Source organism: Hydrogenophaga sp. (assembly GCF_030373245.1).
In the GTDB taxonomy this organism is placed as follows: domain Bacteria; phylum Pseudomonadota; class Gammaproteobacteria; order Burkholderiales; family Burkholderiaceae_C; genus Hydrogenophaga.
Genome location: NZ_JAUCZF010000003.1, coordinates 112,974 through 223,459, shown reverse-complemented (window position 1 = coordinate 223,459; position 110,486 = coordinate 112,974). Strand labels below are relative to the sequence as shown.

Genomic DNA, 110,486 nt, shown 5'->3' with positions numbered 1-110,486 from the left:
TGATCAACTGCGGTTCTGATTGAATACAAACGCCGCGTCAGGTTGCCCGGACGCGGCGGCGAGGGGCCGGCGAACCGCCGATCAGCCCTTCTTCACTTCCTTCACCTCGGCGTCGACGATGTCGTCGTCTGCGCCGGCCTTGCTGGCCGACGCGTTGCCTTGCGGCTCGCCTTCGGCAGAGCTGGCGCCGGCTGCAGCGGCTTCGGCTTGTGAGGCGGCGTAGACCTTCTCGCCCAGCTTCTGGCTCGCGGTCATGAGCGCTTCGGTCTTGCTCTCGATGGCGGCTTTGTCTTCGCCGGTGAGCGCCTCTTCCACGTCCTTGATCGCAGCTTCAATGGCTTCTTTCTCGCCGCCATCGAGCTTGTCGCCGTGCTCGCCCAGGCTCTTCTTCACGCTGTGCACCATGGCTTCGCCCTGGTTGCGCGCCTGCACCAGCTCGACCTTTTTCTTGTCGTCGGCGGCGTTGAGCTCCGCGTCTTTCACCATCTGCTGAATCTCTTCTTCGGACAGGCCGGAGTTGGCCTTGATGGTGATCTTGTTTTCCTTGCCAGTGCCTTTGTCCTTGGCGCCCACGTGCAGGATGCCGTTGGCGTCGATGTCGAATGAGACCTCGATCTGCGGCATGCCGCGTGGCGAAGCGGGGATGCCTTCCAGGTTGAACTCACCCAGCAGCTTGTTGCCCGAGGCGATCTCGCGCTCACCCTGGAACACCTTGATGGTCACGGCCGGCTGGTTGTCTTCAGCGGTCGAGAAGGTCTGCGCGAACTTGGTCGGGATCGTGGTGTTCTTCTGGATCATCTTGGTCATGACGCCGCCCATGGTCTCGATGCCCAGGCTCAGCGGGGTCACGTCCAGCAGCAGCACGTCTTTGCGGTCACCCGAGAGCACCTGGCCCTGGATGGCGGCGCCGACGGCCACGGCCTCGTCCGGGTTCACGTCCTTGCGCGGCTCCTTGCCGAAGAAGGCCTTCACCTTTTCCTGCACCTTGGGCATGCGGGTCATGCCGCCGACCAGGATCACGTCGTTGATGTCGTTCACGCTCACGCCAGCGTCCTTGATGGCGGTGCGGCAAGGCGCAATCGTGCGCTCAATCAGCTCTTCCACCAGGGCTTCCAGTTTGGCGCGGGAGAGCTTGATGTTCAGGTGCTTGGGGCCCGAGGCGTCGGCCGTGATGTAGGGCAGGTTGATGTCGGTCGCAGCAGACGAAGACAGCTCGATCTTGGCTTTCTCGGCCGCTTCCTTCAGGCGCTGCAGGGCCAGCACATCTTTCGTCAGGTCAACGCCTTGCTCTTTCTTGAACTCGGTGACGATGTAATCGATGATGCGCTGGTCGAAGTCTTCTCCGCCCAGGAAGGTGTCGCCGTTGGTGGACAGCACTTCAAACTGCTTCTCGCCATCGACATCGGCGATTTCGATGATGGACACGTCGAACGTGCCGCCGCCGAGGTCATACACGGCGATCTTGCGGTCGCCCTTGTCCTGCTTGTCCAGGCCGAAGGCCAGGGCGGCGGCGGTGGGCTCGTTGATGATGCGCTTCACATCCAGGCCGGCGATTCGGCCAGCGTCTTTCGTGGCCTGGCGCTGGGCGTCGTTGAAGTAGGCCGGCACGGTGATCACGGCTTCCGTCACCGGCTCGCCCAGGTAGTCCTCGGCGGTCTTTTTCATCTTGCGAAGAATGTCGGCGCTGACCTGCTGGGCCGAGATCTTGTTGCCGCGCACCTCCACCCAGGCGTCGCCGTTGTCGGCGGCCACGATGGCGTAGGGCATGAGGTCGATGTCTTTCTGGACTTCTTTCTCGGTGAACTTGCGGCCAATCAGGCGTTTGATCGCGTAGAGCGTGTTCTTGGGGTTGGTCACGGCCTGGCGCTTGGCAGACGCGCCCACCAGCACCTCACCGTCTTCCTGGTAGGCGACGATGGACGGCGTGGTGCGCGCACCTTCGCTGTTCTCGATCACCTTGGTGGTGTTGCCTTCCATGATGGACACACACGAGTTGGTGGTGCCCAGGTCGATGCCAATGATTTTTCCCATTTTTGTGCTCCGGTTCGAAGAGATGAAAAGTGTGTTGAAAGGGTGTGGACCCGATGTGGAGGAGGTGTGGATAACTCAGCGCTTTTTCAAGGGGGCTGGTCGTCCGGAAGGATTTATTTCGGTGCCGTCACGGTGACCAGGGCCGGACGCAACACGCGCTCGGCGATCAGATAGCCCTTTTGGAGCACCGCCACCACGGTGTTGGGTTCTTGATCGGCCGGCACCATGCTGATGGCCTGGTGCTGATGCGGGTCGAATTTGGTGCCCTGGGCCGGGTCGATCTGGATCACCTTGTGGCGCTCCAGCGCGCTTTTGAGCTGCTTGAGCGTGGCTTCGGAGCCTTCGCGCAGCTGTTCGCGGGTGGCCTCCTGGATCGCCAGGCCGGCTTCCAGGCTGTCGGCCACGGCCAGCATGCTCTCGGCGAAGCTCTCGACGGCAAACTTGCGCGCCTTGCTCATGTCTTCTTCGGCGCGGCGGCGGGTGTTTTCGGCTTCGGCCTTGGCGCGCAGGAACTGCTCGGCCAGATCCACGTTCTGCGCTTTGAGTTCGCTCACTTCATGGGTCAGGCTGCTCAGCGCCTCGGCTTCAGCCTGCGCGGCGGCGGCCAGGGCCTCTTCCGGGCTGACCGGTGCGTGCTGTTCGTTGGGGTGGCTGGCCTGGGTGGTCGGCGTGTCGGCGGGCTTGGGTGCTGAGCTCATGGGGTTTGAAGGGACGTCAAGACGGTGGTCAAAAAAATCCAGGGATGAAAGGCAGGGCTGATGCTTCAGATCAGCTGGGGGCGGATTGGCGCGGTTCAAGAGCGGGGCGGGCCAGTCGCTGGTCAAGGAGACAAAAACCCCGGAAACACAGCCGCTGGCAGCGAGAATCGGGCTTTTGTCACAAGCCAGGACACGCCATGAAACTCTTTCGACACGGCCCGCCGGGGGCCGAACGCGCCGGACTGATCGACGCCAGCGGTGGGCTGCGCGACCTCAGCTCGGTGGTGACCGACATCGGGCCAGCCGCCCTGCACCCCGATTCTATGGCGCGCATCGCCGCACTCGACCCGGCCCAACTCCCGGTGCTGCCATCTGGCACCCGGCTGGGCGCCTGCGTGGGCTCGGTCGGCAGCGTGATCGGGATCGGCTTGAACTACGCTGACCATGCCGCTGAGGCTGGCCTGAATCCGCCCGGCCAGCCCATCGTGTTCAACAAGCACCGCGGTTCGCTCAGCGGCCCAAACGACGACATCTGGTTGCCGCCCGGAGCGCTGAAGCTGGACTGGGAGGTGGAGCTGGGCATCGTGATCGGGCAGCGCACATTTCATGTCAGCGAGGCCGAGGCACTGAGCCATGTGGCGGGGTTTTGCCTGGTCAATGACGTGTCTGAGCGCGCCTACCAGATGGAATACGAAGGCCAGTGGGTGAAGGGCAAAAGCTACCCCACGCACTGTCCCATCGGCCCTTGGCTGGTGACACCCGACGAGCTGGGTGACCCGCAGGAGGTGGATCTCTGGCTGGATGTGAACGGCTCACCCCGCCAGCGGGGCAACACCCGGACCATGATCTTCGGTGTGACGCAGATCGTGAGCTACCTCAGCCGCTTCATGGCCCTGGAGCCTGGTGACGTGATCGCCACCGGCACGCCGCCCGGTGTGGGCATGGGCATGAAGCCGCCGAGCTACCTGAAGGCGGGCGACCTGATCACGCTGGGCGGACGCGGCCTGGGCGAGCAGCGTCAGAAGGTGGTGGACAGGCCCTGAGTCACTCAGGGCGAGGCGGTGTGTGCGGCAACCAAAGCGTGGCCATTGGTGGCGGCCGAGCGCGCCTGCTGCTGGGCCCAGCGGCCCGCAAAGAGCTGCACTTCCGTCATGCGCCGGGCGAGGTCTGCACCCTGGCTGGTGAGGCGGTAGCCATCGCCGCCGTGCTCGACCAGGCGCGCGGCGCGCAGCTCTTTCAGCCGCGTGTTGAGGGTGTTGGGGGTGACGCCGCCCACGCTGTCCTGCAGCAGGCGAAAAGTCTGCGGGTGGCCGTCCGAAAGCGCCCAGATCACGCGCATGGCATAGCGCGACTCCAGCAGATCGAACAGCTGGATCACGGCGGCGTTGTCCTTGGCACCCATGTTTTCGTCTCCTTGCGCGCCCCTGCCGGGGATGTCCCGTCGGGCCCGGCGCCATTGTTGCGCTGAGGGACGGTGCGGGCACCGCTAGCAGATCGCTAGCTGAAAAAGATCATGCCCCTGGGCTACCCACCGGTTGCTCCGGATTTACCCGGGGTCGCTGCCGATATCCGGCGCAGGTGTGTGAAGGTAGACCTTGCGCAGCAGCCCCTTCAACTGGTCGTGCTCTTCGCGAGAAAGTGCCGAGGCCACATCCTGCTCCAGCGTTGTGGCTTCGGCCTGAGCTGAGCGCTGCAGTCGCTTGCCTGCTGCGGAAAGGTGCAGGCCCTGAGCGCGCCGGTCGGTGGGGTGGGGCTTGCGCTGCACCAGTCCGCGCACCTCCAGCTTCCGGACCAATCCCACCAGATTGGGCGGCAGGATGTCGAGCGCTGCGCAGATCTGGCGCGAGGTGGCGCCCGGGTTGTGTGCCACCAGCGTCAGGACTGAAAAGTCCACCGGGCGCAGATCAAATGGCGCCATGCGGCGCAGAAACACGGCAATGATGGACAGCGCCGCACGGCGCGCGTTGTAGCCCAGCAGGGATTCGAGGTAGCGGGTATCCAGCCCCTGATCGGCGTCAGGCGAATGATCTCCCGAGGCTGTGGTGTCTGCGAGAGTTGCTGTTTTGCGCGGCGGGCGACCACGAGCGGTGGTGCTGCTTGACGAGGAGGAGGGCATTGTGTCGAGCATAGCGTCAAGCCGACTGACCTCGAATCAGTCAGGCGACAGGGTGCTTCTCATGATGCCCATGCGCATCTCGAACTCGGGCCAGACCCAGCGCCAGAAGCCGGCTTGCGCAGTCTGCCAGCGAGCGGCCTCGGTGCCGGGCGCGCTGCCAATGCGGGCCCAGGCCCAGGCCATGAGCAGCATGGCCACGGCGCGCAGGAAGTCGTCGGCCAGCCAGTGCGGGAGGTCGGCGGGAGCGTCCTTGGCGGTGGCGCGCGGCAGCAGCTGATCACGCAGGAAGGCGCTGAACCGGGTGAGTTCGGCCTTCACGCGCTGGGCCTGCGGATCGTCGCCCAGCTCGGCGCCGATGTCAGCCAGCAATTGCAACAGTGCCGCACCGCCGTCGGGCAGGGTCTTGCGCAGCAGCAGGTCGATGGCCTGGATCTCGTTCGTGCCTTCGTAAATCATCGCCACGCGCGCGTCGCGCACGATCTGCTCGATGCCCCACTCGCGCACGTAGCCGTGGCCGCCGAACACCTGCAGGCAGGCGCTGGCGCCGTGGAAGGCCTGATCGGTCCAGGCCGACTTGAGAACGGGTGTCACCAAGCTGCACCAGCGGCTGGCAAGGTCGCGGCGCGTAGCGTCGCCGTGGTGTTTGAGGATGTCGAGTTCGAGTGCGGTGCGGTAGGCCACGACGCGGCCTGCGTCAACCCATGCGCGCTGTGCGTCGAGGATGCGGCGCATCGCGGGGTGTTGTTCGATCAGATCCGCCTGTCCAGCTGCCCCCACGCTTTTCACTGCGTGGAATGCGCTGCCCCCCGAGGGGGCTTGCCCGTCTTGGGGCGGCCCGGCGACCGGCATGGCCTTGGCCGCGCCACCGGGCGCGCGCATCTGGCGTCGCTCCTTCGCATACGCATCGGCCTTCTGCCAGGCCGCGTCGAGCAGTCCGATACCTTGCAGGCCCACGTGCAGGCGTGCGGCGTTCATCATCACGAACATCGCGTTGAGGCCCTTGCCGGGATCGCCGACGATCCAGGCGGCCGCCTCGTCAAAGCGCATCACGCAGGTGGGGCTGCCGTGCAGGCCCATCTTTTCTTCAATGCGCTCACACACGACCGCGCTTCTGGAGCCGTCTTCGTAAAACTTCGGCACCAGAAACAGCGACAGGCCCTTGGGGCCGGGCGGGCTGTCGGGCAGGCGCGCGAGCACCAGGTGCACGATGTTGTCGGTGAGGTCGTGCTCGCCACCGGAGATGAAGGTCTTGGTACCGGACAGCGAGAAACGACCATCGGCCAGCGGCACGGCCTTGGTGCGGCACAGGCCGAGGTCCGATCCCGCGTGCGGTTCGGTCAGGCACATGGTGGCCAGCCATTCGCCGGTGGCCACCTTCTCCAGGTACGTCGCTTTCAGCTCGGCCGATGCATGGTGTTTGATGCACTCGTAGGCGCCATGCAGCAGGCCAGGCGCCATGGTCCAACCGTGGTTGGCGGCGCTCAGGTTCTCGTAGAGCATGGCCTCCAGCGCGGCCGGCAGGCCTTGGCCACCGTCTTCCGTGGCGCAGGCCAGGGATGGCCAGCCCGCTTGCCAGAACGCCTGGTATGCCGCGCGGAAACCCGGCGGCATGGTGACGGCGCCCTCCTTCCAATGCGCACCGACTTCATCTCCCTCGCGGTTCAGTGGCGCGATCACCGCACCCACGAACTTGGCGGCTTCGTCGGTCACCTGGGTCAACAAATCGCCGTCGAAATCCGCAAACACGGGCAGGGCCGAGAGTTGCTGCGGCGCCTGCAGCACGTTCTGCAGGATGAAGCGCTGGTCGGCGGGCTGGGGCTGGTAAGCGTTCATGTTTTTGTGGAGGAGCGAGGTCAACGGGAGCGGGCTTCTTGCGCCGCCTTGTCGGGCGAGCCTTCCAGCCCCGCCAGCAGCGCCTTGCTGTTGCCTGGAATGACCATCTGAAACTTGTTGTCCACGGTGGTGTATTCGTAGTAACCCATGCGCGCGATCGGCTGCATCTTGAGCACGTCGACCAGGCCGTTGCCATCGATGTATTCATCGTCGATGTGGATGCCGACCACGCGCCCAAACACCACGTCGACCGTGCCCATGGGTGGCTTGCCGGGGAATCGCACGGTGTTGAGGTATTCGCACTCGAACTGGATCGGAGAGCCCTTGACGCGCTTGGGTTTCACCAGGCGGCTGTCCAGCTTTTCCAGCCCGGCGCGGGCGAACTCGTCCACGCCGTGCGGCAGCTCTTCGGCGCTGATGTTGACCGCCTCGCGAAGCGCAAAGGTGGCCATGTTCCAGACGAACTGGCCCATCTGCTCCGCGTTGCGCACCGAGTCCTTGCGCTCGCCCTGGGTGGTCTGGTTGGCGCTGAACATGACGATGGGAGGGTCGAAGGTCACGTTCTGGAACTGGCTGTAGGGCGCCAGGTTGTCGCGACCTTGCGCGTCGACCGTGGAGATCCAGCCGATGGGCCGTGGCACCACGCAGGACTTGAACGGGTCGTGCGGCAGGCCGTGGGGTGTCTTGCCGGGTTCGTAGTACATGGTCTGTCTCCGGTGGTTGGGTGCTTGGCTCAGCGGCAGCTGAAGCTGGCGGCGTCTTCCAGGCTGCCACTGCCTTTGTAGGTGGCCACCGACGGGTAGGCGCAGAGCGGGCGGCTGCGGCTGGGTGCCCAGCCTGCGGGCAGCTCGGCGTTGACGCCGCCGGGATGACCGACGCCGTGGGCTCTGGCCGGTACGGCCTGGGGTGCCTGCCCATGCTCAACCCACCTGACAAGGGGCGTGAGCAGGTCGAACTGGTCGGTGGATGGTCCACCCGAGCAGTGGGCCATGCCGGGAACCGGAAAATACCTCGCCATGCGATCGGCCTGGCCGCCCAGCGCCTTGTCCAGGCGGAGCATCCACTGGCGCGTGTCTTCGGCGGAGAAGATGGCATCGGCCACGCCGTGGTAGAGCACCATCTTGGCACCTCTCTCCAGCAAGCGGGCGTGGTTGACCGGGTTTTCATGGCCCGGCGGTGTCATGAGCGACATGCCCGACTCGCGGTACATCTCGCTGGTGGCGCTGAACAGGGGCAGGCGGGCGTTGATGTCCACGGTCAAGGGGTCGACCCGGCCGGGCGGCACGCTGAACACGCTGCCGACGGCCAGCGGGTCGAGGGCAACCGAGTTGGTGAACTTCCAGGTAGCCCAGTTGTCGGCGGCCAGACCGGGGTCGTAGGCGAAGGCCGAGTAGATGGACTGACCGTCATCGGTTCGGCCGCCAGCGAACACCTTGGCGATCACCGCCTTCTGCGCCGAGCTCAGGCACTGTCCGTTGCGCTCGCCCGTGCAGCTGGGCACGTCGGTGGCCAGCTTGAACGTGCTCTGGCAGGCCTGGGTGGCCTGGACCATGCCGTCCCTGGCGCCGTCGATGGCGTCGCATCTGGCAACGATGGCATCTGCCACCAGCTGGCGCTCGGTCCTGGTGAAGGCGCCGCTCAGGTCGGGAATTCTGGCGGTCGGCACCATCGGGTGCTGGGTGGTCGCGCCAGGTGCTGCCAGCGGTGCCCACTGTTGCGCACCCCAGAGCTGGGCCAGGGCCGCGTTGGGCAGGCGGTAGCCAGGGGCTCCCACCAGGTAGCCGTCGTAGGCCTGGCCGCGCGCAGCCTCGACCATGGCGTGGCGTCCGCCGTTGGAGCAGCCGCCGATGTAGGACCGATCCGGGCCTTTGCCGTAAGCGGTGGCGATCAGGGCCTTGGCCATGGGGGTGAGCTTGGCGACGGCCTGGTAGCCGTAGTCCAGGCGGGACTGGGCTTCCGAGCCGAAGTAGGGCGTCTGCGCGCCGGTGTGACCTGCGTCGGAGCTGATCACGGCAAAGCCCTGCATCAGCGCACCGGTCAGCGGTCCGCCGCCGAGCGCACCCTCAGCCGGGCGCACGTTGCCGTCCAGCCCGCCGTTGCCCTGGTAGTAGAAGCGACCGTTCCAGTCCTTGGGCAGGCGCATCTCGAAGCCGATGGCGTAGTCGCGCCCGTCGCTGCCTTTGCGCGCGTGCATGCTGCCCTTGACCAGGCAATGCTCGGGGACGTCCCGACCGGCCATCTTGAGTGCTCCTGTGGCCTGCGCGGCGCTCGAGGCCAGCGCGGTCTGATCGTGGCGGAAACCGGCGACCAGCGTTTCGCACTGCTGCAGGGCCGCGCCCTTCGCGGCATGCAACGGCGTGCCGCTGGTCTGGCTCATGGGCGCGCAGGCGCTCAGGCCAATGGCGGCGGCCATGGCGGTGGCCGCACCCAGGGGGTGCACGGGATGGCGGTTCTGGCGCATGTCTGTCTCCTGTTCCGGGTGGGGGAATCGGGCGTCCTTCTGCGAGGACGTCAGCTGCAAAGGGCCTTGATGTCTAAGGGCACCGGGATCGCCTTGATGCGGTCGGGCTCGCCCTGCAATCGCATGCAGAAGGCGCGGGTCTCGGTGCCTTCGCACAGCACGGTGTCGCCGCGCTTGATCACATGCTTGTGGATGAACACCTTCTCGCGCCACTCGATGACGCTGGTGTGGATCTGCAGCCGCTCCCCGTAAGTGGCCGGCTTCATGAACTTGGTGTGGATCTCCAGCAGGGGGGTGCCGATGATGCCGGTGGTCTTGACCAGCTCGCGCCAGGGCGGCACGCCACACTGCACGAAAAAGTTCAGCGAGGAGGCGTCCATCCATTTGCTGAAATTGGGAAAGAAAACGATGCCGGCCGGATCGCAGTCGCCGAACATCACCTCGACTTCATACACAACGGTTTTTGACATAGCAGCAAGAGTCGAATGAAGGGTTTGAGCAAGGGCGCCGTGGAACCGGCTTTGCCGGGCCACCAGCGCTGCCCCCTGGGGGGTGACGCCGCGCAGCGGTGGCGAGGGGGGTTACCGAGGACTCATCCGGAGCGCGCCGTCGAGCCGGATCACCTCGCCATTGAGGTGGCCGTTGGTGACGACATGGACGGCGAGCTGGGCGAATTCCTCGGGTTTTCCCAGGCGATTCGGAAACGGAATGCTGGCGGCCAGCGATTGCTGCACCGGCTCGGGCAGGGTCCTCATCAGCGGTGTGAGGAACAGGCCCGGCGCGATGGTGCAGACGCGGATGCCGTGCTGCGCCAGGTCGCGCGCCATGGGCAGCGTCATGCCAGCCACGCCGGCTTTGGACGCGCTGTAGGCCTGCTGGCCCACCTGGCCGTCGAACGCGGCCACGCTGGCGGTGAACACCATCACGCCGCGTTCGCCGTCTTCCATGGGCTCCAGCTGAGCGCAGGCGGCGGCGAACAGGCGGGCCGCGTTGTAGGTGCCGATGAGGTTGACGTTGATCACCTTGGCGAAGTCTTCCAGCGGTGCGGCCTTGCCGTCCTTGCCGACCACGCGCTTGGCACTGCCGATGCCGGCGATCTGCATCAGGATGCGGGCCGGGCCATGGGCTGCTGCGGCTTGATCGATGGCGGCCTGCATGCTCTCGGGGTCCACCACGTTGCAGGCCACCGCCACGCCGCCGATCTCGGTCGCCACGCGCTGCGCGTTCTCCAGGTTCAAGTCGAGCACCGCGACCTTGGCGCCCAGGCGGGCGAGTTCGCGGGCGGTGGCTTCGCCGAGGCCGGAGCCTCCGCCGGTGACGAGGGCGGCATGTCCTTGGATGTTCATTGATTGCTCCAGAGAAGAAGTTGGCGAGAGGTGGAGTGACCCAGGGACACCACAGAAATGGCTTGGCCAGGCCACTGGTGTTGCCCCCTTGAGGGGGACGCGCAGAGCGCGGCGGGGGTGTTCATAGGCTCAGGTTTTCGATGAGCAACGCAATGCCCTGGCCACCGCCCACGCAGGCGCTGGAAATGCCGTACTTCAGGCCGCTGCGCTGCAACTCGCGCGCCAGCGTGAGCGTCAGGCGCACGCCGGTGGCGGCCAGCGGGTGACCCAGTGCGATGGCGCCGCCGTTGACGTTGAGCCTGCTGATGTCCATGCCCAGGTCCTTGGCCACCGACAAGGTCTGCGCGCCTTGCGCTTCATTGACCTCAAAGCGGCCAATGTCATCGAGCTTGAGGCCGGTGCGCTGCAGCAGCAGGCGGATGGCCGGGGCCGGTCCGATGCCCATGATCTCGGGCGGCACGCCCACCACGGCAGCGCCCACCACGCGGGCCAGCGGCGCCTTGCCCTGGGCCCTGGCATAGGTGCCGGACGTGACCACGCAGGCTGCTGCGGCATCGACCAGCGCCGAGCTGTTGCCACCGGTCTGCACGCCACCCTCAAACACGGGTCTGAGTTTGGCCAGCACGTCCACAGGCGAGATGCGCGGATGCGTGTCGCGGTCCACTTCGGTGAGTTTGCCCTGCAGCTTGATGCCACGCGTCTTGTAGCCATCGACTTCGAACTTCTCGCTGACCACCGACACGATCTCCCCCGCCAGGAAGCCGCTTTCCTGCGCAGCCACGGCCCTGGCGAACGATGCCGAGGCGAAGGCGTCGACTTCCTCGCGCGTGATGCCGTACTTCTTCGCCAGGTTCTCGGCGGTCTGGATCATGTTGATGCCGGCTGCCGGGTCTTTCAGGGCTTCCCACATGTAGTCTTTGAAGCCCACCGGTGCGCCCAGCTTGAAGCCGGTGCGGTGATCGAAGGCCGCAATCGGGTTGCGCGTCATGTTCTCGGTGCCCACCACCAGCGCCGCGTCACACAGGCCGCCGCTGATGTGCTCGCCTGCCTGGCGGAACAACTCGAATCCGGTGCCGCATATGCGTTGCGCCATCAGCGCGGGTACGGTGACCGGCACACCCGCGTAGAGGCCGATGTGGCGCGGCAGGAAGAACTGGTCGAAATCACCAGGTGCCATGTTGCCGGTGACGACGGAACCGATCTCCTCAGGAAGGATGCCGGTGCGCGCCAGCGCTTCGCGCGCCACCTTGATGCCCAGGTCGGTGGGCGAGACATGCCCGAGCGCGCCGCAGTAGTCCACCATCGGGGTGCGCACACCGCCGAGGATGACCACGTCATCAAACGAATTGAAGAATCCTTGGGTTGCCATGGTGATGCCTTTCAGACGGTCGGTTTGATGATGTAGCGCAACTCGTCGGCGTGCAGCTTGTCGACGGTGTCGGCGCGGTGGGCCAGCACAGCACGCTGGTTGATCGAGCCCTTGTCGGTGATCTCGCCGCGGTCGATGGTGGGCGGATCGGCCAGCAGGCACAGGCGGGCGATGCGGTTGGCGCTGCCCGTTGACGTGCGCGCCAGCGCGTCGATCACGGTCTGGAAATGGGCGAGCACCTCCGGGGCATCCAGCACTTCGTGCATCGAGGCGTCGGCGGGCAGGCCTGCGAGCTGCCGCACAGCCGCGGTCGGGAACACCATGGCGCCGACTTCCTTGAGGTTCAGGCCCGTGAGGACAACGTCCTGGACATAGGGGGCGCCGGTCGCAATGATCTTGCCGCGCAATGGGCCCACACTGACAAACGTGCCGGTGGCGAGCTTGAAGTCCTCAGCGATGCGGCCATCGAAGCGCAGCCCCTGGTGAATGTCGGTCTCGTCAATCCACTGGACCGCGTCGCCGGTCTTGAAGAAGCCTTCTTCGTCGAACGCCTCGACCGTTTCGTCGGGCATGCGCCAGTAGCCGGGCGTGATGTTCGGCCCGCGGTAGCGCACCTCGGTCTTGCCCTCCTTGTCGACCAGTTTGAGGTCCAGTCCGGGTGTCGGCAGACCCAGATAACCCGCTCGCACGTTCGGGCTCGTGACATAGAGGCCGAACGGTCCGGACTCGGTCATGCCCAGGCCCGAGGTCATGACGATGCGCTCGCCAATCTCGGCTTCCTCGCTGTCGTAGAGGCTGTCCCAGACGGGCTGGGCCAGCGCCGCGCCGGCATAGAAAAACATGCGCACGCGCGAAAGGAAAGTCCTGCGCAACTGCCTTCCTTCGTCCGTGGCCTGCTTCATGGCGAGGGCAATCGCCTCGAAGCCGGTGGGCACGTTGAAATAGACCGTGGGCGCGATCTCGCGCAGGTTGCGCAGCGTCTCGGCCATCAGGGCCGGCGTGGGCTTGCCTTCGTCGATATAGAGCGTGCCGCCGTTGTAGATCACCATGCCGAAGTTGTGGTTGCCGCCGAAGGTGTGGTTCCAGGGCAGCCAGTCGATCAGCACCAGGTCGCCATCGGTGATCACCGGCATCGACTGCGTCATCTGCTGCTGGTTGGCACACCACATGCGCTGCGTGTTGATGACCGCCTTGGGCATCTTGGTCGAGCCTGAGGTGAACAGGAACTTGACAATCGTGTCTGGCCCGGTGGCAGCCATGGCGGCATCCACTGCCCCGGTGGGTTCGGTGGCCAGCAGCGCGGCAAACGAGGTGGTGGCGCGACCGGGTACGGCGCCTTCGGTGCAGACCAGCTCCACGTCTTCAGCGATGGTGGCCAGCATGGCGCGCCCGTAGCGGCTGGCGTCGCTGGCGAACACCAGGCCTGGCGTGAGCGTCTTGACCACGTGTCTGAGCTTGTCGAAGTCCTGGCTGATCAGCGAATACGGTGGCGAGGTCGGGCACCATGGAACGCCAACCAGCATGCAGCCCAGGGCCAGCAGCGCATGTTCCAGATCGTTTTCGCTGAGGATCAACACCGGCCGCTCGGCCGAAAGGCCGCGGTCGATCAGCCCCTGGCCGATGCGCCGAGCAGCCTCCAGCGCCTGTGCGAAGGTGATGTGCCGCCAGTCACCTCTGCTGCCGTCGGCCAGCTTGGTGCGCTGCGCAAAGAGCGTTTGCTCTGGGCGCTCGCGCGCCCAGAGCATCAGCCGATCGGTGAGGCGTTCGGGGTAGGGCAGCAAGGTTTGATCGGCGCTCAGGTAGTGCACGCCGGGTGCGCCGTCTCGCAAGACGCCGCGCGTGACGCCAAAGCCCAACGGGCGGTAGCTGGCAGGGTGGACTGCTGTGTTCATGTCTCTCTCTCCGGTGTCGGGTAGGGATCGGCACCCGGTCTGGTGCCGGGTTGCGGGAGCGGGAAGCAGGCTCAGTCTTTGCTGACCTTGGCGGCCTTGCCGTCAAGAAAAGCGCGCACCCGCGCCTTGGCTTCAGGCGCAGATTGCGCAATGGCAGCCACCAGCGATTCGGTGAACAGTCCGTGGTCGGCTGGCTGCTCGGCGATGCGCGGCAAGGCATGCATCAGCGCGTAGTTGGTCAGCGGTGCGTTGCTGGCGATGCGCGTGGCGAGCTCGAAGGCTTTGTCAAAGGCACTGCCGGCGGGCACGAGGTATTGGGCCAGGCCAATGCGCTCGGCTTCGGCGGCCTTGTAGACGCGGCCGGTGAACATCATGTCGGCCATGCGCGCCGCACCAATCAGCTTGGGGACGCGCACCGAACCGCCGCCACCCACAAAAATGCCGCGGCTGCCTTCGGGCAAGGCGAAGAAGGCCGATTCGTCTGCCACCCGGATGTGGCAGGCGCTGGCCAGCTCCAGTCCACCACCCACCACCGCACCGTGCAACGCAGCCACCACCGGCACTTGTCCCTTTTCCAGCGCATCGAGTGCGGTGTGCCACATGCGTGAATGCATCATGCCTTGCCCCGCGTCCCGTTCGCTCAATTCGGACAGATCCAGGCCGGCGCAGAAGTGGTCGCCCTCCCCGTGGATCACCGCTGCGCGGACAGAGGCGGGCAGGTTCTGGAAGGTGTCGCGAAGGGCGATGACGAGTGCGTCGTTGAGCGCATTTCGCTTGGCGGGTCTGGTCAGCGTGACCACAGCAATCTCGCTGTGATCCCCTCGAATCTGAAGGCTCAGTTGATTGTGGTTTTGTGTCATGGGATCGGGGTTTTGGAGCTTGCGGTGAGTTTGAATTATGGTTATAAATAATAACCAACGCAAGCGGTTCCAGGTAGGGATTCCGGAAAGATGTGAGCTGACAGGGTGAGTGAAAGCGTGTGCGCTTGCGGGGTGGCGCCAGAGGTTTCAAGAGAACCCCTGGCGTGCGATGTTCCGTTTTGGCATATCACCTGGAAGCCTTTTGCACTTGCCCTGGTGCCGACCACGAAACACAGTCGCTCTGGCAGCCTTGGAGATTCCACGCCATGCCGGACGGCTGTCCCGCCCATTCCCTTTCTGGAGACAAACCATGATTTCACTGAAGAAAACCGCGATCTGCCTGACCCTTTCGCTGCTTGCCAGCAGCGCGGCGCTGGCGCAAGAGGTCACGCTGCGTTTCCACCAGTTCCTGCCGCCGCAGGGAACGGTGCCGTCCAAGGCCATCCTGCCCTGGGCCAAGAAAGTTGAGGAAGACTCAAAGGGCCGCATCAAGGTCCAGATGTTCAGCTCGATGCAGCTCGGTGGCACGCCGCCCCAGCTGTTTGACCAGGCGCGCGACGGCGTGGTCGACATCGTCTGGACACTGCAGGGCTATACCCCGGGTCGCTTCCCCAAGACCGAAGTGTTCGAGCTGCCCTTCATGGCCGGCCTGTCGGCCGAGCAGACCTCTCGTGCGCTGTGGGACTACGCGCAGAAAAACGCGATGGACGAGTACAAGGACGTGCACGTGCTGGCGTTCCATACCCATGGCCCTGGCCTGTTTCACACCAAGCAGCCAGTCACTGGCCTGGAGAGCCTGCGCGGCATGAAGATCCGAGGTGGCACCCGCATCGTCAACAACATGCTGACCAAGCTGGGCGCCACACCGGTGGGTATGCCGGTGCCAGCGGTCACCGAGGCCTTGTCCAAAGGCGTGCTGGACGGCACCACCATCCCCTGGGAAGTGGCGCCAGCGCTGAAGGTGCAGGAACTGGTGAAAAACCACACCACCTTCGCCGGTGACCGGGCGCTGTATGTGACCACCTTCGTGGTGGCGATGAACAAGGCCGCTTACAGCAAGCTGCCGGCCGATCTGAAGAGGGTGATCGATGACAACTCGGGCGCCGAGATGGGAGCGATGTTTGCCCGCTCGATGGACGAGGGCGACGTGCGCGGCCGCGACCTGGCAGTCAAGGCCGGTAACAACATCGTGGCGCTGGACGCCGCCGAGACCCAGCGCTGGCGCACTGCCGCGGCGTCGGTCGAGTCGGATTGGGTGAACGACGTCAAGAGCAAGGGCATCGACGGCGCCAAGCTGGCGGCTGAGGCCCGGGAGGCGATTGCCAGGTACGCGAAGTGATCCGGGGGCTGCTGTGCCTGACATCCAGGCACAGCAGTCCAGCGATCGCATGCTTCACCTCGTGGGTGCCGGCTCCCCCGTAGGCTGCTGGTGCTTGGTGATGACGGCCCAACGAGGGGCTGTTTTGCGCCTGCTGTGATTTGGCGTAGACAATTCAGGCTTTCGATGAGCCTGCCAAGGAACCGAACATGATTGCCTGGATATACCGCCTGTCTCACTGGACCGCGCTGATCGGCGGCCTGGTGCTCGTGGCGCTGGTGCTGCTGGTGGTGGCCAGCGTGACGGGTCGTGCGCTGATCGACGTCGGCCTGGGTCCGGTGCCGGGCGATTTTGAGCTGGTCGAGATCGGGGTTGGCATCGCGGTGTTCTTCTTCATGCCCTGGTGTTATCTGCGCGGGGGGCATGCCACGGTGGATCTGCTCTACATGCACACGCCGCGCTGGGCGCAGCGGGCGGTGGACATTTTTAGCGACGTGCTGATGCTGCTGGTCTGGCTGGTCATGACCTGGAAGCTCTGGGAAGGCATGCTGGAGAAGAAGGAGTACCTGGAGACCACCTTCATCCTGCAGATGCCGGTCTGGTGGGCCTATGCTTTCTGTCTGGCCGGTGCCGTGATCGGCTGCCTGGCCTATGCCGCTCGCACGCTGACCCAGCTGGGACTGGCCTCCGAGCCCAAAGGCTGGACGCTGGACGCTCATGCCGGTCATTGAGTTGCGCCGCCTCGCTCGCAAACCCTTGTTCTCTTCTGTGAAACGCCCGCTGCGCTGCGGGTCCTCTTTTTGCACGGGCGAAACCCTGTCCTGCACACCATCATGAGCAACGTCGAACTCGCCCTCTGGTCCTTTCCGCTGCTGCTGCTGATGATCTTCATCCGCATCCCCATCGGCCTGTCCATGCTGGTGTGCGGTCTGGGCGGCGCCTGGATGGTTTACGGCTCCTACATGCCGATCCTGAACCAGCTCAAGCAGATGACGTTCAGCACGTTTTCCAGCTACTCGCTCTCGGTGATCCCGCTCTTTCTGCTCATGGGGCAGTTTGCCGCGCTGGGTGGCCTGTCTCAGGCGCTGTTCAAGGCGGCCGAGGCCTGGATCGGCCACCGCAAGGGCGGCGTGGCGATGGCGGCGGTGGGTGCCTGCGCTGGCTTTGGCGCCATTTGCGGCTCCTCGCTGGCCACCGCGGCCACGATGGGCCAGGTCGCCTTGCCCGAGCTCAAGCGAGCCGGTTATGCCGGTGGTATTTCCACCGCCTGTCTGGCCGCAGGCGGCACGCTGGGCATCCTGATTCCGCCTTCGGTGGTGCTGGTGATCTATGCCATCCTGACCGAGCAGAACATCGCCAAGCTGTTCCTGGCCGCGTTTGTGCCCGGTCTGCTGGCGGCGCTGGGCTACATGATCGTGATCGCGATCTATGCTCGCCTCCGGCCGCAAGACGTGGGCAGCTTGCCGCCCATGCCCATGAAGGACCGCATCGCCGCCACCATCAAGGTGTGGCCCGTGATGGTGATCTTTGTGGCCGTGGTCGGCGGCATCTACAGCGGTCTGTTCACGCCCACCGAGGGTGCGGCCATCGGTGCGTTTGGCACTGGCTTGTCGGCCTGGTTCAGCGGCGGCCTCAACCGCAAGACGCTGCTGGCGGCCGTGCTGGGTACGGCCGTGGCCACCGGCATGATCTTCATGATCGTGCTGGGCGCCGGGGTCTACAACACCTTCCTCGCGCTGTCGCAGTTGCCGCAGGAGGCGGCCAATGCGGTGGGCGGCTGGGGTGTGAGCCCGATGCTGGTGCTGGTCTTCATCCTGGTGCTCTATGTCATCCTGGGCTGCTTCATGGACTCGCTGTCCATGATCCTGCTGACGATCCCGGTCTTTTTCCCCATCGTCACCGCCCTGGACTTCGGCCTGCCGCCCGAAGAGTTTGCGATCTGGTTCGGCATCCTGGTGCTGATCGTGGTGGAGGTCGGCCTGATCACACCGCCGGTGGGCATGAACCTCTTCGTGATCAACTCCCTGGCGAGAGACACACCGATTACCCAGACCTACCGCGCCATCCTGCCGTTTGTGGCGAGCGACTTCATCCGAACCGGCGTGCTGCTGGCCTTCCCGTCGATCACACTGTTTGTGCTGCGCCTCTGAGTCCATCGGGTCTGTTCACGGCGTTTGCCCATCGGAGCGTTCCATGCTGTCTCTTCACGCCTCCACCACCACCCACCGTCGCGCGCTGCTGGCGCTGGCCACAGCCACACTCCTGACGTTGGGTCTGGCCACCTCGGTCTGGGCGCAGACCTACCCGACCCAGCCGCTGCGGATCGTGGTGCCGTTTGGTCCCGGCGGTGTGGGCGATCTCACCGCGCGGGCGGTGGCGCAGGCACTGGCCGAGCCGCTGGGCCAGCCGGTGACGGTGGAGAACCGACCAGGTGCTGGTGGCGTGGTGGCGGCCGAGGCGGTAGCCCGAGCTGCACCCGATGGCCACACCCTGTTCCTCATGTCCAACGGCTCGGCCGTGACGGCCAGCCTGTTCAATCGCTTGCCGTTCGACATGGTGCGCGATTTCATTCCGGTGTCCACGCTGGGCTACTTTGACATCGCGGTGGTTACCAGCAGCGAATCGACCTTCAAGACGCTGGGCGATGTGGTGGCGTACGCGCGCGCCAACCCGGGCCAGCTCAACCTGGGCAGCATCAACATCGGCAGCACGCAGCACCTGACGGCCGAGCTGTTCAAGAGCGCGGCCGGCATCCAGGCGCAGGTGGTGCCGTTCAACGGCACACCGGCACTGATCGGTGCGCTGCGCGGACGGCAGGTGGAGGTGGGGGTAGAGATCCTGGGGCCAGCCCTGCCGCAGATCCGCGCCGGCGCCTTGCGCGCCCTGGCGGTGACCGGCGAGCGGCGCTCCGTGGTGCTGCCCGAGGTGCCGACGGCGATCGAGGGCGGCGTGCCTGCCCTGGTCGCTTCTTCGTGGAACGCGCTGGCCGTGCCCGCCAAGACGCCGCGCGAAGTGGTGATGCGGCTGAACAAGGCGATCGAAGGGGTGCTGGCTGCGCCTGAGCTGCGCAAGAAGCTGCTGGAACTCAACATCGATCCGCGTGCCAGCACACCGGAGCAGACGGCTGAGCTGCTGGCCAGCGACATCCGGCGCTGGAGCACAGTGATCGAGCGCGCTGGCATTCCGAAACAATGAGGCAGGAGGTCGGCATGAAGCGCATCGGGATGGTGGGCTATGGCGAGGTGGGGCGCATCTTCTGCGCCGCCTTGCGGCCACAGGTTTCGCAGGTGGCCGCCTGGGATCTGGTGTTTGCCGACCCCGCTGCGCGCGCGTCTGCACTGGCCCATGCCGCTGGCCAGGGTGTGCAGGCTTGCGCGGGTGTGGCCGAGCTCTGCGCCGGTGCCGAGGTGGTCATTTCGGCGGTGACCTCGTCGAGCACGCTGGCGGTGGCTGAGGCAGTGGTGGACCACATCGCGCCTGGTGCTTTTTTTCTCGATCTCAACTCCGCGTCTCCCGGCACCAAGCAGGCGGCAGCGGCCTGCATCGATGCGGCAGGTGGGCGTTATGTGGAAGCGGGCGTGATGACCTCGGTGCCGCCGCACGGCATCGCCGTGCCGATGTTGCTGGGTGGTCCGCATGCCGCGGCGCTGCTGCCCACGCTGCTCGGCTGGGGGATGAAGGCGCAGGTGGCGAGTGAGCGCGTGGGCGTGGCCTCGGCCACCAAGATGTGTCGCAGCGTCATGATCAAGGGCCTGGAGGCGCTGGTGATCGAGAGCTATGCCACTGCACGCCACTACGGGGTGGAAGCCGCGATGATCGCCACCTTGCAGGAAACCTTTCCCGGCATCGACTGGTCCCGCCAGGGCAGCTATTTTTTCAGCCGCGTGGCGCAGCATGGACGGCGCCGCGCCGAGGAGATGCGCGAAGCAGCGAACACGGTGCGCGAAGCCGGCTTCGAACCCTTCATGTCCGAAGCCATTGCCCGCAAACACGACTGGATGGCGGATCAGGCGCAGAGTGGTGCGTTCTCCGATTTACCGGCGTCATCCGACTGGGTGACTTATGCCGACCTTCTGCTGGCGGCGCGCTCCAGGGCCGAATGATCCTCGCCGGTTGCGTCAGGCTTGAGCACGGCAAGCGCGGTGCGCCGCAGCAGGTCCAGCGTCGCCTGCTGGGTCAGGGTCGCGGGTCGCTGGGCACTGACCGCCAGACTCAGGCGCGTGCGCAAGGGAGGGTCAACAATGGCGCGTACCTGGAACGCAGAAGGACGGATCGAGCTGCTGACCGCGTTGCGTGAGAGCAGGGCGGCGCCCGCGCCATCGGCCACCAGGTCGAGGATGGCCGCCACGCCGTCGATCTCCAGCGCCACAGTGGGCCGCAGGCCGATGTGGGCGAGGGCAGCCTCGACCTGCATGCGGATCGCGTTCGGTCGGCTGGGGATCACGAGCGGCAGTGGTGCGATCTCGCTCAGCGAGACTGTGCCAGGCGGCGGGTCCTGAGGCAAGCCAGCCGGCCGCGCCTGCACCAGCACCAGATCTTCTTCCAGCAACGGTGACACATCCAGCTCGGCGGCTGGCTGGGCGTTGTAGAGCACGGCGATGTCCAGCCGCCCCGTGGCCAGCCATTCCTGCATGTTGACCGACAGGCCTTCGCAGATCGACACACTGGCCTGGGGCAGTTTTTGGCGGAACGCCCGCATCAGCGGCACGGCCAGCACGCGCGAGAGGCTCGGCGGCAGGCCGATGGCCACGCGCCCGGCCAGCGCTCCGCGCACTCGGCCCAGCTCCTCTCGCGCCCGCTCCACCTGGTGCAGGATGCCGCGCGCGTGTGCCAGCAGCAAGTTGCCCGCTTCGGTGGGATTGGCGCCGCGCCCGTTGCGCACCAGCAGGTTTTGCCGCAGCTCGACTTCCAGCAGGCGCACCTGGCGCGACAGCGCCGGCTGGGCCACGTCCAGCGCCTGCGCGGCCCGGGTGAAACTGCCCAGCTCGGCCACCCGCACGAAGTATTCGAGTTGTTTGAGATCCATGTGCTGCTACCAGTTGTTCGGCATGACGTCATCATAGGTATCCTTTTCCGTTCTAGCTGCTAGCGAACCCGCGGTCTGGTGACCCAGCGCCGAGCGGGCCAGAATGTCAGAACACCGAGCCTCCGCGCCGCCGGTGCCCTGTGCCGACGCCAACCCCACCTCAGTCCCCATGACCCAGACCCAACCCCTCGTCATCGACTGCCACGGCCACTACACCACCGCGCCCAAAGCGCTGGAGACCTGGCGCAACCAGCAGATCGCCGGCATCCAGGATCCCGCCCGGATGCCCCAGGTGTCGGACCTCCATATCAGCGACGAGGAGCTGCGCGAATCCATTCAGAGCAACCAGCTGCGCCTGATGCAGGAGCGCGGCAGCGACATCACGCTGTTCAGCCCACGCGCGAGCTTCATGGCCCACCACATCGGCGACTTCCAGGTCTCCAGCACCTGGGCGGCGATCTGCAACGAGCTCTGCTTTCGCGTGAGTGAGCTGTTTCCCGACCACTTTGTGCCGGTGGCCATGCTCCCGCAAAGCCCGGGCGTGGACCCGGCCACCTGCATCCCCGAGCTGGAAAAGTGCGTGCGCGAGTACGGCGCGGTGGGCATCAACCTCAACCCCGATCCATCGGGCGGTCACTGGACCAGCCCGCCCCTGACCGACCGCCACTGGTACCCGATCTTCGAGAAGATGGTCGAACACGATCTGCCGGCCATGATCCACGTGAGCACCAGCTGCAACCCCTGCTTCCACACAACCGGCGCGCACTACCTCAACGCCGACACCACCGCCTTCATGCAGCTCATCCAGGGCGACCTGTTCAAGGACTTCCCCACGCTGAAGTTCCTGATCCCTCACGGCGGCGGCGCCGTGCCCTACCACTGGGGTCGCTTCCGCGGTCTGGCGCAGGAGATGAAAAAGCCGCTGCTCAGCGAACACCTGATGAACAACGTGTTCTTCGACACCTGCGTGTACCACCAGCCCGGCATCGACCTGCTCAACACCGTGATCCCGGTGAAAAACGTGCTGTTCGCCAGCGAGATGATCGGCGCCGTGCGTGGCATCGATCCAGAGACCGGTCACCACTACGACGACACCCGCCGCTACATCGAAGCGTCGAAAATTCTGAGCGCGGACGACAAGCGACAGATCTTCGAGGCCAATGTGCGCCGTGTTTTTCCGCGCCTCGATGCGCGCCTTCAAGCCCAGGGACGCTGAACATGACCACACTCGGCATCGTCCACCGCCGCATCGTGCGCGCCGACGCGGCGGCGGTTGAAAAACTTGCCCGCTTCGGTGTGGCCACCGTGCACGAAGCGCTGGGCCGCGTTGGCCTCATGAAGCCCTACCTGCGACCCGTCTACAAAGGCGCTCGCATGTGCGGCACTGCCGTCACCGTGCTGCTGCAGCCCGGTGACAACTGGATGCTGCACGTGGCCGCCGAGCAGCTGCAGCCCGGTGATGTGGTGGTGGCGGCCTGCACCACCGACAGCACCGACGGCTTTTTCGGCGACCTGCTCGCCACCTCGTTCAAGGCGCGCGGCGCGCGCGGCCTCATCATCGACGGTGGCGTGCGCGATGTGGACGAGCTGGAAAAGATGGGCTTTCCCGTGTTCAGCAAGGCCATCCACGCCAAGGGCACGATCAAAGCCACGCTGGGCTCGGTCAACATCCCCGTGGTCTGTGCAGGCGCCCTGGTGAATCCCGGCGATGTCATCGTGGCCGATACCGATGGCGTGGTCGTGGTGCCCGCCGCGATGGCCCAGGCAGTGGCCGACGCGGCCGAGAAGCGCGAGAGCTTCGAGGGCGAAAAGCGAGCGAAGTTCGAAGCCGGCGTGCTGGGGCTGGACATGTACCAGATGCGCGAGCCACTGGCCAAGGCAGGTCTGAAATACATCGACTAGCCATGGATATCCCCCGCCCCGCTGTGCGCGACCCCCAGGTAGGGAGCTGCGCCGGTAGCCCGGAAAATCCGACTCCACGGCGCCCTCGAACGAGCCACCGCATGCCTCCTGTGCGAATTCATCATCAGACATGACCCAAGCCAACGACAAGCCCACCTCCGGACACTTCACCAAAACGCCCGGCTGGCTCGACTGGTTTGAAGGGCCGAGCCGGCCACGCTTTCGGGTGCCCGTCGGCAGCGTTGACGCGCATTGCCATGTGTTTGGCCCGGGCGCCGAGTTTCCTTACGCGCCCGAACGCAAGTACACGCCGTGCGACGCCTCCAGGCAGCAGCTGTTCGCCCTGCGCGAGCTCCTCGGCTTTGCGCGCAATGTGATCGTGCAGGCCACCTGCCACGGCGCCGACAACCGTGCGCTGGTGGATGCTCTTGTGCACTCGCAAGGCCTGGCCCGCGGCGTGGCCACCGTGAAGCGCTGCGTGAGCGACGCTGAGCTGCAGGCGCTGCACGAAGCCGGTGTGCGCGGTGTGCGCTTCAATTTCGTCAAGCGCCTGGTCGACTTCACGCCGAAGGACGAGCTGCTGGAGATCGCCAACCGCATCCACGCCCTGGGCTGGCATGTGGTCATCTATTTTGAAGCGGTCGACCTGCCCGAGCTGTGGGATTTCTTCACCGCGCTGCCGACCACCGTGGTGGTGGATCACATGGGGCGCCCCGATGTGGCGCTGCCGGTGAACGGCCCGCAGTTCGCGCTGTTCGAAAAGTTCATGCGCGAGCACCCCAACGTGTGGAGCAAGGTGAGCTGCCCGGAACGGCTGTCGCTCAGCGGCCCGAAAGCGTTGGCAGGTGAGCAGAGCGCCTATCGCGACGTGGTGCCGTTTGCGCGCCGCATCGTGGAGCAGTTCCCCGACCGCGTGCTCTGGGGCACCGACTGGCCGCACCCCAACCTGAAAGACCACATGCCCGATGACGGCCTGCTGGCGGACTTCATCCCGCACATCGCGCCGACGCCTGAGCTGCAGCAGAAGTTGCTGGTGACGAACCCCATGAAGCTTTACTGGCCCGAGGAATGTTGACCCCCACGCTCCGCCGCTGCACGGGTCGCTGCCCCCAGAGGGGGAGCGAATCGCCTTGGGGCGGCCCGGCGGCGATTCCCGTTTACACAAGGAGTCCCCATGTCCCTCGACAAACCCTATAAGGACGTGCCCGGCACCATCATTTTTGATGCCGAGCAATCGCGCAAAGGCTACTGGCTCAACCAGTTCTGCATGTCGCTCATGAAGGCCGAGAACCGCGAGAGGTTCAAGACCGACGAGCGCGCCTACCTGGACGAATGGGCGATGACCGAGGAGCAGAAGCAGGCGGTGCTGGCGCGCGACCTCAACTGGTGCATGCGCACCGGCGGCAACATCTATTTCCTGGCCAAGATCGGCGCCACCGATGGCAAGAGCTTTCAGCAGATGGCCGGCTCCATGACCGGCATGACCGAGGCCGAATACCGCGACATGATGGTCGGCGGTGGCCGCAGCGTCGAAGGCAACCGCTACCTCGGCGAGGACGGCGATGCTCAGCCGCAGCACCAACCTCAAGGAAAGCACTGACATGGCAGCACGCATCACCGCCTCGGTTTACACCTCCCATGTGCCCGCCATCGGCGCGGCGCTCGACCTCGGCAAAAGCCAGGAGGACTACTGGAAACCCGTGTTCGCGGGCTACGAGTATTCCAAGCAGTGGATGAAGGACAACAAGCCCGATGTGATCTTCCTCGTCTACAACGACCACGCCACGGCCTTCAGCCTGGAGATGATCCCGACCTTTGCCATCGGCACTGCGGCCGAGTACCAGCCAGCCGACGAGGGCTGGGGGCCGCGCCCGGTGCCCCAGGTCATCGGTCATCCTGAGCTCGCTTCGCACATCGCGCAAAGCGTGATCCAGCAGGACTTTGACCTCACCATCGTCAACAAGATGGACGTGGACCACGGCCTGACCGTGCCGCTGTCCCTGATGTGCGGCGAACTCGATCCGAAGACGCAGGCATGGCCGTGCCCCGTGATTCCGTTTGCCGTCAACGTGGTGCAGTACCCCGTGCCTTCGGGCAGGCGCTGCTTCATGCTCGGCCAGGCCATTCGCAAGGCGGTGGAGAGCTACGACGACAACCTGAATGTGCACATCTGGGGCACGGGCGGCATGAGCCACCAGCTGCAGGGCGCGCGCGCCGGCCTCATCAACCGTGAGTGGGACAACGCCTGGCTCGACCAGATGATCAACGACCCGGTGGGCTGCGCCAACACGCCGCACATCGACTACGTGCGCGAAGCCGGCAGCGAAGGCATCGAACTCGTGATGTGGCTGATCGCGCGCGGCGCCATGTCCGACATCGTCGATGGCAAGGCGCAGGGGTCTGCGCCCGTCGTCAAGCACCGCTTCTACCATGTGCCCGCGTCGAACACGGCGGTGGGCCACCTGATTCTTGAGAACGCGTAAGGAACACACCATGACCATCAAAGTCGCGCTTGCCGGCGCTGGCGCCTTCGGCGTCAAGCACCTCGACGGCATCAAAAACATCGACGGCGTGGAAGTCGTCTCGCTGATCAGCCGCGACCTGGAGAAGACCCAGGAAGTGGCCGACAAGTACGGCATCAAACACGTCACCACCGATCTGGCTGACAGTCTGGCCATGAAGGAGGTCGATGCCGTCATTCTGTGCACGCCCACGCAAATGCACGCCGAGCAGACCCTGGCCTGCCTGAAGGCTGGCAAGCACGTGCAGGTGGAGATCCCCCTGGCCGACAGCCTGAAGGGCGCCGAAGACGTGGTCGCCCTGCAAAAGCAGACCGGGCTGGTGGCGATGTGTGGCCACACCCGCCGCTTCAACCCCAGCCACCAGTACGTGCACAACCAGATCAAGGCCGGCAAGTTCAACATCCAGCAGATGGATGTGCAGACCTACTTTTTCCGCCGCACCAACACCAACGCGCTGGGCCAGCCGCGCAGCTGGACCGACCACCTGCTGTGGCACCACGCCGCGCACACGGTCGACCTGTTCGCCTACCAGGCCGGCAGCCCAATCGTTCAGGCCAACGCCATTCAGGGCCCGATCCACCCTGTTCTCGGTATCGCCATGGACATGAGCATCCAGCTCAAGGCCGCCAATGGCGCCATCTGCACGCTCAGCCTGAGCTTCAACAACGATGGCCCGCTGGGCACCTACTTCCGCTACATCGGCGACACCGCCACCTACCTTGCCCGCTACGACGACCTGTTCACTGGCAAGGAAGAGAAGATTGACGTGAGCCAGGTGGCGGTGAGCATGAACGGCATCGAGCTGCAAGACCGCGAGTTCTTTGCGGCCATCCGCGAAGGCCGCGAGCCCGACAGCAGCGTGGCGCAGGTATTCAACTGCTACCAGGTCTTGCATCAGCTGGAGCAGCAGCTCAAGACTTGACCGACAGAGGCGCCCAGCGCGCCTGAAGCAAAATGGGGCACGATCCCCGCCGCGTGCCGGCGGTGTGCTCCGGCCCCATTTCGCGTGTCTTGCGCGCCATCAAGCATCCAGAGGACTCCCGAATGCAACAACGCCAGCTCGGCCCCTTCACCGTCTCCGCCATCGGCCTGGGCTGCATGAATATCTGCCACGCCTACGGTGAGCCGGTGTCTGAAGCCCAAGCCGCCAAACTGCTGCATGCCGCGCTGGACGCCGGCGTGAACCATTTCGATACGGCCGCGCTGTATGGCTTTGGCGCCAGCGAGACGCTGGTGGGCAAGTACCTCTCGAAACACCGCTCGCAATTCACGCTGGCCAGCAAATGCGGCATGCAGGGTGTGGACGTGAATGGTGACGGCAAGCTGGTGCGGGTGATCGATGGCCGGCCCGACACGCTGCGCGCCACCTGCGAAGCGGCGCTCAAACGCTTGCAGACCGATGTGATTGACCTGTATTACCTGCACCGCTGGGACAAAAAGGTGCCCATCGAGGAGAGCGTGGGTGGCCTGGCCGATCTGGTGCGCGCGGGCAAGATTCGCGCCATCGGGCTTTCAGAGGTGTCTGCCAGCACCCTGCGCAGGGCGCATGCCGAACATCCCATTGCTGCATTGCAAACCGAGTATTCCCTCTGGACCCGAAACCCCGAAATCGCGGTGCTCGACACCTGCCGCGAGCTGGGCACCACGTTTGTGGCCTTCAGCCCGGTGGGGCGTGGTTTTCTGTGCGGCCCGATGGATGTGGGCGACCTGCACGCCAAGGACATCCGTCGCACCATGCCGCGCTTTTCGCCCGAGAACTACGCCTCCAACGCCAAGCTGCTGCCGGGCTATCTGGCCATCGCGCAAGCGCTGGGCTGCACGCCTTCGCAGTTGGCCATTGCCTGGCTGCTGCACCGTGGCGAACACATCCTGCCCATTCCTGGCACCCGCACCGTTGACCATCTGCAAGACGATCTGGGTGCGCTCCAGGTGAAGCTGGACGCCGATGTCATGGCCCAACTGGATGCGCTCATCAACCAGCGCACCGTGGTCGGCAGCCGCTACAACGATCAGGGCAACAGCGAGGTGGACACCGAGGAGTTCTGAGCGGCCTCGAGCTGGCTCAGGCCGACCACGCGCGGTTCAGGCGCCGCCGCGAAACAGCGAATAGCCCCAGGCCGTGAACTTGAACGGCAGGTGGTAGTGCTGCACCGGGTCGGCGATGTGGAAGCGGTAGACCACCCGCTCCAGGAATGCCGGGTTCGGGACCTGGGCGCCCTGGGCACGGTAGTAGTCACCGACCCAGAACACCGCCTCATAGCCTCCTGCACCGATCGCGTCGCTGCTCAGGCCGGCGTGTTGCAGCTGGCCGCTGCTGCCCACGTTGCCTTCCGCCAGAGGTTCGGCCATGGGTTCACCGCCAGGGTCCAGCCGGTGCAGGGCGACCCGCAGGCCGGTGGCGACGCGGCCGCTGGCCACGTCCACACAATGAATCGAGATGCCGCCAGACATGTAGCCGGCCTTCAGTTCATCCGCGCGCCAGACGCCTTGACCGCCGGCGCCCAGACCGACACCTGATCGGTCACGAACTTGGTGAATTCGGCGGCGCTCATGGGTTCGGGAGTGACCCCCAGCTCGGCCAGGCGTTTGGCGACCGTGGGTTGCGCCACCACCTCGGTGACGGCCTTGTTCAGCTTCTCCACCACGTCAGCCGGTGTGCCCGCGGGCGCGGAGAGACCGAGGAAGTTGTCGGCGACAAGTTTGGGGAAGCCCGCCTCAACCACCGTGGGCAGCGCGGGCGCCATGGCGGCCCGGGTGCGCGCAGTGACCGCCAGGCCCACCAGCTTGCCGTCCTGGATGTAGGGCACGTTCTGGGTCAGCGTGTCCACCGCGAATTGCAGTCGACCACCGAGCAGATCGGCGTGCATGGGTGCAGAACCCTTGTACGGCACATGCTCCATCTTGAGCTGATGCTGCTGCTTGAACATCTCGCCGACGATGTGGCCGATGGAGCCCACGCCGCCCGATCCGTAGTTCACCGGTGTACTTTGAGCGCCGATCCACTTGATCAGCTCGGGCATGGTCTTGGCGGGTACCGACGGGTGCACCACGAACACATTGGGGACCGAGCCGATGTGGGCCACATGCGAAAAGCTCTTGACCGGATCGTAGGGGGCCTTGTCCATCATGAATGGCGAGATGCTGATGGGGGCGGTGTTCGACAGCAGCAAGGTGTAGCCATCGGCGGGCGCCTTGGCCACGGCGTCGGCGCCGATGGTGCTGCCCGCACCCGGCTTGTTTTCCACCACCACCGGCTGGCCCAGCTTCTCCTGCAGACCGGGCTGGAGCAGGCGCGCCACGATGTCCGAAGAGCCTCCCGGGTTGAAGGTCACGATGATCTTGATCGGCTTCTGCGGCCAGGCCTGAGCCTGCACCGGTGAGACAGCAAAGGCCATCAGAAGACTGGTGGCGAGAAGGGAGCGGCGGGTGGCTGTCATGGCATACCTCTTAGGCAGTGGAAACAAGGGGATGGTGAGGAGATCCGGGGGACTCGGGCAAGACCGTCTTTTCCAGCCGACCGTGCATGACCTGGCCCACCTGGCGAAGGGCGATCGCCCGCTCGGTGCTGGGGTCGTTCCCGAGCCGAACTTCGAAGGTTGCGAAAACCGAAGCGAGCGATTCGTGAAGGCGCAGCGCCGCAATGAACGGGATGCCGAAACGCAGCCGGTAGCGCTGGTTGAGGGCCGCGAGACGCTCAAGCTCGTGGGGCTGCAGACTCAGAAGACCCAGGCGACCCTGTTCGCTCTGCGAGTCGCTCGTCATGCTGCCGGCCTGAGCTTCCCGACCGGCGAGTTCGGGATGCGCTTGCAGCAAGGCGAGCTGCTGCGCGGGCTCGGCCTCGCGCAGCGTTTGCTCCAGCGCCAGGAAGAGGGCGGTCCAGGAGGCAAATGGGCGCCGCTGCCAGGTCTGCTCGGCCACCCAGGGCGAATGTTCGACCACGGTGGAAAGCAGCGCGGCAAAGTCAGGGCGGTCCAGGGACTGCAGCTGCGCAAACGGGATGGGAGTGGGAAAACCCGGCTTCATGATGAGGTGCAGTCTCGCGCCTGCTTCTGTTGCTGTCCATCGCATATTGATGTGGATTGCGTTCTAATAATTCGCATGACCAACCTGTCCAACAACCCGCTTCATCCCAAGGCCTTGCGGTACCTGACGGCCGTGGCCCACCTGGGTTCGGTGCAGGCGGCCGCGCGCGAGGTTTCTATCTCGGCATCTGCCATCGATCGGCAGATCCTGCTGCTGGAGCAGGATCTGGGCGTGCCTTTGTTCGAGCGCGTGGCCCGTGGCATGCGGCCCACGGCAGCGGGCGAGCTGCTGCTGGCCTTGTCGCAGCGCTGGAAGGCCGACCTCGGCCGAACGCTCTCCGACATCAAGCAGCTCCAGGGCGTGAGCCAGGGCCACCTGCGCATCGCGGCCATGGACAGCCACGCCAACGGCTTGCTGCCCGAGTTCGTGCACATCGTCAACCGCGAGTACCCCGGCGTGGTGCTGGACGTGGAGATCGTGAACACCGACGATGCGGTCCGGCATCTCAGCGAGGGCGATGTCGATCTGGTGGTGGCCTTCAATCTCAAGGCCGGGCGGGAGCTGCACATGGTGTGTGTGGCCGATCTGCCGCTTGGGTGCGCCATGACGCCGACGCACCCGCTGGCCCGTCTTCCCCATGTGAGCTTCAAGGAAGTGGCGGCCTGGCCGCTGGCCGCACAAAGCCGGGCGCTGGCCATTCGCCGCTACCTGGACCGGCGACACCACTGGCTGATCGAGGAGGCGCGGCCTCCGCTGGTCACGAACTCCTTGCAGTTGCTCAAGAGCCTGGTGCGCAGCGGCACCCATGTCGCACTCACCTCCGAGCTCGACATGGGTCCCGAGATACTTGAGGGCAGCGTGCGCTTTGTGCCGGTGCTCGACAAGAGTGCCCAGGCGCAGACCATCGGCGTGGCCATCAGCGCGAACCGCGCGCTGCCCCGGGTGGCGCGCATCGTGGCCGAGCGCCTGGGCCAGCATGTGATCGATTACCTGGCCCGGGTGCGCTCAGTCACCCAGCCCGATACAAAACGAAAAAAAGCGACACCGCGCTGAGACCCATCGCGCGTCACCCCCGGGCACCATGGCGGTCATGTTCAACCCGTTCTGAAAGGAACACCGTCATGAAACCCTGGATCAAGAAAACCCTTATCGGCGTTGCCGGCGCCACCATCCTGCTGGGCGGCCTCTCTGCCTGCGGCCACCGCGGCGGCCATGAGCGCGGCCCCATGAGCGAAGAGCGCGTGGTCGAGATGCGTGGCAAGGTGATCGAGCGCGTGAGCGACAAGCTCGAACTCAACGAAGCGCAGAAGCTCAAGCTCGGCGTGCTGGCCGACGAAATGATCGCGCAACGCAAGGCCTTGCGCGGTGACAGCGCCGCCCCGCGCGCCGAGATGAAGGCTTTGGTCGCTGGCGAGAAGTTTGATCGCGCCCGCGCCCAGACACTGCTGACCCAGAAGACCGAAGTGGTGCAGGCCGGCGGCCCCAAGGTGATCGCCGCCATGGCCGACTTCTACGACAGCCTCAACCCCGCCCAGCAGGCCCAGGTGCGCGAGCGCATGGACAAGCGCGGTGGCTGGTGGGGTCGCGGCTGATCACCTCTGCTGCTGTGCCGCCGCGCAGCGCCCAGAAGTCTGGGCCCGCGCGGCGGTGTGAGAATGCCGCATGCACCGCATCTTGCTCATCGACGACGACGAACAGCTCGGCCCGCCGCTGGCCACCTATTTCCAGCGCTTCGAGCTCGGCCTCACCCACGCCTTCAAGCCCAGCGATGGGCTGGCGCTGTTGCGGCGCCAGCCGTTTGACGCCGCCATTCTCGATGTGATGCTGCCCGAGATGGACGGCTTCGAGCTGTGTCGCACCATCCGCAAGGAAAGCGATATCCCCATCGTCATGCTCACTGCGCGCGGTGATGTGATGGACCGCGTGGTCGGTCTGGAGCTGGGCGCGGACGATTACCTGCCCAAGCCCTTCGAGCCGCGCGAGCTGGTGGCGCGCATTCAGACCCTGCTGCGCCGGCGAACGGGTGCCGTGAAGGCAGCGGTGCGCGCGCCGGGTGAGCTGGTGTTTGAAGGCCTGGTGATCGACCCGGTGCGCCGGGAAGTGTCGCGCCAGGGCGAAGCGGTCGACCTCACGGGAACCGAGTACGAACTGCTGCTGTTGCTGGCCCGCGAGCCGGGCAAGGTCTACAGCCGCGACGACATCCTGAACCACCTGCGCGGTCACGAGGCCGAGCTGCTGACGCGCGCGGTCGACATCGTCATCAGCCGGCTGCGCAAGAAGCTGGAGCCGCTGGACTGTATCAAGACCCTGCGCAACGCCGGCTACGCGCTGGCGCTGCGCCGAGCCACATGAGCGAGCCAACCATCGCCGCTCAGGCGCCGACACCCTGGCACCGCCGCGCGCGCCTGGCGCTCGGCACCTCCATCAAGCTGCGCCTGGTGCTGGTGTTTCTGCTGCTCGCCGCTGCGATGACCAGCGTGTTTTTCAGCGGGGCGCAGAAGGCGTTTTCGCTCGGCTGGCGCGAAGCCGCGCGCCCGCTGCTGATGGACTATGTCGATCACCTCGCCGCCGACATCACCGCCAGCGGCACGCCCAGCGAAGCTGCCGCACTGGCGCTCACTCAGCGACTGCCGCTCACCGTGCGCATCACCGGGCCGCAGATCACCTGGTCCTCTCACCCCGAGCAGCAGCGCCCCGACTGGCAGCGCGAGCGCTGGGATCAGACCGACGGCCGCGGCTGGGACGGCGAGCGCGGGAATGGTGATCGGGAGTGGCAGCGCATCCTGCATCGAACCACGGCCGACGGCCACACCATCGAGTTCGGCATCAACGAGGCCGTGTTTGAGCGCCGCCCGCGGCTGGTGGGCTTCGCCATCACCGCGCTGCTGGTGCTCACGATGCTCGCCTGGCTGTATGTGCGCCGCCTGCTGCGCCCGCTGGATGCCATCCGCGCCGGTGCCCAGCGCTTTGGCGCTGGCGAGTTTGGCCAGCCCATTCCCGTGCAGCGCCCGACACGGCCCGACGAGCTGGGCCAGCTCGCCGCCACCATCAACACCATGGGGCAGGACATCCACCAGATGCTGGAGGCCAAGCGCGCGCTGCTGCTGGCCATCAGCCACGAGCTGCGCAGCCCGCTCACCCGCGCCCGCCTCAACACCGAGCTGCTGCCCGAAACCGCCGACGTCAATCCACAGCGCCTGGCGCTGCTGCGCGACCTGCAAGAGATGGCCACGCTGATCACCGACCTACTGGAGAGCGAGCGCCTCTCGGGCAACCACGCCGCGCTGCAGCGCGAGCCCGTCGACCTGGCTGCGCTGGCCGGTGAGGTGGTGGCCGAGGTGCTGGCGCGTCAGCCCGAGCGCGCTGGCGCGCGGCCCGAGATCACCTTGCACACCGATCCTGCGTTGCCCCGCCTCGCGCTGGACCCCACCCGCATTCGCCTGCTGCTGCGCAACCTGCTCGACAACGCCCTGCGCCACAGCGCCGGCGCGTTGCATCCGCCCGAGCTCAGCCTGCGCAAAGCAGGGAAAGGCCTGCAGATCGAGGTGCGCGACCACGGGCCAGGTGTGCCCGAAGACCAGCTGCCCCAGCTGGCCCAGGCCTTTTACCGGCCCGAGAGCGCGCGCACCCGAAGCACCGGCGGCGTCGGCCTGGGGCTCTACCTGTGCAAGCTGGTGGCCAGCGCGCACGGCGGGCGGTTTGAAGTGCGCAATGCGCAGCCTGGGCTGGCGGTCACCGTCACCTTGCCCGGCGCCTGAAGTTCCATCGCGCTTGATGCGCATCAGGGTCTGGGCGGGCGCTTCGTGCCAAGCTGTGGGCCATGAACCCCACCCCCATTCCCGGCTTTGTCGCGGCAGCTACCCGCTACCTGTTTTTCACAGGCAAGGGCGGCGTTGGCAAGACCTCGCTCGCCACCGCCGCTGCTATTCGTCTGGCCGATGGCGGGCAACGCGTGTTGCTGGTGAGCACCGATGCCGCGTCCAACCTCGACGAAATGCTCGGCGTGGCGCTGTCCAACCAGCCGGTGGCCGTACCCGGCGTGCCCGGGCTTGAGATGCTCAACATCGATCCCGACACCGCCGCCGAGGCCTACCGCCAGCGTGTGCTGGCGCAACTGGAAGCCAGCGCAAGCGATGCAGAGCGCCAGACCGTGCGCGAGCAGCTCTCGGGCGCGTGCACCACCGAGATCGCCGCCTTCGACGAATTCGCCGCGCTGCTGGCGGGCGAGGGCGGGGAAAGCCGCTGCGACCACGTGGTGTTTGACACCGCCCCCACCGGCCACACGCTGCGCCTCTTGAGCCTGCCCACCGGCCTGTTTTATGCGCAGGGCGTGAAGGCCAATGTGCTGTTCTTTGACAAGAAGCCGGCCAGCGAAACGGCGTGGACGAAGAAGCTCTGGATTTACGACCTGCGCACCAACAAGCATTTCACGCTGAAGACCAACCCGCTGCGGCGCGAGGACCTTGAAGAATTCGTGACGCTCTACAACGCGGGCAATCGCCAGCAACGCCAGGCCACCTGGAGCGCGGAGCAGCCCGAAGGCCGCTGGCGCGACTACAGCTATGAAGACATCACCGCCCGCGACAAAGCGAGCCTCGACATCTTCTGGCTGAAGGACGATTCGTTGGCCGATAGCGACAACCTGCCCGCGCCCGAGGTGATCGCACAGGAGATCGTGGAAGACCTGCAGGCTGCGCTGGAACAGTTCAAGCTGATTGCGGGCGACCTCGGCGCCGAGTTGACCGAGCCAGCCTGAGCGGCTGCGCTCAACGCTCCGCGGCCTTTGGCGCCGCTGCCATCTTCCGCAAATCCGGCTTGTAGATCTTGCCCACGTTGGTCAGGGGCATGGTGTCCAGGATCGTCACGCGCTTCGGTCTTGCCGGGGGTTCGTCCACCCGCTCGCTCACGAAGGTCAGCAGTTCTTCTTCCGTGGCGACGGCGCCGGGGATGAGGGTGGCGAAGACCACGGGCAGCTCGCCGGCGTAGGCGTCGGGCGCGCCGACGGCGGCGCAGAGTTGCACCGCGGGGTGGGCGGCCAGGGCGTCTTCGATCACCTTGGGATCGATGTTGTGGCCACTGCGGATGATGAGGTCTTTGCTTCGGCCGCTCAGGTGCAGGCGCTCCTGGTCGTCGATGTGGCCGAGATCGCCGGTGGCCAGCCAGCCATCTGGCGTGAAGGCGTGCTGGTTGTCGGCTTCGTCCAGAAAGCCGGAGAACAGATTGGGGCTTTTGAACAGCACCATGCCGGCCTCGCCAGGTGCGCATTCGCGGTCGCTGGCACCGCCTTGCTCGTCCAGCGCCACGATGCGCCATTTCGTGTAGGGCAGGCGGATGCCGACGCAGCCGGGCGGGGAGGTCATGCCCGGTGGGGTGATGGTGGAGATGCCGGCCATCTCGGTCATGCCCAGGCTTTCGTGCACCTGGATGCCGATCAGCTGCTTGAGCCGGGCGGCGAGTTCGCCGGGCATGGGCGCGGCACCGGTGCGGCCGTAGCGCAGGCTGGAGAGGTCGGCATCGCCCACCGCTACGTTGGCCAGCGCGGCGAGCACGGTCGGCACACCGGTGAGCACGGTGGCCTTGTGCGCTTCCACCAGCTTCCAGTAGTTGGCGATCACGGCCTTGTTGCGAAACAGCGCGGGCGTGGGGATGACGGTTTCGGCGCCGGCGCTCAGCGAGGTGAGTGATCCCGGCAGCACGCCGGCCACATGAAACAGCGGGTAACCGTTGATGGCCACGTCGTCCACGCGAACGCCTTGCAGCTGCACGCAGGCCCAGGCGGTGAACACCTGCGCGCCGTGGCTGTGGCGCGCGAGCTTGGGCGCGCCGGTGGTGCCACCGGTGTGGAAGTAGGCAGCGATGTCGGTGGGCGCGATCTGGCGGCCGCTGACGAGGCGATCGTCTGGCTCGGCAGCGATGAGGGCGTGGAAATCCAGGCAGCCGGCCGGTAGGGTCGGTGGCGCGGTTTCGCCGTGCGGCGTCACGCGCAGCACGGTGCGCAGCGTGGGCACCAGACCTCGCACGCGCTGCGCCTTGGCCCAGAGCCCGGTGTCGCTCTCGGAGGCTTCGTCGCCCCAGGCGATGAGCACCCGGGCTTGCGCTGCGTTCATCAGCGAGGCGAGTTTTTCGTCGCTCAGCAGCGGGTTGAGCGGCTGCACGATGCCAGCGGCAGCCCCGCCCCACAGGGCCAGGTGGTATTCCAGACAACCCGGCAACAGCATCGCCACCGCGTCGCCGGGCTGCAGACCCAGGCGGTGCAAGGCATTGGCGGTCTGGTGAACGCGCGCCAGCAGGTCCGCATACGACCAGCGCACTGCCGGCGCACCCGGCTCGGCGGTGGGCAGGAAGGTGAGGGCGGTCTTGTCGCCGAAGGCATGCGCACTGTTGCGGATCAGCTCGTAGGTGCTGCGCGGGCGGATGGCTTCGGCCAGGGGTGTGGCTTCCAGCGCGCGCACATCCTCAGGCGTTCGCACCGGACGGACCGGCGCGAACGGGGCATGCCACGCGGGCGCTCCAGTGGGGCAGCCGTCAGCGGACGGCGGGGATGGGTGAGGTGTGGACATGGGCGTTCCGAAAGGAAGGCCCATTGTGGTCGGCGTCTCTTCGCCGCGCAGTCACCTCGGAACGCTCAGGCGCGGGGCTGGCGCGCGCCCGGCGTGGCGCAGAGCCGGGGCTGGCTTGAGAAGCGGTAGCGCAGGCGGGTCAGGAAAGCAAACACGGTGTACATGAACGGAACGGCCGGGGATCGGCTTCAACAACAGAGGCTCCTAGATTAAGGGTTAACCCTAGTATTTCAAGCGGTGTGCCCGAAATGCCCATGCTGTCTGTGCATGAGGCGATGTACCCAAAAAGCAGAAAGGAGCCCGAAGGCTCCTTTCTTTTCTGCGGGCAAGACCGGGTTCAGATCGAGTCGATGAAGCTGCGCAGCTTGTCGGAGCGGCTGGGGTGCTTGAGCTTGCGCACCGCCTTGCTCTCGATCTGGCGGATGCGTTCGCGCGTCACGTCAAACTGCTTGCCCACCTCTTCCAGCGTGTGGTCGGTGGACATCTCGATACCGAAACGCATGCGCAGCACCTTGGCTTCGCGCGGCGTGAGGCTGTCGAGGATGTCTTTGACCACTTCGCGCAGGCCGGCCTGCATCGCGGCCTCGATCGGCGCGGTGTTGGCCTGGTCTTCGATGAAATCGCCCAGGTGCGAATCGTCGTCGTCGCCGATCGGCGTTTCCATGGAAATCGGCTCTTTCGCGATCTTCATGATCTTGCGGATCTTGTCCTCGGGCATCTCCATCTTCTCGGCCAGGATGGACGCATCGGGTTCAAAGCCGTGCTCCTGCAGGTGCTGGCGGCTGATGCGGTTCATCTTGTTGATGGTCTCGATCATGTGCACCGGGATACGAATGGTGCGCGCCTGGTCGGCGATCGATCGGGTGATAGCCTGGCGGATCCACCAGGTGGCGTAGGTCGAAAACTTGTAGCCGCGGCGGTACTCGAACTTGTCCACCGCCTTCATCAGGCCGATGTTGCCCTCCTGGATCAGGTCCAGGAACTGCAGGCCGCGGTTGGTGTACTTCTTCGCAATCGAGATCACCAGGCGCAGGTTGGCCTCGATCATTTCCTTCTTGGCATCGCGCGAGGTGGACTCGCCCGAGTTCATCCGCTTGTGGATGTCTTTCAGGTGTGCCAGCGGCACGACCACGCTGCTCTGGATGTTCATCAGGCCTTGCTGCAGCTCTTGCACCGGCGGGATGTTGCGCTCCATCACCACGCTCCAGGACTTGCCCGCTGCCGCCTGCTTCTCCACCCACTTGAGGTTGAGCAGGTTGGCCGGGAAATCGGCGATGAACTTTTCCTGCGGCATGCCGCACTTGTCCACGATGATGCGGCGCAGCTCGCGCTCCTTCTTGCGCACCTCGTCGACCTGCGCGCGCATGGTGCCGCAGAGTTTTTCGATGGTCTTGGCGGTGAAGCGGATCGACATCAGCGTTTCGGTGATGGCTTTCTGCGTCTTCACGTAGGTGGGCGTTCCGTAGCCTTCCTTGTCGTAGGTCTTGTGCAGCTTCTCGAACTGGTTGCGCATGGTGTCGAAACGCTCCAGCGCTTCGCGCTTGAGTTCTTCGAGCTTGCGCGTGAGTGCCTTGGAGCCACCCTTGCCGTCGTCGTCGTCTTCCTCGTCGTACTCGTCGAAGTCTTCTTCGGCCACGTAGTCGTCGGCCTCGTCGGCGTCGGCGAAGCCATCGACCACGGTGGAAATCACGACCTTGCCTTCCCGGATCTCTTCGGCGAGCGCGAGCACCTCGGCGATGGTGGCCGGGCTTTCGCTGATGGCTGCCATCATGTCGTTCAGGCCACCTTCGATGCGCTTGGCGATCTCGATCTCGCCCTCACGCGTGAGCAGCTCGACCGTGCCCATCTCGCGCATGTACATGCGCACCGGGTCGGTGGTGCGGCCGAATTCGCTGTCCACCGTGGACAGTGCGGCTTCGGCTTCCTCTTCCGCTTCTTCTTCGGTGGCGGCCGAAGGACCGGTGTTGTTCAGCAGCAGGGTTTCGGCATCGGGCGTCTGCTCGTAGACGGCCACGCCCATGTCGTTGAGCAAAGACACCACCACTTCCAGCGTCTCGGCCTCGACCAGCTTGTCGGGCAGGTGGTCGTTGATTTCGCCGTGGGTCAGGTAGCCGCGCGTCTTGCCCAGCTTGATCAGTGCCTTGAGGTGGTCGCGGCGGTTTTTGGTTTCTTCTTCGGACAGGACAGAGTCGTCCAGACCAAATTCCTTCATCAGCGCGCGCTCTTTGGCCTTGCTGATTTTCATGCGCAGCGGCTTGACCTTTTCCACCACCTCGGTGGTGTCGGTGCTGGCTTCTTCCGGCTCGCCCTCGAGATCAGATTCAATGTCGGACAGATCGGTATCGTCCATGTCGCGACCGGACTTGGCGGACGCGCTGCTCGCCTTGGGCTTGCGGCCGCGCTTGGCCGGGGTCTTGGCGGCGGCGCCATCAGCGGCCTTGGCTGGTCGGCCTGCGGCCTTTTTGACGGGTGCGGCGATGGTCAGCGCGAGCAGACCGGCCTCGGCATCGGCAGCGACTTTGCGGGAGGAGGCCGCGGCCTTGGTGTCGGTAGCGGCTTTGGCGGGGGCTTTGGCCGCAGGCTTGGCCGCGGCTTTGGGAACGGGGGGGGCAGACTTCAAAACAGGAGCTTTCTTCGGTGGCGCAACCTTGGGTTGCACTTTGGGAGCGGCCGCCTTGGGCGTGGCTTTCTGTGCGGGTTTTGTGCGGGAAACGGCAGGCGTACTGGACTTCTTCGCAGGCATGGGCACCTCAAAAAAAACGTCAGAAATGGAACCGGCAGATCACACAAACATCGCCAGACAACCCCATTCAGGCGGGCAGTCCCGGTGACTTTGTTGGGCACCCCACCTGCCTTTCGCCGGAAAGGGCAGGTCTGCAAGCTGGGTGGGCGAACATTTGGTGTGCAGCCCTTGCGGGGTTCCGTCAGGACCGCTGTGGTCGCTGAGGTGGCCAGGAAAAGAATCCGTGTCGCCCCTGTGCTGGGGTCAGGCCGTGTCCGGAGGTGCTGCTGTCGCGCTTGCGGTGCAAAACCTTGGATTATACCGGTTGGCCCGCTTTCAGGGCTTTGATGCGCCCGTTGATGTCTTGCAGTCTCCGCAGTGCCGCCGGGTCGTGGGCTCCTTGCTCGCTCAGGGCCTGGCTCTGGCGCTGAAGGTTGTCGATGCGCAACTGGTTGATCACGCCCGCCAGCTCGCTGAGCTCGGCGTCGCTGTCGGTATCGGCCGCGCCGAGCAGCACGGCTTCGACCTGGGTGCAGATGAAGGTCTCGCTTTCATGTCCCCGAAGCGCCTCGCGCAGCGCTGCCCAGGACTGCGGTCCGTGTTCGTTCAGCTGGGACTCCAGCCAGGCAAAGGCGCCCGCATGGGCTTCGCTGAGCTGCGAGAGCATGGCATGGTCATCAGCTGACAGGCTGTCCCATGCCCGCGCATTGACCATCAACAGGCCCATGGCGCGGTCGGCCCGACTCGCCACACCGCGGCGCGTCCCGCCGCTGCGGTTGCTGCGCCGTGTCGCGCCTGCATGCGTGCCATAAGCACTGCGCTGGCCGCCCGGCCGGCTTTCTCCGTCAGGCGCCCGCGAGCGCGAGGTTTCGGCTGAGCGCCCGCGCCCGGCAGGCTGCTGCCAGAGCTGCAGCAGATCCTGGCTGTCCAGCGCAACGCCCTCCGCCAACTCTCCGATCAGCTGGCGCTTGAGGGCGCCGTCGGGCAGGGCGGTCCAGAGCGGACGCGCCTGGCTGGCCATGCGGGCTCGGCCCTCGGCGGTGGCCAGGTCGCAGTCGGCGGCGGCCGAGTCGATCAGGAAGCGCGACAGCGGCACCGCTTCCTTGACAGCCTGTGCAAAGGCCTCGCTGCCGTTCGCGCGGATGAAACTGTCGGGGTCGTGCTCGGCGGGCAGAAACAGGAACTTCACGCTGCGCGTGTCGGTGGCCAGCGGCAGGGCGGCGTCCAGCGCCTTGCGGGCCGCGCGTCGGCCCGCGCCGTCGCCGTCGAAGCTGAACACCACCGAGTCGGTGAAGCGGAAGAGTTTTTGCACGTGCTCGGGCGTGCAGGCCGTGCCCAGCGTGGCCACGCAGTTGGCAAAGCCGAGCTGGGCCAGGGCGACCACGTCCATGTAGCCCTCGGTGACCAGCGCGTAGCCGGCCACGCGGATGGCGGTGCGGGCCTCGAACAGGCCGTAGAGCTCACGGCCCTTGCTGAACACGGGCGTTTCGGGCGAGTTGAGGTATTTGGGTTCGCCCTGATCAAGCACGCGCCCGCCAAAGCCGATGCACTCGCCCTTGACGTTGCGGATGGGGAACATGATGCGGTCGCGGAAGCGGTCGTATCGCTTGCTCTCGCCGTCGGCGCCCTTTTCGTCTGCGTGTTCGATCACCAGGCCGGACTCGACCAGCAAGGGATCGCTGTAGTCGGGGAACACGCCAGCGAGTGCGCGCCAGCCTTCAGGCGCATAGCCCAGGCCAAAGGTCTTGGCGACTTCGCCCGACAGGCCACGGCCTTTGAGGTAGCTGACCGCGCGCGGGGTGACCTTGAGCTGCTGGATGTAGGCGTGGGCCGCTTTGTCGAGCACGCTGTTGAGCGTGACCTGTCTCTGGCGTTGCTGCGCGGCACGCTCTCGGTCTTGTGGTGAAGCCTCGTCCTCCGGAATCTGCATGCCGGTCTGCTGGGCGAGGTCTTTCACCGCCTCGATGAAGCTCATGCCGGCGTGTTCCATGAGGAAGCCGATGGCGTTGCCGTTGGCCCCGCAGCCGAAGCAGTGATAGAACTGCTTGGTCGGGCTGACGCTGAACGAGGGTGACTTCTCGCCATGGAACGGACACAGGCCCATCAGGTTGGCGCCGCCCTTCTTGAGCTGCACGTAGCGCCCGACCACATCGACCACGTCCACGCGGTTGAGCAGTTCCTGGATGAAGGTCTGGGGGATGGCCACAGGGGTATTCTCGCGCAAGGGCTCCAAGACCCGTTCACACCAGGAGACAAACTGCCATGACCAGCATCTTCGACCAAGACCTCCCGCGCAACGAAGCCAACTTCGCGGCATTCTCTCCGCTGTCATTCATCGAACGCACCGCCGAGGTCTACCCCCATCGGTTGGCCGTGGTGCATGGCGAGCTGCGCCAGACCTGGGGTGAGACTTACGCCCGCTGCCGGCGGCTGGCCAGCGCATTGCATCGCGTTGGCATCGGCAAGAACGACACCGTGGCCGTGATGCTGCCCAACACGCCACCCATGGTGGAGGCGCACTTTGGTGTGCCGATGGCCGGCGCGGTGCTCAACGCGCTCAATACGCGGCTGGATCCGGAGGCGGTTGCCTTCATGCTCGACCATGGCGAGGCCAGGGCGGTGATCGTGGATCCCGAGTTCTCCGCCACGCTGCAAAAGGCCCTGAGCCTGCGCAAGGCGAGCACACCGCTGCTGGTGATCGACGTGGAGGACGCGCTGTACACCGGCGCTGGACAGCGCGTGGGAAGCAGCACCTACGAGGCTTTCCTGGCCACCGGTGACGCGGCGTTTGCCTGGAGCCTGCCCGCCGAAGAGTGGGATGCGATTGCGCTGAACTACACCAGTGGCACCACAGGCAACCCCAAGGGTGTGGTCTACCACCACCGGGGTGCAGCGATGAACGCGATCTCCAACGTGATGGAGTGGGACATGCCCAAGCACGCGGTCTACCTCTGGACGCTGCCCATGTTTCACTGCAACGGCTGGTGCTTTCCGTGGACCGTGGCGGCGCGCGCCGGGGTGAACGTGTGCCTGCGCCGGGTGGAGGCGCAAGCGATCTTTGATGCCATGCGCAACCATGGCGTGACCCACTACTGCGGCGCGCCCATCGTCCACGGCATGCTGGTCAACGCACCGGCCGCCCTGAAGGTGGGCCTGCCCGACGGTGTGAAAGCCATGGTGGCGGGGGCTGCGCCACCGGCCTCCATGATCGAAGGCATGGAGCAGATGGGTTTTGACCTGACCCATGTGTACGGCCTGACCGAGGTCTACGGTCCGGCCACGGTCTGCGCCAAGCACGAGGCCTGGGACGAGCTCGACATTGGAGAGCGCGCGCGACTCAACGCGCGCCAGGGCGTGCGCTACCACCTGGAACGAGACGTGCGCGTGCTTGATCCGGAGACGATGTTGCCTGTGCCGCAGGACGGCGAAACCATGGGCGAGATCATGTTCAAGGGCAACATCGCGATGAAGGGTTATCTCAAGAACCCCAAGGCGACGCAGGAAGCCTTTGCTGGCGGCTGGTTCCACAGCGGTGACCTGGCGGTGCAGTACCCCGATGGCTATTTCAAGATCAAGGACCGCAGCAAGGACATCATCATCTCGGGTGGCGAAAACATCTCCAGCATCGAGGTGGAAGACGTGCTCTACCGCCACCCGGCGGTGCTGGCCGCGGCCGTGGTGGCCAAGCCTGATGCGAAGTGGGGCGAGACGCCCTGCGCGTTTGTGGAGTTGAAGGCGGGTGCACAGGTGTCGCCTGAAGACATCGTGGCGCACTGCAAGCAGCACCTGGCTGGCTTCAAGGTGCCGCGCGCAGTGGTGTTTGGCGAACTGCCCAAGACCAGCACCGGCAAGATCCAGAAGTTTGAACTGCGCAAGGTGGCTGGGTCTGCGCAGGCCATTGCGGTCTGAGTCCGATCAGTCGCCTGCCACGATGCCTTCGCGACGGGGGTCGGCGCCACCGAGCCACACCGGTCGGCTGTCGAGGTTGCTGCGTTGAAGGGCCTGCAGGCCGCTGGTGAGGGCCACTTCGTTGACCGTGTGACCGAGCGCTTGCAGTGCCTGCACCGTGGCGGCTGAAAAGCGCTTTTCTTCCAGGAACAGCGGGCCACCGGTGGTGGCGAGGTTGGGCAAGTCGATGGCGGCTTGCGGGCTCAGGCCCCACTGCTGCGTGCCGAGCAAGGTCTTGGCTGTGAAATGGATGATGAACGCGCCGCCCGGGCTGCCCGCGCTCATGAGGAGCTTGCCGCTGACGTGGTCGAACACCAGCGTGGGTGACATGGAAGAGCGTGGACGTTTGCCAGGCTCGACCCGGTTGGCCACCGGTTTGCCTTGCGCATCAGTGGGCGCGAAGCTGAAATCGGTCAATTCGTTGTTGAGCAGGAAGCCGCCAGCGCGGCCTTGGTTGGTGTTGACCATCAGCCGGGCGCCAAAGCCTGACTCGATGGTGGTTGTCATGGCCAGCGTGTTGCCGAATGCGTCGGCGATGCTGATGTGGCTGGTGCCGTACTCGGGCTGCTCCGGCATGGGTGCCCACGCACTCACCGCTCCCCCCGGCTGACCGGCGGGCGCTTGCGGCATGCGCGTGGGGGTGATGAGCAGAGCCCGCTGGTCGAGGTAGGCCGGATCGAGCAGGCTGGTCCAGCGGCCGGCGGGCGCCGGCACGAAGTCGGGATCGGCCACGTACAAGGCGCGATCGGCGAAGGCCAGGCGGGACGCTTCGGTGTACGCGTGCAGCCACTCGGGTTTCTGCTGGCCACTGGTCGGTGGCGATTCGCTTTGTGGCGTGCGCGCAAGCAGCCCCAGGATTTGGCCGATGGCGATCGCTCCCGAGCTGGGCGGCGGGAAACCACACAGGCGCAGGTCGCGCTGGTTTGCCCGCCACACATGGCAAAGCGGGTCTCTTTCGCGCGGCTGGTAGCGCTTGAGATCGTCCAGCGTCATCATGCCGGGGTTGCTCGGATGCAGCCGAACCTTGTCGACCATCGCCTGAGCCACCGGTCCCTGGCTCAGTGCGGAGGGGCCTTGCGCGGCGATTTGCCGCAGCACGGCGGCGAGCTCCGGATTCTTCAGCACATGACCGACAGCATGCGGCTGGCCGTCGGCTCGGTAGAAGTAGGCAGCGGCGACCGGATCGGCCTTGAGCGTGGTGTCGGCAGCGAGCAAGGTGTGGAGCCGCGGACTCACTGCAAAGCCTTGCTCTGAAAGGTCAATCGCTGGCGCCAGCAGTTGCGCCCAGGGCAACTTGCCGTGTTGGCGATGGGCCAGGGCCAGCATGGCGACCGTGCCAGGTACACCCACCGATCGACCACCGACCAAGGCCTTCAAAAAAGGCAGGGGCTTGCCGCTGTCGTCGAGGAAGAGCCGTTCCGTGGCGGCCGCAGGTGCGGTTTCACGACCGTCAAAGGCCTGCACACGGCGGCCATCGTGGTGCATCAGGAAGGCGCCGCCCCCGATGCCGCTGGACTGCGGTTCGACCAGTGTGAGCACCATCTGCACGGCGACTGCCGCATCCACTGCGCTGCCGCCGTCGCGCAACACAGCGAGACCCACCTCGGCGGCCAGCGGGTTGGCCGCCGCCACGGCGTGACGCTGAAACGTCCAGCCTGGTTTGGCGTTGATGGCCGATGCTTGTTCGGGCTGTGCCGGGGGTGCGGCTTGACCGGTCATCCGGCCATGGCCCACCGGGCCAGCACAGGAGGCCATGATGGCGCAGACCAGCAGGAGCGGTGCCAGCGAAAAGCGCGTCGGTGTGCGATGTGTCATGCCAGAGCCTCATTTCGTAACGGAACGCCCGATGGAGCCAAGACCCTCGACCATAACTCCATCGGGTCGCGTGCAGCAGGCCCTGTGGCGCGCAGAACAGGCAAAAAAAAGCCGGCGTGAGCCGGCTTTTCTGCAAGGCCAAACGCTGTCTTGCGACAGCGCGGCCGATGAAGATCACTTCAGGTGATCGTTGATCATCTTGGTCATTTCGAACATCGACGCCTGGGCCTTCTTGAAGATTTCCTTCAGCTTGGCATCGGCGTTGATCATGCGGCGGTTCACCTCGTCCTGCAGCTTGTTTTTCTTGATGTAGGCCCAGACCTGCTTGGTCACCTCGGTACGCGGCAGGGGCTTGGCGCCCACGATGGCGGCCAGGGCGGCGCTGGGGGTCATGGCCTTCATGAAGGCTGCGTTCGGGGTGCGCTTCTTGGCAGGCGCTTTTTTCGCAGCGGCTTTTTTGGCCGGAGCGGCTTTCTTCGCTGCGACCTTCTTCGCCGGAGCCGCTTTCTTGGCCGGAGCTGCCTTCTTGGCCGGAGCTGCCTTCTTCGCAGGTGCCTTCTTGGCCGGTGCCGCTTTCTTCGCGGGAGCCGCTTTTTTCGCGACAGCCTTCTTGGCCGGAGCCGCTTTTTTCGCGGGAGCTTTTTTTGCAGTTGCCATGGTTGGATTTCCTTCTAGAAGTTGAACAAACGCCGGCGACCGAACGCGCTCGATCACCGGTGATTCGGATGCTAATGGAGTTGTCAATGCATTCCAAGGGAGCACGCCGGGTTTTTCGTTGGATTTCATAGGGGAAACACGCTTCTATGGCGGGGAAAACAACACTCGGCATGTCGAGCCGCGAAAGCCCGTCGTCAGAGGGCAGAAGCAAGCTGCGTGGGCTGCGTCAAAATTGAAGCCGTTTTGCGCCTGTTCCGCCTTTTTTCGGAGACCCATTTCCATGCCCCACATCGCCACCTGCGACCTCTGCGACGCCCACAAACAAGACACCACCGGCGGCTTTCGGGTGTTGCCTCCGGTGTTCCGCGATTTTGGTGCGGTGCATCGGTTTTCAGGTCCGGTGAGCACCGTCAAATGTTTTGAAGACAACACGCTGGTGAAGGCGGCGGTGGACAGCCCTGGAGAAGGGCGTGTGCTGGTGGTTGATGGCGGCGCTTCGCTGCGCCGCGCCTTGCTGGGCGGCAACCTGGGAGCGGCTGCGTCTCGCAATGGCTGGGCGGGCGTGGTGATCGATGGTTGCGTGCGCGATCTGGCCGAGTTGGCGCTCTGCCAGACCGGCATCCGCGCGCTTGCGCCGGTGCCGCTGCCAACCGAGAAGCGTCAGGAGGGGCAGCGCGACGTGGCGGTGCAGATCCAGGGCGTGTGGGTGCGCCCGGGCGACTGGCTTTACGCCGATGAAGACGGTATCGTGGTCGCTTCTGCGCCGCTGCTCGGCTGACGCGTCCCTAGATGGAAAGTCCCTTGTAGGCCATGTAGGCCGCCAGCAGATACAGCACGCTGGCGAAGACGCGCTTGAGCGTGGGAATGGGCAGAGCGTGCGCGGCCTTCACGCCCAATGGCGCCATCAACACGCTGGCGCTGGCAATCACCGCCAAGGCTGGCAGGTAGATGTAGCCTATCGAGCCCGGCGGCAGCTCGGCCACGCCCTGGCCCGCGACCAGGTAACCCAGCGCATTGGCCAAGGCGATCGGGAACCCGAGCGCTGCGCTGGTGGCCACCGCGGTGTGGATCGCGACGTTGCACCAGGTCATGAACGGCACGCTGACAAAGCCGCCACCCGCGCCCACCAGGCCGGACAGGAAGCCGATCACCGTGCCAGCGCTCAAGGTGCCCACCGGGCCGGGCAGGGTGCGCGATGGCTTGGGCTTCTTGTTGAGCAACATCTGCGTCGCCGAGAAGCCCACGAAGCCAGCAAACACCAGGGCCAGCCAAGAGCCCTTGAGCAAGGCGAACACCCCCAGGCTGGCGATGGCCGCGCCGATCACGATGCCGGGCGCGAGCAGCTTGACGATGTCCCAGCGCACCGCACCGCGCTTGTGGTGGGCGCGCACACTGGAGAGCGACGTGAAGATGATGGTGGCCATCGAGGTGGCAATCGCCATCTTGACCGCCAGGTCGGGCGATACGCCGCGCCCACTGAGGATGATGGTGAGAAAGGGCACCATGATCATGCCCCCGCCGATGCCGAGCAGGCCTGCGAGAAAACCGGTACCCAGTCCGAGCAGGGCGAGTTCAAGAATCAACAGAGGTTCGAGCATCATGGAGTGGGGTGCCCCGGACGCGCATGAACCCACCTTGTTGGCGGTTCAGGGAAGTCCGGGGACGGAAGAAAGGGTTCAGGAAGAGAAGGGGAGCTTCCCCTACCGCAGAGAGGGAGAGCCGCGCAGCGGCGCAGGGGGTGTGAAGGCAGCGTGATTGGATTGTGATGGCGAAGGTGACGGCAGACCCAGGGCGCCCGTGGAACCGGCTCAGCCGGGCCACAGGGCGCGTCTCCCCTCCCGCAGGAGAGGGGGGAAGCCGCGCAGCGGCGCAGGGGGGTGTTCGAAATGAGGTGTCTGCAAGTGCCACCGGACCGTCATCCTGAACCGGGGGTTCAGGTGGGCGAGGGCAACCTGACTTCGGGTTCATCTGACGCGAGATGCTCACACCCGTCAGGCAATGTACCAAGCCCGTGCTCAATGAGCATTGGTTCAAGGAAATATTAAGCCCGGCATGCACTGCAGACGGTTGAAATTGTAGGCGTACTAACCGCCGTGTGCGGGCTCACTAAGCCGAAAGACCCGTCGGCGGACGGGCGGCGCCTCAGAGCAGCTGACCGTCGCTGCCCAGCGATTCGTCGAGTCGGCGAACCAGGTCGTCAATGCGGGCCTGTGCGGCTGGGTCCGGCAGGTTGCTCTGAACCGATGGTGCCTCGGCTGCAGTCAAGGCCTCTCTGGCCGACGCATGAGCCTGAAGACCCTCAGACTCCTTTTGCGACAGCTCGAACGCGAGGTTGAGCGAGGCCAGCACCGCGATGCGGTCGCGCGCCTTGACCTTGCCCGCATCGCGGATGCGGCACATGGCGGTGTCCACCCGCTCGACCGCGTCGATCAGCGCCGACTCGCCGCCGGCGGGGCAGGCCAGCAGGTAACTCTGGCCCATGATCTGGACCTCGATCTGCTTGGCAGCGGGTTTGTTCATCGGGCGTCATCCGTGGAGGAGGGCTGGACGCCTGCTGGCAGGCGGTCGAGCAGGGCATCGATTCGAGCGCGAGCCGCATTGAGTCGGGATTTGAGGGAGTCCCGCTCGGCCTGCAACCCTTGCAGCTGCTGGTGCAGCAAAGCGTTGGTGCGCTGCAGTTCCTCGTGTCGCAGCAACAAGCGCTCGACGCGCTCGGCGATCTGGTCTAGGTGCTGGGGGTCGGCCATGTTGTGAACGTTTGTGTCAGTCATTGTAGGGTTGCAGCCCGGGGCCGGGGCTTACAATCATCGGCGTTGGTGCTCGCGGTGTGGTTCACATGCCGCAGTTCAACGGGAAGCAGGAGGGAAAGTTCACACTGGACCGACCTAACCTGCGCTGCCCCCGCAACGGTAAGCAGACGAGCCGACCGAGATTCTCGGAACGCTCCGCTTTCATCCATCAGCCACTGGACGCTCAGCGTCTGGGAAGGTGATGAAGGTCGCTCTGCCAGCCCGGATACCGGCCAACGAGGTGGTGGTGCGTCCGCAGGGAAGCTCCACCGTGATGTCCATGCACCGTCGGGGAAGGCGGTGAGGGCCCTTGTCCTGTTCGTTGTTTCATGAAAACCCGCAACCTGCGCACCCCAGTGGCTGCGCTGACCCTGGCCCTTCTTCCGGCCTTCTTGCCCTTGCCCGTCCTGGCTCAGGACGCATCGACGCCCCCATTGGCCGAGACGGTGGTCACCGCTACCCGCAACCCTTTGCCGCTGAGCGCGGCCATGCACCACACCACGGTGATCAGTCGCGAGGACATCGAACGCTCGCAGGCCAGTGATCTGATCACGCTGCTGCAGCGCGAGGCCGGACTGCAGCGCACGCAGAACGGTGGCGTGGGCACTGTCTCCAGCGTGTTCCTGCGCGGAGCCCCTTCGCTGCAGACGCTGGTGCTGGTCGATGGTGTGCCGCTGAACAAGCAGGATGCCTCGGGCGCGGTGAGTCTGGAGCACCTGATGCTCGACAACATTGAGCGGGTTGAAATCGTGCGCGGCAACGTGTCGGCGATCTACGGCTCTGGTGCCATTGGAGGCGTGATCCAGATATTCACCCGCAGCGGTGCTCGCGAACCTGCTGCCCAGCTGTCGGCAGAAGTCGGCCCCCGCGCCACCCGAAAGCTCGCGGCCCAGGTATCGACCCAGGTGGGCGACACCGCCATCAGCGCTGGCGCCTCGCGCTTTCGCACCGATGGTTTCTCCTCCGTCGATCCGGCGCAGTTCGCTGGCGCGAATCCTGACGCCGATGGCTACGCCAACACCTCGCTCAATCTGTCGCTCACGCACCAGCTCGCGCCACGCCACCAGGCGGGCGTGCGGCTGAGCCGATCAGTGGGCGACACCGATTACGACAACGCCTACGGCGCCGCTACCGATTTGCAGACCTCAAGCACCCGCATCAGCCATGCCACGCTGTTTTCGGACAGCACCTGGGGCGACTGGCGCAGCCGCGTTTCGCTGAGCGAGCAGTCGGACCGCAGCCGAACCAGCGACAACGGAGCGTTTGGATCCGACGATGGCTTTCGCACCAGTGCCATGGTGTTCTCCTGGGTCAACACCATCGCTCTGGGCGACAACTGGCTGGCTACCGCAGGCGTGGAACGTCAATGGCAGCGGGTAGCCACACAAACCACGTCGGCGTTCGGTGCGCCATACGACGTCAAGCGCAATGCCAAGGCGCTGTTTGCCGGCGTCGAGGGCGCGCTGGGTCCCGGTCGTGTTCAACTCAACCTGCGGCTTGACGACGTGGGCGACCTGTCAGAAACCACCGGCTACCTGGGTTACAGCCTGCCGATCACCTCGCAGTTCAAGCTGTTGGCGAGCACGTCCACCGCTTTCAACGCGCCACCCCTGGGCTATCTGTTTGCGCCAGGCTTTGGCAACCCCAATCTCCAACCCGAGACAGCGCGCAGCCAAGAGTTGGGGCTGCAGTTTGAGCGCGGTACGCACCTGCTGCGTGCCACCTGGTTCGACACCCGCGTGACCAACCAGCTGGACTTCGACAACGCCACCTTCACCTTCGCCAACCTGGGCCGCACCAGCAACCGCGGCCTGGAAATGTCATACAAGGGCTCGCTGGGCGAGACCCTGTTGCGCGCTGGCCTGACACTGCAAGACCCGACTAACGAGATCACCGGCCTTGCGCTCACTCGCCGCGCCAAGACGCTGTGGTCGCTCGGTGCTTCGCACACGGTTGCGGGTGTGACGCTGGATGCTGACCTTCGGCACACCGGTTCGCGCCGCGATCGCTACGCCGATCCCGCCACGTTTGCTGCCGTCCAAACCAACTTGCCGTCTTTCACCGTGCTCGACCTCGCAGCTTCATATGCGCTGAGGAAAGACGTGAAATTGCGCGCCCGCATCGACAACGTGACCGACAAGAGCTACCAGACCGTGTACGGCTACAACCAGCAGCCGCGCAGCCTCTACCTGGGCCTGGACTGGCGTCCCCAGTTCTGAGTGCTCGAGCACCATCAAGAAACCCATCATGTTGCCCGGCCCACAACGCATCGTCTGTCTCACCGAGGAGACCACCGAGTGGCTGTATCGGCTGGGGCAGGAGGCGCGCATCGTCGGCATTTCCGGCTACACGGTGCGGCCGCGTCGGGCACGTGAGGAAAAGCCCAAAGTCAGCGCGTTTCTCAGCGCCAAGATCGACAAGATCCTGGCGCTGCGGCCCGACTGTGTGTTCGGCTTCTCTGACCTGCAGGCCGACATCGCGGCGGCGCTGATCCGGGCGGGCGTGCAAGTGACCGTGTTCAACCAGCGCAGCGTGCACGAAATTTTCGACATGCTGTACCAGGTGGCGGCCATGGTGGGCTGTGCCGACGAGGGCCTGGTGCAGATCGCGACCATGCGCGAGCGGCTGGTGCAGATCGACGCGGCGGCGCGCGCGCTACAAGCGTCTGGCAAGCGACGCCCGAGGGTGTATTTCGAGGAATGGGACGAGCCGCCAATCAGTGCGATCCGCTGGGTGTCGGAGCTGATCGGCATCGCGGGCGGCGATGATTGCTTTCCCGAGCTGGCGCGGGAGCCCATGGGCAAGCAGCGGATCATTGCCGACCCGCAGGAGATCGTGCGCCGCTCGCCCGACATCGTCATCGGTTCCTGGTGCGGCAAACACTTCCGGCCCGAAAAGGTGGCGGCGCGACCCAGTTGGGAGGCTGTGCCGGCGTTGGTCAACCAGCAGCTGTTTGAAATCAAGTCGGCCAACATCCTGCAGCCCGGCCCGGCCGCGCTGACCGATGGGGTGGAGCAGCTGCACGAGATTGTGAAAAACTGGATGGTCCGCCATGGATAGCCCACGCACCGAGCTCATCCTGGGCGGACAAAAAAGCGGCAAGTCGGCACGCGCCGAGCAACTGGCGAACCGATGGATGCGGGCGGGTGGCGAGCGCAGTGCGGTGCTGATCGCCACGGGATTGCCGGCCGATGCCGAAATGACCGCGCGCATCGCCCGCCACCAGCAAGACCGCGCCACCCGTGCGCCTGCGCTGCAGACGGTGGAAGAGCCCCGGTACCTGGCCGAGGCGATCCTCCGCCACAGCGCGCCACAATCCCTGCTGGTGGTGGACTGCCTCACGCTCTGGCTGACCCACCTGCTCATGCCCGCGCAAGGCGATGCGCTGGTGCCTGACGGGATCACTCAAACGGTCGATGTGCTGTGCGATGCGGTGCGACAGGCTCCAGGCCCGGTGGTGCTGGTGAGCAATGAGATCGGACTGGGCGTGATTCCCATGGGTCGCGATGTTCGGGCGTTTGTGGATGCGCTGGGCCTGCTCAACCAGCGCATCGCCGCCGGCTGTGATCGCGTGAGCCTCATGGTGGCAGGCTGTGCAATCACGGTGAAGGGTGGCGAATGAACACCCTGAAGTTCTTGCTCGGCTGCTGGTTGGTGCTGGTGAGCGGTTGGTCGCTCGCGGCAGGTACCCAGGTCACCGACGACCGCGGCGTCACCCACCGCTGGGACATGCCGCCGCAGCGCATCGTCTCGCTGCTGCCCTCGCTGACCGAAACGGTGTGTGCGCTGAACGCCTGTGATCGGCTGGTGGGTGTGGATCGGTATTCCAACTGGCCACTTGCGGTGCAAGGCCTGCCCAAGCTGGGCGGTGGCATCGATCCCAGCGTGGAAGCGGTGCTGGCGCTGCGGCCCGATGCGGTGCTGATCGCGCGTTCCTCGCGCGGGGTCGAACAGCTGCAGGCGCTGGGCCTCAAGGTGGTGGTGCTGGAGCCCACCGACCTCGCCGGGCTGCAGCGGGTGATGACGCAGGTGGGCCAGTTGCTGGGGCTGGATGCCGCGCAAACGGCGTTGCAATGGCAGGCCATGGACCAGGCCTTGTCGACGCTGGCGCAATCCTTGCCCGCGTCCAGCCGCGGCGCTCGGGTGTATTTCGAAGTCAACAACGCGCCCTACGGCGCCAGCGAAAGCTCTTTCATTGGCGAGCTGCTCACCAGGCTGGGCGCGCGCAACATCCTGCCTGCTGCCATGGGACCGTTTCCCCGCGTCAACCCGGAGTTTGTGGTGCGCGCCGATCCCGACCTGATCATGGTGGGTGACCAGACTTCGCCGGGGCTCACGCAGCGTCCAGGCTGGGCCAAGATGCGCGCGCTGCGCGAGCAGCGGCTGTGTGTGTTCAGCCCGGCAGAATCCGACGTGCTGGTGCGCCCCGGGCCCCGGATGGCCGAAGCCGCTCGCCTGATGGCCGACTGCCTGAGGCGCAAGGCGCCCTGAGTTGAGGACCATGCCCACATTCACCAGCGCCCTGGATGTCGATGCGTCGGCGCCGCCACGACCGCCTCGTCGCGCCTGGGGGCTGGGCGCGTTGCTGGTGCTGCTGTCGCTGGTGTTGGGTGCACTGAGCCTAGGGGTCGGCAGCACCGGTATGCAAGCCATCTGGCAGATGCTGGCGGACCCGGTGGCCAGCCAGATCGTGTGGGACATTCGAGCGCCGCGCAGCCTGGGTGCCTACACGGCGGGCGCCCTGCTGGGCCTGGCCGGCGCAGTCGCGCAAGGCCTGTTTCGCAACCCGCTGGCCGATCCGTTTCTGCTTGGCAGCGCATCGGGCGCCTCGCTGGGCGTGGCGCTGGCGCTGGTGGCGCTGGGCGCATCGCCGCTGGCGGCCGACTGGCTGCTGAGCCTGGGTCTGACGGGCGCGGCTTTTGTCGGCGCGGTGGCCGCTGTGTTGCTCACGCTGGCGCTGGCGCGCGGCGTGCAACACACCCTGCGCCTGCTGCTGGCGGGCGTCGTGGTCGGTGTCGTGCTGGGGGCTTTCACGTCGCTCATCACCCTGTCGTTTCCTGAGACCCTGCAAAGTCTGCAGGCCTATGTGCTGGGCACAACGGCCTTTGTTGGCTGGAGTGCCGTGACCACGATGGCGGTGGTGTGGGCGCTGTGCCTGACTGTCGCCTGGGCGCTGGCGCGGGTGCTGGACGCGCTGGTGCTGGGCGAGGCCACCGCACACAGCCTGGGCCTGCCGCTGGTGCCGTTGCGCCTGGCGCTGGTGGCGGTGATGGCGCTGGCCACTGGCGCGGCGGTCGCGCAGACCGGCCTGATCGCATTTGTGGGACTGGCCGCACCGCACCTGGTGCGCGCGGTGGTCAAGACGACGCACGCGCGGTTGGTGCTGCTTTCCAGCCTGATGGGGGGCGCGCTGCTGCTGCTGGCCGACGCGTTGGCGCGTGGCCTCATGGCACCGCAGGAGCTGCCCGTGGGTGTGTTGACGGCGGTGCTGGGCGGCGGCTATTTGCTGTGGCTGATGGGGAGGTCGCCGCGATGAGCACTGCTCAAGTACCCGCCATGGAGGCACGCGGTCTGAGCGCATCGTTGGGGCAGGGCGCGTTGCGCCACCCAGTGTTGCGCGAGCTGGACGTGCGGTTCGACGCTGGGCGCTGGACCTGCGTGGTGGGCCCCAATGGCGCCGGCAAGTCGACCCTGCTCAAGGTGCTGGCAGGCCTGCTGCCCCACCAGGGCGAAGTCTGGCTGCACGGGCGCGAGCTTTCGCGCCTCTCATCGCGCGAACGCGCCCGCTCGCTGGCGTGGCTGGGTCAGGCCACGGCCGACACCGCCGCCGACGACCTCACGGTGTACGACGTCGCGCTGCTGGGTCGGCTGCCGCACCTGGACTGGCTGGCCGAGCCCAGCGAGGCCGACCACGCGGCAGTGGTGCACGCTTTGCAACAGACCCAGGCCTGGGACTGGTGCGACCGGCCGCTGGGCGCGCTCTCCGGCGGTGAACGCCAGCGCGTGCTGCTGGCCCGCGCGCTGGCGGTCGAGGCCTCGGTGATGCTGATGGACGAACCGCTGGCCAACCTCGACCCGCCGCACCAGGCCGACTGGCTGGCGCTGGTGCGCAACCTGGTGGCCAGTGGCAAGACGGTGGTGAGCGTGCTGCACGAGCTGGGCATGGTGCTGCAGGCCGACGACGTGCTGGTGCTGGACGCCGGTCGCGTGCGCCACCTGGGCGCCTGCCACCACCCCGACACGCATCGCGCACTCGAAGCGGTGTTCGACCACCGCATCGCCGTGCGCGCCCTGGACGACCAGTGGGTGGCATTGCCCCGCTGAACCCATTGCCCTCACCGAGCTTCGCCATGCCGTTTGACCTGCCCACCGTGCCCGAGATCGAGCAGCCCGAGCTGGCCGCGCGCCTGCAAGGGCTGCTGGACAACAAGACCAAACCGGTGGGCTCGCTGGGGCGCATCGAGGTCTTGGCGCAGCACATCGGTCTGATCCTCGGCAATGAGACCCCCGAGCTGAAAGAGCCGCAACTGTTGGTGTTCGCCGCCGACCATGGACTGGCTGCGCGCGGTGTCTCGGCCTACCCAAGCGAGGTCACCTGGCAGATGGTGCAGAACTTCCTCGCTGGCGGTGCAGCGGTAAGCGTGCTCGCCCGCCAGCACGGCATGGGCCTCACGGTGGTGGACTGCGGCGTGGCGCACACCTTCGATCTCCAGCCGGGCCTGGTGATCAGCAAGATGGCGCTCGGCAGCGCCGACTCGCTTGAAGGACCCGCGATGAGCGAGGCACAAGCTCGTTTTGCGCTGGCCAGTGGTGCTGCCCTGGTGCGCGAGTTGCCGGGCAACGCCTTGCTGCTGGGCGAGATGGGCATTGGCAACACCTCGGCGGCGGCGCTGCTGCTGGCGCGCCTGTGCGGACTGGATGTGGCCGATTGCACCGGTGCAGGCACCGGGCTGGATGAGCCAGCGGTGCAGCGCAAGATCTCCGTGCTGCGCCAGGTGCTCCATCGCCATGCGGACGCGTGCGAGCCCCTGGCCGTGCTGGCGGCCATGGGTGGTTTCGAGATCGCGTCCATGGTGGGCGCGATCCTGCAGGCCGCCAGTGAGCGGCGCGTGATCGTGGTCGATGGCTTCATCGTCAGTGCCGCGGTGCTGGTGGCCAGCCGGCTGCAGCCCGCCGTGCTGCAACGCTGCGTGTTCGCGCACCGCTCGGGCGAACGCGGCCACGCGCTGATGCTGGCGCACCTGAAAGCCCAGCCTTTGCTCGACCTGGGCCTGCGCCTGGGCGAAGGATCGGGCGCGGCACTGGCTTGGCCGCTGCTGGTCTCGGCCTGCGCACTGCTGCGTGAGATGGCCAGCTTCGAGGTGGCGGGGGTGTCTCGCCAGGGTGAAACCGCGAGCCTCACCGCGCCCTGAAGTCATGACACGCGAAGGCACTGATCCCGACGCGCCGCGCCGCCGTGGGCTGCTCCAGCCCATTCGACACTACCTGCTCGCGGTTCAGTTCTTCACGCGCATCCCTGTGACGGGTCGACTCGCCGACTGGGTGGGGTTTTCGCCTGCCATGCTGCGCGTCAGCGCCGCGCACTTTCCCGGGGTCGGCTGGCTGGTGGGCGCACTCACCGCAGCGGTGTTCGGCGCGCTGTTGTGGCTGTTGCCAGCACAGGACGCGTCGCCCTGGGTCGCGGCGGCGCTCAGCACCGTGTTCGGTGTCTTGCTCACCGGGGCGTTTCACGAAGACGGTCTGGCCGACCTTGCCGATGGTCTGGGCGGTAGCTTGGACCGCGAGCGCGCGCTGGACATCATGAAAGATTCGCGCATCGGCAGCTACGGCGCCTTGGCGCTGGTGCTGGCCGTGCTGGGCAAGACCGCGCTGCTGGCCCTGATTACGCAGAGCGCCGGCCTCTGGCCTGCGGTGGCGGCACTGTTCGGGGCCCACGTCACCTCGCGTTTTTTGCCACTGTTCGTGATCCGAACACTGCCCCATGTGGGCGACACGGCTGCTTCGAAATCCAAACCGCTGGCCGAAGCCATCAGCACCGCCGGCCTGCTCGTCGGGATGCTGTGGTGGGCGCTGGCGCTGGCGCTGGTGCTGATGGTTTTTCCGGCTTCGCCTTGGGCGGCTGCTTTGCTGGGCGCGGTCCTGGGTCTGGGCTGGATGTGGCGGCTGCTGCGGCGTCGCCTGCAAGGCTTCACCGGCGACGGCTTGGGCGCTACGCAACAGGTGTGCGAGCTGATGTTTTACCTGGGCTTTGCCCTGGGCCTGTCGTGAGGCTCTGGCTGGTGCGGCATGCGCGTGTGGTGCTGTCGCCAGGTCTTTGTTATGGCGCAAGCAACGTCGCCGCCGATGCCGCGCTCACCGAAGAAGCGGCCGCCATGATGGCTGAGGTGTTGCCGCAAGGCGCAGCCTGCCGGGTGTCGGGTCTGGCGCGCGCGCAGCAGCTCATGACAGGTCTGCGGAACCAACGGCCTGACCTGGGTCCGGCTCAGATTGACCCCAGACTCAACGAAATGGATTTCGGCGCCTGGGAGCTGCAGCGCTGGGACGCCATTCCCCGCAGCGCGTTTGACGGCTGGATGGCCGACTTCGCCCACCATCGCGTGGGTGGTGGTGAGAGCACGCAGCAGGTGATTGATCGCGTGGCCTTGGCGCTGTGCGATACCCGGCACAGTGGCGCCTCGGATGCGGTCTGGGTGTGTCACGCGGGCGCGATTCGCGCGGCGCAGTTTGTGCTGCGCCACGGCCATCGGACGATTGCGCGGGTGAGCGAGTGGCCTGAGGAGGCGCCCGAGCCCGGCGGCTACCTGCAGCTCACGCTGTGACCGAGGTGGTCAGCCCAGGGTCTTGGGTTTGAAATCGCAGCAGGCCGATACCGCGCAGCGGTGGCACTGCGGTTTGCGGGCCAGGCACACGTAGCGCCCGAGCAGGATCAGCCAGTGGTGCGAGTCCACTGCGAACTCGGGTGGCACGCGCTGCATCAGCTGCTGTTCGACCGCCAGCGGCGTCTTGCCCGGCGCCAGGCCAGTGCGGTTGCTGACGCGGAAGATGTGGGTATCGACCGCCATGGTGGGCTGGCCAAAGGCCACGTTGAGCACCACATTGGCCGTTTTGCGGCCCACGCCGGGCAAGGCTTCCAGCGCTTCGCGCGTGCTCGGCACCTCGCCACCATGTTGTTCAACCAGGATGCGGCAGGTTTCCAGCAGGTGACGCGCCTTGCTGCGGTACAGGCCAATGGTCTTGATGTACGACTCCAGCCCGTCGAGTCCCAGCGCCAGGATTTTCTGCGGCGTGTTGGCGACCACAAACAAACGGCGCGTGGCCTTGTTGACCCCTACGTCGGTCGCCTGAGCCGACAGCAGCACCGCGGCCAGCAGCTCAAACACGCTGGTGTATTCCAGCTCGGTCTGGGGGTGCGGATTCGCGTTGCGCAGCGTGGTGAAGAAGGCGTGAATGGCAGCGGGTTTCATGGCTGCCAAGTCTAGGGCTTGTCGCCGCGACATCGTGGAGGGAGACGCTCAGCCAGGCCCTCGTCCCATGGCGAAACTGTTTGCGTACCGGTAAAAAACCTTGCGCTTTGCGATTCCTGGCGCATCGACCTGCGCTCGTGGCGGTGCCGCTGCGCGCGCCGGAATCGCGCGAGATGCAAGGGAGTCCGGCTGTCAGTGCAGCGTGGACGCCTGCACATAGGCCTGCGCCTGCGGCAGGCGGCTGCGCATCCATGCGGCATCGAGGTTGAGCGCGCCCAGCACCTCGGCCGGCAGGCCGTCGACTGCGTCTTCGCTCAGCTCGTCCGAAGCGGCCAGCAGTTCGGCCACGTGCAGCACCGCGCCCAGCTGCGAAAACGGCTGCGCCTGCATGGGCTTGGCTGCGGCGTTCAATGCGTCGACCATGGCGTCGGGAAAATTCCAGGCGCGGGCCAGCTCGGCGCTGACCTGGCCTTCGGTGAAGCCCAGCAACGCGTGCTCGCGTTCCCACCGGGCGCCCGGGTAGCTGGGCTGCCGCTCGAAATCGATCACGCTGCTGGGTGACTTCATGCCCATGAGCAGTTCACCCACGCGCACCATGAAGCCGCTGAGCCAGGCCTGCTCGCTGTCCGACCCCACGCCACTGGCCACCCATTGCGCCAGGCCGCCGCAGCTCTGGCTCTCGCGCCAGAACGTTTCACGGTCCAGGCCGGGCACCACCGGAAAGGCGTCGTTGAAGCAGGAGGCCAGCGCCAGCGCGCGCACCTGGCGCAGGCCAACCAGGGCGATCGCATCATCCAGCGTGCTGATCTGACGCGAGCGGCCGTAGCGTGCGCTGTTGGCCAGACGCAGCAACTGCACCGCCAGTGCCGGGTCGCGCGCAATGGCATCGCGCAGCTGCGGCACCGGGACATCCTCATCGTTGAGCGAGCGGATCAGCTCGTGAGCCACCTCAGGCATCACCGGCAGGGTGAGATTTTTGAAAAAGTCGGCCACTGGGGACATGTGGAGTTCTCGCGGAGTCATCACAGATTGCTCGATTCTGGTGGCCTGGCGCCAGCGGCAAAGCCGGAAATCCGGCACAAAAGCCGTGCTGTTTTGCTTCGGGCCGCAGCTTGAGCGCTCACAGACCCATTCAGGCCACCCGAGAGTGCAGGCGCCGCTTGATCGTGGTGTCAAAGCCCTGGATACCGATTTTTCTCATTGCCACCAGGAGCTTTTCTGTGACACGCAGGCGGGCGGTTCAGAATGGGGTCATGAAAGTGGCGCAATGGGCAGGACGATGCGCTGCCCCACCGTGTCGGCCAGGCCCTGGAGCTTGACGATCGATCAACCGCGCGGGGTCGGTTTCGCCCATGGCCCCTTCGTTGACGGCCATGGCCAGATCGCGGGCAGGGGTCGGGGCATTGCCGAACGCCTGACTCTGCACCAGCAGGGTAGGCCGCGCCTTCGACGGCCTCATGGCCCCATTTCCGTGAAACTCCATTCGCCATGCGAGGCTTCATTGCAGGCAGTGCTGGCGCTCGGGCGACAGGCATCAGACCGGGCGGCGCCAGGGTGCTCCGGCTGGGTATGGCCGCGGGCAAACCGCGGGCAGCGCCCGCTGGTTACCATCCAGGATTGTTCAGCCTCTTCCGAGCCCGCCATGCCCTTCACCACCCCTTTCGCCGACCGCCTCAACAACGTCGAGACCTCCGCCATTCGCGAGCTTTTCAAGCTGTTGGGCAAGCCCGGCATCATCAGCTTTGCCGGCGGGTTTCCCGACAGTGCGCTGTTTGATGTGGAGGGCATCCGCGAGGCCTCCAACGCCGCGCTCACCTCCGAACCGGGTGCGGCCCTGCAGTACGGCGCTACCGAGGGCTACAACCCCTTGCGCGAACAGATTGCCGGTTTCATGCAGGCCAAGGGTGCGACCGATGTGTCGCCCGAGCAGCTCATCGTCACCACCGGCAGTCAGCAGGCACTCGATCTGCTGGGCAAGACGCTGATTTCGCCCGGCGACAAAGTGATCGTCGAAGGTCCGACCTTTCTCGCCACCATCCAGTGCTTTCGCCTTTACGGCGCACAGCTGATCAGTGCCCCGGTCGACGGTGACGGCGTGCAGACCGACGCCCTGGAGCATCTGATTGCCGAGCACAAGCCGAAGTTCGTCTACCTCATTCCCACCTTCGGCAACCCCAGTGGCGCGCTGCTGAGCCTGGAGCGCCGCCGCCGCGTCCTGGAGATGGCGGTGAAACACCGCACGCTGATCGTGGAGGACGATCCGTACGGCGATCTGTATTTCGGCGCACCGCCGCCTCCCAGCCTGCTGGCGCTGAGCGCCCAGGTGCCGGGCAGTCGCGAGGTGTTGGTGCACTGTGGATCTTTGTCCAAGGTGCTGTCGCCGGGCCTGCGAGTGGGCTGGATGGTGGGACCGGCAGAACTGCTGGCCAAGGCCACCATGTGCAAGCAATTCAGCGACGCCCACACCAGCACCTTCGCCCAGGCCACCGCGGCGCACTACCTCCGCAGCGGTCGTTTGCCGGCGGCGCTGGAGCGAGTGCGTGCGGTGTACGCCGAGCGCGCCGCCGCCATGGGCAGCGCGCTGCGGCGTGAGCTGGGCGATGCGATCGCTTTCGTGCAGCCCCAGGGTGGCCTGTTCATCTGGGCACGCCTCACCGGCGCGGGTGGCAAGGTCAACGATGGAGGCGAACTGGCACGGCGTGCGATCGAGCACAACGTGGCATTTGTGCCGGGCGCACCGTTTTACGCTGCCCAACCCGACGCGTCGACACTGCGTCTCAGTTTTGCCACCGTGGGGGTGGAGAAGATCGAAGACGGCGTGAAGCGCTTGGGACAGGCGCTCTGACGCACGACCGGCCTGTCAGCGGGAACGGTCAGGCCCTGCCCCCGGGCTGGCGCTGTCCAGAAGCGCTCGTGGCACCTGGCCCTTGAACAGCGGCAGCAGCGCTGCCAGGCAGTCCCGCGCGTGAGGTTCGTCGTACTGCTCGCAGAGGTGGGCGTAGAGCTCAACCCGCATGTGCCACAGCCCCTGGGCGTCGTGAATCTGGTGCAGCCGGGTGTGCAATTGCGGATGGCGCTCATGGCCGTCTTCGCCCAGCAGTTGCAACATCGCCTCACGGATGGTGGCCACCGCTTCGGGCGAGGGTGGTGGCGGCTTGATGCCGAGCATCGCGCGGATGCTGTCACCGAGGGTGTTGCGAACAGAAACCATGTGAGATCAGAGCAGAAAAGCGTCGGTCGAGCTGGGTGGTTTGACACACGCTCGTATTCAAGCAGCTTTTCAGCGGGGTGGCCCGACGGTTGGTGCAACGAATTGTTAACCGGCAGATTCGGCGTGCTGCTCAGTCTGACGAGTGGAACTGTGTGGCGTTCTTGCCCTTGAACGGCGCGTAGAAGCGCTTGATGGCAGCCATGTCGGCGTCGATATCGCCGGTGGGCAGGAACACAGGGCCCAGGCCACTGCGTTTGCTGGCGTAGTCCATGTAAGCCATGACGATGGGTACCTGAGCGGTGTGGGCGATGTGATAGAAGCCCGTCTTCCACTGTCGGGCCTGGCTGCGTGTGCCCTCGGGCGGCACGATGAGTTGCAGCGAAAAATCGGCCGCCCGGATGGCCTCGGCCGACGCGGCCACCAGGTTGTTGCTCCGGCTTCGGTCCACCGCGATGCCACCCAGCCAGCGCATGAGACCACCGAAGGGCGCCTTGAAGATGCTGGCCTTGCCCATCCAGTACGGCGTGAGCCGCAGGGCAAATGCCACCATGAGGGTGTAGGGCAGATCCCAGTTGCTCGTGTGTGGGGCGGCGATCAGCACGCTCTTGGGCGTGTTGGGCGGCAGGCTGCCCTCGACGCGCCAGCCGGTGAGCCGCAGAAAAGCCACCGAAAAACCACGAAGCAGGGTGTTGACCACAGGCGTGGTGAAGATGGTGCGATGCATGGCGGCGAGTATCGCCGACGCTGCACAGCCTTCGGGTGTGAGGTGCGTTGTGCCGTGCGCGACCGGAGTCCGAGCCAGCGCGACTACTATCTGCCCTGGACACACAGGAGACCGGAAGTGATGGAAGAAACCGATGTGCAGGGCTTGAGCGTGCGGGCAGAGGGGGCCGGGCCCACGGTGGTGATGCTGCACGGTTGGCCGGACTCACCCGCCCTGTGGGACGACACCGTGGAAGCACTGCGCGATGCCTACCGCTGCGTGCGCTTTCCGCTGCCGGGCTACGACCTGGCCAAGCCGGCCCGACCGGTGTCGGTGGACCAGATGTGTGAGCTGATCGGTGCGGTGGTGGATGAGGTCAGTCCGCACGACCCGGTGACGCTCCTGCTGCACGACTGGGGCTGTTTCTTTGGCTACGAATACGCCGCACGCCACCCCAAGCGCGTCTTGCGTGTGGTGGCCACCGACATCGGCGACACCAATTCGGGCGCTTACCTCAAGGCCTTGACGACCACGGAAAAGCTCAAAATCGCTTATTACCAGCTGTGGTTGGCCATGGCGTGGAAGCTGGGCCAGCGTTGGCCCTCTTTGGGCGACCGCATGACGCGATTCATGGCACAGGGGCAGGGCTGTCCCACGCCACCCGAGCGCATGGGCTGGCAGATGAACTACCCCTACGCGATGCAGTGGTTCAAGTCCTACGGCGGGCTTGCGGGCGTGGCGCGAGTCAGCAAGGTGTTTGGGCCGAAAATCCCGACGCTGTTCCTGTTTGGCAAGCGCAAACCCTTCATGTTCCACTCCGCCAACTGGCTGGCCTCGCTCGGCACCACGCCGGGCTGCGCCGCCTACGGCTTCGACGCCGGCCACTGGATGATGACCCAGCGCCCCGCCGAGTTCAATCGTGTGGTGCGCAGCTGGCTCGACCGCGGCGCCACGTCATGAAACCCGAAGACCTGGAGCGCCTGGTCTCAACCGTCATGCCGTTTGGCAAACACCAAGGCACGGTCATCGCCGACCTGCCAGGCAACTACCTGAACTGGTTTGCCCGCGAGGGTTTTCCCAAAGGCGAGATCGGGCGCCTGCTGGCCCTCATGCACGAAATCGATCACAACGGTCTGAGCGACCTGCTCACGCCGCTGCGCCTGCCGCGCTAGGGTTGCAGTGCCAGGTGCACCCGGGCCGCTGCGTAGGCGTCGTTGGCGGCGTAGATCAGCTGAGCTTCGCTCAGGTGAGGATTGGCCCAGTTGGAGGTGGCCGCCTTTTTCGATTTGATGAAGCGCCGCTGGAACAGGATCGCCACCGCAGCCTTTACCCCCATGTCCTTGCGGTAGCCGCGTTCGCGAAACACCGTGTTGAGTTCGAGCACGGCTGCTGGCTCCACGCGCAGCTTGGACTGGATGCGTTTGGTGTCATCGCCCAGGCCAAAGCCCGCCTTGGTGTGCTGGTCGTGCGCCAGCAGATCCGCCACGATGGCGCGGCAGGCCAGGTCCTGCAACTGAAACACCCAGGCGTGATCCTTCGTCGCCAGTTGCACGATGTGAGGTCCGTCGGACACCTGATCTTTGAAGAAGGTGGGTTTGCTTTCGGTGTCGAAGCCCCAGTGGGCGTGATCTCGCAGCGCCGCACTGGCCTCCCGCGCCTGGGCGGCGGACACCACCAGCGTGATCTGGCCCAGTCCGAGGCGGTCGAACTCGGGCAGCAAGGCGATCTCGTCTTTGCTGGGTGTGGGCTGGGAGACTTGCATGAAGGTGGAAGCGGACACCTGCCTGGAGGTGGGTGTTGCGAAGAGAATAATCAATGCATTGTGCCTATGACCCGCTGCGCCCTGCACGAGATTGCCAGATGACCTATTCCCTGAAGCTTTTTGTACCCGATGGCAGCACGCCGGCTCAGCGCGAGGCTGCCGAGCGCCTGTTTCGCCAGTCACTCGACGCCAGCCTGGGCGACGCGGCCCTGGTGGCGCCGGTCTACACCGCCTACCTTGCCATCCTGGGCCAGCACGGCGAGACGCCTGACCCCGAGGCGCTGACGGTGGAGGAGCGCACCGTGCTGGAGCACTGGCAGCAGGCAGAAGGTGCGGCCATGGCAGCGGTGTTCGGCCCGCACCGGCATCTGGATGAGGGCGGGTACGAGATCCGGCTCGATCCATAATCGGGGCCTGCGTTTCCGGTTTCCGTCCTCCCAGGGCGACAGCACGCTCCGAAGGACCCTCATGCGAAAAACCTATCCTCTGCGCCCAGAAGGCAAACATCCCGACCGCGTGCTGGAGGCCGTCAAGCACGACATCCGCAAATACCTGAAGCGCGAGCGCCGTCGAGAGTTGCCCGAGGGCATGCATTTCTGGGATTTTGATTGTCGCTTCGGCGCCAGCCAGGAGGTGGCGCATGTCCTGCACGTGGCTGCGCTGATTGGCGAACTCGATACGCTGGCCAAGACGGGCGCTGTACAGGCGTACGTGGAGATCCTGGCCAGGCCGGCGGTACGCCAGCCGCGCGACCCAGCATCCGACACCGCATCCGCGCCTGCCGCACAATCTGCTGATGTCAACGACCCCCCTTCGTCACCATCCATCACCCCCGCAGCCTGAGGCCGTGACCGAGGCGCCCGCCGAGGGCAATTTCCAGCGTTTCGATGGCTCGCCGTTCGAGCTGTTTCTGCCCTACCCACCGGCGGGTGACCAGCCCACGGCCATCGAGCAACTGGTCGAGGGCGTGAACGACGGAGAAGTGTTCCAGACCCTGCTGGGCGTGACCGGCTCGGGCAAGACCTTTACCATGGCCAACGTGATCGCCCGCCTGGGCCGCCCGGCCATCGTGTTCGCGCCCAACAAGACGCTGGCCGCACAGCTGTACAGCGAGTTTCGCGAGTTCTTCCCCAAGAACGCGGTCGAGTACTTCGTCAGCTACTACGACTACTACCAGCCCGAGGCCTACGTGCCGCAACGCGACCTGTTCATCGAAAAGGACAGCGCGATCAACGAGCACATCGAGCAGATGCGGCTGTCTTGCACCAAAAGCATCCTGGAGCGGCGCGACGTGGTGATCGTGGCCACGGTGTCGGCCATCTACGGCATCGGCAAGCCCGAGAGTTACCACCAGATGGTGATGACGCTGCGCGTGGGCGACAAGATCGGCCAGCGCGACCTGATCGCCCAGCTGGTGCGCATGCAGTACGCGCGCAACGAACAGGATTTTTCGCGCGGCAAGTTCCGCGTGCGCGGCGATACCATCGACGTGTTTCCGGCCGAACACAGCGAGATGGCGATCCGTATCGAGCTGTTCGATGACGAGGTGGAAACCCTGCAGCTGTTCGACCCGCTCACCGGCAAGGTGCGCCAGAAGATCCCGCGCTTCACGGTGTACCCGAGCAGCCACTACGTGACCCCGCGCGAACAGGTACTCAACGCGGTGGAGCTGATCAAGGAGGAGCTGCGCGAGCGCCTGGGCCAGCTGGTGGGCATGGGCAAGCTGGTGGAGGCCCAGCGGCTGGAGCAGCGCACGCGCTTTGATCTGGAGATGCTCAGCGAGGTCGGTCACTGCAAGGGTATCGAGAACTATTCGCGCCACCTGTCGGGCAGCGCCGAGGGCGAACCGCCTTCCACGCTGACCGACTACCTGCCGAAAGACGCGCTGATGTTTCTGGACGAGAGCCACGTGCTCATGGGCCAGTTCGGTGGTATGTACAACGGTGACCGCGCGCGCAAGACCACGCTGGTCGAATACGGATTTCGCCTGCCCAGCGCGCTGGACAACCGACCACTCAAGCTCGAAGAGTTTGAACAGCGCATGCGCCAAGTGGTGTTTGTCTCGGCGACGCCAGCCGATTATGAGAAGACGCATTCGGGCCAGGTGGTGGAGCAGCTGGTGCGTCCCACCGGCCTGGTGGACCCGGAGGTGGAGGTGCGCCCGGCCACGCACCAGGTAGATGACGTGCTGCAGGAAATCCGCATCCGCGTGGAGAAGCACGAGCGTGTACTCATCACCACACTGACCAAACGCATGGCCGAGCAGTTGACCGACTATTTAACGGAAAACGGCGTCAAGGTGCGTTACCTCCACAGCGACGTGGACACGGTCGAGCGGGTCGAGATCCTGCGCGACCTGCGGCTGGGCGCGTTCGATGTGCTGGTGGGCATCAACCTGCTGCGCGAGGGTCTTGATATTCCCGAGGTCTCGCTGGTGGCCATTCTGGACGCCGACAAGGAAGGTTTTCTGCGCTCCGAGCGCAGCCTGATCCAGACCATCGGGCGGGCCGCGCGCAACCTGAATGGCCGCGCCATCCTGTATGCCGACCGCGTGACCGACTCCATGGCGCGCGCCATGGGCGAGACCGAGCGCCGGCGAACCAAGCAGGTGGCGCATAACCTGGCCATGGGCATCGTGCCGCGCAGCATCAACAAGAAGGTGAAGGATCTGATTGACGGTGTCTACAGCGAAAAGGCAGGCAAAGAAGCGGATCGCCTGGCCGCCGAAAGCGCGCTGCGCGCCAGCACCGAGGACATGAGCGAAAAAGACCTGTCGCGTGAGATCAAGCGGCTGGAAAAGCTGATGCTGGAGCACGCGCGCAACCTGGAGTTCGAGAAGGCCGCCAGCGTGCGCGACCAGCTCAGCCACCTCAAAGCCCAGGTTTTTGGCGCATCGGGCGAAGACCACGTGGCCTGAGTTCCGGGCCGGGCGACATGCTCGCTTTCACCGGTGTCCCGACGCTGTATCCGAGGCACGTACCGGGGGGGAACTCCACCGATCGGGGCTCGCCGCCCATTTCGCGGACAATTACGCCAAAAGTACCCATGCAGGGGCCGCCGCAATCGTGGCGGGACATGGATACGCCTTTCACGTTGCCAACATGCCAGTTCAAAGCGCTGCGCGCACGCGCGCACCGGACAGTAGAGATTCCACCAGCCTGTACCTGATCGAGGACGATCCGGCCATTCTTGAGTTTGTTCGGGAGGCCTTGTTGCTGCGGCCAGGGTGGCGTCTGCTGGGGGTCTCGCGCGACCTGGCCCATGCCCGCGAACACGCGCTGGCCGCGCCGGCCAACGTGTTTTTGGTCGACCTGGGCTTGCCCGACGGACGCGGTGAAGCCCTGTTGCGGACCCTGGCCATGCACAAGCCCGATGCCGAGCTGCTGGTGTTCACCGTGTTTGGGGATGAGTCGCGGCTGATCGAGGCGCTGGAGGCCGGTGCGACGGGTTACGTGCTCAAGGGCTGCGCGTCGCAGGAGCTGGTGCTCGCGGTCGAGCAGATCCGGGCGGGTGGGGCACCGATCTCCCCGCTGCTGGCGCGTCGCCTCCTCAAGCGCTTTCGCGCCGATCCACCGCCTGCTGTCCAGACTGCGTCGGTCTCGTCGGCCGACCAGATGCTTCTGTCGCAGCGAGAAACCGAGGTGCTGCAGCTGCTGGCCCAGGGGTATGTGAACAAGGAAATTGCGCTGAGACTGAGCATCGCGCCGGCCACGGTCGATAGCCATGTCAAGAATCTGTACCGCAAGCTGTCGGTGCACAGCCGGGTACAGGTGATCCGCGTGGCGCAGGAGCGAGGCTTGTTGTGATTCCCTGGGGCCGCGCCCGCCGCTTGCTGTCCGGCCTGCCGGTAGACGCCTGGACTGCGGTCCTGCTGACTCTGCTGCTGGTGTCGCTCGGGTTGGTGACGAAATCCACCGACATCGAGGGCGCTCGGGTGCTGACGCATGCGCTGCTGCAGACCCCTTCGCCGTCTGTGGCGCCCGCTCAGGTGGTCAGCCTGCCTCATGTGTGGAACAACCGAGAGCGCAACTGGGCTGGGCAGGCCGTGTACACGCTGGAGCTGCCCGCCGAGATCGTCGCGTCCGACCAAGCGGTGGCCGATCTCGCGGTGCTGTTGCCTCGGGTGGGTGTTCGCTTTCGGTTGCTGCTCAACGGCCACGAGCTGTTGGCCGATGCCTGGCGCTGGGGGCCTGGCTATGCCGATACTGGCACGCGCTCGCACTACGCGCCTTTGCCGGTGGAGTTTCTGTTCGCGCCAGGACAGGTCAACCAGCTGCGCATCGAGTTGCAGGGCCAGCCTCTGCGAATCAGTGGGCTCGGACCGGTGTGGGTGGGTCCGCGCGACGCCATGCAGCAGCGTCACCTCTGGCTGCAAGGCTGGCAGGTCAACCTGACCTGGATGGTGGCAGCCACCGGGTTCACGCTCGGGCTGCTCGCGCTGCTGGTTTGGCTCAACACTGGTGAGCGGCTGTTTGGCCTGCTCGCAGCAGGCCTGCTGGTGCTGACTGTGCGGCTGCTGCTGTCCACGCCCATGTTTTTGCCGGGCGCGTTCGGTTTTTGGGACTACCTCCACAAACTCAGCTTTACCCTTTACTGCGGACTGACCTACCTGTTCCTCGCGGAACTGTTTCGCTTCGATCAGCAGCAGGTAAAGCGGCTTGTGCTCGGCATGATGGTGATCGCGCCCCTGTGGCTGGGAATGGTGGTCTGGACCGATCATTACGAGCTGTATCGGGTCTGGATGGGCGCCATTGTGCTGATCTGCATCTTCGCGCTGGGGCGGGTCATGTTGCGGGTGCGCTGGCGCATGGGCGTGAACCAGCGCCTGATGGCGGTGGTGTCGCTGGCTACGCTGATCACAGGGGTGCGCGACTTCCTGGTGGTGCACCTGGGCCTGCCGGGCGACGCAGACATCCGGTGGATGACGCCAGGCAGCATGGTGTTGATGTTTGTGATGGGCTGGGTGTTGCTGCGTCGAACGATCGATGCATTGGAGGAGACAAAGCGGCTCAATGCCGAGCTGGCGCGCACCGTCGACCAGCGCGAGGCTGAGCTGCACGCCGCCGTCGAAGGCTTGCGGGTGGCCCAGACCCAGCGTGTGCTGGAAGCCGAGCGCCAGCGGCTGACGCGCGACATGCACGACGGCCTGGGCAGCCAGCTGGTGCAGACGCTCAGCCTGGTGCGCAGCGCCGGCTCACGCCTGGATGCCGAGGCAGTGGCCGGCATGCTCAACCACGCGTTGGACGAGCTGCGCCTCACGCTGGATTCACTTGAGCCTATGGAGGGCGACCTGCCGACCGTGCTGGGCATGCTGCGCCGACGCATCGAGCCTGCCCTGCAAGGCTCGGGAATCGAGCTGGACTGGCAGGTGCAGGGCGTACCGCCGGTCGCTGGCATGGAAGCCCAGGGTGTGATGCACCTGTTTCGCTGCCTGCAAGAGGTGATCGCCAACGTGGTCAAACACGCCCAGGCCCGCCGCGTCGCGGTGCGGACCTGGCATGAGGCTGGCCAGGTGGGATTGAGTGTGACCGACGACGGGGTGGGGCTCGGACGGCTGGATCCTGAGTCGGGACCGCCCGGGCGCGGCATGGCTCACATGCGACTGCGCGCCCTCGAGATGGGCGCCGAATTGCGGCTTGAGGCAGCCCATCCCGGGACCCGAGTGAGCCTGCTGTGGCCGGTCGACAGTGCGGAATCATGAGGCGTCTCTCAACAGAGTGTGCCCGTTGGGCGCAGGGCGTGACCAGCGCAAATGTCGGACTGATCACCCATCACACCCGGTGTTTTGCGTGTTTGTCCTAGACAAACTCAGTTTTTCGGCTAGAATCCGGAGCAAATCACTGGGCCTTTCCGCTATACTCGACGAAAACAGTCGGGAAAGCCGGCCCTAGAACAAACGACCCGAAAGGCGGGTGGGGTGGGCGGAAAGAGAGGTTCTCGGGACATGCGTTCTGTGGAGCCATCCAACGACAGTCAAGCATCACCAAGGAGCTTGAAAATGCGCCTCACGACCAAAGGCCGCTTTGCGGTCACAGCCATGATCGATCTGGCCCTGCGCCAGAACAACGGTCCCGTCACGCTGGCTGCCATCAGCCAGCGTCAGCAGATTTCGCTGTCTTACCTGGAACAGCTGTTCGGCAAGCTGCGTCGACACGAACTCGTCGAATCGACCCGCGGTCCAGGCGGCGGGTACACATTGGGCCGAAAGGCAGCCGATATCACCGTGGCCGACATCATCGTCTCGGTGGACGAGCCGATCGATGCCACCCAGTGCGGAGGCAAGGAAAACTGCCTCGGCGAAGGTCACCGCTGCATGACGCACGAACTCTGGGCAGCGCTCAACACCAAGATGGTCGACTTTCTCGACTCGGTATCCCTGCAGTCGCTGGTGGACGACCAGCTGGCCAAGGGCCTGGTGGTGGAAAACGCGCCGGCCATTAAGCGAGCGATTTCCAGTCCATCGGTGGTCAAGCCGATTCGGGTGAATGCTCCCAATTCGGTGTTTGCGCTCGGCGCCGCGTTCTCTAAGTGAAGTGGCGCGGGCTGGCAGCAACCCCTGCCGCCCGTTGTCACCTCGGTCGATGCGGGGCACGTCGCTCGAAAGCTCTGATCACCCCATTACATGATGTCAAACCCATGAGTACGCCACACTTTCCGATCTACATGGATTACAGCGCCACCAACCCCTGCGACCCGCGGGTGGTGGATGCCATGATTCCCTGGTTGCGCGAGCACTTCGGCAACCCGGCTTCGCGCAGCCACGCCTGGGGCTGGGAAGCTGAGAAAGCGGTGGAGACCGCTCGCGAGCAGGTGGCCGCCCTGATCGGCGCCGACCCGCGCGAAATCGTGTGGACCAGTGGCGCCACCGAGTCCAACAACCTCGCCTTGAAGGGGGCTGCGCACTTTTACGCCTCCAAGGGCAAACACCTCATCACGGTCAAGACCGAGCACAAAGCCGTGCTGGACACCATGCGCGAGCTGGAGCGACAGGGCTTCGAGGTCACTTACCTCGATGTGCAGTCTGATGGGCTGGTCAATCTCGACACGTTCAAGGCCGCCATCCGGCCCGACACGATCCTGGCTTCGGTCATGTTCGTGAACAACGAGATCGGTGTCATTCAGGACATCTCCGCCATTGGGGCCATCTGCCGCGAGAAAGGCGTGATCTTCCATGTGGACGCCGCGCAGGCTACCGGTCGGGTGGACATCGACCTGCAAACCCTGCCGGTGGACCTGATGAGCCTCACCAGTCACAAGACCTATGGTCCCAAAGGCATCGGTGCCCTGTTTGTGCGCCGCAAGCCGCGCGTGCGCATCGAGGCGCAGATGCACGGTGGCGGTCACGAGCGTGGCATGCGGTCGGGCACCTTGCCGACCCACCAGTGCGTGGGCATGGGCGAGGCCTACCGCATTGCCAAGGCCGAGATGCACGAAGAGAACAAGCGGATTCGCGCGTTGCACGACCGCATGGTGGCTGGTTTGAAAGACATCGAAGAGGTGTTCATCAACGGCCATGAGACACAGCGCGTGCCGCACAACCTCAACATGAGCTTCAATTACGTTGAGGGCGAGTCGCTGATCATGGGCATCAAGGGCCTGGCGGTTTCGTCCGGTTCGGCCTGCACCTCGGCCAGCCTTGAGCCCAGCTACGTGCTGCGTGCCCTGGGTCGCAGCGACGAGCTGGCCCACAGCAGCCTTCGCATGACGATCGGTCGCTGGACCACCGAAGAAGAAATCGATTACGCCATCAATACCATCAAGGAGAACGTGGCCAAGTTGCGCGAACTCTCGCCGCTTTGGGAAATGTTCAAAGATGGCGTGGATCTCTCAACGATCCAATGGGCAGCACACTGAAGGAGAAAACACCATGGCTTATTCTGAAAAAGTTGTAGACCACTACGAAAACCCCCGCAACGTCGGCTCGTTTGACAAAGGCGACGAGTCCGTCGGTACCGGTATGGTGGGCGCGCCCGCCTGCGGCGACGTGATGAAGCTGCAGATCAAGGTCAACCCTCAGTCGGGCGTGATCGAAGACGCGCGTTTCAAGACCTACGGCTGCGGCTCGGCCATTGCGTCGAGCTCGCTGGTGACCGAATGGGTCAAGGGCAAGACGCTGGATCAGGCTGCAGCGCTGAAGAACAGCCAGATCGCCGAAGAGCTGGCCTTGCCGCCGGTGAAAATTCATTGCTCCATCCTGGCCGAGGACGCCATCAAGGCTGCGGTAGACGACTACCGCAAGAAGCACCAGCACTGACTCCCCTCGCGCTGCCCGGCGTTGCTCCCCGACCAGGGGGCGGCTCCGGCAGCCAATCAGGGCCGGTCCTGCCTGTCTTGACTCAGGACACTGCTATCCCCCGGCAAAGCCATCGCGCCATCACAGACCAACATGTCCATCTCGATTTCCGAAGCTGCAGCCCGCCACGTTACCCGCTACATCACCAAGCGGGGCAAGGGCGTGGGCGTGCGTCTGGGCGTGAAGACCACCGGTTGTTCGGGCCTTGCCTACAAGCTGGAGTACGCGGATGAGATTGCGCCGGAGGACGTGGTGTTCGAGGACAATGGCGTCAAGGTTTTGGTTGATCCCAAGAGTCTGGCCTATATCGATGGCACCCAGCTCGACTTTGTGCGCGAAGGCCTGAACGAAGGTTTTCGCTTCAACAACCCCAACGAACGCGACCGCTGCGGTTGTGGTGAGAGCTTTCGCATTTGACGGTCCGCCGTTGTTGCGCAGGCCGCCAGCGCTCATTTGCCCTGGCGGTTTTTTGTTTTTGAGCCCCTCTGTTGATCGATGACTCTGAGTCTGCAATCCTCCGATTTTGAAATCTTCGAGCTGCTGCCCAGCTTCGAGCTGGACCGCGCCGCGCTCGACACGCGCTGGAAGACTTTGCAGCGAGAGGCTCACCCCGACCGCTTCGCCACCGCCAATGCGTTGGCGCAGCGCCAGGCCATGCAGTGGTCGGTGCGCATCAACGAGGCCTACCAGCGCTTGAAAGATCCGCTCAAGCGCGCGGCCTATTTGTGCGAGTTGAACGGCGCACGCATCGATGCGGAAAACAACACCGCCATGCCAGCGACGTTTCTGATGCAGCAGATGCAGTGGCGCGAAGAGCTGGACGAGGCGCAATCTGCTGCCGACCTGGAGCGCATGGCCGAAGAGGTCGCCGCGGCTCGCAGCGACCTGCTGAAACAACTGCGGACGACCGCGGACGATAGACGCGACTATGTCGCTCTTGCGCAGCAGGTCAGAGCCCTTATGTTCGTTGAGCGCTTTGCGCGCGATGTCGAAGCACGACTCGATCAGCTGGAACAATAGAGGCCAACCGAGACAAGAACGAACCCATGGCGCTTCTGCAGATTTCCGAACCCGGTCAGTCCCTGGACCCCCACCAGCGGCGTGTGGCCGTGGGCATCGACCTGGGCACCACCCACTCCCTGGTGGCCGCCGTGCGCCACGGCGTGGCCGAGTGCCTGACGGCAGCCGATGGGCGCGCCATCCTGCCCAGCGTGGTGCGCTACCTTGATCCGGCTCAGGGCGGCTCCGGGCGCCAGATCGGTTTTGAAGCCCTTGAGTCCCAGGTGCAGGACCCTGCCAACACCGTGAGCTCGGTGAAGCGCCTGATGGGCCGCTCGCTGGCCCAGGTGGCCGATGCGGACAAGCTCGCCTACACCGTGGCGGACGAGCATGGCATGGCAGTCATCGAGACCGTGGCCGGACGCAAGACGCCGATGGAGGTGAGCGCAGAGATTTTGGCCACGCTGCGTTTTCGCGCCGAGGACAGCTTCGACGATGAGCTTTATGGCGCAGTGATCACCGTCCCCGCCTATTTCGACGACGCCCAGCGCCAGGCCACCAAAGATGCCGCTCAGCTCGCTGGCATCAACGTGCTGCGGCTCATCAACGAGCCCACCGCTGCCGCCATCGCCTACGGCCTGGACAATGGTTCCGAAGGCATCTACGCCATCTACGATCTGGGCGGCGGCACGTTCGACATCTCCATCCTGCGCCTGACCAAGGGCGTGTTCGAAGTCATGGCCACCGGTGGTAATTCGGCCCTTGGAGGTGATGACTACGACCAGGCCCTGGTGGCCTGGGTGTTGCAGACGAAAGGCGTTGACCTTGCGCTTTCGCCCGGCGAGCGCGCGGCGCTCAACGCCGAGGCTCGGCGCTGCAAGGAAGCGCTGTCTGGCGAAGGCAATGAAGTGATATTCGGTGCGACGGTCGCGGGCAAGCGCTTTCAGCACACCCTGAGCACCGCCGACTTTGAGACCTGCACGGCAGCGCTGACCGCCCGCACCATGAACGCCGTGCGCAAGGTCTTGCGCGACGCCGGCGTGGCGAAGCATGAGGTTCAAGGCGTGGTGATGGTCGGCGGCTCCACCCGCATGCCGGTGATCCGGCGCACCGTCGGCGCGTTTTTCGGCCAAGAGCCTTTGATCAACCTGAACCCTGACGAGGTGGTGGCGCTCGGTGCGGCCATCCAGGCCAACGCGCTTGCGGGCAACAGCCGCGACGGCGATGAACTGCTGCTGCTCGACGTGATTCCGCTCTCGCTTGGCATCGAGACCATGGGCGGCCTGGTGGAGCGCATCGTGCCGCGCAACAGCACCATCCCGACCGCACTCGCACAGGACTTCACCACCTACCAGGACGGCCAGACCGCGCTGGCGCTGCACGTGGTGCAGGGCGAGCGCGATCTGGTGGCCGACTGCCGCAGTCTCGCGCGCTTCGAGTTGCGTGGTATCCCTCCCATGGCGGCAGGCGCGGCGCGCATCCGCGTGACCTTCACGGTCGACGCCGACGGCCTGCTGTCGGTCAGCGCGAAAGAGCAGGGCAGTGGCGTGGAGGCGCGGGTGGACGTCAAGCCGGCCTATGGTCTGTCAGACGATCAGATTGCCTCCATGCTGAAAGACAGCTTCGCCACCGCGCAGCAGGACATGGCGGCTCGCGCCCTGGTGGAAGCCCGGGTGGATGCCGACCGCATGATCGTGGCCACCCGCAGTGCGCTGAAGGCCGATGGCGCCCTGCTGTCAGATGCCGAGCGCGCCGCCATCGAAGCGATCATCGAAGCGCTCGCGCAGACCGTGCCAGGCGATGACGCCGCTGCCATCGAAGCTGCCACCGACGCGTTGGCCAAGGGCACCGAAGCCTTTGCCGCGTTGCGCATGAACGCGGGCATCCGACAAGCCCTATCGGGCAAAAAGCTCGAAGAGGTGTGACCTCTTTTTTCCCGGTGCTGCTCCCTGTCGCCGGCCCATCCAGACTGCCCCCATGCCCATCATCAAAATCCTGCCCCATCCTGAGTACTGTCCTCAGGGAAAAGAGGTCAACGCACCCGCCGGCACCTCAATCTGCGAAGCACTGCTGGACAATGGCGTCGAGATCGAACACGCCTGCGACATGGTCTGCGCCTGCACCACCTGCCACGTGATCGTGCGCGAGGGCTTCAACAGCCTCAACGAACTTGATGAAAACGAAGAAGATCTGCTGGATCGCGCCTGGGGCCTTGAGCCCAATTCGCGCCTGTCCTGCCAGGCCATACTGGCCCAGGACAATGTGACCATCGAGATCCCCAAATACTCGATCAACCACGCCAAAGAGAACCATTGATGCGCCAGGTTTTTCTCGACACCGAAACCACTGGCCTCTCCGCCGAGAACGGCGACCGGATCATCGAGATCGGTTGTGTGGAGCTGTTGCAGCGCAAGCTCACCGGCAATAACCTGCACTTCTACGTCAACCCGGAGCGCGAGAGCCACGAAGACGCGCTCAAGGTGCACGGCATCAGCAACGACTTCCTGCGCGACAAGCCCAAGTTTGGCCAGATTGCCCAAGAGTTGCTTGACTACCTGCAAGGCGCCGAAGTCATCATCCACAACGCGCCGTTCGACATCAGCTTCCTGAACAAGGAGCTGGAGCGACTGGGCCTCGGCCCCATCCAATCCCTGCTGAATGGCGTGACCGACAGCCTGGTCATGGCCAAGGAAATGTTCCCGGGCAAGCGCAACGGCCTCGATGCCCTGTGCGACCGGCTGGGCGTGGACAACTCCGGGCGAACGCTGCACGGTGCCTTGCTCGATGCCGAGCTGCTGGCCGACGTCTACATCAACATGACCCGCGGCCAGGATGCGCTGCTCATGGAGTTGGGCGACGCCACCAGCGAAGGTGGCGAGGTGCTCCAGGTCGACCTGAGCCGTTTCGACCTGCCGGTGCTGTTCGCCAACGAGCACGAAACGCAGGCCCATGAAAGCGTGCTCACCGAGATCGACAACGCCTGCAAGGGACGCACCATCTGGCGCGAGCTCCAACCCAGCTGAGCCGATGGCGTGTCTGCCGGGATGCGCCAAAAACAAGGCTATAATTTGAGGCTTCCGATCGATCGGACCAGATCAATCGGGCGGTTAGCTCAGTGGTAGAGCACTGCCTTCACACGGCAGGGGTCGCAGGTTCGAACCCTGCACCGCCCACCAGGATTTACTCAGATAAATCGTTGACCTAAGGCACCTTTTGGTGCCTTTCGTCGTTTCTGGCAGAGAAACAAGGGGTGAATGCCATCCTGCTTCACATCCCAACGCCTGTTTTCTAGGTTGACACTCCAGGCTCCTAGCTCCTGCATCTCACGCTCTTCGCCTGGTTCGAGCCGATCCTTCTGACCACCAGCAGCGGTGTGTCGCAGGGGCGGCGTGACGCGCACCGCCAGAGGTGTGCTGATCCCGCTCCACAACACCCGCAACTTGCACCCCAAATGTCGCCCTGTGGGCGAGGGCAGGGAAAACAAGGTGTCCAGGAACGCGCACGCTGCCTTTTCCCATATGAGGGGGCAAAGACGGTGAAAGGCTGCCTCGTTCGGTTCACTGATTCAAGTCAAGGCGGGGGACTTTCATTGAGCTCAAACTGATGTTTGTGATCGAACTGATGACAAGGAGAACGCTGTGTCCAAGATGATGAAGGCCGCTATTTTTGTGGAACCTGGTCGGATCGAACTGGCCGACAAGCCCGTGCCCGACGTCGGCCCCAATGACGCCTTGGTGCGAATCACCACCACCACGATCTGCGGCACCGATGTGCACATCCTCAAAGGCGAATACCCAGTGGCCAAGGGCTTGACCGTGGGGCACGAGCCGGTGGGTGTGATCGAAAAACTGGGCAGCGCCGTGGTGGGGTACACCGAGGGTCAGCGGGTGATTGCTGGCGCTATCTGCCCCAACTTCAATTCGTATGCGGCGCAGGACGGCGTTGCCTCGCAGGACGGCAGCTACCTGGTGCCACAGGGTCTTTGTGGCTGTCATGGCTACAAGGCCACCGCGGGCTGGCGCTTTGGCAACCTGATCGACGGCACGCAGGCGGAGTACGTGCTGGTGCCCGACGCGCAGGCCAACCTCGCCCCGATTCCAGATGATTTGACCGACGAACAGGTGCTGATGTGCCCCGACATCATGTCCACCGGCTTCAAGGGCGCCGAGAGCGCCAACATCCGTATCGGCGACACGGTGGTGGTGTTTGCGCAAGGCCCGATTGGCCTGTGCGCCACGGCGGGCGCACGCCTGCTCGGCGCTTCTACCATCATCGCCGTAGATGGCAACGACCACCGGCTGGGCATTTCAAAGAAGATGGGTGCCGACATCACGCTCAACTACAAGAGCTGCGACGTGGTGGACGAAATCATGAGGCTCACCGGAGGCCGGGGCGCCGATTCGTCCATTGAAGCGCTGGGCCTGCAAAGCACGTTTGAGTCCTCGCTCCGGGTGCTCAAGCCCGGTGGCACGCTGTCCAGCCTGGGCGTGTACTCAGAGGATCTGACCATTCCGCTGTCGGCGTTCGCCGCTGGGCTGGGTGATCACAAGATCGTCAGCGCACTGTGCCCCGGTGGCAAGGAACGCATGCGCCGCCTGATGAATGTGGTGGCTTCTGGCCGCATCGACCTGGGCGTGATGGTCACGCACCACTACCCGCTGGACAACATCGTGGAGGCTTACGAGCTGTTCTCCAACCAGCGCGACGGCGTTTTGAAAGTGGCGATCAAGCCGGCTTGACGGCTGGCTGGAACCGATCGGCCCTTGGCCACGCCTTCCCCGCCACAGCGTGTTGGTGGTGGGGGCTGCTGTTTGTCTCAGGCTGTCGGCGTTTTGCGAGCCGCCGGCTGCCAGCGGAAAAACATCGGGTACACGCGCTCGACCACCGGGCCGTCGAAGTCCCAGGCCAGGCATTGGCCCAGATGCATGGGTGGGCTGCCGTCCTGTGGTGGGGCGAACGAGGACGAGCGACTTTGAAAAGCGGCGGTGGCCATGGCGAACAGCAGCTCACGCAGGTGGGTGCAGCCCTGAACGCCGGCCAGATGGCGCATCACGGTCTGGCGCCAGCCGCGCCCCAGGCTCTCGCCAATCAGCCGTTGCATCGGGGCCTGTGCTTGCGGGCAAGGGGTGTGGGGAAAACTGTCCATCGCCACCGCCACGTCGCGAATCACCATGGCCTCATCGAGTGTGAGGCGCACGTGCATGTGGTGGATGGCCTGCTCGGGTTCCCAGCGACCTTCGCCTTCGATTTCGAAGGCGTGCGGTTTGGTGTCGATGAGTTCACCCTCAATGTCCCAGCAGCCATCGTCGCGTGCAAATCCGCGAAACGACGTGCGGCGGGTGTGCATGGGGTTGCGAGGAGCGGGACTGGGTAGGGGCACGGTGGAGAAGCCTGGGTAGAGGCGATGGCTTGAGGGTTCAGGCGTCAGGCGCAGGGCGATCAGCCAGCGCGGCGGCTGCGCGCAGCTTGTCTTTTTTGCTCGGTCGCTTGCCCTTGATGCCACCAGTGCCGTTCGGGTCCTGGATGCTGGTCGACGGCGACTCGGTGGGTTCGAAACCAGGCAGGATTTCGAGCGGCAGGCTGGTCAGATCTTGCCGCCTGGCGATCAGCCGCCAATGCGCTTCGGTTTGCGGGCTGACCAGGCTGATGGCCAGGCCTGGCGCGCCGGCGCGTCCGGTGCGGCCAATGCGGTGGGTGTGGTCAGTGGCCGAGCGCGGCAGGTCGAAGTTGACCACCACCGGCAGCTGCTCCACATCCAGGCCGCGCGCGGCCAGGTCGGTGGTCACCAGAACATCCCAGCGCTGTTGCTTGAACTCGCTCAGGGTCTGGCGGCGCGCCCCCTGACTCAGGCCGCCGTGGAACGAGGTGGCGTACAGCTCGCCCTGGTGCAGCTTGCGCGCCAGGTGGTCAGCGGCGTACTGGCTGGCCACAAACACCAGCACCCGTTCCCAGCCATGGTCGCGAATGAGCTGGCGCAGCAGCTGAGTGCGCCGGGATTCATCCACCAAAATCACGCGCTGCTCGATGCTGGCGGGTGCGAGGGTGTCACCGCCGATCACAATGCGTTGCGGGTCGATCAACCAGCGGCTGGCGAGCTGTTCGACAGCGGCCGGGAAAGTGGCCGAGAACAGCAGGGTTTGCCGTCGCCTGGGCAACAAGGCCAGCACCCGGTCCAGCTCACCAGCAAAGCCCAGTTCGAGCAGTCGGTCTGCTTCGTCGAGCACGAGGTATTGCACCGATGCGATCGAGAGGGCGTTGTGCTCGACCAGATCAAGCAGCCGACCGGGCGTGGCGACCACCACATCGGCGCCGCCGCGCAAGGCCATCATCTGGGGGTTGATCGACACACCGCCAACGGCGGTGACGACCTTGGGGTGCGACGTCAGGCTTGGTGTCAGCTGCAGGATCACATCCACCAGCTGGGCGGCCAGTTCGCGCGTGGGCACCAGCAGCAAGAGGGTGGTGGCGCGATTGCGCTGTGTCTGTGTATTTGGCCGGCTCTGCCAAAGCTGCAGCAAGGGCAGCACAAACGCTGCGGTCTTGCCTGAGCCGGTGGGTGCGGTGGCGAGCAGATCCGCGCCCGACAGCACCGCTGGCAGCGCGGCCGACTGGATGGCGGTGGGGGTGGTCCAGCCGAGCTGGGCGGCGGCCTGGGCGAGGGTAGGCGCGAGGCCGAGGGCGGTGAAAGGCATGGTGGTGTGAGGCAGCCAGTTTAACGGCCCTGTGCGGATGGGCCGCGCTACCATGCTGGCCATGAATCAACGAGCGAACTCGGACCGAAAAATGGGCGGGCTGGTCTACTCCACGGAGGCCGGCCGCATGTGTCCGCTCTGCCGCCAGCCGCAGGCCTCATGCCAATGCAAATCGCAGGCTCGCGCAGCGCCCGTGGGCGATGGCCGGGTACGGGTATCGCGGGAAACGCAGGGGCGCGGTGGCAAGGCGGTGACCGTGGTCAGGGGAGTGGCGCTGGATGCAGCCGGTCTGCTGGCCCTGGGCAAATCGCTCAAGGCGCTGTGCGGCAGCGGCGGAACGGTGAAAGACGGGGTGATCGAAATCCAGGGTGATCACGTGGACCGGGTGATGGCAGCGCTGCAGGCGCAGGGGCACCAGGTGAAGCGCGCTGGCGGCTGATCAGAAGGTCTGTGCCCACCACAGCCTCACGCGCATGCCGACTTCGGTGGTGTAGCCCACGGTGGGTGTGCGCAGCTGCCCGTCGGCATCCACCACCACGAAGGCGGGCACTGCCCGAAAGCCCAGCGCGCTCGCGATCTCGCCACGCGGATCGACGGCGGTGGCCCAGGGCAGCTGCCGACGCGCCAGCACTCGCGCCACCGCATCGGGCTGGCCCGACTGCATGGCAATGCTCAGCACGGGGTGGTCTTTCGAGAGCGACGTGACGGTGCCTTCTTCGGTGCGACAAATCGGGCACCACTCGGCCCACACATGCAAGGCCACCGCCTGGCCAGGGTGTTGTGCACGCCACTCCGCCAGGGTCGTGGTGCGGCGCTGGCCGTCGGTCTGGATCAGGGTGAAGCGGGCATCGGGCAGGGAGCCGGTGGGCACGTTGCGCGTCTGCCAGGCTTGCACCCCGAAAAACACCAGCAGCACCAGCCCGGCGGTGCCCAGGTGGGACCGCAACTTTTTCGGCCAGCTGGGTATCGGGGAAGAGGGCGTATCAGCCATGCAGGCCAGCGGGGTCAGCGCAGCACTTCAAGCAGGCGGTCCAGCCCGCCTTCGTTGATCGCCACCATCGCCTGCTCGCGCACCTTGGGCTTCGCGTGGTAGGCCACCGACAACCCCGCGGCGGCCATCATGGGCAGGTCGTTGGCGCCGTCACCCATGGCGATGCACTGTGCCGGCGCGATGCCCAGCAGCGAGGCCACCTCCAGCAGCGTGCGGCGCTTTTCCGCACCGTCGCATATATCGCCCCAGGACTGGTCCACCATGCGGCCCGTGAGCTGGCCGCAGTTCGGGCCGCTTTCGACTTCCAGGATGTTGGATCGGGTGAAGTCGATGCCCAGGCGGTCGCGCACGCGATCGGTGAAGTAGGTGAAACCGCCCGAGACCAGCAGCACCTTGAGCCCAGCCGCCTTGCAGGCCTTCACCAGCGCCTCGGCGCCCGGGTTGAGCTGCAGGCGCTCGGCCAGCACCTGTTCCATGTGCGCCACCGTCACGCCGCGCAGCAGCGCCACGCGCTGGCGCAAGCTCTCTTTGTAATCCGTGATCTCGCCTCGCATGGCCGCCTCGGTGATCGCTGCGACCTCAGGCTTGCGCCCGGCGGCGTCGGCGATTTCGTCCACGCATTCGATGTTGATCAGGGTGGAATCCATGTCGAAGGCGATGAGCTTGAAGTCCTTCAAGAACAGAGGCGGGTTGAAGCCTTGCACGGTCAGGCCAGGAGCGAATTCGGTGGCAGTGGTCATCTTGGTTTCAAGCGGGTTCGGGGATGGCGATGGGCTGGCCGAGCGAGCGCAGCACGTCGCGCACCATCTGCACCCTGTCTTTCACATCCGGCAGCTCGCGCTCGATGCGCAGCTTCTCATTGCCGGCCAGTTTGATGTGTTTGTTCTTCTGGATCAGCTGGATGATTTTCATCGGTTCGATCGGCGGGTTGGGCTTGAAGGTGATGAGGGTCACGCCAGGCGTGGCGTCGACCTTGATCACGCCGAACGGGGCGCTCAGCACGCGCAGCCGGTGCACATCCACCAGCGTCTGGGCCTGCACCGGTAGCTTGCCGAAGCGGTCGACGATTTCTTCCAGGAGTGCGTCGACCTGATCCGTGGTTTTGGCCGTGGCGAGCTTTTTGTAGAAGGACAGTCGCAGGTGCACGTCACCACAGTAGTCGGTGGGCAGTAGGGCTGGCGCGTGCAGGTTGATGTCGGTGGTGACCGACAGCGGCGAGAGCAGATCCGGCTCGCGTCCGGCCTTCAGGGAGCGCACCGCTTCGCTCAGCATCTCGTTGTAGAGCTGGAAGCCTACTTCCAGCATGTTGCCGCTCTGGTTCTCGCCCAGCACCTCGCCAGCACCGCGGATTTCCAGGTCGTGCATGGCGAGGTAAAAACCCGAGCCCAGCTCTTCCATTTGCTGGATGGCGTCGAGTCGCTGCGCAGCCTGCTTGGTCAGGCCCTCGATGTCGGGAACCATGAGATAGGCGTAGGCCTGGTGGTGGCTGCGACCCACGCGTCCGCGCAACTGGTGCAGCTGCGCCAGACCAAACTTATCGGCCCGCGCCATCACGATGGTATTGGCCGTGGGCACATCGATCCCGGTTTCGATGATGGTGGAGCACAGCAGCAGGTTGTAGCGCTGCGCCACAAAATCTCGCATCACGCGCTCCAGCTCGCGCTCGGGCATCTGGCCGTGGGCAATGGCAATGCGCGCTTCGGGCAGGATTTCCTCCAGCTTCTGCCGGCGGTTTTCAATGGTCTCGACCTCGTTGTGCAGGAAGTAGACCTGGCCGCCGCGCTTGAGCTCGCGCAACACAGCCTCGCGGATCACGCCGTTGCTCTCGCTGCGCACAAAGGTCTTGATGGCCAGGCGGCGCTGTGGCGCGGTAGCGATCACGCTCAGATCCCGCAGTCCCTCCAGCGCCATGCCCAGCGTGCGCGGGATGGGCGTGGCGGTGAGCGTGAGCACGTCGACCTCGGCGCGCAGCTGTTTCATCTGTTCTTTGTGGCGCACGCCGAAACGGTGTTCTTCGTCGATGATGAGCAGGCCAAGATCCTTGAACGCCGTCTTCTCGCTCAGCAATTTGTGCGTGCCGACCACAATGTCGACCGAGCCGTCAGCCACGCCTTTGAGCGCGGCCGTGATCTCTTTCTGCGAGCGGAATCGGCTCATCTCGGCGATCTTGATCGGCCATTTGCCGAAGCGATCAACCAGCGTCTGGAAATGTTGCTCGGCCAGCAGCGTGGTGGGCGCGAGCAAGGCCACCTGGCGCCCGCCGGTGACCGCCACGAAGGCAGCGCGCAAGGCAACTTCTGTTTTGCCGAAACCCACGTCGCCGCAGACCAGCCGATCCATGGGGCGAGGGCTGATCATGTCTTGAATGACGGCGTGGATGGCGGCGCGCTGGTCGGCGGTCTCCTCAAAGCCAAAGTCGTTGGCGAACACTTCGTAGTCCTGCGCCGAGTAGCGAAATGCGTGGCCCTGGCGCGCAGCGCGGCGGGCGTAGATGTTGAGCAGCTCTGCCGCCGCGTCGCGCACCTGCTCGGCGGCCTTGCGCTTGGCCTTCTCCCACTGGCCGCTGCCCAGCTTGTGCAACGGCGCCTCGTCGGCGCTCACGCCGGTGTAGCGGCCGATCAGCTGCAGCTGACTGACCGGCACGTAAAGCACCGCCTTGTCGGCGTATTCCAGGTGCAGGAACTCCATGAGGGCAGGCGTGCCATCGGGGTTCTTGTCGCCCATGTCCATGTTGATCAGACCCCGGTAGCGACCAATGCCGTGGGCGTTGTGCACCACCGGGTCACCCAGGTTGAGCTCCGAGAGGTCTTTGATGAGCGCGTCAACATCGCTGACCTGTTCCTGCTTGCGGCGTTTGCGCGTGGTGGGGCCAGCGGCAAACAGCTCGGTTTCGGTGACGAAGTCGATGCCGTCTTCAATCGAGGAAAAGCCCACTGTGAGCGCAGCGGTGGCGATGCCCACGCGCTCGTCGCTGGCCTGGAACTCGGCCAGTGTGTCGAACGCTGGCGGGTGCAGGCCGCTGGCGCGCAGAAAATCGAGCAGGCTTTCGCGTCGGCCATCGCTCTCCGCCAGCACCAGCACGCGGTGCGGCGTGTTGCGGATGTGGGCCTGCAGGCGTGCCAGCGGGTCTTCGGCGCCGCGCACCACCGAGAGGTCGCCCAGCTTTTGCGCAAAGGCGTTGTCGGCTACGTCTTCCAGCGCTGAACCAGCGCTGGGCCGCACCAGGTTGGTGGATGCCCCCTCGTGGAGCGTGGGGACATGGCTCCTGATCGCGAGCTGTGCGTATGAGTTGGCCTCGGTGTAGAACTGTTCGGGCTTGAGAAACAGCGAATCGGGTGGCAAGGCCGGGCGGTCCGGGTCGGTGCGTACCAGGCGGTAGCGGTCTTGGGTGTCTTGCCAGAAACGCTGGAAAGCGGGCTCCAGATCGCCATGCAGCACGATGGTGGTCGCGTCGCCCAGGTAGTCGAATACGGTGGCGGTTTCTTCGAAGAACAGCGGCAGGTAGTACTCGATGCCCGCGGTGGCTACGCCGTTGCCGATGTCCTTGTAGATGCGGCTTTTGGTCGGGTCGCCTTCCAGCAGCTCGCGCCAGCGGCTGCGGAATCTGGCCCGCGCCGCATCGTCCATCGGAAACTCGCGGCCGGGCAGCAGCCGCACCTCAGGCACCGGGTAGAGGCTGCGCTGGGTGTCGGGATCGAATGTGCGGATGGTGTCGATTTCGTCGTCAAACAGATCCACGCGGTAGGGCACCAGCGAACCCATGGGGAAAAGGTCGATCAGGCCGCCGCGTACCGCGTACTCGCCGGGGCTCACCACCTGCGTCACATGCTGGTAGCCCGCGAGCGTGAGCTGGGCCTTGAGCTGGGCTTCGTCGAGCTGTTGCTTGACCTTGAAGTGAAAGGTGTAGCCAGCCAGGAAGGCCGGCGGCGCGAGTCGGTACAAAGCGGTGGTGGCTGGCACCAGCACCACGTCGGCACTGCCTGCGGCATGTTGCGCCTGGCCTCGCGTATGAATGCGCCAGAGCGTGGCCAGGCGCTCGGAGATCAGGTCCTGGTGGGGTGAGAAGCTGTCGTAGGGCAGGGTTTCCCAGTCGGGAAAGAGGGCGCAGCGGATGTCGGGCGCGAAGAAGGCGATTTCGTCGATCAGGCGCTGCGCGTCGTTGGCGTCGGCGGTGACGATGGCGGTCAATCGGCCTTGGGCCTTGTCGCGCTGCGCAAGCTGGGCGAGCAACAGGGCATCGGCCGCGCCAGCGGGGCGGGGCAGGGTGAAACGTTTGCCGGGGGAGAGTTTCGGGAGGTCCATGGTGTCGCGGTGAGCGCATGACGCAGGAGGCCATGACGAACACCCCCCGGCTGGTGCGCCGGGGGGTGAATGCGTTGATTTTAGAATGCAGGTTCTCACCGAACCCGACCCAAGCTCAGTTGACCCCACCCGACGCCCCCTGCTTTTATGTGCTCATGCCTTGTGCGGGGCAGGGCGCGCGCTCGGGAAGCGCTACCCCGAAGCAGTACCAGCTGCTTGCAGGCACGCCTATGGTGCTGCACACGCTTGCGGCGTTCCAGGCGGTGTCGCGGGTGCGGCAGGTCTGGATCGTGGTGGCGCCGGCAGATCGATTCCTCACTCTGGATCTTCCGGGCGTGCACCTCGCCCGGTGCGGTGGCAGCAGCCGGGCGGAGACGGTGTACAACGGCTTGAAAGCATTGCGTGAAGGCGGCGCAGCCGACATGGACTGGGTGCTGGTGCACGATGCGGCGCGTTGCCTGATCACACCGCAGCAGATCGAGATGCTGATCGACGCCGGGGAGCACGACCCCATCGGGGGACTGCTGGCGCTCAAGCTGCCCGATACGCTCAAGGTCGAGGTTGCAGGTCGGGTGGCGGCAACGCTGGACCGGGAAGACAAGTGGCTTGCGCAGACGCCTCAGATGTTTCGTCTGGGCGCTCTGTTGGCTGCGCTGCAAGCTCAGGCCGGCAGCCAGTTTGCTGGCGTGACCGACGAGTCCAGCGCCATGGAGCTGGCTGGCCACTCGCCGCGCCTGGTGCCCGGCAGCGCACAGAACTTCAAGGTCACCTACCCGGAAGACTTTGGCCTGGCCGAAATCATCCTCAGGAGCCGCGCATGACTTCCCCTTTGTTTGCCCTGCGCATAGGTGAAGGGTGGGATGTGCATGCACTGGTGCCTGGCAGAGCGCTCATCATTGGCGGGGTGACCATTCCACATCGGCTGGGGCTGCTCGGTCACTCCGATGCCGATGTGCTGTTGCATGCAATCACCGATGCTTTGCTGGGTGCAGCCGGGCTGGGTGACATCGGGCGTCATTTCCCCGACACCGATGCCCGGTTTCGTGGCGCCGACTCCAGCGCCTTGCTGGCCGAAGCGGTCCAGCGCGTGCGTGGCGCCGGCTTTGAAATCGTGAACATCGACAGCACGGTGATCGCCCAGGCCCCCAAACTCGCACCCCACATCGGGGCCATGGTGGCTCGTGTGGCGCAGTCGCTGGGTGTGGATCCTGCACAGGTGAACGTGAAAGCTAAGACGGCCGAACGGCTCGGCCCCGTGGGTCAGGAGCTTTCTATCGAGGCGCGCGCCGTGGTGCTGCTGGCAAGCGCGTCTGCGGGCGCGACGGACGCAGCCGACTTGGTTTGAGCCTGCGCTTTGGCGGCCGATGCCTTGCCCGCGGCCGGCGCCTTGTTGAGCTTGATGTGGGCCGACAGCCCACCGGTGCTGCTGTTGGCCATGGCAAACCGCCCTCCCATGCGCGTGACGGCGCGCTCGACAATGGCCAGGCCCAGCCCAGTGCCCGTGGCCGAGCTGCGCGATTCATCCCCTCGGAAAAAGGGCTGCGTCAACTGGGGCAACATGCCGGGGCTCACCCCCTGGCCGTGGTCTCGCAATTTGATCAGTACCGAGTCGTCTTTCTCTCGTGCCGCAATGTCGATCTTGACGGTGCCCGTCACCGCGTCCCGGCCGTAGCGCTGAGCGTTCTCCAGCAGGTTGGAGAAGACCCGCTGCAGTTCCACCGCATCGCCCATGACCATGGTGTCGGGCGGGATGCTGGCCGTGATCTGCACCGATGGGTCCGAGCCGAGCGCGAAGGTGGCAGAGTCGATGATCTGGTTGAGGTTGATGCGATCGAGCTGAATGTTGTCGGGTCGGGCGTAGTCGAGGAACTTGTCGATGATGGCATTGACCTGTTCGATGTCGGCTGCCATGTGTTCGCGTGCCTGCTCGTCGCTCACGCTCATCTCGGTTTCCAGCCGCAGCCGCGAGAGCGGTGTGCGAAGGTCGTGCGAGATGCCGGCCAGCATCAGGGCGCGGTCCTGCTCGATCTTGGACAGGCGCTGCGCCATGCGGTTGAAGCCGATGTTCACCTCGCGTATCTCGCTGGTGGCCACCGCTTCGTTGAGCTGGCTGGAATCAAAATCGCCTTCGCGCACCCGACTCGCCGCAAACGACAGTTTCTTGAGCGGGTGGTTGATCAGCCGCGCGATCACGGCAGCGCCGGTGAGCGAGAGCAGGGCCGCGGTGCCGAGCCAGATCAGCCAGGTGGTGCCCGCGACCGGCCCGATGCGCGAAGGGTCGGTGAGCAGCCAGTAGGGGTCGCCATCGATGGAGAAGCCGATCCACAGGCCCGCCGTGCCATTGACCTCTCGGGCTACCACCGTGTCGGGACCGAGCCGTGCGTTCAATCGCTCACTCACATTGCGGCTGAGGGAGTCAAGGTTGTAAAGCCGGAAGGTGTCGGCGGGCTCGCGCGGGGCGATGCGCAAACCCTCTTCGTCGGCCAGGGTCTTGATGAGTGAGACGCGCGCGATCGAGTCCGAGTGAACCAGCGCGGCCCGGCTGAGGTTGACCAGTGAGGCCAGCTGCTGCGCACTCTGCAAGGCGCGCGGCTCGTATTCCAGCGCCCGGAACGTCTGCAGCCAGGCGATGATGCAGCCGACCAACAGCACCGAGAGGAAAAAAAATGTGCGCCAAAACAGGCTCACCCCACGCCCTGGCCGCATCTCCAGTGGCGCAGGCGCCGTTTCCAGATCGGCTGGCTGGGTCTCAAACGGGACGCGCGACTCCAGGCTGGACATCAGCTGCTTCCATCGGGCACAAACACATAGCCGACTCCCCAGACAGTCTGCAGGTAGCGAGGCGACGCCGCGTCTTCCTCAATCAGCTTGCGCAGGCGCGAGACCTGCACATCGAGACTGCGGTCAAACGGTTCAAATTCGCGACCACGTGCCAGCTGGGCCAGCTTCTCGCGCGAAAGCGGCTGGCGTGGGTGGCGCACCAGGGCCTTGAGCATGGCGAATTCGCCGGTGGTCAGCGGCAGATCAGCGCCCTCTTTGCGCAGGGTCCGCAGGCTCAGATCGAACTCAAACGGGCCGAACTTGACCACCTCCTGATCCTGCGACGGCGCACCGGGCACCTCAGTGGGCGGTCGGCGGCGCAGCACCGCGTGAATGCGCGCCAGCAGCTCGCGCGGATTGAACGGCTTGCCCAGGTAATCATCGGCCCCGACCTCCAGCCCGACAATTCGGTCCACATCCTCGCTCTTGGCTGTCAACATGATGATGGGGGTGCGGTCGCCGTTGGCGCGCAGACGGCGGCAAATTGACAGACCGTCTTCGCCGGGCATCATCAGATCGAGCACGATCAGGTCGACGGAGTCGCGCTGCAAGACTCGGTTCAGGGCCTTGCCGTCTTCGGCCAGCATGACTTCGAAGCCTTCCTGCATCAGGTAGCGCCGCAACAGATCCCGGATGCGGACATCGTCATCGACGACCAGGACTTTGTTGGGGCGCGCGTTGGTTTGTGGCATGGCAGCAACTTCTTGTAAATGTAACAAGGGCCATTGTGGCAGTGCCAAGTGCTTGTCACACCACGTTTTTCGGGTTTTTGACAAGGTGTTACAGATGTTGCGCCCGGCCCGCCATGGCCAATCACCATCGCGCTCGCACAATGTCGGCATGGTGCATCAATCAAAGCCAATGAAAACGTACTGGGTAGGTTTTTTTGTCGCGGTTTGTCTGGGTTCTGCGATGGCGGAGCCCGGTGGCGTTCGCGTGCTGACCAATGGCGCGTCGGCCCCGCTGGTGGTCATGCCGGTTTCCGTGCAGGAGGGAGAACCTCCGGCTCCCGCCCGGCTGCGCGATACGCTGCGCCACCCCTATGACGAGCAGCAGCAAGACCTGAACGGAAAGCCATTTCGTCTCTCGTCTGAAGAGCGGTACCGATTGCGGGAGCAGCTGCGCAGCCACGCAGACGCTGGTCAACCCAAAGACAAGCCATGAGCGCCGCGGCTGGACGAGCCCGGCAGCAGATCGCGCTGCTGGCGATCTGCACGGTGGGTTTCGCGTGGCACGGCCTGACAAACGCCCAGGCCATGGCGACGCCCGCTCTCGCCAACGTGGTGCAGATCGATGCCAGTGGCTTCAAGGAAGTCACGCAGGACTGGCTGACTATGCGCCTGACCACGACTGAATCGGGCACAGACGCCAGTACGGTGCAAAACCAGCTCAAAGTGGCGATCGAATCCGCGCTTGTCGTGGCGCGCGCGCAGGCCAAGCCGGGTTTGCTGGAGGTGCGCACCGGGCAGTTCAGCCTGTACCCCCGCTACGGGAGCAACGGCAAGATCAACGGCTGGCAAGGTTCGACCGAGCTGGTGCTGGAAGGTCGAGATTTCGCCCGCATCAGCAGCACCGCGGGGAAGATCACGTCGCTCACCATGGGCGGCGTGTCGTTCAGCCTCTCGCGAGAGGCGCGTCAGCAGCTGGAGTCCGAGGTGCAGGCCCAGGCCATTGAGCGCTTCAAGGCACGCGCTGCCGAAGTGGCCAAAGGCTTTGGATTCAGCGGTTACACCTTGCGCGAGATCGGGATCAGCTCGGCCGACTCGGGTGGGGATATCGCGGCGCGACCTCGGGTGATGGCGATGGAGGCCAAGGCGGCCATGAGCGACGCGCCAGTGCCAGTCGAGGCAGGCAAGAGCATGGTCAACGTCACCGTCTCGGGCAGCATCCAGCTGCGCTGAAATTGACCAGTCAAAAAAAAGGCCCGCTGTGCGGGCCTTTTTTTTGCGTGCGCCGCGCGGCTCCTGGCGTCTATTGTGCAACCCAGCCGCCGTCCATGTTCCAGGCCACACCACGCACATTGGCGCCAGCCGGTGAGCAGAAAAATACCGCCAGTTCACCCAGCTCTTCTGGAGTGGTGAACTGCATGGACGGCTCTTTTTCGCCCAGCAACAGCTTCTTGGCCTCTTCATTGGAAACACCGTTCGCCGAGGCTTTGGCATCCACCTGCTTTTGCACCAGTGGAGTCAGTACCCAGCCCGGGCAAATTGCGTTGCAGGTCACGCCGGTCGTGGCGTTTTCCAGCGCGGTCACCTTGGTCAGGCCCACCACACCGTGCTTGGCCGCCACATAGGCCGACTTCTCGGCGGAAGCCACCAGGCCGTGCACCGAAGCCACGTTGATGATGCGACCCCAGTTGGCCTTGCGCATCGCTGGCAGCGCCAACCGCGTTGCATGGAAGGCGCTGCTCAGGTTGATCGCCAGGATTGCGTCCCACTTGTCAATGGGGAACGCTTCGATGCGGGCCACATGCTGGATGCCGGCGTTGTTGACCAGAATGTCGACCTGACCGAACGAGTCGGCAGCAAAATTCATCATGGCCTCAATCTCTGAAGGCTTGCTCATGTCGGCACCGTGGTAAGCCACCTTCGCGCCCAGTGCGCGAATCTCGGCTTGCGGGCCGTCGGCGTCACCAAAGCCGTTGAGCAAGATATTGGCGCCCTGGCGGGCCAGCGCTTTGGCGATACCGAGGCCGATGCCGCTGGTGGATCCGGTGATGAGGGCGGTTTTGTTGGCAAGCATGGGAAAACTCCAGTTCCATTACGATTGGTCGAAAGGGTTGCGATTCATTATCGCGGACCCGTTCTTCTGGAAAATACCCGCTACATGATCGAACCCGCACTCGAATTCCTCTCCGTCGAAGGCCCGGCCGCGCTAGGTGGTCAGCCGCGTCGCCTGGCCTACTGGGACTGGTGCCCCAAGGAGGGCGTCTTGCCGGGTCACATCGTGGTCTGTGTGCACGGTCTGTCTCGTCAGGGCCGCGACTTTGATGCGCTCGCGCAGCAGCTCGTGCCTCGGTGCCGTGTGATCGCCGTTGACGTGGCGGGTCGCGGCCACAGTGACTGGCTTGCCAATCCTCTGTCCTATCAGGTGCCGACCTACGCGGCCGATCTCGTGTCGCTGATGGCCCGCCTTCGCGCTGACCAGCCGGGTGCTTTCATCGACTGGGTGGGCACCAGCATGGGCGGGCTGATCGGCATGGCGGTGGCTTCTCAGCCTGCGCTTTCACCGCGCCGCCTGGTGCTCAACGATGTGGGTCCGGTGCTGCAGTGGGAGGCGCTGAGCCGGATAGGAACCTACCTGGGCCAAAACCCCTCTTTCGGCAGCGAGCAGGAAGCCGCCGACTACTTCGCTTCCATCTCAGCCGGCTTCGGACCGCACACGCCTGAGCAATGGCTGGCCTTGTCTCGCCCCATGCTGCGGCAGCGGGATGGACGCTGGTGGCTGCACTACGACCCGGCGATTGCCGAGCCGTTCAAGGCCATGATGGCGGGCGATGTGGAGGCCTCTCGCCAGGCGGTGCTGCAGGGCGAGGCGGCTCTCTGGGGTCTGTACGACAGTATCCAGGCCCCCACCTTGCTGCTGCGCGGTGCGCAGTCCGACCTGCTCACGGCGGACACCGCCGCCCGCATGGGTGAGCGGGGTCCGCGGGCGCGTTGTGTGTCGTTTGAAGGAGTCGGCCACGCGCCCACGCTGATCGCAGCAGACCAGCGGCAGGCCGTGAGCGATTTTCTCCTGACCCCCTGAATCACCGCACCGCATGGGCAGCAAGCGCAAGGTGGCCACCGCCACATCCCTGGAGACAGCGGCTGAAGACCTGGCTGTGATGGCCCTGACGGCGGCCCCGGATGCGCCAGCGGCCATCATGGCGGTCACGGCGGCCTGCCTGCCTCATCAGGCGCAGGCGCTCTTGCGAGCACGAGCTTTTGCCGAACCCCTGCTGGCCAGCGAACGACTGGACACTGGCGAGAACATCCTCGAACATGCCGACGCGGTGGCCGAGATTCTGCGCCAGATTGGCGGCTCCGAGGCGATGCAGGCCGCAGCCTATCTGGTGTATGCCTGCGAGCACCTGAACCGGCCACAGGAGGTAATCGCCAAAGCGTTCGGCGAAAACTTCGCTGCGCTGGCGGTCGAGACGACCAAGCTGGTGCAACTGCAGCGGCAGGCTCGCCTTAAGGCGGCCGAGGTTTTGGCCAAAAAGGAGGTTGAACGCCTGGCAGCCCAGGAGCAGGCTCTGCCCATGCCTTCGCCCAGCAAGCAGCCTGTTTCGGAGCTTGCGGCCAGCCAGACGGAGAACGTGCGCAAGATGCTGCTGGCGTTTTCCCGCGACCTGCGCGTGGTCATGCTCCGCCTGGCTTCGCGCTTGCAGACCTTGCGCTTCTATGCGGCCAGCAAAGGCGATCCGGGGCCGGCCTTGGCGAGCGAGGCTTTGCACGTGTTCGCACCCTTGGCCAACCGGCTCGGCATCTGGCAGATCAAGTGGGAAATGGAAGACCTGGCGTTTCGTTTCCTGGAGCCGCGCACTTACAAAAAGGTGGCCAAGCAGCTGGACGAAAAGCGGGTCGAGCGCGAAACCCATGTCGAGCAGGTGCGCCAGACGCTGGAGCGGGATCTGCTGCGGGCGGGCGTCGAGGCCGCGGTTCAGGGAAGGCCCAAACACATCTACAGCATCGTGAAAAAGATGCGAGGCAAAGCGCTTGACTTCGACCAGGTTTTTGACATTCGCGCGCTGCGAGTGATCGTGCCCCATGTGGACGCCTGCTACGCCGCGCTGGCGCAGGTGCACGCACAGTTTTCTCCCGTGGCGCAGGAGTTTGACGACTACATCGCCAAGCCCAAACCCAACGGCTACCAGTCGCTGCACACGGTGGTGCGCGACGAAGAGGGGCGTGCATTCGAGATTCAGATTCGAACCCAGGCCATGCACGACCATGCCGAGCACGGCGTCGCGGCCCACTGGGCCTACAAAGAGGCTGGTGCGAAAGGCTACGCTGGTGTTTCGGCGAGCTCGGCCTACGACGCGAAGATCGCCGTGCTGAGGCAGCTGCTGGCCTGGGAGCGCGACCTCAGCGGTTCGGGCGCGGCCCTTTTTGATGATCGCATCTACGTGCTCACGCCGGATGCCGCCATCGTGGAGTTGCCGCAAGGTGCAACCGCGGTCGACTTCGCCTACAGCGTGCACACCGACCTGGGCCACCGCTGCCGCGGGGCCAGGCTCGATGGCGTGATGGTCCAGCTCAACACCCCGCTGCAAAACGGGCAGACGGTGGAGATCAACGCGGCCAAAGAGGGCGGGCCCTCCCGCGACTGGCTCAATGCCGAGCTGGGTTACTTGGTCAGCCACCGCGCAAAGAGCAAGGTACGCGCATGGTTCAACGCGCAGGCCATGGAAGAGACGGTGGCCAGAGGCCGCGAAGCGGTAGAGAAGCTGTTGCAGCGCGAGGGCCGCACGGCCCTCAAACTGGAGGATTTGGCCACCGGCATGGGTCTGGATTCGGCGCAGGCCTTGTTTGAGCAGGTCGGCAAGGACGAGCTGTCGCTGCGAGCCATTGAGACCCACTTGCGACCCCCGGAGCCCGCCGCGCCAGCCGGCGATGCTGTGCCCTGGCTCAAAAAGCCGCGCCGCGGAAGTGGCCCTGCCAGCGCCGGAGTGCTGGTCGTCGGGGTGGGCTCGCTGATGACCCAGTTGGCCAAGTGCTGCAAGCCAGCGCCGCCCGACGAGATTGGTGGATTCATTACCCGCGGCAAGGGCGTGAGCGTGCACCGGGTGGATTGTCCCGACTTTGCCCACCTGCAGCGCAAGAGTCCGGACCGCCTGATCGAAGTGCAGTGGACCGGTGGTGCCCAGGGAGATGGTCAGGCTTCGGTCTACCCTGTGGATGTGGCGGTGGAGGCGCAAGATCGCCATGGCTTGTTGCGCGACATCTCCGACGTGTTCGCCCGCGAAAAAATGAACGTGATCGGCGTGCAGACCCAGACTGTGCGTGGTGTGGCATGGATGACTTTCACCATCGAGGTGACAGACGCGCGGCAGGTGGCGCGAGCGATGTCGGTGGTGGGGGATGTGCCGGGCGTGCGCGAGGTTCGTCGCAAGTAGTGCCGCCGGGGAAGCCCGCCGTTGCTGATATACTGCGCAGCTTCGAACGATTTGTAGGCGCGTAGCTCAGCTGGTTAGAGCACCACCTTGACATGGTGGGGGTCGTTGGTTCGAGTCCAATCGCGCCTACCAAAAAGATCGAAACAATGCCCAAGGCCTGCGGACTCGCTGGGCCTTTTTTTTCGTCTGAGTTGCAGGCCTGAATGTGTTTCACAGGGCATCCCACGTTGGTGCAAGCGGCTGGCCATTCTTAGAATTGGGCGTATGCTGAGGGTTTGTTTGCCTTCCCAAGAGAAAGTCACCACGTGCAAAAAAACAAGGCTGATGCTGGCAGCGCCTCCACTGGCGCCCTTCGGGTGATCAAAAAATACCCGAACCGCCGCCTGTACGACACCGACACCTCGTCCTACATCACGCTGGCAGAAGTCAAGACGCTGGTGATGGAGAACGAGCCTTTCGTCGTTCGAGACGCCAAGACCAACGACGATCTCACCCGCAGCATCCTGCTCCAGATCATCCTGGAGGAAGAGACCGCGGGGGTGCCGATCTTTACCGAACAGGTACTGGCCAATCTGATCCGTTTTTACGGTCATGCGATGCAGGATTTCATGGGTGCGTATTTGGAGAAGAACGTGCAGATCTTCATGGACCTGCAGCAAAAAATGGCTCAGCAGACGCCTGGCATCAACCCGGACATGTGGAAGCAGTTCATGAACGTGCAGTCGCCCATGCTCAACGGCATGATGGGCACCTATCTGGAGCAGTCGCGCGACGCCTTCACCCAGATGCAAGAGCAGATGCAGAAGAACAGCGAGCAGATGCTGGCTGCACTGGGACTCAAACGCTGAGCGCCTTGCTGCCGTACAGCCGGTGGTCGAGAGTCCGCGTTGGCGCCCGGGCTCTGAGACAATCGCAGGATGAATGATTCCCCTGTCTCTCCAGACGTGTCCGCGCCCAAGGTCGGTTTTGTCAGCCTGGGCTGCCCCAAGGCGCTGACCGACTCCGAACTCATCCTGACTCAGCTCAGCGCCGAGGGCTACCAGACCGTCAAGACCTTCGCCGGCGCTGATCTCGTCATCGTGAACACTTGCGGTTTCATCGATGACGCGGTGAAAGAAAGCCTGGACACGATCGGCGAAGCGCTGGCCGAAAACGGCAAAGTGATCGTCACCGGCTGCCTGGGCGCGCGTGAGGGCGAGGGTGGTGGCAATCTGGTGCGCAACATGCACCCCAGCGTGCTTGCCGTGACCGGGCCGCATGCGACCCACGAGGTGATGACCGCGGTGCACCAGCACCTGCCCAAGCCACACGACCCGTTTGTGGACCTGGTGCCCGCGCAGGGCATCAAGCTGACCCCGCGGCACTACGCCTACCTCAAGATCAGCGAAGGGTGCAATCACCGCTGCACTTTCTGCATCATCCCGTCGATGCGCGGGGATCTGGTCAGTCGCCCGATTGGCGACGTGCTGACCGAAGCCCGCAAGCTGTTCGAAGCTGGCGTGAAAGAACTGCTGGTGGTGAGCCAGGACACCTCCGCCTATGGCGTGGATGTGCGGTACCGCACCGGCTTCTGGGACGGTAAGCCAGTCAAGACCCGCATGTTTGATCTGGTGCGCTCGCTGGGTGAACTGGCCAAGGGCTACGGTGCCTGGGTGCGCCTGCACTATGTCTACCCTTATCCGCACGTGGACGAGATCGTGCCGCTGATGGCTGATGGGCTGTGCTTGCCTTACCTGGACGTGCCTTTGCAGCACAGTCATCCCGATGTACTCAAACGCATGAAGCGGCCTGCCAGCGGCGAGAAGAATCTGGAGCGCATCGCGCGCTGGCGTGAGCTGTGTCCGGAGATCGTGGTGCGCAGCACCTTCATCGCCGGCTTTCCTGGTGAAACCGAAGCCGAGTTTGAGCACCTGCTGAATTTTGTGCAGGAGGCCCGAATCGATCGCGCCGGGTGTTTCGCCTATTCGCCCGTGAAAGGGGCTGCCGCCAACGCATTGCCCGACGCGGTGCCCAGCGAGCTGCGCGAAGAGCGCCGGGCACGCTTCATGACCGCGGCCGAGGCGGTGTCGGCAGACAGGTTGCGTGAGCGGGTAGGCGCAACCATGCAGGTGTTGGTGGACTCGGCGCCCGGCATGGGCAAAAAAGGTGGGGTTGGCCGCAGCTATGCCGATGCGCCCGAGATCGACGGCGTGGTGCGCCTGTTGCCACCTCAAAAAATCTCCAAGACCCTCAAGGTCGGGACGTTCACCCAGGCGCGCATCGTGGCGGCCGAGGGGCACGACCTGCTGGCGGTGCCGTTTTGAATTTGTTGCGGCGCGGCGCCTTCGCGCCTGGCCAACAAAAAAGGCTTGCAAACGCGGTGTTTGCAAGCCTTTATGATCGTGGTGCCCAAGAGAGGACTCGAACCTCCACGCCTCTCGGCGCTAGTACCTGAAACTAGTGCGTCTACCAATTCCGCCACCTGGGCATCTCAGGAAAACCAGAATTCTATCAGAGAAATTGTGAACGAAAAAAACAGCCTGCTGGCCGAATTTGAAGGTGTTGTATCGGGCCATCGCGATGGCCATGGCTTTGTGATCCGCGACGATGGACAAGCCGATATCTACCTGCCTTCCAACGAAATGCGCGCGGTCCTGCACCGGGATCGGGTCAAAGCGCGTATCGTGCGCACGGACCGCAAAGGCCGACCCGAAGGCCGCGTGACCGAAATCGTGGAGCGCGCAGATGCCCCCATCATCGGCCGTCTGCTGCACGAGAGCGGCGTCTGGCTTGTGGCGCCTGAGGACAAGCGCTATGGGCAGGACGTGCTAATCCCCAAAGGGGCGACAGGCTCTGCCAAGACAGGTCAGGTGGTGGTGGTCGAACTCACAGAACCCCCAGCGCTCTATGGGCAGCCGGTCGGTCGCGTGAAGGAAGTGCTGGGTGAAATCGACGACCCGGGCATGGAGATCGAGATCGCGGTGCGCAAATACAGCGTGCCACACGAGTTTTCCGATGCTGCGCTGGCGCAGGCCCGCTCTCTGCCCGACCATGTCCGGACAACCGACCACAAAAACCGAGTGGATTTGCGCGATGTGCCTCTGGTCACCATCGACGGCGAGGACGCGCGCGACTTCGACGATGCGGTGTATTGCGAGCCTGCCAAGGTGGGGCGTGGCAAGGGCTGGCGATTGTTGGTGGCCATCGCTGATGTGAGCCATTATGTGGAGACCGGTTCGGCGATCGATGTCGACGCCTACGACCGGGCCACTTCCGTGTACTTCCCGCGCCGCGTGATCCCCATGCTGCCCGAGAAGCTCTCCAACGGCCTGTGTTCGCTCAACCCCGGCGTGGAGCGCCTGTGCATGGTGTGCGACATGCTGATCACCGCCAAGGGTGACATCCACGCCTACCAGTTCTACCCCGCGGTCATGTTCAGTCACGCGCGCTTCACCTACACGGAAGTGGCGGCCATTCTGCAAAACACCCGTGGGCCGGAAGCCGCGCAGCGCAAAGGGCTGTTGCCTTACCTGATCAACCTGCACGATGTGTATTGCGCCTTGCTCACGGCGCGCGGCGTACGCGGTGCGGTCGACTTCGAAACCGTGGAGACGCAGATCGTTTGCGACGAGTCTGGACGCATTGAAAAAATCGTGCCTCGAACCCGCAACGATGCGCACAAGCTGATCGAAGAGGCGATGCTGGCGGCCAACGTTTGCTCGGCCGACTTCATTGGTGAAGGAAAACACACCGGTTTGTTCAGGGTGCACGAAGGCCCCACGCCTGAGAAGCAGGAGACGCTGCGTAACTACCTGAAGGCCATGGGTGTGTCGCAGACCCTGAGCGATAAGCCGCACCCCTCGGAGTACCAGCGCATCGCGGCCGCTACCAAGGAGCGACCGGAATCGCAGCAGATCCATTCGATGCTCCTGCGTTCCATGTCGCAGGCCATCTACACGCCCAACAATGAGGGCCACTTTGGCCTGGCCTTCGACGCCTACACCCACTTCACCAGTCCGATCCGGCGCTACCCGGACTTGCTGGTGCATCGCGTGATCAAGGCGATCCTCGCTGGCAAGCGATACCAGTTGCCGGTCCTGCCTACGCCAGGAGAGGCCCATGCCAAGCTGAGCAAGCGTCTGGCCAGCCGCGCCAAGCCAGCCTCGGATGTGCCGGCCAAGAAGCCCTCGGCCGATATCCTGGCGTGGCAGGCCGCCGGTCTGCATTGCAGCGCCAACGAGCGGCGCGCCGACGAGGCCAGCCGAGATGTGGAAGCCTGGCTCAAGTGCAAATACATGCGCGAGCACCTGGGCGAGGAGTTCAGCGGCGTGGTGAGTTCGGTCACCAGCTTCGGCCTGTTCGTCACGCTCGACAGCATGTATGTCGAAGGCCTGGTGCACATCACCGAGCTGGGCGGCGAGTATTTCCGCTTCGATGAAGCACGCCAGGAGCTGCGCGGCGAGCGCACTGGCATCCGGTATGCGCTGGGCAGCCGTGTGCAGGTTCAGGTGAGCCGCGTGGACCTGGATGGACGCCGCATCGATTTCCGACTGGTAACGGGTGACGAAGATCTCACCCTGAGGGCCATGCGCGACAAAAATGGCGCAGAGCCCACGCCAGGAGTCCCGGCCAGCAAGTCGCGCCGCAGCCGGTCGGGTGACGCCGCGCCCCGTGATCGGACCAAGGGGAGCGCCGCTGGGGAAGCGGCAGGTGCGCCTGCCAAGTCGAGCGGCCGCCGCTCGGAACCCAAACGCACGGACCGGGGCGGCTCCCGCAGCGCTGCCGGTAAAGCCCGGAAAACCCGACGTTGATGCCTTGCGTGTCTTTGGTCCTCACTTGATCCTGTTCGCGCCCGAGCCTGTCCTATGCAAGTCGTTTTTTTTCTTCTGGATACCCTGTTCTTTTTTCTGGTGGCTGCGGCCCTGGTGCGCGCCTGGATGAACCAGCTGCGCATCCACATGTCGGCTCAGCCTGGGCAGTTCGTCATTGCCCTGACCGACTGGCTGGTGCAGCCGGTGCGTCGGGTACTGCCTCGCGGGCTGGCACAAAGCCGGGTCGACTGGGGCAGCCTGATGGCCGCCTTGCTGCTGGCCATTGCCTACGGGGGACTTTGGCTCACGTTGGCGACCATGGGTTCATCGGCCGAGTTTTCGTCCGCCGCCATGATCCTGGCCATCCCCACACTGGCTTTTAAGCTTTTGCTGCGCACCGTGCTGCAAGGACTGATGGTGCTGCTGCTGGTTTACGCCATCCTCTCGTGGCTGCAACCTCAGGCGCCGGTGTTGGGTACGTTGGACCGCCTCTGTTCGCCGCTCCTGCGGCCGGTGCGCCGCATCATTCCCACCGTGGGTGGTATCGACTTGTCGGTGCTGGTGCTCATCATCCTGCTGCAGGTGGCGCTGATGGTGCTGGGCTAGCGCACAGGTCTCACCCGTTCCGCGAGCCGGCTTGCACTCAGGGCACCGCTTTCGGTAGGCCAATGGTCGGCCAGCCAGCCGTGCTGGTACACCGCGTCGGCCACGCGCTGTAAGGCCTGCTCCGAGGTGAGTTCCGGAGCGGCCAGCGCCGCTCCCACGAGACCCGCAAGCACGTCGCCAGTGCCGGCGGTGGCCAGTGCAGCATTCCCGGTCGGATTGATCATGGGCACTTTGCCTGGTGCCGCGATCACCGTGCCCGAGCCCTTGAGGACACACACGGCCTGAAAGCGTTCGGCCAGTTCATCTGCCGCCAGCAGACGGTCAGCCATCACCCGCGCAGTGTCGGTACCCAGCAGGCGAGCCGCTTCCAGCGGGTGCGGCGTGAGCACAGTGATCCAGGCGCGACGGGCCCGTTGAGTGAGTTGCTGCTGCAGTGCCTCGTCGGTGGCGATGGCGTTCAGTGCGTCGGCGTCCAGCACCAGGCGAGGCGCGCGGGGCAACACGGTGGCCAGGACAGCAGCAACCGCCTGGCCGCCACCGCAGCCGCAGACCGTGGTCGCATGGCTGAGAGCGCCGTCCCGCAGCAGCAGGTCGAGGTGACGGAACATGAGTTCGGGAGCCACCGGGTCCCAGGCGGTGCGCGAATCGGCGCCTTCGAGCAAGCCCACCAGAACGCGACCAGCGCCGCCGTGCAAGGCAGCGCGGGCCGCCAGCACCGCGGCTCCGGTCATCCCTGCGCCGCACAGGGCGATGTCCTGTCCACCGATCACCACCACGTCTCCCCGGCTGCCCTTGTGGTCGCTGTGGGGGCCTGCGGTGCAGGACCTGCCGCCATCCGGACGACCGGCCAGCAAGGCCTTTGTCCCCACATCAGAGGAGGGCGGGCACTGCAGGTCGTCGAACCACACTTGTCCGGCCAGATCGCGACCACGGTAGGTGAACAGGCCTGGCTTCAGGGTCAGCAAGGCCAGCGTGTGGCGCTCGCCTGCAGGTCCGAGTGTGGGGTCGTTGTCCCTGTGCCCCAGCCAGCGGCCGTTGTCCGCGTCCAGTCCCGAGGGCACATCCACACACAGGCAGGGGGCGTTGGCATGGTGCAGCCAGGACAACCAATCGGCCATCACGCCGTCGGGTGGGCGCGTAACGCCAATGCCGAGCAAGGCGTCGATCGACAGGTCCCATGTCTCCGGGGGGTGTTCGCTGATCTGGACGCCCACGGCCTGCGCTTTCGCCAGGGCCCACGCGGCATCGGCTGGCCGTTGCGCGGCAGGCAGCAGGGTGACAACCACTTGCAAACCGTGGCCAGACGCCAACGCCCATTGGTGCAAATAGGTGGCGGCGATCAGGCCATCGCCGCCGTTGTTCCCAGGGCCACAAGCGACCCAGATGCAGCGCGCGTGAGGTGTCAGGGCCTGCGCGAGCTGGGCCACAGCCAAGCCAGCCCTGCCCATCAACACATGAACAGGTAGCCTGGTCGCAGCCGCCTGCTCCAGTGCGCGGGTTTGCGCCACGCCATGAAGCGGTTCAATCGACTGCTGGGTGATCCGCCGCAGCGGCATGCGATCAGGCGGCTGGAATGCGCAGCACCTGGCCGGGGTAGATCTTGTCGGGGTGGGTCAGCATGGGTTTGTTGGCCTCGAAGATCTGCGGGTACTTGTTGGGCGTGCCGTAGAACTGTTTGCTGATCTTGGACAGGTTGTCACCCTTGACCACGGTGTACATCTGCGACTCCGGCTCCGGTGCGGAGACCGTCATCAGATCGTTGACTTTGGTGACGTTGGCCACATTGCCGCAGCAAAGCACCACCTTTTCCCGCGTAGTCTGGTCGGGCGCGACGCCCGAGACGGTCACGGTTTCGGTGGCGGCATCAAAGCCCACGTCGAGCGCCTCCACCTTCAGCCCCATGCTGTTGATGTAGGTGGCAATCGCGTTGCCAGCGGTCTTGCTCAGTTCGGCAGCCTGTTCCGGGGTAGGCGCTGCCGGCGCCGCTGGGGTTGCGGCCTGGGCCTTGCCAATGCCGAACAACTTCTCGCCGGCTTCCTTGATGAAACTGAACATGCCCATGAAAATCTCCTGGTTGGGTAAGTGAAAAGGATCAAGGGGCATCGTGCGATGCTTGACGGCCGGCGTCAAGGCCTCGAACCGGTGCCCGTCCATTTCCGCACAGGAGCGGGCCATCTGGGCAACACCAGTGCCTGGTAGCAGCTTTGGGTGTCGCGTCAGGCCGGCCGAGTGCGGTGGAGTGTTGCCGGGCGCCTGTTATAATCGACTGGCTTTGCAGATGGCGACCTGTTCCTGGTGTTGGAGCAGGGTCGACCGGCGAAGTCAATCGCAAACCAGCCCATCCGGGTGTTGGGACGTGGGTCGAGGTACTCTGGTGCCGGCCTGTGTCGCAATCGGGGCTGGATTTCAGAACCAACCTTTGGAAACTTATCTCATGTCTATCTCCATGCGCGAAATGCTGGAAGCCGGTGTCCACTTTGGCCACCAGACCCGCTTCTGGAACCCCAAGATGGCGCCGTACATCTTTGGGCATCGCAACAAAATTCACATCGTCAACCTTGAGAAGACGTTGCCGCTGTTTGAAGAAGCAGCGAAGTTTGTTCGTCAGCTGTCGGCCAATCGCGGCACCATTCTGATGGTTGGCACGAAGCGGCAGTCGCGCGACATCGTGGCCCAGGAAGCCCGCCGTGCTGGCGTTCCGTATGTCGATCAACGCTGGCTTGGTGGCATGCTGACCAACTTCAAGACGGTGAAGACCTCGATCAAGCGCCTGAAAGAGATGCAGGCACAGAAAGAAGCTGGTTTGGATGCGATGAGCAAGAAAGAGCAGCTCATGTTCGCCCGCGAGATGGAGAAGCTGGAAAAGGACATCGGCGGCATTCAGGATATGAATGCCCTGCCGGACGCCATCTTCGTCATTGACGTCGGCTTCCACAAGATCGCGGTGCTCGAGGCGCAAAAGCTGGGTATTCCCCTGGTGGGTGTGGTTGATACCAACCACTCGCCGGTTGGCATTGACTACGTGATTCCCGGTAACGACGACTCGGCTCGCGCCATCGCACTGTACGCCCGTGGTATCGCCGACGCCATCCTGGAAGGCCGCAACAACGCGGTGAGCCAGGTGGTCAAGGCCGTGTCGGCCGAGGGCGGCGACGAATTCGTCGAGGTCAAGGAAGACACAGCAGCCTGACCCCAGGCACTGCGAGAAAGAGGGGCTCGCGTGGCCCCTTTTTCACAACCCGATTTGTTTAACGAACTGCCCGCTGCCAGATCCCGGCAATGTGGCCCATGGAGAACCCCAATGGCAATTACCGCAAGCATGGTTGGCGAACTGCGCGCCAAGACCGATGCGCCGATGATGGAATGCAAGAAAGCACTGACCGAGGCCGATGGCGATATGGTCAAAGCCGAAGAGCTGCTGCGCGTCAAGCTGGGCACCAAGGCTGGTAAAGCTGCCAGCCGTGTGACCGCTGAAGGCGTGGTTGCCAGTGCCATCAACGGCAACACCGGCGCCATGATCGAAGTCAATTGCGAAACCGACTTCGTGACCAAGAACGACAGCTTCCTGGCCCTGGCCAATGCAGCTGCCGCCCTGGTGGCCGAGCACAACCCGGCTGACGTGGCTGCGCTGGGTGCGCTGCCCTACAGCCAGGACGGCTTCGGCCCGACGCTGGAAGAAGTGCGCAAGGGCCTGATTGGCAAGATTGGCGAGAACATGAGTTTTCGCCGTTTCAAGCGCTACAGCAACGGCGGCAAGGTCGCCGGCTACCTGCACGGCACGCGCATTGGTGTGTTGGTGGAGTTCGACGGCGAGGAAGCACCGGCCAAGGACACCGCCATGCACATTGCGGCCATGAAACCCGTGGCGCTGACCAGCGCCGACGTGCCAGCCGACCTGATCGACAAGGAGCGCTCGGTGGCCACGGCCAAGGCCGCGGAATCGGGCAAGCCAGCCGACATTGCGGCCAAGATGATCGAAGGTTCGGTGCAGAAATACCTGAAAGAGGTATCGCTGTTCAATCAGCCTTTCGTCAAGAACGACAAGCAGACCGTCGAGCAGATGCTCAAGGCCAGCGGTACCACAGTCAAGGGTTTCACGCTGTATGTGGTGGGTGAGGGCATCGAGAAGAAGGTCGACGACTTTGCCGCCGAAGTGGCCGCCCAGGTGGCTGCCGCCAAAGGCGCCTGACGCACCTGGCTGTTCGCAGCCGATTCGCCAGATCACAACGGGCCGCAGGGCCCGTTGTCACGTCAGCAGGGGCTCGATGCCTGCGATCGGCACCGGCCGGTCGGTACACTCAAGGGGTCGTCTGTTGGCGACTCTGACGACCAGAAAGTGATTTATGCCAGCCTACAAACGGATTCTGCTCAAACTCTCGGGTGAGGCCCTGATGGGTGACGATGCTTTTGGCATCAACCGGGCCACCATCGTTCGCATGGTGGAAGAAATTGCGGAGGTGACACGCCTGGGCGTCGAGGTGGCCATCGTGATCGGGGGCGGCAACATCTTTCGCGGTGTGGCCGGTGGCTCGGTCGGCATGGACCGCGCCACGGCGGATTACATGGGCATGCTGGCCACGGTGATGAACTCGCTCGCGCTGGCCGACACCATGGAAAAGGCTGGTGTGGTGGCGCGCGTGATGTCGGCCATCGCCATCGAGCAGGTGGTTGAGCCCTACGTGCGCCCCAAGGCCTTGCAGTACCTGGAAGAGGGCAAGGTCGTGGTATTTGCTGCTGGCACCGGCAACCCGTTTTTCACCACCGACACCGCAGCGGCGTTGCGTGGCGCCGAGATCGGCGCCGAAATCGTGCTCAAGGCGACCAAGGTCGATGGGGTTTACAGCGCAGATCCCAACAAGGACCCCACCGCCTCGCGCTACGCCACCATTTCGTTCGATGAAGCGATGGCGAAGAACCTTCAGGTGATGGACGCCACCGCGTTTGCGCTGTGCCGAGACCAGAAGCTGCCGGTCAAGGTGTTCTCGATTTTCAAGCCCGGCGCACTGCGCAAGGTGGTGCTGGGTGGCGACGAAGGCACCCTGGTTCACGTCTGAGCCCGCTGCTCTGGAGCGCAGAGGCTGGCTACACTGACCCTACTGAGGAGTATTCATGAGCATTCCCGAGATTCACGAACAGGCCGAGCACAAGATGCTGCAGTCGCTGGAGTCTTTCAAGCACGGCCTCACCAAGATCCGCACCGGTCGCCCCAGCCCCCAGCTGCTGGACACGGTCCATGTAGAGTACTACGGCGCCATGTTGCCGCTGTCGCAGGTGGCCAACCTGTCGCTGCTGGATGCGCGCACCATTGGCGTGGCGCCCTGGGAAAAGGGCATGGGGACCAAGATCGAAAAAGCGATTCGTGAATCCGATCTGGGCCTCAATCCCTCGAGCCAGGGTGACCTGATCCGAGTGCCCATGCCAGCCATGACCGAAGAGCGCCGCAAGGAGCTGACCAAGGTGGTGCGCAACGATGGAGAGGCTGCCAAGATCGCCATCCGCAACCTTCGTCGTGATGCCAATGACGCTGTCAAGAAGCTGGTCAAGGAAAAGCTGGCCTCTGAAGACGACGAGCGCCGCGCACAAGAAGACGTGCAAAAGCTTACCGACCGCATGATCAACGAAGTAGATCGGTTGGTGGCGGCCAAAGAGCAGGACATCATGGCGGTGTGAGGCGCCAGTGCGCTGCCTGCGGCCCCTTGTCCACCTCATCGGAAGAGACCCGTTTTGACCCAAGCCGTCCAGGTGCCGACCAGCGTACCGCGCCACGTGGCCATCGTCATGGATGGCAACGGGCGCTGGGCGAGCCAGCGCCATCTGCCTCGGCTGGCGGGTCACAAAAAGGGTGTCGATGCGCTGCGTCGGGCAGTGCAGGCCAGCCTCGACCAGGGTGTGTCGGTGCTCACCGTGTTTGCTTTTTCCTCCGAGAACTGGAGCCGGCCCGCCGCCGAGGTCGCTGGTCTGATGGATCTGCTTTCGCTGGTATTGGACCGCGAGGTGGAGTCCCTTTCCGCCAACGGCGTGCGGCTGCACTTCCCTGGTGATCGCGCAGGTTTGTCCGAGCGGGTGGCGCAAGGGCTGGCGGCAGCAGAAGCGCGCACGGCCCACAACCAGCGCTTGGTGCTCAATGTCTGCTTCAACTACGGCGGACGCTGGGACATCGCCCATGCAGCCCGGCGTCTGGTGGCCGAGGGTCGTGAGATCACTGAGAAAAACCTCTCCGAGGCCACAGCGCTGGCCCATGTCGGTGACCCCGATCTGCTGATCCGCACCGGTGGCGAAATGCGCATCAGCAATTTCCTGCTCTGGCAGTCGGCGTACACCGAACTGTTTTTCTCGGCTTGTCTGTGGCCAGACTTCGACGACTTCGAAATGGCGCGTGCTCTGAAGGCCTATGCCGAACGAGAGCGGCGTTTTGGGCAGATCGGCGAACAGGTTCAACAGCCGATCGGGCCGCAATATGCTTAAGCAGCGGATCATCACGGCCGTGCTGTTGCTGGCCGTGCTGCTGCCGACGCTGTTCTATCCCCGCATCGAGCCGTTTGGGTTGCTGACGCTGGTGTTGATCGCTGCTGCCGGTTGGGAATGGGCCCGCCTCAACGGATCTGGCCCACAGGCTTCCCGGCTCTTGGGCATCGGTCTGGGCGTGGCGCTGGCGGTGTTCTGGTGGGCTGGCGGCCTGGCTCAGGACTGGCGCGTGCTCTGGCGGGTGCTGGGGGGCGTCTGGTTGGTGCTTGCTTTCTTGATGCTGTCTCGGGGCGTGCAGGGCTGGGCCAAATGGCCGACGGGTTTGCGGCTGTGGGGCGGTCTGCTGTTGATCGCCTGCGCCTGGTTGGCCCTGGTGCAGGCGCGCCAGATAGGCCTGGGCTTTTTGCTGTCGGCGCTGCTGCTGGTCTGGATGGCCGATATTGCCGCCTACTTTGGGGGCAAGACCCTGGGGCGTCGCAAGCTGGCGCCCACGGTGAGTCCGGGCAAAACCTGGGAGGGCGCCATCAGTGGTGCGGTCGGTGTGTTTCTGATGGCTGGCGCCTGGATCTGGGCCGACGCGCGCGGCTGGGGCGATCACAACAGCCTGTATGTGCGCCTCTGGTCGCTGGGGCCTCTGCTGGCGGCGCTGGGCCTGCTGTACCTGATCGTGATGAGTGTGGTGGGCGACCTGGTGGAGTCGCTGGTCAAGCGCAGCGCCGGTGCCAAGGATTCCAGCCGCCTGCTGCCCGGCCACGGCGGCGTGCTCGATCGGGTCGATGCGTTGGTGCCCGTTCTGCCTCTTACCATGATGCTGGCCACTTTGTGAACCCATGACCACGCTGCAATTCGTCACCATCCTAGGCTCAACAGGGTCCGTCGGCACCAACACACTCGACGTGCTGGCCCGCCACCCCGACCGTTTCCGCCTGTTCGCGCTCACCGCCTCGACGCAGGTCGAAACCATGCTGGCGCAATGCGTGCGTTTTCAGCCGCGCTTCGCGGTGATGGCCGACGCCACCGCTGCCCAGGATCTGGCACAGCGGATCCGGCAGCAAGGTTTGGCGGTGGAGGTGCTCTCTGGCGCGCAGGCGCTTTGCGACGTGGCGCAGGCAACCGAGGTGCATGTGGTGATGGCGGCCATCGTCGGTGCCGCAGGGCTGGCGCCCTCGCTGGCCGCGGCGCGCGCAGGAAAGAGATTGCTGCTGGCCAACAAGGAAGCGCTGGTGGTGGGGGGGGAGCTGTTCATGTCGGCGGTACGCGAGGGCGGTGCGACCTTGTTACCCATCGACAGCGAACATTCGGCCATTTTCCAGTGCCTGCCACCCGACGCATCCACCTGGCGCCGCAGCATCCAGCACATCATGCTCACCTCGTCCGGTGGCCCTTTTCGGGATGCGCCGCTGAGCCAGATGGCCAGCATCACGCCGGACCAGGCCTGTGCCCATCCCAACTTCGTCATGGGGCGAAAAATTTCGGTCGACTCGGCCACCATGATGAACAAGGCGCTGGAAGTGATCGAGGCGCGCTGGTTGTTTGATCTCGCGCCCGAGCAGATTCAGGTGCTGATTCACCCTCAGCAGATCATCCACTCGATGGTGCAGTTTCACGACGCCTCCGTGCTGGCCCAATTGGGAACGCCCGACATGCGGGTGCCGATTGCCTACGGCCTGTCCTGGCCAGAGCGTTTCGAAAGCGGTGCCGATCCTCTGGATTTCCGCCGGCTCGCTGCCCTCACGTTTCGTGAGCCCGACTTGCAGCGCTACCCAGGCCTGGCCCTCGCTTGGGAGACCTTGCGCGCGCCTGAAGGCACCTCGACGGTGCTCAACGCGGCCAACGAAGTGGCGGTGGCCGCTTTTCTTGATGAACGCCTTCGGTTTGATCGCATTCATGCGGTGATCCATGCAACTTTGTCGGCGCTCAGCCCCTCCAAACCGGGCTCCCTGGCCGACCTGCTGGCCATCGATCTGGAGGCCAGGCAACTGGCCCAGGATCAGGTGCGGCGCCTGTCCGACTGACCGGGCCGGTCGACCCCGATACCGCGACGGAACCCTCTTATGCTCACCTTGTTTGCTTTCATTCTGGCTTTGGGCCTGTTGATCGCTGTGCACGAATACGGTCACTACCGCATGGCCGTGGCCTGCGGCGTGAAGGTGCTGCGTTTTTCGGTCGGGTTTGGCAAGCCGCTCCTGAGCTGGAGGCGCCCGGGCAACCCGACTGAGTTTGTGGTGGGCGCTTTGCCGCTGGGCGGTTATGTGCGCATGCTCGACGAGCGCGAAGCGCCGGTGGAGGCGGCCGAACGGCATCTGGCCTTCAACACCCAGCCGCTGCGCTCGCGAGCGGCGATTGTGGCAGCGGGTCCCGCTGCCAATCTGTTGCTGGCGGTGCTGATCTACGCCTTGGTGAATTGGACCGGCGTCGAAGAGCCCAAGCCTGTGCTCGGCAGCCCTGCGCCTGCGTCCGTGGCCGAGCGCGCTGGCATCCAGGGCGGCGAATGGGTGGTGCAGACCGCGGGCCCTGATGAAGCGCCTAGCGATGTGGGTTCGTTTGACGGCCTGCGCTGGCGCCTGACCCAGGCTGCGTTGTCCAACGAGGACATGACGCTCTGGCTGGCAGATGCCGAGGGCGGCACGGCGCGAGCGGTGATTCTGCCGCTGGCCGAACTCGACGTGCGCGAGGCCGACGCCAGCCTGTTCCAGCGCATCGGCATCGTCGGTCCCTGGAGCGATCCGGTGGTGGGTGAGGTGATGGCTGGCGGTGCTGCCGAGGCGGCTGGCCTGCGCGAAGGCGACCGCGTGATCAGCATCGACGGGAAGCCGGTCGGTGACGGCCAGCGGCTGCGTGCCCTGATTCGGGCCGGGGTGGGGCCCGCCGGCCAGGCGGTGGAACAGCAATGGGAGATCCGCCGTGCCTCCCTGCCACTGCAACTGGTGGTCACCCCGGCGCCAGAGCCACAGGGTGAGGCCTGGGTCGGACGCGTCGGCGCCTACATTGGGGCCGCGCCCGAGATGATGACGGTGCGGTTCGGCCCGTTGGATGGCCTGTGGCAAGGCACGGTGCGCACGGTGGAAGTGTCCTGGCTCACGCTCAAGATGATGGGGCGCATGCTCATCGGTGAGGCCTCGATCAAAAACCTCAGTGGACCACTTACGATTGCCGACTATGCGGGCAAATCTGCCAGTCTGGGCATTACCCAGTATCTGCTGTTTCTCGCGCTCATCAGCGTGAGTCTGGGTGTGTTGAACCTGCTGCCGCTGCCGGTGCTCGATGGCGGGCACCTGATGTATTATCTTTGGGAAGGTGTGACCGGGCGCAGTGTGAGCGATGCTTGGATGGAGCGCCTGCAGCGCGGAGGTGTGGCGATTCTGTTTGCACTCATGGCCGTCGCTTTGTTCAATGATGTAGCCCGCCTGGCTGGCTGACCGCTTCCCTTTCATGAAAATATCCAAGATCGGTCTGCGTGGCCTGACGTTGTCGGTGCTCGCATCTTCCCTGCTGGCGGCCTTGCCCGCCTGGGCTGTCGATCCGTTCACCGTTCGCGACATCCGCCTCGAAGGCCTGCAGCGGGTGGAGCCTGGCACGGTGTTCGCCTCGCTGCCATTTCGCATCGGTGATCAGTACAACGACGACAAGGGCTCCACCGCGATCCGGGCGCTGTTTGGTCTGGGTCTGTTCAGTGATGTGCGGCTGCAGGTCAATGGTGACGTGCTGGTGGTGATCCTGGAGGAGCGGCCGACGGTCGCTGATGTCACTTTCTCCGGCATCAAAGAGTTTGATGCGGAGGTGCTCAGGCGGTCGCTGCGCGACATTGGCTTGACCGAAGGTCGGCCCTACGACAAGGCGCTGGCCGACCGGGCCGAACAGGAGCTCAAGCGCCAGTACATCAACCGCAGCCTGTATGCCGCGCAGGTGGTGACCACGGTTACGCCGGCCGAGCGCAACCGGGTGAGTCTGAACTTCAGCGTGACCGAAGGCGATGTAGCCAAGATCCGCGACATCCGTATCGTGGGCAATCAGGCCTTTCCCGAGTCGACGCTGCGTGGTCTGTTTGACCTCAGCACCGGTGGCTGGCTGACCTGGTACACCAAGTCCGACCGCTACTCCCGCGCCAAGCTCAACGCCGACCTGGAGAGCTTGAGGTCCTACTACCTCACGCGTGGCTACCTCGAGTTCCGCATCGATTCGACCCAGGTGGCGATCGATCCGGGCAAGGAGGACATGACCATCACCATCAACATCAGTGAGGGCAATCGCTATGTGGTGTCCTCAGTGGAGTTGCAGGGTGAGTACCTGGGGAAAGAAGCCGAATTCAAGTCGCTGGTGGCGCTGCGCGCCGGTGAGCCCTACAACGCCGAAGACGTGTCGACCACAGTCAAGGCCTTCACCGATTATTTTGGCGCTTTCGGTTATGCCTTTGCGCAGGTTGAAGCCACACCCGAAATCGACCGCGTGAACAACCGCGTGGCATTTGTGCTTCGTGCCCAGCCATCGCGCCGCGTCTACGTGCGCCGAATCAATGTCGAAGGCAACGACCGTACCCGAGACGAGGTGATTCGCCGCGAGCTCCGTCAGCTCGAATCGGCTTGGTACGACAGCGACCGCATCCGCCTCTCGCGCGATCGCGTCGACCGCCTCGGGTTTTTCACCCAGGTGGGTGTTGAGACGCAGCCGGTGCCCGGCTCGCCTGATCAGGTCGACCTGACCCTGAGCGTGGTCGAGAAACCCACCGGCAACCTTTCGCTGGGCGCGGGCTATTCGCAGGCTGAGGGGCTTTCCCTGATTGCCGGCATCAAGCAGGAAAACGTCTTTGGCTCGGGAAACTACCTGGGGCTGGACATCAACACCAGCAAATTCAACCGCCAGTTTGTGCTGAGCACGACCGATCCGTATTACACGGCCGATGGCATTTCGCGCACGTTTGATCTCTACTACCGCACCACCACGCCGTTCACCGAGCAAGGCGGGGACTACCGCCTGATCACACCGGGCATCAGCGTGCGCTACGGTGTGCCGTTCACCGAGCAGGACACCGTGTTCTTCGGTATTGGCGCGGAGCAAACCGAGATCGAGCCCGGCACCAACATTCCGGCAGCCTACCTCAAGTACGCCACCGATTTCGGCTTCAAAAGCACCTCGGTGCCGCTCACCATCGGATGGAGCCGTGACAACCGAGACAGCTCGCTGGTGCCCACCACCGGCCGACTGCAGCGCGTGAACGGGGAGGTGGGCATTGCCGGCGATACCCGCTACACCAAGCTGAACTACCAGTTCCAGCAATACATCCCGCTGAACAAGCAGTACACCCTGGCATTCAACGCCGAGGCCGGATGGGGCAAGGGTCTCGGCGGCCGCCCGTTCCCAGTGTTCAAGAACTTCTTTGGGGGTGGACTGGGCTCGGTGCGT

The 110,486-nt window shown here is 64.9% G+C and carries 106 protein-coding genes, 3 tRNA genes, 1 other RNA gene, 1 pseudogene and 1 riboswitch (2 of these 112 cut by a window edge); of the genes and pseudogenes, 69 read left to right on the top strand and 42 right to left on the bottom strand.

Annotation, left to right across the window (positions count from 1 at the left end; genetic code table 11):
- The 3 genes from dnaJ to grpE form a co-directional block, all read right to left on the bottom strand.
- Position 1: a 1-nt sliver of a molecular chaperone DnaJ gene (dnaJ, locus tag QUV25_RS09125; RefSeq protein WP_300863319.1), read on the bottom strand. Its footprint begins 1,139 nt before the window's first position; only 1 of the gene's 1,140 nt is visible here; the start codon is cut by the window's left edge — 1 of its three bases falls inside, at position 1; its stop codon lies beyond the left edge, outside the window.
- A gap of 80 nt (positions 2–81) precedes the next feature.
- Positions 82–2,031, bottom strand: a complete 1,950-nt coding sequence (dnaK, locus tag QUV25_RS09120) for a molecular chaperone DnaK (RefSeq protein ID WP_300863318.1) — start codon at positions 2,029–2,031, stop codon at positions 82–84.
- Positions 2,032–2,144: 113 nt separating this feature from the next.
- Complete coding sequence (gene grpE / locus QUV25_RS09115; protein WP_300863317.1) at positions 2,145–2,729, bottom strand: nucleotide exchange factor GrpE; 585 nt, start codon at positions 2,727–2,729, stop codon at positions 2,145–2,147.
- 197 nt (positions 2,730–2,926) lie between these two features.
- Here grpE and QUV25_RS09110 point away from each other — a divergent pair, with 197 nt between their 5' ends.
- Complete coding sequence (locus QUV25_RS09110; protein WP_300863316.1) at positions 2,927–3,772, top strand: fumarylacetoacetate hydrolase family protein; 846 nt, start codon at positions 2,927–2,929, stop codon at positions 3,770–3,772.
- A gap of 5 nt (positions 3,773–3,777) precedes the next feature.
- On the opposite strand, the gene QUV25_RS09105 is transcribed toward QUV25_RS09110, so the two are convergent.
- From QUV25_RS09105 to QUV25_RS09060, 10 genes are all read right to left on the bottom strand, one after another.
- Positions 3,778–4,131 carry a winged helix-turn-helix transcriptional regulator gene (locus QUV25_RS09105; RefSeq protein ID WP_300863315.1) on the bottom strand — a complete coding sequence of 118 codons (354 nt, stop codon included), beginning with the start codon at positions 4,129–4,131 and terminating at the stop codon, positions 3,778–3,780.
- 144 nt (positions 4,132–4,275) lie between these two features.
- Positions 4,276–4,845, bottom strand: a complete 570-nt coding sequence (locus tag QUV25_RS09100) for a MarR family winged helix-turn-helix transcriptional regulator (RefSeq protein WP_300863314.1) — start codon at positions 4,843–4,845, stop codon at positions 4,276–4,278.
- Between the two features lie 36 nt (positions 4,846–4,881).
- Positions 4,882–6,678 (bottom strand): acyl-CoA dehydrogenase family protein, encoded by a 1,797-nt coding sequence (locus tag QUV25_RS09095; RefSeq protein WP_300863313.1) that lies wholly within the window; start codon positions 6,676–6,678, stop codon positions 4,882–4,884.
- 20 nt (positions 6,679–6,698) lie between these two features.
- Positions 6,699–7,382, bottom strand: coding sequence for a flavin reductase family protein (locus tag QUV25_RS09090; RefSeq protein WP_300863312.1), 684 nt, complete (start codon positions 7,380–7,382; stop codon positions 6,699–6,701).
- A 29-nt stretch (positions 7,383–7,411) separates the two neighbouring features.
- Positions 7,412–9,139: a tannase/feruloyl esterase family alpha/beta hydrolase gene (locus QUV25_RS09085; protein ID WP_300863311.1), complete on the bottom strand. Its 1,728-nt coding sequence runs from the start codon at positions 9,137–9,139 to the stop codon at positions 7,412–7,414.
- Between the two features lie 50 nt (positions 9,140–9,189).
- The gene (locus QUV25_RS09080; protein ID WP_300863309.1) at positions 9,190–9,609 is read right to left on the bottom strand and encodes a thioesterase family protein; all 420 of its coding nucleotides are present in this window, start codon (positions 9,607–9,609) and stop codon (positions 9,190–9,192) included.
- Between the two features lie 111 nt (positions 9,610–9,720).
- Positions 9,721–10,485: an SDR family NAD(P)-dependent oxidoreductase gene (locus tag QUV25_RS09075; protein ID WP_300863307.1), complete on the bottom strand. Its 765-nt coding sequence runs from the start codon at positions 10,483–10,485 to the stop codon at positions 9,721–9,723.
- Positions 10,486–10,606: 121 nt separating this feature from the next.
- Positions 10,607–11,854 carry a thiolase family protein gene (locus tag QUV25_RS09070; protein WP_300863305.1) on the bottom strand — a complete coding sequence of 416 codons (1,248 nt, stop codon included), beginning with the start codon at positions 11,852–11,854 and terminating at the stop codon, positions 10,607–10,609.
- 11 nt (positions 11,855–11,865) lie between these two features.
- Complete coding sequence (locus QUV25_RS09065) at positions 11,866–13,746, bottom strand: feruloyl-CoA synthase (RefSeq protein WP_300863303.1); 1,881 nt, start codon at positions 13,744–13,746, stop codon at positions 11,866–11,868.
- A gap of 71 nt (positions 13,747–13,817) precedes the next feature.
- Positions 13,818–14,606, bottom strand: coding sequence for a crotonase/enoyl-CoA hydratase family protein (locus tag QUV25_RS09060; protein WP_300863302.1), 789 nt, complete (start codon positions 14,604–14,606; stop codon positions 13,818–13,820).
- 310 nt (positions 14,607–14,916) lie between these two features.
- On the opposite strand from QUV25_RS09060, the gene QUV25_RS09055 reads away from it, so the two are divergent.
- From QUV25_RS09055 to QUV25_RS09035, 5 genes are all read left to right on the top strand, one after another.
- Positions 14,917–15,945: a TRAP transporter substrate-binding protein gene (locus QUV25_RS09055; RefSeq protein WP_300863301.1), complete on the top strand. Its 1,029-nt coding sequence runs from the start codon at positions 14,917–14,919 to the stop codon at positions 15,943–15,945.
- 188 nt (positions 15,946–16,133) lie between these two features.
- Positions 16,134–16,655: a TRAP transporter small permease gene (locus tag QUV25_RS09050; RefSeq protein ID WP_300863300.1), complete on the top strand. Its 522-nt coding sequence runs from the start codon at positions 16,134–16,136 to the stop codon at positions 16,653–16,655.
- A 102-nt stretch (positions 16,656–16,757) separates the two neighbouring features.
- Positions 16,758–18,074: a TRAP transporter large permease gene (locus QUV25_RS09045; protein WP_300863299.1), complete on the top strand. Its 1,317-nt coding sequence runs from the start codon at positions 16,758–16,760 to the stop codon at positions 18,072–18,074.
- 43 nt (positions 18,075–18,117) lie between these two features.
- Positions 18,118–19,119: a tripartite tricarboxylate transporter substrate-binding protein gene (locus QUV25_RS09040; RefSeq protein WP_300863298.1), complete on the top strand. Its 1,002-nt coding sequence runs from the start codon at positions 18,118–18,120 to the stop codon at positions 19,117–19,119.
- 14 nt (positions 19,120–19,133) lie between these two features.
- Positions 19,134–20,027, top strand: a complete 894-nt coding sequence (locus QUV25_RS09035) for an NAD(P)-dependent oxidoreductase (RefSeq protein ID WP_300863297.1) — start codon at positions 19,134–19,136, stop codon at positions 20,025–20,027.
- Here the strand turns inward: QUV25_RS09035 and QUV25_RS09030 are convergent.
- Complete coding sequence (locus tag QUV25_RS09030) at positions 19,985–20,950, bottom strand: LysR substrate-binding domain-containing protein (protein WP_300863295.1); 966 nt, start codon at positions 20,948–20,950, stop codon at positions 19,985–19,987. The two genes, QUV25_RS09035 and QUV25_RS09030, sit on opposite strands and share 43 nt — an antisense overlap.
- 169 nt (positions 20,951–21,119) lie before the next feature.
- On the opposite strand from QUV25_RS09030, the gene QUV25_RS09025 reads away from it, so the two are divergent.
- From QUV25_RS09025 to QUV25_RS08995, 7 genes are all read left to right on the top strand, one after another.
- Positions 21,120–22,166, top strand: a complete 1,047-nt coding sequence (locus QUV25_RS09025) for an amidohydrolase family protein (protein ID WP_300863294.1) — start codon at positions 21,120–21,122, stop codon at positions 22,164–22,166.
- Positions 22,167–22,168: 2 nt separating this feature from the next.
- Entirely contained in the window at positions 22,169–22,852 is a 684-nt protein-coding gene (gene ligK, locus QUV25_RS09020) for a 4-carboxy-4-hydroxy-2-oxoadipate aldolase/oxaloacetate decarboxylase (protein ID WP_300863293.1), read from the top strand.
- 130 nt (positions 22,853–22,982) lie between these two features.
- Positions 22,983–23,927, top strand: a complete 945-nt coding sequence (locus QUV25_RS09015; RefSeq protein ID WP_300863292.1) for an amidohydrolase family protein — start codon at positions 22,983–22,985, stop codon at positions 23,925–23,927.
- A gap of 99 nt (positions 23,928–24,026) precedes the next feature.
- Positions 24,027–24,452, top strand: a complete 426-nt coding sequence (ligA, locus tag QUV25_RS09010; RefSeq protein WP_300863291.1) for a protocatechuate 4,5-dioxygenase subunit alpha — start codon at positions 24,027–24,029, stop codon at positions 24,450–24,452.
- Between the two features lies 1 nt (position 24,453).
- Positions 24,454–25,335: a class III extradiol dioxygenase subunit beta gene (locus tag QUV25_RS09005; RefSeq protein ID WP_300863290.1), complete on the top strand. Its 882-nt coding sequence runs from the start codon at positions 24,454–24,456 to the stop codon at positions 25,333–25,335.
- Positions 25,336–25,345: 10 nt separating this feature from the next.
- Positions 25,346–26,296 (top strand): Gfo/Idh/MocA family oxidoreductase, encoded by a 951-nt coding sequence (locus QUV25_RS09000; RefSeq protein ID WP_300863289.1) that lies wholly within the window; start codon positions 25,346–25,348, stop codon positions 26,294–26,296.
- A gap of 122 nt (positions 26,297–26,418) precedes the next feature.
- A complete protein-coding gene (locus tag QUV25_RS08995) occupies positions 26,419–27,420 on the top strand; it encodes an aldo/keto reductase (protein WP_300863288.1) in 1,002 nt (333 codons plus the stop codon).
- 36 nt (positions 27,421–27,456) lie between these two features.
- Here QUV25_RS08995 and QUV25_RS08990 read toward each other — a convergent pair whose 3' ends face one another.
- The 3 genes from QUV25_RS08990 to uraD are packed head-to-tail and all read right to left on the bottom strand — an operon-like array spanning position 27,457 to position 29,397.
- Positions 27,457–27,825, bottom strand: coding sequence for a hydroxyisourate hydrolase (locus QUV25_RS08990; RefSeq protein WP_300863286.1), 369 nt, complete (start codon positions 27,823–27,825; stop codon positions 27,457–27,459).
- An 11-nt stretch (positions 27,826–27,836) separates the two neighbouring features.
- Positions 27,837–28,811 (bottom strand): tripartite tricarboxylate transporter substrate binding protein, encoded by a 975-nt coding sequence (locus QUV25_RS08985; protein ID WP_300863285.1) that lies wholly within the window; start codon positions 28,809–28,811, stop codon positions 27,837–27,839.
- Positions 28,812–28,821: 10 nt separating this feature from the next.
- Positions 28,822–29,397, bottom strand: a complete 576-nt coding sequence (uraD, locus tag QUV25_RS08980; RefSeq protein WP_300863284.1) for a 2-oxo-4-hydroxy-4-carboxy-5-ureidoimidazoline decarboxylase — start codon at positions 29,395–29,397, stop codon at positions 28,822–28,824.
- A 75-nt stretch (positions 29,398–29,472) separates the two neighbouring features.
- Between uraD and QUV25_RS08975 the strand changes: the two genes are divergently transcribed.
- From QUV25_RS08975 to QUV25_RS18255, 6 genes and pseudogenes are all read left to right on the top strand, one after another.
- Positions 29,473–30,450 (top strand): LysR family transcriptional regulator, encoded by a 978-nt coding sequence (locus QUV25_RS08975; RefSeq protein WP_300863283.1) that lies wholly within the window; start codon positions 29,473–29,475, stop codon positions 30,448–30,450.
- A 68-nt stretch (positions 30,451–30,518) separates the two neighbouring features.
- A complete protein-coding gene (locus tag QUV25_RS08970; RefSeq protein ID WP_300863281.1) occupies positions 30,519–30,989 on the top strand; it encodes a Spy/CpxP family protein refolding chaperone in 471 nt (156 codons plus the stop codon).
- 70 nt (positions 30,990–31,059) lie between these two features.
- Positions 31,060–31,749 (top strand): response regulator transcription factor, encoded by a 690-nt coding sequence (locus QUV25_RS08965; protein ID WP_300863280.1) that lies wholly within the window; start codon positions 31,060–31,062, stop codon positions 31,747–31,749.
- Positions 31,746–33,155 (top strand): HAMP domain-containing sensor histidine kinase, encoded by a 1,410-nt coding sequence (locus QUV25_RS08960; protein ID WP_300863278.1) that lies wholly within the window; start codon positions 31,746–31,748, stop codon positions 33,153–33,155. Before QUV25_RS08965 ends, QUV25_RS08960 begins: the two co-directional genes overlap by 4 nt.
- Before the next feature lie 62 nt (positions 33,156–33,217).
- Positions 33,218–33,703, top strand: a pseudogene (locus tag QUV25_RS18260) (TRC40/GET3/ArsA family transport-energizing ATPase); the annotation flags it as partial.
- Positions 33,692–34,153 (top strand): N-6 DNA methylase, encoded by a 462-nt coding sequence (locus tag QUV25_RS18255; protein ID WP_366945654.1) that lies wholly within the window; start codon positions 33,692–33,694, stop codon positions 34,151–34,153. The pseudogene QUV25_RS18260 and the gene QUV25_RS18255, both read left to right, overlap by 12 nt.
- 10 nt (positions 34,154–34,163) lie before the next feature.
- Here the strand turns inward: QUV25_RS18255 and QUV25_RS08950 are convergent, their stop codons facing one another.
- From QUV25_RS08950 to dnaG, 3 genes are all read right to left on the bottom strand, one after another.
- Complete coding sequence (locus QUV25_RS08950; protein WP_300863276.1) at positions 34,164–35,957, bottom strand: acyl-CoA synthetase; 1,794 nt, start codon at positions 35,955–35,957, stop codon at positions 34,164–34,166.
- A 337-nt stretch (positions 35,958–36,294) separates the two neighbouring features.
- Entirely contained in the window at positions 36,295–38,700 is a 2,406-nt protein-coding gene (gene rpoD / locus QUV25_RS08945) for an RNA polymerase sigma factor RpoD (RefSeq protein WP_300863274.1), read from the bottom strand.
- Positions 38,701–38,995: 295 nt separating this feature from the next.
- Complete coding sequence (dnaG, locus tag QUV25_RS08940) at positions 38,996–40,885, bottom strand: DNA primase (protein WP_300863272.1); 1,890 nt, start codon at positions 40,883–40,885, stop codon at positions 38,996–38,998.
- A gap of 56 nt (positions 40,886–40,941) precedes the next feature.
- Between dnaG and QUV25_RS08935 the strand changes: the two genes are divergently transcribed.
- Complete coding sequence (locus tag QUV25_RS08935) at positions 40,942–42,588, top strand: acyl-CoA synthetase (RefSeq protein ID WP_300863270.1); 1,647 nt, start codon at positions 40,942–40,944, stop codon at positions 42,586–42,588.
- Positions 42,589–42,594: 6 nt separating this feature from the next.
- Here the strand turns inward: QUV25_RS08935 and QUV25_RS08930 are convergent, their stop codons facing one another.
- Complete coding sequence (locus QUV25_RS08930) at positions 42,595–44,382, bottom strand: gamma-glutamyltransferase family protein (protein WP_300863573.1); 1,788 nt, start codon at positions 44,380–44,382, stop codon at positions 42,595–42,597.
- A gap of 234 nt (positions 44,383–44,616) precedes the next feature.
- Positions 44,617–45,099: an SWIB/MDM2 domain-containing protein gene (locus QUV25_RS08925; protein ID WP_300863572.1), complete on the bottom strand. Its 483-nt coding sequence runs from the start codon at positions 45,097–45,099 to the stop codon at positions 44,617–44,619.
- A gap of 280 nt (positions 45,100–45,379) precedes the next feature.
- Between QUV25_RS08925 and rraA the strand changes: the two genes are divergently transcribed.
- Entirely contained in the window at positions 45,380–45,877 is a 498-nt protein-coding gene (gene rraA / locus QUV25_RS08920) for a ribonuclease E activity regulator RraA (protein ID WP_300863269.1), read from the top strand.
- A gap of 7 nt (positions 45,878–45,884) precedes the next feature.
- Here rraA and QUV25_RS08915 read toward each other — a convergent pair whose 3' ends face one another.
- The 4 genes from QUV25_RS08915 to QUV25_RS08900 form a co-directional block, all read right to left on the bottom strand.
- Entirely contained in the window at positions 45,885–46,700 is an 816-nt protein-coding gene (locus tag QUV25_RS08915) for a sulfite exporter TauE/SafE family protein (protein WP_300863268.1), read from the bottom strand.
- Positions 46,701–46,988: 288 nt separating this feature from the next.
- Positions 46,989–47,168: non-coding RNA, 6S RNA (gene ssrS / locus QUV25_RS08910), on the bottom strand.
- 73 nt (positions 47,169–47,241) lie between these two features.
- Positions 47,242–47,619 carry a cell division protein ZapA gene (locus QUV25_RS08905; RefSeq protein ID WP_300863266.1) on the bottom strand — a complete coding sequence of 126 codons (378 nt, stop codon included), beginning with the start codon at positions 47,617–47,619 and terminating at the stop codon, positions 47,242–47,244.
- The gene (locus tag QUV25_RS08900; protein ID WP_300863265.1) at positions 47,616–47,846 is read right to left on the bottom strand and encodes a DUF904 domain-containing protein; all 231 of its coding nucleotides are present in this window, start codon (positions 47,844–47,846) and stop codon (positions 47,616–47,618) included. The genes QUV25_RS08905 and QUV25_RS08900 overlap by 4 nt, the downstream gene beginning before the upstream one ends.
- A 50-nt stretch (positions 47,847–47,896) precedes the next feature.
- Positions 47,897–48,141, top strand: a riboswitch (cobalamin riboswitch).
- Positions 48,142–48,217: 76 nt separating this feature from the next.
- Here QUV25_RS08900 and QUV25_RS08895 point away from each other — a divergent pair.
- From QUV25_RS08895 to QUV25_RS08855, 9 genes are read left to right on the top strand one after another with little or no spacing between them, the layout of a single operon-like run.
- Positions 48,218–50,107, top strand: a complete 1,890-nt coding sequence (locus QUV25_RS08895; protein ID WP_300863264.1) for a TonB-dependent siderophore receptor — start codon at positions 48,218–48,220, stop codon at positions 50,105–50,107.
- 28 nt (positions 50,108–50,135) lie between these two features.
- Positions 50,136–50,948 (top strand): ABC transporter substrate-binding protein, encoded by an 813-nt coding sequence (locus tag QUV25_RS08890; protein WP_300863263.1) that lies wholly within the window; start codon positions 50,136–50,138, stop codon positions 50,946–50,948.
- Positions 50,941–51,510: a bifunctional adenosylcobinamide kinase/adenosylcobinamide-phosphate guanylyltransferase gene (locus QUV25_RS08885; RefSeq protein WP_300863262.1), complete on the top strand. Its 570-nt coding sequence runs from the start codon at positions 50,941–50,943 to the stop codon at positions 51,508–51,510. The genes QUV25_RS08890 and QUV25_RS08885 overlap by 8 nt, the downstream gene beginning before the upstream one ends.
- Entirely contained in the window at positions 51,507–52,379 is an 873-nt protein-coding gene (locus QUV25_RS08880) for an ABC transporter substrate-binding protein (protein ID WP_300863260.1), read from the top strand. The genes QUV25_RS08885 and QUV25_RS08880 overlap by 4 nt, the downstream gene beginning before the upstream one ends.
- Positions 52,380–52,389: 10 nt before the next feature.
- A complete protein-coding gene (locus tag QUV25_RS08875) occupies positions 52,390–53,424 on the top strand; it encodes an iron ABC transporter permease (protein ID WP_300863258.1) in 1,035 nt (344 codons plus the stop codon).
- Positions 53,421–54,212 carry an ABC transporter ATP-binding protein gene (locus QUV25_RS08870; RefSeq protein WP_300863257.1) on the top strand — a complete coding sequence of 264 codons (792 nt, stop codon included), beginning with the start codon at positions 53,421–53,423 and terminating at the stop codon, positions 54,210–54,212. The genes QUV25_RS08875 and QUV25_RS08870 overlap by 4 nt, the downstream gene beginning before the upstream one ends.
- 26 nt (positions 54,213–54,238) lie before the next feature.
- Positions 54,239–55,300: a nicotinate-nucleotide--dimethylbenzimidazole phosphoribosyltransferase gene (gene cobT / locus QUV25_RS08865; protein WP_300863570.1), complete on the top strand. Its 1,062-nt coding sequence runs from the start codon at positions 54,239–54,241 to the stop codon at positions 55,298–55,300.
- A 4-nt stretch (positions 55,301–55,304) separates the two neighbouring features.
- Positions 55,305–56,156 carry an adenosylcobinamide-GDP ribazoletransferase gene (locus QUV25_RS08860; protein WP_300863255.1) on the top strand — a complete coding sequence of 284 codons (852 nt, stop codon included), beginning with the start codon at positions 55,305–55,307 and terminating at the stop codon, positions 56,154–56,156.
- The gene (locus QUV25_RS08855; RefSeq protein WP_300863254.1) at positions 56,153–56,707 is read left to right on the top strand and encodes a histidine phosphatase family protein; all 555 of its coding nucleotides are present in this window, start codon (positions 56,153–56,155) and stop codon (positions 56,705–56,707) included. The genes QUV25_RS08860 and QUV25_RS08855 overlap by 4 nt, the downstream gene beginning before the upstream one ends.
- 9 nt (positions 56,708–56,716) lie before the next feature.
- Here QUV25_RS08855 and nth read toward each other — a convergent pair whose 3' ends face one another.
- Complete coding sequence (nth, locus tag QUV25_RS08850; protein ID WP_300863253.1) at positions 56,717–57,352, bottom strand: endonuclease III; 636 nt, start codon at positions 57,350–57,352, stop codon at positions 56,717–56,719.
- 192 nt (positions 57,353–57,544) lie between these two features.
- Positions 57,545–58,354: an HDOD domain-containing protein gene (locus QUV25_RS08845; RefSeq protein ID WP_300863251.1), complete on the bottom strand. Its 810-nt coding sequence runs from the start codon at positions 58,352–58,354 to the stop codon at positions 57,545–57,547.
- A 640-nt stretch (positions 58,355–58,994) separates the two neighbouring features.
- On the opposite strand from QUV25_RS08845, the gene QUV25_RS08840 reads away from it, so the two are divergent.
- Positions 58,995–60,197, top strand: a complete 1,203-nt coding sequence (locus tag QUV25_RS08840; RefSeq protein ID WP_300863250.1) for a PLP-dependent aminotransferase family protein — start codon at positions 58,995–58,997, stop codon at positions 60,195–60,197.
- A 15-nt stretch (positions 60,198–60,212) separates the two neighbouring features.
- On the opposite strand, the gene QUV25_RS08835 is transcribed toward QUV25_RS08840, so the two are convergent.
- Together QUV25_RS08835 and QUV25_RS08830 are read right to left on the bottom strand one after the other, a co-directional pair.
- Entirely contained in the window at positions 60,213–60,563 is a 351-nt protein-coding gene (locus tag QUV25_RS08835; RefSeq protein ID WP_300863248.1) for a hypothetical protein, read from the bottom strand.
- Between the two features lie 130 nt (positions 60,564–60,693).
- Positions 60,694–61,287: a lysophospholipid acyltransferase family protein gene (locus tag QUV25_RS08830; RefSeq protein ID WP_300863246.1), complete on the bottom strand. Its 594-nt coding sequence runs from the start codon at positions 61,285–61,287 to the stop codon at positions 60,694–60,696.
- 120 nt (positions 61,288–61,407) lie between these two features.
- Here QUV25_RS08830 and QUV25_RS08825 point away from each other — a divergent pair, with 120 nt between their 5' ends.
- Both QUV25_RS08825 and QUV25_RS08820 read left to right on the top strand, forming a co-directional pair.
- Entirely contained in the window at positions 61,408–62,226 is an 819-nt protein-coding gene (locus QUV25_RS08825; protein ID WP_300863244.1) for an alpha/beta hydrolase, read from the top strand.
- Positions 62,223–62,438 (top strand): DUF3820 family protein, encoded by a 216-nt coding sequence (locus QUV25_RS08820; protein ID WP_300863243.1) that lies wholly within the window; start codon positions 62,223–62,225, stop codon positions 62,436–62,438. Before QUV25_RS08825 ends, QUV25_RS08820 begins: the two co-directional genes overlap by 4 nt.
- Here QUV25_RS08820 and QUV25_RS08815 read toward each other — a convergent pair.
- A complete protein-coding gene (locus tag QUV25_RS08815; protein ID WP_300863242.1) occupies positions 62,435–63,028 on the bottom strand; it encodes a 3'-5' exonuclease domain-containing protein 2 in 594 nt (197 codons plus the stop codon). The two genes, QUV25_RS08820 and QUV25_RS08815, sit on opposite strands and share 4 nt — an antisense overlap.
- A 98-nt stretch (positions 63,029–63,126) precedes the next feature.
- Between QUV25_RS08815 and QUV25_RS08810 the strand changes: the two genes are divergently transcribed.
- From QUV25_RS08810 to QUV25_RS08740, 15 genes are all read left to right on the top strand, one after another.
- A complete protein-coding gene (locus QUV25_RS08810) occupies positions 63,127–63,435 on the top strand; it encodes a hypothetical protein (RefSeq protein ID WP_300863241.1) in 309 nt (102 codons plus the stop codon).
- A gap of 61 nt (positions 63,436–63,496) precedes the next feature.
- Entirely contained in the window at positions 63,497–63,871 is a 375-nt protein-coding gene (locus QUV25_RS08805) for a DUF6172 family protein (protein WP_300863240.1), read from the top strand.
- Positions 63,825–65,945, top strand: a complete 2,121-nt coding sequence (gene uvrB / locus QUV25_RS08800) for an excinuclease ABC subunit UvrB (RefSeq protein WP_300863238.1) — start codon at positions 63,825–63,827, stop codon at positions 65,943–65,945. Before QUV25_RS08805 ends, uvrB begins: the two co-directional genes overlap by 47 nt.
- Positions 65,946–66,129: 184 nt before the next feature.
- The gene (locus QUV25_RS08795) at positions 66,130–66,834 is read left to right on the top strand and encodes a response regulator transcription factor (protein WP_300863237.1); all 705 of its coding nucleotides are present in this window, start codon (positions 66,130–66,132) and stop codon (positions 66,832–66,834) included.
- Positions 66,831–68,729 (top strand): ATP-binding protein, encoded by a 1,899-nt coding sequence (locus QUV25_RS08790; protein WP_300863236.1) that lies wholly within the window; start codon positions 66,831–66,833, stop codon positions 68,727–68,729. Before QUV25_RS08795 ends, QUV25_RS08790 begins: the two co-directional genes overlap by 4 nt.
- 297 nt (positions 68,730–69,026) lie before the next feature.
- Positions 69,027–69,560 (top strand): Fe-S cluster assembly transcriptional regulator IscR, encoded by a 534-nt coding sequence (gene iscR / locus QUV25_RS08785; protein WP_291013747.1) that lies wholly within the window; start codon positions 69,027–69,029, stop codon positions 69,558–69,560.
- A 104-nt stretch (positions 69,561–69,664) separates the two neighbouring features.
- On the top strand, positions 69,665–70,882 hold the full coding sequence (locus tag QUV25_RS08780) for an IscS subfamily cysteine desulfurase (protein WP_300863234.1): 1,218 nt from the start codon (positions 69,665–69,667) through the stop codon (positions 70,880–70,882).
- Positions 70,883–70,895: 13 nt separating this feature from the next.
- Positions 70,896–71,282 carry a Fe-S cluster assembly scaffold IscU gene (iscU, locus tag QUV25_RS08775; protein WP_300863233.1) on the top strand — a complete coding sequence of 129 codons (387 nt, stop codon included), beginning with the start codon at positions 70,896–70,898 and terminating at the stop codon, positions 71,280–71,282.
- A 132-nt stretch (positions 71,283–71,414) separates the two neighbouring features.
- The gene (gene iscA / locus QUV25_RS08770) at positions 71,415–71,738 is read left to right on the top strand and encodes an iron-sulfur cluster assembly protein IscA (RefSeq protein WP_066090558.1); all 324 of its coding nucleotides are present in this window, start codon (positions 71,415–71,417) and stop codon (positions 71,736–71,738) included.
- Between the two features lie 84 nt (positions 71,739–71,822).
- Positions 71,823–72,341, top strand: a complete 519-nt coding sequence (gene hscB, locus QUV25_RS08765; RefSeq protein ID WP_300863569.1) for a Fe-S protein assembly co-chaperone HscB — start codon at positions 71,823–71,825, stop codon at positions 72,339–72,341.
- Between the two features lie 26 nt (positions 72,342–72,367).
- A complete protein-coding gene (gene hscA / locus QUV25_RS08760) occupies positions 72,368–74,245 on the top strand; it encodes a Fe-S protein assembly chaperone HscA (protein WP_300863232.1) in 1,878 nt (625 codons plus the stop codon).
- Between the two features lie 52 nt (positions 74,246–74,297).
- Entirely contained in the window at positions 74,298–74,636 is a 339-nt protein-coding gene (gene fdx / locus QUV25_RS08755) for an ISC system 2Fe-2S type ferredoxin (protein WP_300863231.1), read from the top strand.
- Complete coding sequence (gene dnaQ, locus QUV25_RS08750; protein WP_300863230.1) at positions 74,636–75,343, top strand: DNA polymerase III subunit epsilon; 708 nt, start codon at positions 74,636–74,638, stop codon at positions 75,341–75,343. Before fdx ends, dnaQ begins: the two co-directional genes overlap by 1 nt.
- 78 nt (positions 75,344–75,421) lie before the next feature.
- Positions 75,422–75,496, top strand: a tRNA-Val gene (locus QUV25_RS08745).
- A gap of 462 nt (positions 75,497–75,958) precedes the next feature.
- Entirely contained in the window at positions 75,959–77,059 is a 1,101-nt protein-coding gene (locus QUV25_RS08740; RefSeq protein ID WP_300863229.1) for an NAD(P)-dependent alcohol dehydrogenase, read from the top strand.
- 77 nt (positions 77,060–77,136) lie between these two features.
- Here QUV25_RS08740 and QUV25_RS08735 read toward each other — a convergent pair whose 3' ends face one another.
- The gene (locus tag QUV25_RS08735; protein ID WP_300863228.1) at positions 77,137–77,667 is read right to left on the bottom strand and encodes a DUF2889 domain-containing protein; all 531 of its coding nucleotides are present in this window, start codon (positions 77,665–77,667) and stop codon (positions 77,137–77,139) included.
- A gap of 70 nt (positions 77,668–77,737) precedes the next feature.
- Entirely contained in the window at positions 77,738–79,012 is a 1,275-nt protein-coding gene (locus tag QUV25_RS08730) for a DEAD/DEAH box helicase (RefSeq protein ID WP_300863227.1), read from the bottom strand.
- A gap of 61 nt (positions 79,013–79,073) precedes the next feature.
- On the opposite strand from QUV25_RS08730, the gene QUV25_RS08725 reads away from it, so the two are divergent.
- The gene (locus QUV25_RS08725; RefSeq protein WP_300863226.1) at positions 79,074–79,451 is read left to right on the top strand and encodes a translation initiation factor Sui1; all 378 of its coding nucleotides are present in this window, start codon (positions 79,074–79,076) and stop codon (positions 79,449–79,451) included.
- Here the strand turns inward: QUV25_RS08725 and QUV25_RS08720 are convergent, their stop codons facing one another.
- The 3 genes from QUV25_RS08720 to mfd are packed head-to-tail and all read right to left on the bottom strand — an operon-like array spanning position 79,452 to position 84,305.
- Positions 79,452–80,003, bottom strand: a complete 552-nt coding sequence (locus QUV25_RS08720) for a redoxin family protein (protein WP_300863225.1) — start codon at positions 80,001–80,003, stop codon at positions 79,452–79,454. It abuts the gene before it with no gap.
- A 14-nt stretch (positions 80,004–80,017) separates the two neighbouring features.
- Entirely contained in the window at positions 80,018–80,743 is a 726-nt protein-coding gene (gene serB, locus QUV25_RS08715) for a phosphoserine phosphatase SerB (RefSeq protein ID WP_300863224.1), read from the bottom strand.
- 7 nt (positions 80,744–80,750) lie between these two features.
- The gene (gene mfd / locus QUV25_RS08710; RefSeq protein ID WP_300863223.1) at positions 80,751–84,305 is read right to left on the bottom strand and encodes a transcription-repair coupling factor; all 3,555 of its coding nucleotides are present in this window, start codon (positions 84,303–84,305) and stop codon (positions 80,751–80,753) included.
- Between the two features lie 155 nt (positions 84,306–84,460).
- On the opposite strand from mfd, the gene ispD reads away from it, so the two are divergent.
- Positions 84,461–85,126, top strand: a complete 666-nt coding sequence (gene ispD, locus QUV25_RS08705; RefSeq protein ID WP_300863568.1) for a 2-C-methyl-D-erythritol 4-phosphate cytidylyltransferase — start codon at positions 84,461–84,463, stop codon at positions 85,124–85,126.
- On the top strand, positions 85,123–85,650 hold the full coding sequence (gene ispF / locus QUV25_RS08700) for a 2-C-methyl-D-erythritol 2,4-cyclodiphosphate synthase (RefSeq protein WP_300863221.1): 528 nt from the start codon (positions 85,123–85,125) through the stop codon (positions 85,648–85,650). The genes ispD and ispF overlap by 4 nt, the downstream gene beginning before the upstream one ends.
- On the opposite strand, the gene QUV25_RS08695 is transcribed toward ispF, so the two are convergent.
- Positions 85,566–87,011, bottom strand: a complete 1,446-nt coding sequence (locus tag QUV25_RS08695; RefSeq protein ID WP_300863567.1) for a sensor histidine kinase — start codon at positions 87,009–87,011, stop codon at positions 85,566–85,568. The genes ispF and QUV25_RS08695 overlap by 85 nt on opposite strands.
- Before the next feature lie 74 nt (positions 87,012–87,085).
- Positions 87,086–87,817 carry a two-component system response regulator OmpR gene (ompR, locus tag QUV25_RS08690; RefSeq protein WP_300863219.1) on the bottom strand — a complete coding sequence of 244 codons (732 nt, stop codon included), beginning with the start codon at positions 87,815–87,817 and terminating at the stop codon, positions 87,086–87,088.
- Between the two features lie 94 nt (positions 87,818–87,911).
- On the opposite strand from ompR, the gene QUV25_RS08685 reads away from it, so the two are divergent.
- Together QUV25_RS08685 and QUV25_RS08680 are read left to right on the top strand one after the other, a co-directional pair.
- Complete coding sequence (locus QUV25_RS08685; RefSeq protein WP_300863218.1) at positions 87,912–88,289, top strand: hypothetical protein; 378 nt, start codon at positions 87,912–87,914, stop codon at positions 88,287–88,289.
- Complete coding sequence (locus QUV25_RS08680; RefSeq protein WP_300863217.1) at positions 88,286–89,026, top strand: SIMPL domain-containing protein; 741 nt, start codon at positions 88,286–88,288, stop codon at positions 89,024–89,026. Before QUV25_RS08685 ends, QUV25_RS08680 begins: the two co-directional genes overlap by 4 nt.
- A gap of 70 nt (positions 89,027–89,096) precedes the next feature.
- Here the strand turns inward: QUV25_RS08680 and QUV25_RS08675 are convergent, their stop codons facing one another.
- The gene (locus tag QUV25_RS08675; RefSeq protein ID WP_300863215.1) at positions 89,097–89,867 is read right to left on the bottom strand and encodes a 3-hydroxybutyrate dehydrogenase; all 771 of its coding nucleotides are present in this window, start codon (positions 89,865–89,867) and stop codon (positions 89,097–89,099) included.
- An 84-nt stretch (positions 89,868–89,951) separates the two neighbouring features.
- Here QUV25_RS08675 and QUV25_RS08670 point away from each other — a divergent pair, with 84 nt between their 5' ends.
- The 5 genes from QUV25_RS08670 (at position 89,952) to rimO (ending at position 95,528) form a co-directional block, all read left to right on the top strand.
- Positions 89,952–90,872, top strand: coding sequence for an alpha/beta hydrolase (locus QUV25_RS08670; RefSeq protein ID WP_300863214.1), 921 nt, complete (start codon positions 89,952–89,954; stop codon positions 90,870–90,872).
- Positions 90,873–90,990: 118 nt separating this feature from the next.
- Positions 90,991–93,225 carry a bifunctional (p)ppGpp synthetase/guanosine-3',5'-bis(diphosphate) 3'-pyrophosphohydrolase gene (locus QUV25_RS08665; RefSeq protein ID WP_300863566.1) on the top strand — a complete coding sequence of 745 codons (2,235 nt, stop codon included), beginning with the start codon at positions 90,991–90,993 and terminating at the stop codon, positions 93,223–93,225.
- A gap of 55 nt (positions 93,226–93,280) precedes the next feature.
- Positions 93,281–93,357, top strand: a tRNA-Val gene (locus QUV25_RS08660).
- Positions 93,358–93,530: 173 nt separating this feature from the next.
- A complete protein-coding gene (gene phaR, locus QUV25_RS08655) occupies positions 93,531–94,073 on the top strand; it encodes a polyhydroxyalkanoate synthesis repressor PhaR (protein WP_300863213.1) in 543 nt (180 codons plus the stop codon).
- Between the two features lie 69 nt (positions 94,074–94,142).
- The gene (gene rimO, locus QUV25_RS08650; protein ID WP_300863211.1) at positions 94,143–95,528 is read left to right on the top strand and encodes a 30S ribosomal protein S12 methylthiotransferase RimO; all 1,386 of its coding nucleotides are present in this window, start codon (positions 94,143–94,145) and stop codon (positions 95,526–95,528) included.
- Positions 95,529–95,607: 79 nt separating this feature from the next.
- Here the strand turns inward: rimO and QUV25_RS08645 are convergent.
- Positions 95,608–95,692, bottom strand: a tRNA-Leu gene (locus QUV25_RS08645).
- 34 nt (positions 95,693–95,726) lie between these two features.
- On the opposite strand from QUV25_RS08645, the gene rnr reads away from it, so the two are divergent.
- Both rnr and QUV25_RS08635 read left to right on the top strand, forming a co-directional pair.
- Positions 95,727–98,015, top strand: coding sequence for a ribonuclease R (gene rnr / locus QUV25_RS08640; RefSeq protein ID WP_300863209.1), 2,289 nt, complete (start codon positions 95,727–95,729; stop codon positions 98,013–98,015).
- A 54-nt stretch (positions 98,016–98,069) separates the two neighbouring features.
- Complete coding sequence (locus QUV25_RS08635) at positions 98,070–98,621, top strand: YggT family protein (RefSeq protein WP_300863208.1); 552 nt, start codon at positions 98,070–98,072, stop codon at positions 98,619–98,621.
- Here the strand turns inward: QUV25_RS08635 and QUV25_RS08630 are convergent.
- Both QUV25_RS08630 and lysM read right to left on the bottom strand, forming a co-directional pair.
- Positions 98,618–100,177, bottom strand: coding sequence for an NAD(P)H-hydrate dehydratase (locus tag QUV25_RS08630; protein WP_300863206.1), 1,560 nt, complete (start codon positions 100,175–100,177; stop codon positions 98,618–98,620). The two genes, QUV25_RS08635 and QUV25_RS08630, sit on opposite strands and share 4 nt — an antisense overlap.
- 4 nt (positions 100,178–100,181) lie before the next feature.
- Entirely contained in the window at positions 100,182–100,682 is a 501-nt protein-coding gene (gene lysM, locus QUV25_RS08625; RefSeq protein ID WP_300863205.1) for a peptidoglycan-binding protein LysM, read from the bottom strand.
- Positions 100,683–101,055: 373 nt separating this feature from the next.
- Here lysM and rpsB point away from each other — a divergent pair, with 373 nt between their 5' ends.
- The 9 genes from rpsB to bamA form a co-directional block, all read left to right on the top strand.
- Entirely contained in the window at positions 101,056–101,811 is a 756-nt protein-coding gene (gene rpsB, locus QUV25_RS08620) for a 30S ribosomal protein S2 (protein ID WP_300863565.1), read from the top strand.
- Between the two features lie 111 nt (positions 101,812–101,922).
- Complete coding sequence (tsf, locus tag QUV25_RS08615; RefSeq protein WP_300863204.1) at positions 101,923–102,810, top strand: translation elongation factor Ts; 888 nt, start codon at positions 101,923–101,925, stop codon at positions 102,808–102,810.
- A gap of 154 nt (positions 102,811–102,964) precedes the next feature.
- Entirely contained in the window at positions 102,965–103,675 is a 711-nt protein-coding gene (gene pyrH, locus QUV25_RS08610) for a UMP kinase (RefSeq protein ID WP_300863203.1), read from the top strand.
- A gap of 55 nt (positions 103,676–103,730) precedes the next feature.
- On the top strand, positions 103,731–104,291 hold the full coding sequence (frr, locus tag QUV25_RS08605) for a ribosome recycling factor (protein ID WP_300863202.1): 561 nt from the start codon (positions 103,731–103,733) through the stop codon (positions 104,289–104,291).
- A 54-nt stretch (positions 104,292–104,345) separates the two neighbouring features.
- Positions 104,346–105,086 carry a polyprenyl diphosphate synthase gene (gene uppS / locus QUV25_RS08600; RefSeq protein WP_300863201.1) on the top strand — a complete coding sequence of 247 codons (741 nt, stop codon included), beginning with the start codon at positions 104,346–104,348 and terminating at the stop codon, positions 105,084–105,086.
- A complete protein-coding gene (locus QUV25_RS08595) occupies positions 105,079–105,912 on the top strand; it encodes a phosphatidate cytidylyltransferase (protein ID WP_300863199.1) in 834 nt (277 codons plus the stop codon). The genes uppS and QUV25_RS08595 overlap by 8 nt, the downstream gene beginning before the upstream one ends.
- Before the next feature lie 4 nt (positions 105,913–105,916).
- Positions 105,917–107,101: a 1-deoxy-D-xylulose-5-phosphate reductoisomerase gene (gene ispC / locus QUV25_RS08590; protein WP_300863198.1), complete on the top strand. Its 1,185-nt coding sequence runs from the start codon at positions 105,917–105,919 to the stop codon at positions 107,099–107,101.
- 39 nt (positions 107,102–107,140) lie between these two features.
- On the top strand, positions 107,141–108,505 hold the full coding sequence (rseP, locus tag QUV25_RS08585) for an RIP metalloprotease RseP (protein ID WP_300863197.1): 1,365 nt from the start codon (positions 107,141–107,143) through the stop codon (positions 108,503–108,505).
- Between the two features lie 13 nt (positions 108,506–108,518).
- Positions 108,519–110,486, top strand: partial view of an outer membrane protein assembly factor BamA gene (gene bamA / locus QUV25_RS08580; protein WP_300863196.1) — the 5' portion only. 330 nt of this gene lie beyond the right edge of the window; only the first 1,968 of its 2,298 coding nucleotides appear in the window; it begins with the start codon at positions 108,519–108,521; its stop codon lies beyond the right edge, outside the window.

What these genes read in the sequence shown, in the direction of transcription:
- dnaK (WP_300863318.1), bottom strand. Translation starts at nt 2,031, where the DNA reads ATGGGAAAAATCATTGGCATCGACCTGGGCACCACCAACTCGTGTGTG.
- grpE (WP_300863317.1), bottom strand. Translation starts at nt 2,729, where the DNA reads ATGAGCTCAGCACCCAAGCCCGCCGACACGCCGACCACCCAGGCCAGC.
- QUV25_RS09110 (WP_300863316.1), top strand. Translation starts at nt 2,927, where the DNA reads ATGAAACTCTTTCGACACGGCCCGCCGGGGGCCGAACGCGCCGGACTG.
- QUV25_RS09105 (WP_300863315.1), bottom strand. Translation starts at nt 4,131, where the DNA reads ATGGGTGCCAAGGACAACGCCGCCGTGATCCAGCTGTTCGATCTGCTG.
- QUV25_RS09100 (WP_300863314.1), bottom strand. Translation starts at nt 4,845, where the DNA reads ATGCCCTCCTCCTCGTCAAGCAGCACCACCGCTCGTGGTCGCCCGCCG.
- QUV25_RS09095 (WP_300863313.1), bottom strand. Translation starts at nt 6,678, where the DNA reads ATGAACGCTTACCAGCCCCAGCCCGCCGACCAGCGCTTCATCCTGCAG.
- QUV25_RS09090 (WP_300863312.1), bottom strand. Translation starts at nt 7,382, where the DNA reads ATGTACTACGAACCCGGCAAGACACCCCACGGCCTGCCGCACGACCCG.
- QUV25_RS09085 (WP_300863311.1), bottom strand. Translation starts at nt 9,139, where the DNA reads ATGCGCCAGAACCGCCATCCCGTGCACCCCCTGGGTGCGGCCACCGCC.
- QUV25_RS09080 (WP_300863309.1), bottom strand. Translation starts at nt 9,609, where the DNA reads ATGTCAAAAACCGTTGTGTATGAAGTCGAGGTGATGTTCGGCGACTGC.
- QUV25_RS09075 (WP_300863307.1), bottom strand. Translation starts at nt 10,485, where the DNA reads ATGAACATCCAAGGACATGCCGCCCTCGTCACCGGCGGAGGCTCCGGC.
- QUV25_RS09070 (WP_300863305.1), bottom strand. Translation starts at nt 11,854, where the DNA reads ATGGCAACCCAAGGATTCTTCAATTCGTTTGATGACGTGGTCATCCTC.
- QUV25_RS09065 (WP_300863303.1), bottom strand. Translation starts at nt 13,746, where the DNA reads ATGAACACAGCAGTCCACCCTGCCAGCTACCGCCCGTTGGGCTTTGGC.
- QUV25_RS09060 (WP_300863302.1), bottom strand. Translation starts at nt 14,606, where the DNA reads ATGACACAAAACCACAATCAACTGAGCCTTCAGATTCGAGGGGATCAC.
- QUV25_RS09055 (WP_300863301.1), top strand. Translation starts at nt 14,917, where the DNA reads ATGATTTCACTGAAGAAAACCGCGATCTGCCTGACCCTTTCGCTGCTT.
- QUV25_RS09050 (WP_300863300.1), top strand. Translation starts at nt 16,134, where the DNA reads ATGATTGCCTGGATATACCGCCTGTCTCACTGGACCGCGCTGATCGGC.
- QUV25_RS09045 (WP_300863299.1), top strand. Translation starts at nt 16,758, where the DNA reads ATGAGCAACGTCGAACTCGCCCTCTGGTCCTTTCCGCTGCTGCTGCTG.
- QUV25_RS09040 (WP_300863298.1), top strand. Translation starts at nt 18,118, where the DNA reads ATGCTGTCTCTTCACGCCTCCACCACCACCCACCGTCGCGCGCTGCTG.
- QUV25_RS09035 (WP_300863297.1), top strand. Translation starts at nt 19,134, where the DNA reads ATGAAGCGCATCGGGATGGTGGGCTATGGCGAGGTGGGGCGCATCTTC.
- QUV25_RS09030 (WP_300863295.1), bottom strand. Translation starts at nt 20,950, where the DNA reads ATGGATCTCAAACAACTCGAATACTTCGTGCGGGTGGCCGAGCTGGGC.
- QUV25_RS09025 (WP_300863294.1), top strand. Translation starts at nt 21,120, where the DNA reads ATGACCCAGACCCAACCCCTCGTCATCGACTGCCACGGCCACTACACC.
- ligK (WP_300863293.1), top strand. Translation starts at nt 22,169, where the DNA reads ATGACCACACTCGGCATCGTCCACCGCCGCATCGTGCGCGCCGACGCG.
- QUV25_RS09015 (WP_300863292.1), top strand. Translation starts at nt 22,983, where the DNA reads ATGACCCAAGCCAACGACAAGCCCACCTCCGGACACTTCACCAAAACG.
- ligA (WP_300863291.1), top strand. Translation starts at nt 24,027, where the DNA reads ATGTCCCTCGACAAACCCTATAAGGACGTGCCCGGCACCATCATTTTT.
- QUV25_RS09005 (WP_300863290.1), top strand. Translation starts at nt 24,454, where the DNA reads ATGGCAGCACGCATCACCGCCTCGGTTTACACCTCCCATGTGCCCGCC.
- QUV25_RS09000 (WP_300863289.1), top strand. Translation starts at nt 25,346, where the DNA reads ATGACCATCAAAGTCGCGCTTGCCGGCGCTGGCGCCTTCGGCGTCAAG.
- QUV25_RS08995 (WP_300863288.1), top strand. Translation starts at nt 26,419, where the DNA reads ATGCAACAACGCCAGCTCGGCCCCTTCACCGTCTCCGCCATCGGCCTG.
- QUV25_RS08990 (WP_300863286.1), bottom strand. Translation starts at nt 27,825, where the DNA reads ATGTCTGGCGGCATCTCGATTCATTGTGTGGACGTGGCCAGCGGCCGC.
- QUV25_RS08985 (WP_300863285.1), bottom strand. Translation starts at nt 28,811, where the DNA reads ATGACAGCCACCCGCCGCTCCCTTCTCGCCACCAGTCTTCTGATGGCC.
- uraD (WP_300863284.1), bottom strand. Translation starts at nt 29,397, where the DNA reads ATGAAGCCGGGTTTTCCCACTCCCATCCCGTTTGCGCAGCTGCAGTCC.
- QUV25_RS08975 (WP_300863283.1), top strand. Translation starts at nt 29,473, where the DNA reads ATGACCAACCTGTCCAACAACCCGCTTCATCCCAAGGCCTTGCGGTAC.
- QUV25_RS08970 (WP_300863281.1), top strand. Translation starts at nt 30,519, where the DNA reads ATGAAACCCTGGATCAAGAAAACCCTTATCGGCGTTGCCGGCGCCACC.
- QUV25_RS08965 (WP_300863280.1), top strand. Translation starts at nt 31,060, where the DNA reads ATGCACCGCATCTTGCTCATCGACGACGACGAACAGCTCGGCCCGCCG.
- QUV25_RS08960 (WP_300863278.1), top strand. Translation starts at nt 31,746, where the DNA reads ATGAGCGAGCCAACCATCGCCGCTCAGGCGCCGACACCCTGGCACCGC.
- QUV25_RS08950 (WP_300863276.1), bottom strand. Translation starts at nt 35,957, where the DNA reads ATGTCCACACCTCACCCATCCCCGCCGTCCGCTGACGGCTGCCCCACT.
- rpoD (WP_300863274.1), bottom strand. Translation starts at nt 38,700, where the DNA reads ATGCCTGCGAAGAAGTCCAGTACGCCTGCCGTTTCCCGCACAAAACCC.
- QUV25_RS08935 (WP_300863270.1), top strand. Translation starts at nt 40,942, where the DNA reads ATGACCAGCATCTTCGACCAAGACCTCCCGCGCAACGAAGCCAACTTC.
- QUV25_RS08930 (WP_300863573.1), bottom strand. Translation starts at nt 44,382, where the DNA reads ATGGCCTCCTGTGCTGGCCCGGTGGGCCATGGCCGGATGACCGGTCAA.
- QUV25_RS08925 (WP_300863572.1), bottom strand. Translation starts at nt 45,099, where the DNA reads ATGGCAACTGCAAAAAAAGCTCCCGCGAAAAAAGCGGCTCCGGCCAAG.
- rraA (WP_300863269.1), top strand. Translation starts at nt 45,380, where the DNA reads ATGCCCCACATCGCCACCTGCGACCTCTGCGACGCCCACAAACAAGAC.
- QUV25_RS08915 (WP_300863268.1), bottom strand. Translation starts at nt 46,700, where the DNA reads ATGATGCTCGAACCTCTGTTGATTCTTGAACTCGCCCTGCTCGGACTG.
- QUV25_RS08905 (WP_300863266.1), bottom strand. Translation starts at nt 47,619, where the DNA reads ATGAACAAACCCGCTGCCAAGCAGATCGAGGTCCAGATCATGGGCCAG.
- QUV25_RS08900 (WP_300863265.1), bottom strand. Translation starts at nt 47,846, where the DNA reads ATGGCCGACCCCCAGCACCTAGACCAGATCGCCGAGCGCGTCGAGCGC.
- QUV25_RS08895 (WP_300863264.1), top strand. Translation starts at nt 48,218, where the DNA reads ATGAAAACCCGCAACCTGCGCACCCCAGTGGCTGCGCTGACCCTGGCC.
- QUV25_RS08890 (WP_300863263.1), top strand. Translation starts at nt 50,136, where the DNA reads ATGTTGCCCGGCCCACAACGCATCGTCTGTCTCACCGAGGAGACCACC.
- QUV25_RS08885 (WP_300863262.1), top strand. Translation starts at nt 50,941, where the DNA reads ATGGATAGCCCACGCACCGAGCTCATCCTGGGCGGACAAAAAAGCGGC.
- QUV25_RS08880 (WP_300863260.1), top strand. Translation starts at nt 51,507, where the DNA reads ATGAACACCCTGAAGTTCTTGCTCGGCTGCTGGTTGGTGCTGGTGAGC.
- QUV25_RS08875 (WP_300863258.1), top strand. Translation starts at nt 52,390, where the DNA reads ATGCCCACATTCACCAGCGCCCTGGATGTCGATGCGTCGGCGCCGCCA.
- QUV25_RS08870 (WP_300863257.1), top strand. Translation starts at nt 53,421, where the DNA reads ATGAGCACTGCTCAAGTACCCGCCATGGAGGCACGCGGTCTGAGCGCA.
- cobT (WP_300863570.1), top strand. Translation starts at nt 54,239, where the DNA reads ATGCCGTTTGACCTGCCCACCGTGCCCGAGATCGAGCAGCCCGAGCTG.
- QUV25_RS08860 (WP_300863255.1), top strand. Translation starts at nt 55,305, where the DNA reads ATGACACGCGAAGGCACTGATCCCGACGCGCCGCGCCGCCGTGGGCTG.
- nth (WP_300863253.1), bottom strand. Translation starts at nt 57,352, where the DNA reads ATGAAACCCGCTGCCATTCACGCCTTCTTCACCACGCTGCGCAACGCG.
- QUV25_RS08845 (WP_300863251.1), bottom strand. Translation starts at nt 58,354, where the DNA reads ATGTCCCCAGTGGCCGACTTTTTCAAAAATCTCACCCTGCCGGTGATG.
- QUV25_RS08840 (WP_300863250.1), top strand. Translation starts at nt 58,995, where the DNA reads ATGCCCTTCACCACCCCTTTCGCCGACCGCCTCAACAACGTCGAGACC.
- QUV25_RS08835 (WP_300863248.1), bottom strand. Translation starts at nt 60,563, where the DNA reads ATGGTTTCTGTTCGCAACACCCTCGGTGACAGCATCCGCGCGATGCTC.
- QUV25_RS08830 (WP_300863246.1), bottom strand. Translation starts at nt 61,287, where the DNA reads ATGCATCGCACCATCTTCACCACGCCTGTGGTCAACACCCTGCTTCGT.
- QUV25_RS08825 (WP_300863244.1), top strand. Translation starts at nt 61,408, where the DNA reads ATGGAAGAAACCGATGTGCAGGGCTTGAGCGTGCGGGCAGAGGGGGCC.
- QUV25_RS08820 (WP_300863243.1), top strand. Translation starts at nt 62,223, where the DNA reads ATGAAACCCGAAGACCTGGAGCGCCTGGTCTCAACCGTCATGCCGTTT.
- QUV25_RS08815 (WP_300863242.1), bottom strand. Translation starts at nt 63,028, where the DNA reads ATGCAAGTCTCCCAGCCCACACCCAGCAAAGACGAGATCGCCTTGCTG.
- QUV25_RS08810 (WP_300863241.1), top strand. Translation starts at nt 63,127, where the DNA reads ATGACCTATTCCCTGAAGCTTTTTGTACCCGATGGCAGCACGCCGGCT.
- QUV25_RS08805 (WP_300863240.1), top strand. Translation starts at nt 63,497, where the DNA reads ATGCGAAAAACCTATCCTCTGCGCCCAGAAGGCAAACATCCCGACCGC.
- uvrB (WP_300863238.1), top strand. Translation starts at nt 63,825, where the DNA reads ATGTCAACGACCCCCCTTCGTCACCATCCATCACCCCCGCAGCCTGAG.
- QUV25_RS08795 (WP_300863237.1), top strand. Translation starts at nt 66,130, where the DNA reads ATGCCAGTTCAAAGCGCTGCGCGCACGCGCGCACCGGACAGTAGAGAT.
- iscR (WP_291013747.1), top strand. Translation starts at nt 69,027, where the DNA reads ATGCGCCTCACGACCAAAGGCCGCTTTGCGGTCACAGCCATGATCGAT.
- QUV25_RS08780 (WP_300863234.1), top strand. Translation starts at nt 69,665, where the DNA reads ATGAGTACGCCACACTTTCCGATCTACATGGATTACAGCGCCACCAAC.
- iscU (WP_300863233.1), top strand. Translation starts at nt 70,896, where the DNA reads ATGGCTTATTCTGAAAAAGTTGTAGACCACTACGAAAACCCCCGCAAC.
- iscA (WP_066090558.1), top strand. Translation starts at nt 71,415, where the DNA reads ATGTCCATCTCGATTTCCGAAGCTGCAGCCCGCCACGTTACCCGCTAC.
- hscA (WP_300863232.1), top strand. Translation starts at nt 72,368, where the DNA reads ATGGCGCTTCTGCAGATTTCCGAACCCGGTCAGTCCCTGGACCCCCAC.
- fdx (WP_300863231.1), top strand. Translation starts at nt 74,298, where the DNA reads ATGCCCATCATCAAAATCCTGCCCCATCCTGAGTACTGTCCTCAGGGA.
- dnaQ (WP_300863230.1), top strand. Translation starts at nt 74,636, where the DNA reads ATGCGCCAGGTTTTTCTCGACACCGAAACCACTGGCCTCTCCGCCGAG.
- QUV25_RS08735 (WP_300863228.1), bottom strand. Translation starts at nt 77,667, where the DNA reads ATGCACACCCGCCGCACGTCGTTTCGCGGATTTGCACGCGACGATGGC.
- QUV25_RS08730 (WP_300863227.1), bottom strand. Translation starts at nt 79,012, where the DNA reads ATGCCTTTCACCGCCCTCGGCCTCGCGCCTACCCTCGCCCAGGCCGCC.
- QUV25_RS08725 (WP_300863226.1), top strand. Translation starts at nt 79,074, where the DNA reads ATGAATCAACGAGCGAACTCGGACCGAAAAATGGGCGGGCTGGTCTAC.
- QUV25_RS08720 (WP_300863225.1), bottom strand. Translation starts at nt 80,003, where the DNA reads ATGGCTGATACGCCCTCTTCCCCGATACCCAGCTGGCCGAAAAAGTTG.
- serB (WP_300863224.1), bottom strand. Translation starts at nt 80,743, where the DNA reads ATGACCACTGCCACCGAATTCGCTCCTGGCCTGACCGTGCAAGGCTTC.
- mfd (WP_300863223.1), bottom strand. Translation starts at nt 84,305, where the DNA reads ATGGACCTCCCGAAACTCTCCCCCGGCAAACGTTTCACCCTGCCCCGC.
- ispD (WP_300863568.1), top strand. Translation starts at nt 84,461, where the DNA reads ATGCCTTGTGCGGGGCAGGGCGCGCGCTCGGGAAGCGCTACCCCGAAG.
- ispF (WP_300863221.1), top strand. Translation starts at nt 85,123, where the DNA reads ATGACTTCCCCTTTGTTTGCCCTGCGCATAGGTGAAGGGTGGGATGTG.
- QUV25_RS08695 (WP_300863567.1), bottom strand. Translation starts at nt 87,011, where the DNA reads ATGCGGCCAGGGCGTGGGGTGAGCCTGTTTTGGCGCACATTTTTTTTC.
- ompR (WP_300863219.1), bottom strand. Translation starts at nt 87,817, where the DNA reads ATGCCACAAACCAACGCGCGCCCCAACAAAGTCCTGGTCGTCGATGAC.
- QUV25_RS08685 (WP_300863218.1), top strand. Translation starts at nt 87,912, where the DNA reads ATGTTGCGCCCGGCCCGCCATGGCCAATCACCATCGCGCTCGCACAAT.
- QUV25_RS08680 (WP_300863217.1), top strand. Translation starts at nt 88,286, where the DNA reads ATGAGCGCCGCGGCTGGACGAGCCCGGCAGCAGATCGCGCTGCTGGCG.
- QUV25_RS08675 (WP_300863215.1), bottom strand. Translation starts at nt 89,867, where the DNA reads ATGCTTGCCAACAAAACCGCCCTCATCACCGGATCCACCAGCGGCATC.
- QUV25_RS08670 (WP_300863214.1), top strand. Translation starts at nt 89,952, where the DNA reads ATGATCGAACCCGCACTCGAATTCCTCTCCGTCGAAGGCCCGGCCGCG.
- QUV25_RS08665 (WP_300863566.1), top strand. Translation starts at nt 90,991, where the DNA reads ATGGCGGTCACGGCGGCCTGCCTGCCTCATCAGGCGCAGGCGCTCTTG.
- rimO (WP_300863211.1), top strand. Translation starts at nt 94,143, where the DNA reads ATGAATGATTCCCCTGTCTCTCCAGACGTGTCCGCGCCCAAGGTCGGT.
- QUV25_RS08635 (WP_300863208.1), top strand. Translation starts at nt 98,070, where the DNA reads ATGCAAGTCGTTTTTTTTCTTCTGGATACCCTGTTCTTTTTTCTGGTG.
- QUV25_RS08630 (WP_300863206.1), bottom strand. Translation starts at nt 100,177, where the DNA reads ATGCCGCTGCGGCGGATCACCCAGCAGTCGATTGAACCGCTTCATGGC.
- lysM (WP_300863205.1), bottom strand. Translation starts at nt 100,682, where the DNA reads ATGGGCATGTTCAGTTTCATCAAGGAAGCCGGCGAGAAGTTGTTCGGC.
- rpsB (WP_300863565.1), top strand. Translation starts at nt 101,056, where the DNA reads ATGTCTATCTCCATGCGCGAAATGCTGGAAGCCGGTGTCCACTTTGGC.
- tsf (WP_300863204.1), top strand. Translation starts at nt 101,923, where the DNA reads ATGGCAATTACCGCAAGCATGGTTGGCGAACTGCGCGCCAAGACCGAT.
- pyrH (WP_300863203.1), top strand. Translation starts at nt 102,965, where the DNA reads ATGCCAGCCTACAAACGGATTCTGCTCAAACTCTCGGGTGAGGCCCTG.
- frr (WP_300863202.1), top strand. Translation starts at nt 103,731, where the DNA reads ATGAGCATTCCCGAGATTCACGAACAGGCCGAGCACAAGATGCTGCAG.
- QUV25_RS08595 (WP_300863199.1), top strand. Translation starts at nt 105,079, where the DNA reads ATGCTTAAGCAGCGGATCATCACGGCCGTGCTGTTGCTGGCCGTGCTG.
- ispC (WP_300863198.1), top strand. Translation starts at nt 105,917, where the DNA reads ATGACCACGCTGCAATTCGTCACCATCCTAGGCTCAACAGGGTCCGTC.
- rseP (WP_300863197.1), top strand. Translation starts at nt 107,141, where the DNA reads ATGCTCACCTTGTTTGCTTTCATTCTGGCTTTGGGCCTGTTGATCGCT.